102 protein-coding genes (2 of these 102 running past the window's edge) are annotated in these 113,291 nt (G+C 74.8%); 61 read left to right on the top strand and 41 right to left on the bottom strand.

Features of this window, described 5'->3' with window-relative positions:
- A protein-coding gene (locus BLS43_RS06300; RefSeq protein ID WP_093078136.1) for an MBL fold metallo-hydrolase crosses the window boundary here: on the bottom strand, positions 1 to 655 show its 5' portion. 47 nt of this gene lie to the left of the window's left edge; 655 of the gene's 702 nt are visible here — the first part of the coding sequence; its start codon is at positions 653 to 655; its stop codon lies off the left edge, out of view.
- An 18-nt stretch (positions 656 to 673) separates the two neighbouring features.
- On the opposite strand from BLS43_RS06300, the gene BLS43_RS06295 reads away from it, so the two are divergent.
- From BLS43_RS06295 to nusB, 3 genes are all read left to right on the top strand, one after another.
- Positions 674 to 1,720: a M24 family metallopeptidase gene (locus BLS43_RS06295; protein WP_093078133.1), complete on the top strand. Its 1,047-nt coding sequence runs from the start codon at positions 674 to 676 to the stop codon at positions 1,718 to 1,720.
- Positions 1,721 to 1,821: 101 nt separating this feature from the next.
- The gene (gene efp, locus BLS43_RS06290; protein ID WP_093078130.1) at positions 1,822 to 2,385 is read left to right on the top strand and encodes an elongation factor P; all 564 of its coding nucleotides are present in this window, start codon (positions 1,822 to 1,824) and stop codon (positions 2,383 to 2,385) included.
- Position 2,386: 1 nt separating this feature from the next.
- Positions 2,387 to 2,806: a transcription antitermination factor NusB gene (gene nusB / locus BLS43_RS06285; RefSeq protein ID WP_093078127.1), complete on the top strand. Its 420-nt coding sequence runs from the start codon at positions 2,387 to 2,389 to the stop codon at positions 2,804 to 2,806.
- 54 nt (positions 2,807 to 2,860) lie between these two features.
- Here nusB and BLS43_RS06280 read toward each other — a convergent pair whose 3' ends face one another.
- Complete coding sequence (locus tag BLS43_RS06280; RefSeq protein ID WP_176921192.1) at positions 2,861 to 5,686, bottom strand: ATP-binding protein; 2,826 nt, start codon at positions 5,684 to 5,686, stop codon at positions 2,861 to 2,863.
- Between the two features lie 251 nt (positions 5,687 to 5,937).
- On the opposite strand from BLS43_RS06280, the gene BLS43_RS06275 reads away from it, so the two are divergent.
- Positions 5,938 to 7,125 carry an acyl-CoA dehydrogenase family protein gene (locus BLS43_RS06275; RefSeq protein WP_093078121.1) on the top strand — a complete coding sequence of 396 codons (1,188 nt, stop codon included), beginning with the start codon at positions 5,938 to 5,940 and terminating at the stop codon, positions 7,123 to 7,125.
- A gap of 47 nt (positions 7,126 to 7,172) precedes the next feature.
- Here BLS43_RS06275 and BLS43_RS06270 read toward each other — a convergent pair whose 3' ends face one another.
- Genes BLS43_RS06270 through BLS43_RS06260 form a run of 3 tightly spaced genes read right to left on the bottom strand, consistent with a single transcriptional unit; the run spans position 7,173 to position 11,220 of the window.
- Complete coding sequence (locus BLS43_RS06270; protein ID WP_093078118.1) at positions 7,173 to 7,874, bottom strand: SDR family NAD(P)-dependent oxidoreductase; 702 nt, start codon at positions 7,872 to 7,874, stop codon at positions 7,173 to 7,175.
- Positions 7,871 to 8,794 (bottom strand): DMT family transporter, encoded by a 924-nt coding sequence (locus BLS43_RS06265; RefSeq protein WP_093078115.1) that lies wholly within the window; start codon positions 8,792 to 8,794, stop codon positions 7,871 to 7,873. The genes BLS43_RS06270 and BLS43_RS06265 overlap by 4 nt, the downstream gene beginning before the upstream one ends.
- Positions 8,795 to 8,796: 2 nt before the next feature.
- The gene (locus BLS43_RS06260; protein WP_093078112.1) at positions 8,797 to 11,220 is read right to left on the bottom strand and encodes a WS/DGAT domain-containing protein; all 2,424 of its coding nucleotides are present in this window, start codon (positions 11,218 to 11,220) and stop codon (positions 8,797 to 8,799) included.
- A gap of 14 nt (positions 11,221 to 11,234) precedes the next feature.
- Between BLS43_RS06260 and BLS43_RS06255 the strand changes: the two genes are divergently transcribed.
- Positions 11,235 to 12,317 carry an MGDG synthase family glycosyltransferase gene (locus tag BLS43_RS06255; protein WP_245707327.1) on the top strand — a complete coding sequence of 361 codons (1,083 nt, stop codon included), beginning with the start codon at positions 11,235 to 11,237 and terminating at the stop codon, positions 12,315 to 12,317.
- Positions 12,318 to 12,322: 5 nt separating this feature from the next.
- Here the strand turns inward: BLS43_RS06255 and BLS43_RS06250 are convergent, their stop codons facing one another.
- The 8 genes from BLS43_RS06250 to hpnC all read right to left on the bottom strand — a co-directional run bounded on the left by BLS43_RS06250 (position 12,323) and on the right by hpnC (position 21,892).
- On the bottom strand, positions 12,323 to 12,988 hold the full coding sequence (locus BLS43_RS06250; RefSeq protein WP_093078106.1) for a VC0807 family protein: 666 nt from the start codon (positions 12,986 to 12,988) through the stop codon (positions 12,323 to 12,325).
- Between the two features lie 135 nt (positions 12,989 to 13,123).
- Positions 13,124 to 14,128, bottom strand: a complete 1,005-nt coding sequence (hpnH, locus tag BLS43_RS06245; RefSeq protein ID WP_093078103.1) for an adenosyl-hopene transferase HpnH — start codon at positions 14,126 to 14,128, stop codon at positions 13,124 to 13,126.
- The gene (gene ispH / locus BLS43_RS06240; RefSeq protein ID WP_093078100.1) at positions 14,128 to 15,654 is read right to left on the bottom strand and encodes a 4-hydroxy-3-methylbut-2-enyl diphosphate reductase; all 1,527 of its coding nucleotides are present in this window, start codon (positions 15,652 to 15,654) and stop codon (positions 14,128 to 14,130) included. The genes hpnH and ispH overlap by 1 nt, the downstream gene beginning before the upstream one ends.
- Positions 15,651 to 17,573 carry a squalene--hopene cyclase gene (gene shc, locus BLS43_RS06235; RefSeq protein WP_093078097.1) on the bottom strand — a complete coding sequence of 641 codons (1,923 nt, stop codon included), beginning with the start codon at positions 17,571 to 17,573 and terminating at the stop codon, positions 15,651 to 15,653. Before shc ends, ispH begins: the two co-directional genes overlap by 4 nt.
- A complete protein-coding gene (locus tag BLS43_RS06230; protein WP_093078094.1) occupies positions 17,573 to 18,649 on the bottom strand; it encodes a polyprenyl synthetase family protein in 1,077 nt (358 codons plus the stop codon). The genes shc and BLS43_RS06230 overlap by 1 nt, the downstream gene beginning before the upstream one ends.
- Positions 18,646 to 20,016 (bottom strand): hydroxysqualene dehydroxylase HpnE, encoded by a 1,371-nt coding sequence (gene hpnE / locus BLS43_RS06225; RefSeq protein ID WP_176921191.1) that lies wholly within the window; start codon positions 20,014 to 20,016, stop codon positions 18,646 to 18,648. The genes BLS43_RS06230 and hpnE overlap by 4 nt, the downstream gene beginning before the upstream one ends.
- A gap of 14 nt (positions 20,017 to 20,030) precedes the next feature.
- The gene (locus BLS43_RS06220) at positions 20,031 to 20,999 is read right to left on the bottom strand and encodes a squalene/phytoene synthase family protein (protein WP_093078088.1); all 969 of its coding nucleotides are present in this window, start codon (positions 20,997 to 20,999) and stop codon (positions 20,031 to 20,033) included.
- The gene (hpnC, locus tag BLS43_RS06215) at positions 20,996 to 21,892 is read right to left on the bottom strand and encodes a squalene synthase HpnC (protein WP_176921190.1); all 897 of its coding nucleotides are present in this window, start codon (positions 21,890 to 21,892) and stop codon (positions 20,996 to 20,998) included. Before hpnC ends, BLS43_RS06220 begins: the two co-directional genes overlap by 4 nt.
- Before the next feature lie 125 nt (positions 21,893 to 22,017).
- Between hpnC and BLS43_RS06210 the strand changes: the two genes are divergently transcribed.
- Both BLS43_RS06210 and BLS43_RS06205 read left to right on the top strand, forming a co-directional pair.
- Positions 22,018 to 23,199, top strand: coding sequence for a PucR family transcriptional regulator (locus BLS43_RS06210; protein WP_245707326.1), 1,182 nt, complete (start codon positions 22,018 to 22,020; stop codon positions 23,197 to 23,199).
- A 146-nt stretch (positions 23,200 to 23,345) separates the two neighbouring features.
- Positions 23,346 to 23,969, top strand: coding sequence for an Rv1733c family protein (locus BLS43_RS06205; protein WP_093078083.1), 624 nt, complete (start codon positions 23,346 to 23,348; stop codon positions 23,967 to 23,969).
- A gap of 297 nt (positions 23,970 to 24,266) precedes the next feature.
- On the opposite strand, the gene BLS43_RS06200 is transcribed toward BLS43_RS06205, so the two are convergent.
- The 3 genes from BLS43_RS06200 to galT are packed head-to-tail and all read right to left on the bottom strand — an operon-like array spanning position 24,267 to position 26,730.
- Positions 24,267 to 24,632, bottom strand: coding sequence for a YchJ family protein (locus BLS43_RS06200; protein ID WP_093078080.1), 366 nt, complete (start codon positions 24,630 to 24,632; stop codon positions 24,267 to 24,269).
- Positions 24,629 to 25,705, bottom strand: a complete 1,077-nt coding sequence (galK, locus tag BLS43_RS06195) for a galactokinase (RefSeq protein ID WP_093078078.1) — start codon at positions 25,703 to 25,705, stop codon at positions 24,629 to 24,631. Before galK ends, BLS43_RS06200 begins: the two co-directional genes overlap by 4 nt.
- The gene (gene galT / locus BLS43_RS06190; protein WP_093078075.1) at positions 25,702 to 26,730 is read right to left on the bottom strand and encodes a galactose-1-phosphate uridylyltransferase; all 1,029 of its coding nucleotides are present in this window, start codon (positions 26,728 to 26,730) and stop codon (positions 25,702 to 25,704) included. The genes galK and galT overlap by 4 nt, the downstream gene beginning before the upstream one ends.
- A gap of 68 nt (positions 26,731 to 26,798) precedes the next feature.
- Here galT and BLS43_RS06185 point away from each other — a divergent pair, with 68 nt between their 5' ends.
- A complete protein-coding gene (locus BLS43_RS06185; protein ID WP_093078072.1) occupies positions 26,799 to 27,494 on the top strand; it encodes a GNAT family N-acetyltransferase in 696 nt (231 codons plus the stop codon).
- 25 nt (positions 27,495 to 27,519) lie between these two features.
- Here the strand turns inward: BLS43_RS06185 and BLS43_RS06180 are convergent, their stop codons facing one another.
- Positions 27,520 to 28,725 (bottom strand): ROK family transcriptional regulator, encoded by a 1,206-nt coding sequence (locus BLS43_RS06180; RefSeq protein ID WP_093078069.1) that lies wholly within the window; start codon positions 28,723 to 28,725, stop codon positions 27,520 to 27,522.
- Positions 28,726 to 28,996: 271 nt separating this feature from the next.
- Here BLS43_RS06180 and BLS43_RS31620 point away from each other — a divergent pair, with 271 nt between their 5' ends.
- The gene (locus BLS43_RS31620) at positions 28,997 to 31,876 is read left to right on the top strand and encodes a helix-turn-helix transcriptional regulator (protein WP_176921189.1); all 2,880 of its coding nucleotides are present in this window, start codon (positions 28,997 to 28,999) and stop codon (positions 31,874 to 31,876) included.
- Here the strand turns inward: BLS43_RS31620 and BLS43_RS06170 are convergent.
- Together BLS43_RS06170 and BLS43_RS06165 are read right to left on the bottom strand one after the other, a co-directional pair.
- The gene (locus tag BLS43_RS06170; protein ID WP_093078063.1) at positions 31,848 to 32,423 is read right to left on the bottom strand and encodes an RNA polymerase sigma factor; all 576 of its coding nucleotides are present in this window, start codon (positions 32,421 to 32,423) and stop codon (positions 31,848 to 31,850) included. The two genes, BLS43_RS31620 and BLS43_RS06170, sit on opposite strands and share 29 nt — an antisense overlap.
- A 127-nt stretch (positions 32,424 to 32,550) precedes the next feature.
- Complete coding sequence (locus tag BLS43_RS06165; RefSeq protein ID WP_093078060.1) at positions 32,551 to 32,823, bottom strand: hypothetical protein; 273 nt, start codon at positions 32,821 to 32,823, stop codon at positions 32,551 to 32,553.
- A gap of 194 nt (positions 32,824 to 33,017) precedes the next feature.
- Between BLS43_RS06165 and BLS43_RS06160 the strand changes: the two genes are divergently transcribed.
- The 5 genes from BLS43_RS06160 to BLS43_RS06140 all read left to right on the top strand — a co-directional run bounded on the left by BLS43_RS06160 (position 33,018) and on the right by BLS43_RS06140 (position 43,010).
- Complete coding sequence (locus tag BLS43_RS06160) at positions 33,018 to 34,253, top strand: metallophosphoesterase family protein (protein ID WP_093078057.1); 1,236 nt, start codon at positions 33,018 to 33,020, stop codon at positions 34,251 to 34,253.
- Complete coding sequence (locus BLS43_RS06155; protein ID WP_093078054.1) at positions 34,253 to 38,539, top strand: AAA family ATPase; 4,287 nt, start codon at positions 34,253 to 34,255, stop codon at positions 38,537 to 38,539. Before BLS43_RS06160 ends, BLS43_RS06155 begins: the two co-directional genes overlap by 1 nt.
- Before the next feature lie 38 nt (positions 38,540 to 38,577).
- On the top strand, positions 38,578 to 39,450 hold the full coding sequence (locus BLS43_RS06150) for an aldose 1-epimerase family protein (RefSeq protein ID WP_093078051.1): 873 nt from the start codon (positions 38,578 to 38,580) through the stop codon (positions 39,448 to 39,450).
- Positions 39,451 to 39,525: 75 nt separating this feature from the next.
- Positions 39,526 to 40,998 carry a mannitol dehydrogenase family protein gene (locus BLS43_RS06145; RefSeq protein ID WP_093078048.1) on the top strand — a complete coding sequence of 491 codons (1,473 nt, stop codon included), beginning with the start codon at positions 39,526 to 39,528 and terminating at the stop codon, positions 40,996 to 40,998.
- Positions 40,999 to 41,111: 113 nt separating this feature from the next.
- Positions 41,112 to 43,010, top strand: coding sequence for an ABC transporter ATP-binding protein (locus BLS43_RS06140; protein WP_093078046.1), 1,899 nt, complete (start codon positions 41,112 to 41,114; stop codon positions 43,008 to 43,010).
- Here BLS43_RS06140 and ppgK read toward each other — a convergent pair.
- Both ppgK and pgm read right to left on the bottom strand, forming a co-directional pair.
- Positions 42,979 to 43,722, bottom strand: coding sequence for a polyphosphate--glucose phosphotransferase (gene ppgK, locus BLS43_RS06135; RefSeq protein WP_093078043.1), 744 nt, complete (start codon positions 43,720 to 43,722; stop codon positions 42,979 to 42,981). The two genes, BLS43_RS06140 and ppgK, sit on opposite strands and share 32 nt — an antisense overlap.
- Positions 43,719 to 45,347: a phosphoglucomutase (alpha-D-glucose-1,6-bisphosphate-dependent) gene (gene pgm / locus BLS43_RS06130; protein ID WP_093078040.1), complete on the bottom strand. Its 1,629-nt coding sequence runs from the start codon at positions 45,345 to 45,347 to the stop codon at positions 43,719 to 43,721. The genes ppgK and pgm overlap by 4 nt, the downstream gene beginning before the upstream one ends.
- Positions 45,348 to 45,431: 84 nt before the next feature.
- On the opposite strand from pgm, the gene BLS43_RS06125 reads away from it, so the two are divergent.
- Together BLS43_RS06125 and BLS43_RS06120 are read left to right on the top strand one after the other, a co-directional pair.
- Positions 45,432 to 46,298, top strand: a complete 867-nt coding sequence (locus BLS43_RS06125) for an ABC transporter substrate-binding protein (protein ID WP_093078547.1) — start codon at positions 45,432 to 45,434, stop codon at positions 46,296 to 46,298.
- A gap of 48 nt (positions 46,299 to 46,346) precedes the next feature.
- A complete protein-coding gene (locus BLS43_RS06120; RefSeq protein WP_093078036.1) occupies positions 46,347 to 47,726 on the top strand; it encodes an MFS transporter in 1,380 nt (459 codons plus the stop codon).
- On the opposite strand, the gene BLS43_RS06115 is transcribed toward BLS43_RS06120, so the two are convergent.
- Positions 47,692 to 48,759 (bottom strand): AbrB family transcriptional regulator, encoded by a 1,068-nt coding sequence (locus BLS43_RS06115; protein ID WP_218129723.1) that lies wholly within the window; start codon positions 48,757 to 48,759, stop codon positions 47,692 to 47,694. The two genes, BLS43_RS06120 and BLS43_RS06115, sit on opposite strands and share 35 nt — an antisense overlap.
- A 47-nt stretch (positions 48,760 to 48,806) precedes the next feature.
- Between BLS43_RS06115 and BLS43_RS06110 the strand changes: the two genes are divergently transcribed.
- Together BLS43_RS06110 and BLS43_RS30440 are read left to right on the top strand one after the other, a co-directional pair.
- On the top strand, positions 48,807 to 50,210 hold the full coding sequence (locus BLS43_RS06110; protein ID WP_218129722.1) for a class I adenylate-forming enzyme family protein: 1,404 nt from the start codon (positions 48,807 to 48,809) through the stop codon (positions 50,208 to 50,210).
- Positions 50,211 to 50,222: 12 nt separating this feature from the next.
- Complete coding sequence (locus BLS43_RS30440; protein WP_281245817.1) at positions 50,223 to 50,480, top strand: AMP-binding enzyme; 258 nt, start codon at positions 50,223 to 50,225, stop codon at positions 50,478 to 50,480.
- 210 nt (positions 50,481 to 50,690) lie between these two features.
- Here the strand turns inward: BLS43_RS30440 and BLS43_RS06105 are convergent, their stop codons facing one another.
- Positions 50,691 to 51,794 carry a hypothetical protein gene (locus tag BLS43_RS06105; protein WP_093078032.1) on the bottom strand — a complete coding sequence of 368 codons (1,104 nt, stop codon included), beginning with the start codon at positions 51,792 to 51,794 and terminating at the stop codon, positions 50,691 to 50,693.
- Positions 51,795 to 51,906: 112 nt separating this feature from the next.
- Between BLS43_RS06105 and BLS43_RS06100 the strand changes: the two genes are divergently transcribed.
- Positions 51,907 to 52,473, top strand: coding sequence for a hypothetical protein (locus BLS43_RS06100; protein ID WP_093078541.1), 567 nt, complete (start codon positions 51,907 to 51,909; stop codon positions 52,471 to 52,473).
- Between the two features lie 11 nt (positions 52,474 to 52,484).
- Positions 52,485 to 53,318 carry a hypothetical protein gene (locus tag BLS43_RS06095; RefSeq protein WP_093078029.1) on the top strand — a complete coding sequence of 278 codons (834 nt, stop codon included), beginning with the start codon at positions 52,485 to 52,487 and terminating at the stop codon, positions 53,316 to 53,318.
- Positions 53,319 to 53,367: 49 nt separating this feature from the next.
- Here the strand turns inward: BLS43_RS06095 and BLS43_RS06090 are convergent, their stop codons facing one another.
- From BLS43_RS06090 to BLS43_RS06075, 4 genes are read right to left on the bottom strand one after another with little or no spacing between them, the layout of a single operon-like run.
- On the bottom strand, positions 53,368 to 54,198 hold the full coding sequence (locus BLS43_RS06090) for a family 1 encapsulin nanocompartment shell protein (RefSeq protein ID WP_093078026.1): 831 nt from the start codon (positions 54,196 to 54,198) through the stop codon (positions 53,368 to 53,370).
- A complete protein-coding gene (locus BLS43_RS06085) occupies positions 54,195 to 54,779 on the bottom strand; it encodes a hemerythrin domain-containing protein (protein WP_093078023.1) in 585 nt (194 codons plus the stop codon). Before BLS43_RS06085 ends, BLS43_RS06090 begins: the two co-directional genes overlap by 4 nt.
- A gap of 37 nt (positions 54,780 to 54,816) precedes the next feature.
- On the bottom strand, positions 54,817 to 55,350 hold the full coding sequence (locus BLS43_RS06080; protein ID WP_093078020.1) for a YbhB/YbcL family Raf kinase inhibitor-like protein: 534 nt from the start codon (positions 55,348 to 55,350) through the stop codon (positions 54,817 to 54,819).
- A 51-nt stretch (positions 55,351 to 55,401) separates the two neighbouring features.
- Positions 55,402 to 56,166 carry an SDR family NAD(P)-dependent oxidoreductase gene (locus tag BLS43_RS06075; RefSeq protein WP_093078017.1) on the bottom strand — a complete coding sequence of 255 codons (765 nt, stop codon included), beginning with the start codon at positions 56,164 to 56,166 and terminating at the stop codon, positions 55,402 to 55,404.
- A gap of 177 nt (positions 56,167 to 56,343) precedes the next feature.
- On the opposite strand from BLS43_RS06075, the gene fabG reads away from it, so the two are divergent.
- The gene (gene fabG, locus BLS43_RS06070; protein WP_093078014.1) at positions 56,344 to 57,105 is read left to right on the top strand and encodes a 3-oxoacyl-ACP reductase FabG; all 762 of its coding nucleotides are present in this window, start codon (positions 56,344 to 56,346) and stop codon (positions 57,103 to 57,105) included.
- Positions 57,106 to 57,171: 66 nt separating this feature from the next.
- On the opposite strand, the gene BLS43_RS06065 is transcribed toward fabG, so the two are convergent.
- The 7 genes from BLS43_RS06065 to BLS43_RS06035 form a co-directional block, all read right to left on the bottom strand.
- Positions 57,172 to 58,515 (bottom strand): GH39 family glycosyl hydrolase, encoded by a 1,344-nt coding sequence (locus BLS43_RS06065; RefSeq protein WP_093078011.1) that lies wholly within the window; start codon positions 58,513 to 58,515, stop codon positions 57,172 to 57,174.
- 12 nt (positions 58,516 to 58,527) lie between these two features.
- On the bottom strand, positions 58,528 to 60,216 hold the full coding sequence (gene cydC, locus BLS43_RS06060; RefSeq protein ID WP_093078008.1) for a thiol reductant ABC exporter subunit CydC: 1,689 nt from the start codon (positions 60,214 to 60,216) through the stop codon (positions 58,528 to 58,530).
- A complete protein-coding gene (cydD, locus tag BLS43_RS06055) occupies positions 60,213 to 61,859 on the bottom strand; it encodes a thiol reductant ABC exporter subunit CydD (RefSeq protein ID WP_093078005.1) in 1,647 nt (548 codons plus the stop codon). Before cydD ends, cydC begins: the two co-directional genes overlap by 4 nt.
- Positions 61,859 to 62,848, bottom strand: coding sequence for a cytochrome d ubiquinol oxidase subunit II (gene cydB / locus BLS43_RS06050; RefSeq protein WP_093078001.1), 990 nt, complete (start codon positions 62,846 to 62,848; stop codon positions 61,859 to 61,861). The genes cydD and cydB overlap by 1 nt, the downstream gene beginning before the upstream one ends.
- Before the next feature lie 43 nt (positions 62,849 to 62,891).
- The gene (locus tag BLS43_RS06045) at positions 62,892 to 64,313 is read right to left on the bottom strand and encodes a cytochrome ubiquinol oxidase subunit I (RefSeq protein ID WP_093077998.1); all 1,422 of its coding nucleotides are present in this window, start codon (positions 64,311 to 64,313) and stop codon (positions 62,892 to 62,894) included.
- Positions 64,314 to 64,443: 130 nt separating this feature from the next.
- Positions 64,444 to 65,205, bottom strand: coding sequence for a dienelactone hydrolase family protein (locus BLS43_RS06040; protein ID WP_093077995.1), 762 nt, complete (start codon positions 65,203 to 65,205; stop codon positions 64,444 to 64,446).
- Positions 65,206 to 65,308: 103 nt separating this feature from the next.
- Positions 65,309 to 66,595, bottom strand: coding sequence for an acyl-CoA dehydrogenase family protein (locus BLS43_RS06035; protein ID WP_093077992.1), 1,287 nt, complete (start codon positions 66,593 to 66,595; stop codon positions 65,309 to 65,311).
- 100 nt (positions 66,596 to 66,695) lie between these two features.
- Between BLS43_RS06035 and BLS43_RS06030 the strand changes: the two genes are divergently transcribed.
- The gene (locus tag BLS43_RS06030) at positions 66,696 to 67,253 is read left to right on the top strand and encodes an Rv1733c family protein (RefSeq protein ID WP_093077989.1); all 558 of its coding nucleotides are present in this window, start codon (positions 66,696 to 66,698) and stop codon (positions 67,251 to 67,253) included.
- Between the two features lie 140 nt (positions 67,254 to 67,393).
- Here the strand turns inward: BLS43_RS06030 and dinB are convergent, their stop codons facing one another.
- Together dinB and BLS43_RS06020 are read right to left on the bottom strand one after the other, a co-directional pair.
- Positions 67,394 to 68,608, bottom strand: a complete 1,215-nt coding sequence (gene dinB / locus BLS43_RS06025) for a DNA polymerase IV (protein WP_093077986.1) — start codon at positions 68,606 to 68,608, stop codon at positions 67,394 to 67,396.
- Positions 68,609 to 68,705: 97 nt separating this feature from the next.
- A complete protein-coding gene (locus BLS43_RS06020; RefSeq protein ID WP_245707325.1) occupies positions 68,706 to 69,947 on the bottom strand; it encodes an aminotransferase family protein in 1,242 nt (413 codons plus the stop codon).
- Between the two features lie 56 nt (positions 69,948 to 70,003).
- Here BLS43_RS06020 and BLS43_RS06015 point away from each other — a divergent pair, with 56 nt between their 5' ends.
- From BLS43_RS06015 to BLS43_RS05985, 7 genes are all read left to right on the top strand, one after another.
- Complete coding sequence (locus BLS43_RS06015) at positions 70,004 to 70,744, top strand: dienelactone hydrolase family protein (protein WP_093077983.1); 741 nt, start codon at positions 70,004 to 70,006, stop codon at positions 70,742 to 70,744.
- A 2-nt stretch (positions 70,745 to 70,746) separates the two neighbouring features.
- Complete coding sequence (locus tag BLS43_RS06010) at positions 70,747 to 71,004, top strand: DUF6295 family protein (protein ID WP_093077980.1); 258 nt, start codon at positions 70,747 to 70,749, stop codon at positions 71,002 to 71,004.
- A 97-nt stretch (positions 71,005 to 71,101) separates the two neighbouring features.
- Positions 71,102 to 71,668, top strand: coding sequence for a biotin transporter BioY (locus BLS43_RS06005; RefSeq protein WP_093077977.1), 567 nt, complete (start codon positions 71,102 to 71,104; stop codon positions 71,666 to 71,668).
- Positions 71,665 to 72,870: an AMP-binding protein gene (locus BLS43_RS06000; protein WP_245707324.1), complete on the top strand. Its 1,206-nt coding sequence runs from the start codon at positions 71,665 to 71,667 to the stop codon at positions 72,868 to 72,870. The genes BLS43_RS06005 and BLS43_RS06000 overlap by 4 nt, the downstream gene beginning before the upstream one ends.
- Positions 72,867 to 74,000 carry a thiolase family protein gene (locus BLS43_RS05995; RefSeq protein ID WP_093077974.1) on the top strand — a complete coding sequence of 378 codons (1,134 nt, stop codon included), beginning with the start codon at positions 72,867 to 72,869 and terminating at the stop codon, positions 73,998 to 74,000. Before BLS43_RS06000 ends, BLS43_RS05995 begins: the two co-directional genes overlap by 4 nt.
- Positions 73,997 to 74,671, top strand: coding sequence for an energy-coupling factor ABC transporter ATP-binding protein (locus BLS43_RS05990; RefSeq protein ID WP_093077971.1), 675 nt, complete (start codon positions 73,997 to 73,999; stop codon positions 74,669 to 74,671). Before BLS43_RS05995 ends, BLS43_RS05990 begins: the two co-directional genes overlap by 4 nt.
- Entirely contained in the window at positions 74,668 to 75,294 is a 627-nt protein-coding gene (locus tag BLS43_RS05985) for an energy-coupling factor transporter transmembrane component T family protein (protein WP_093077969.1), read from the top strand. Before BLS43_RS05990 ends, BLS43_RS05985 begins: the two co-directional genes overlap by 4 nt.
- Before the next feature lie 107 nt (positions 75,295 to 75,401).
- On the opposite strand, the gene bldD is transcribed toward BLS43_RS05985, so the two are convergent.
- Entirely contained in the window at positions 75,402 to 75,893 is a 492-nt protein-coding gene (bldD, locus tag BLS43_RS05980; RefSeq protein ID WP_093077966.1) for a transcriptional regulator BldD, read from the bottom strand.
- 491 nt (positions 75,894 to 76,384) lie between these two features.
- Between bldD and pyrR the strand changes: the two genes are divergently transcribed.
- The 11 genes from pyrR to coaBC all read left to right on the top strand — a co-directional run bounded on the left by pyrR (position 76,385) and on the right by coaBC (position 87,741).
- The gene (gene pyrR / locus BLS43_RS05975) at positions 76,385 to 76,963 is read left to right on the top strand and encodes a bifunctional pyr operon transcriptional regulator/uracil phosphoribosyltransferase PyrR (RefSeq protein WP_093077964.1); all 579 of its coding nucleotides are present in this window, start codon (positions 76,385 to 76,387) and stop codon (positions 76,961 to 76,963) included.
- The gene (locus BLS43_RS05970; RefSeq protein WP_093077962.1) at positions 76,960 to 77,904 is read left to right on the top strand and encodes an aspartate carbamoyltransferase catalytic subunit; all 945 of its coding nucleotides are present in this window, start codon (positions 76,960 to 76,962) and stop codon (positions 77,902 to 77,904) included. The genes pyrR and BLS43_RS05970 overlap by 4 nt, the downstream gene beginning before the upstream one ends.
- The gene (locus BLS43_RS05965; protein WP_093077959.1) at positions 77,901 to 79,199 is read left to right on the top strand and encodes a dihydroorotase; all 1,299 of its coding nucleotides are present in this window, start codon (positions 77,901 to 77,903) and stop codon (positions 79,197 to 79,199) included. The genes BLS43_RS05970 and BLS43_RS05965 overlap by 4 nt, the downstream gene beginning before the upstream one ends.
- Positions 79,196 to 80,347, top strand: a complete 1,152-nt coding sequence (carA, locus tag BLS43_RS05960) for a glutamine-hydrolyzing carbamoyl-phosphate synthase small subunit (protein ID WP_093077956.1) — start codon at positions 79,196 to 79,198, stop codon at positions 80,345 to 80,347. The genes BLS43_RS05965 and carA overlap by 4 nt, the downstream gene beginning before the upstream one ends.
- Positions 80,347 to 83,649, top strand: coding sequence for a carbamoyl-phosphate synthase large subunit (carB, locus tag BLS43_RS05955; RefSeq protein WP_093077953.1), 3,303 nt, complete (start codon positions 80,347 to 80,349; stop codon positions 83,647 to 83,649). The genes carA and carB overlap by 1 nt, the downstream gene beginning before the upstream one ends.
- A 64-nt stretch (positions 83,650 to 83,713) precedes the next feature.
- The gene (gene pyrF / locus BLS43_RS05950) at positions 83,714 to 84,544 is read left to right on the top strand and encodes an orotidine-5'-phosphate decarboxylase (RefSeq protein WP_093077950.1); all 831 of its coding nucleotides are present in this window, start codon (positions 83,714 to 83,716) and stop codon (positions 84,542 to 84,544) included.
- A 156-nt stretch (positions 84,545 to 84,700) separates the two neighbouring features.
- Positions 84,701 to 85,078 carry a response regulator gene (locus BLS43_RS05945; RefSeq protein WP_237191964.1) on the top strand — a complete coding sequence of 126 codons (378 nt, stop codon included), beginning with the start codon at positions 84,701 to 84,703 and terminating at the stop codon, positions 85,076 to 85,078.
- Positions 85,079 to 85,342: 264 nt separating this feature from the next.
- On the top strand, positions 85,343 to 85,657 hold the full coding sequence (gene mihF / locus BLS43_RS05940; protein WP_093077948.1) for an integration host factor, actinobacterial type: 315 nt from the start codon (positions 85,343 to 85,345) through the stop codon (positions 85,655 to 85,657).
- A 1-nt stretch (position 85,658) separates the two neighbouring features.
- The gene (gene gmk, locus BLS43_RS05935) at positions 85,659 to 86,252 is read left to right on the top strand and encodes a guanylate kinase (protein ID WP_093077945.1); all 594 of its coding nucleotides are present in this window, start codon (positions 85,659 to 85,661) and stop codon (positions 86,250 to 86,252) included.
- A 2-nt stretch (positions 86,253 to 86,254) separates the two neighbouring features.
- Entirely contained in the window at positions 86,255 to 86,527 is a 273-nt protein-coding gene (rpoZ, locus tag BLS43_RS05930) for a DNA-directed RNA polymerase subunit omega (protein ID WP_093077942.1), read from the top strand.
- A 5-nt stretch (positions 86,528 to 86,532) separates the two neighbouring features.
- Entirely contained in the window at positions 86,533 to 87,741 is a 1,209-nt protein-coding gene (gene coaBC, locus BLS43_RS05925; protein WP_093077939.1) for a bifunctional phosphopantothenoylcysteine decarboxylase/phosphopantothenate--cysteine ligase CoaBC, read from the top strand.
- A 101-nt stretch (positions 87,742 to 87,842) separates the two neighbouring features.
- Here the strand turns inward: coaBC and BLS43_RS05920 are convergent, their stop codons facing one another.
- Entirely contained in the window at positions 87,843 to 88,358 is a 516-nt protein-coding gene (locus tag BLS43_RS05920) for an SH3 domain-containing protein (RefSeq protein WP_093077936.1), read from the bottom strand.
- Positions 88,359 to 88,687: 329 nt separating this feature from the next.
- On the opposite strand from BLS43_RS05920, the gene metK reads away from it, so the two are divergent.
- From metK to BLS43_RS05860, 12 genes are all read left to right on the top strand, one after another.
- Positions 88,688 to 89,887: a methionine adenosyltransferase gene (gene metK / locus BLS43_RS05915; protein ID WP_093077933.1), complete on the top strand. Its 1,200-nt coding sequence runs from the start codon at positions 88,688 to 88,690 to the stop codon at positions 89,885 to 89,887.
- Between the two features lie 120 nt (positions 89,888 to 90,007).
- Positions 90,008 to 92,098, top strand: a complete 2,091-nt coding sequence (locus tag BLS43_RS05910; protein ID WP_425438524.1) for a primosomal protein N' — start codon at positions 90,008 to 90,010, stop codon at positions 92,096 to 92,098.
- 37 nt (positions 92,099 to 92,135) lie between these two features.
- A complete protein-coding gene (gene def, locus BLS43_RS05905) occupies positions 92,136 to 92,678 on the top strand; it encodes a peptide deformylase (RefSeq protein ID WP_093077930.1) in 543 nt (180 codons plus the stop codon).
- The gene (fmt, locus tag BLS43_RS05900; protein ID WP_093077927.1) at positions 92,675 to 93,607 is read left to right on the top strand and encodes a methionyl-tRNA formyltransferase; all 933 of its coding nucleotides are present in this window, start codon (positions 92,675 to 92,677) and stop codon (positions 93,605 to 93,607) included. The genes def and fmt overlap by 4 nt, the downstream gene beginning before the upstream one ends.
- 186 nt (positions 93,608 to 93,793) lie before the next feature.
- Complete coding sequence (locus tag BLS43_RS30435; RefSeq protein ID WP_093077924.1) at positions 93,794 to 95,857, top strand: RsmB/NOP family class I SAM-dependent RNA methyltransferase; 2,064 nt, start codon at positions 93,794 to 93,796, stop codon at positions 95,855 to 95,857.
- A gap of 98 nt (positions 95,858 to 95,955) precedes the next feature.
- Entirely contained in the window at positions 95,956 to 96,627 is a 672-nt protein-coding gene (gene rpe, locus BLS43_RS05890; protein ID WP_093078525.1) for a ribulose-phosphate 3-epimerase, read from the top strand.
- Positions 96,617 to 97,612 carry a bifunctional diaminohydroxyphosphoribosylaminopyrimidine deaminase/5-amino-6-(5-phosphoribosylamino)uracil reductase RibD gene (ribD, locus tag BLS43_RS05885; RefSeq protein WP_176921188.1) on the top strand — a complete coding sequence of 332 codons (996 nt, stop codon included), beginning with the start codon at positions 96,617 to 96,619 and terminating at the stop codon, positions 97,610 to 97,612. The genes rpe and ribD overlap by 11 nt, the downstream gene beginning before the upstream one ends.
- A 15-nt stretch (positions 97,613 to 97,627) precedes the next feature.
- Positions 97,628 to 98,266 carry a riboflavin synthase gene (locus BLS43_RS05880; RefSeq protein WP_093077918.1) on the top strand — a complete coding sequence of 213 codons (639 nt, stop codon included), beginning with the start codon at positions 97,628 to 97,630 and terminating at the stop codon, positions 98,264 to 98,266.
- Between the two features lie 5 nt (positions 98,267 to 98,271).
- On the top strand, positions 98,272 to 99,576 hold the full coding sequence (locus tag BLS43_RS05875; RefSeq protein WP_093078522.1) for a bifunctional 3,4-dihydroxy-2-butanone-4-phosphate synthase/GTP cyclohydrolase II: 1,305 nt from the start codon (positions 98,272 to 98,274) through the stop codon (positions 99,574 to 99,576).
- 100 nt (positions 99,577 to 99,676) lie between these two features.
- Positions 99,677 to 100,159: a 6,7-dimethyl-8-ribityllumazine synthase gene (gene ribH / locus BLS43_RS05870; RefSeq protein WP_093077915.1), complete on the top strand. Its 483-nt coding sequence runs from the start codon at positions 99,677 to 99,679 to the stop codon at positions 100,157 to 100,159.
- 2 nt (positions 100,160 to 100,161) lie between these two features.
- Positions 100,162 to 100,635, top strand: coding sequence for a PH domain-containing protein (locus tag BLS43_RS05865; protein ID WP_093077912.1), 474 nt, complete (start codon positions 100,162 to 100,164; stop codon positions 100,633 to 100,635).
- Positions 100,636 to 100,809: 174 nt separating this feature from the next.
- Positions 100,810 to 101,583, top strand: a complete 774-nt coding sequence (locus BLS43_RS05860) for an HAD family hydrolase (protein ID WP_143029950.1) — start codon at positions 100,810 to 100,812, stop codon at positions 101,581 to 101,583.
- 276 nt (positions 101,584 to 101,859) lie between these two features.
- On the opposite strand, the gene BLS43_RS05855 is transcribed toward BLS43_RS05860, so the two are convergent.
- Positions 101,860 to 102,642, bottom strand: a complete 783-nt coding sequence (locus BLS43_RS05855) for a DUF2786 domain-containing protein (RefSeq protein WP_093077906.1) — start codon at positions 102,640 to 102,642, stop codon at positions 101,860 to 101,862.
- A 228-nt stretch (positions 102,643 to 102,870) separates the two neighbouring features.
- Here BLS43_RS05855 and uvrC point away from each other — a divergent pair, with 228 nt between their 5' ends.
- The 9 genes from uvrC to BLS43_RS05810 all read left to right on the top strand — a co-directional run bounded on the left by uvrC (position 102,871) and on the right by BLS43_RS05810 (position 111,521).
- Positions 102,871 to 104,835 (top strand): excinuclease ABC subunit UvrC, encoded by a 1,965-nt coding sequence (uvrC, locus tag BLS43_RS05850; RefSeq protein ID WP_093077903.1) that lies wholly within the window; start codon positions 102,871 to 102,873, stop codon positions 104,833 to 104,835.
- 7 nt (positions 104,836 to 104,842) lie between these two features.
- Positions 104,843 to 105,700, top strand: coding sequence for an RNase adapter RapZ (rapZ, locus tag BLS43_RS05845; RefSeq protein WP_093078520.1), 858 nt, complete (start codon positions 104,843 to 104,845; stop codon positions 105,698 to 105,700).
- Entirely contained in the window at positions 105,697 to 106,665 is a 969-nt protein-coding gene (locus BLS43_RS05840) for a gluconeogenesis factor YvcK family protein (RefSeq protein ID WP_093077900.1), read from the top strand. Before rapZ ends, BLS43_RS05840 begins: the two co-directional genes overlap by 4 nt.
- Complete coding sequence (gene whiA / locus BLS43_RS05835; protein WP_093077897.1) at positions 106,656 to 107,639, top strand: DNA-binding protein WhiA; 984 nt, start codon at positions 106,656 to 106,658, stop codon at positions 107,637 to 107,639. The genes BLS43_RS05840 and whiA overlap by 10 nt, the downstream gene beginning before the upstream one ends.
- Before the next feature lie 78 nt (positions 107,640 to 107,717).
- Entirely contained in the window at positions 107,718 to 108,734 is a 1,017-nt protein-coding gene (gene gap / locus BLS43_RS05830) for a type I glyceraldehyde-3-phosphate dehydrogenase (protein WP_093077894.1), read from the top strand.
- Complete coding sequence (locus BLS43_RS05825; RefSeq protein ID WP_093077891.1) at positions 108,731 to 109,903, top strand: phosphoglycerate kinase; 1,173 nt, start codon at positions 108,731 to 108,733, stop codon at positions 109,901 to 109,903. The genes gap and BLS43_RS05825 overlap by 4 nt, the downstream gene beginning before the upstream one ends.
- On the top strand, positions 109,893 to 110,678 hold the full coding sequence (tpiA, locus tag BLS43_RS05820; protein WP_093077888.1) for a triose-phosphate isomerase: 786 nt from the start codon (positions 109,893 to 109,895) through the stop codon (positions 110,676 to 110,678). The genes BLS43_RS05825 and tpiA overlap by 11 nt, the downstream gene beginning before the upstream one ends.
- 211 nt (positions 110,679 to 110,889) lie before the next feature.
- Positions 110,890 to 111,126 carry a preprotein translocase subunit SecG gene (secG, locus tag BLS43_RS05815; protein ID WP_093077885.1) on the top strand — a complete coding sequence of 79 codons (237 nt, stop codon included), beginning with the start codon at positions 110,890 to 110,892 and terminating at the stop codon, positions 111,124 to 111,126.
- A gap of 53 nt (positions 111,127 to 111,179) precedes the next feature.
- Positions 111,180 to 111,521, top strand: coding sequence for an RNA polymerase-binding protein RbpA (locus tag BLS43_RS05810; RefSeq protein WP_093078517.1), 342 nt, complete (start codon positions 111,180 to 111,182; stop codon positions 111,519 to 111,521).
- A 133-nt stretch (positions 111,522 to 111,654) separates the two neighbouring features.
- Here the strand turns inward: BLS43_RS05810 and BLS43_RS05805 are convergent, their stop codons facing one another.
- Together BLS43_RS05805 and purT are read right to left on the bottom strand one after the other, a co-directional pair.
- Complete coding sequence (locus BLS43_RS05805) at positions 111,655 to 112,092, bottom strand: rhodanese-like domain-containing protein (RefSeq protein WP_093077882.1); 438 nt, start codon at positions 112,090 to 112,092, stop codon at positions 111,655 to 111,657.
- An 81-nt stretch (positions 112,093 to 112,173) separates the two neighbouring features.
- On the bottom strand, positions 112,174 to 113,291 hold the 3' portion of the coding sequence (gene purT, locus BLS43_RS05800; RefSeq protein WP_093077879.1) for a formate-dependent phosphoribosylglycinamide formyltransferase. Its footprint extends 94 nt past the window's final position; 1,118 of the gene's 1,212 nt are visible here — the last part of the coding sequence; the start codon falls outside the window, past its right edge; the stop codon is at positions 112,174 to 112,176.

Here is a 113,291-nt window from a genome sequence, read left to right as displayed (position 1 = left end):
AGACGACGTTGGTGCGGCGCACGTCGAGCAGCGGGGCGGACGGGTCCTCGGAGTACAGGTGCCCGGGGTAGACGATGGGGTTGCCCGCGAGCGCCCCGAGCCGCTGCAGGCTGCGGTACATCGCCTCGACGTCCCCGCCCGGGAAGTCCGTGCGCCCGCAGCCCTGCAGGAACAGCGTGTCGCCCGCGACGAGCTTCCCGTCGACCAGGAAGCACTGGCTGCCGGGCGTGTGGCCGGGGGTGTGCAGCAGCCGGATGGGGATGTCGCCGACCGTCACCACCTCGTCGTTGCCGTGGGGGACCAGGTCGGTGACGCCGGTGACCTTGGTGACCCAGTCCGCCTCGGCGGCCTGCACGTGGACCGGCACCTGCGTGCGCTCGAGCAGCCCGGTGAGCCCGTCGAGATCGAAGCCCATCATGGACCCGCCGACGTGGTCGGGGTGGTGGTGCGTGGCGAGGACGCCGGTGAGGCGCATGCCGTCCGCCTCGAGGACGTCCAGCAGCTCGCCGGGCGCGTACGCGGGGTCGACGACGACCGCCTCCCGGGTCTCGCTGTCCCCGATCAGGTACGCGAAGTTGACCATCTGTGTGGCGACCCGGTCGCCCACGGCGAAGTCCCTGCCGGACAACAGCTGCTTGAAGTACAGCGCACCCATGGGCCTACCTTAGGCGCCATGACGCCCGCCGCCCGCCGCGTTGCCCTGCGCGCCCTGCTCGACGCCGCCGGGCTCGACGGCCTGCTGGTCACCGACCTGCTCAACGTGCGCTACCTGACCGGGTTCACCGGCTCCAACGGGGCGCTGCTGCTCACCCGGGACGGCGCGCTGTTCGGCACGGACAGCCGCTACACCGCACGCGCCGCCGTCGAGGTCCCGGACCTGGAGCCGCTGATCGAGCGCGGGACGGTCGCGGCGCTGGCCGCGCGGGCCACCGGCCGGATCGGCTTCGAGTCCGACGCCGTGACCGTCGAGGGCCACGCCGCGCTCGCGGCGGTCACGGACGCCGAGCTGGTCCGCGCCCCGGGCCTGGTCGCGCAGCTGCGGGTGGTGAAGGACGAGACCGAGATCGCGGCCCTGCGCCGGGCCTGCGCGATCGCCGACCAGGCCCTGACCGACCTCCTGCACGGCCCCCTGGAGGGCCGCACCGAGCGCGAGATCGCCCTCGACCTGGAGTTCCGGATGCGGGCGCTCGGCGCGGACGGGCCCGGCTTCGACTCGATCGTCGCCGCGGGCGCGCACTCCGCGATCCCGCACCACGCCCCGACCGACACTCTCGTCGCCGCGAACGACCTGCTCAAGCTGGACTTCGGCGCGCTCGTCGACGGGTACCACTCGGACATGACGCGCACCGTGGTCGTCGGGCGGGCGGCGGACTGGCAGCGGGAGCTGTACGCGCTGGTGCACGCGGCCCAGGCCGCGGGCTGCGCGGCCGTCGAGCCCGGGGTGGCGACGAAGGAGGTGGACGCCGCCTCGCGGGACGTCATCGTCGCCGCAGGGCGCGGGGAGTTCTTCGTGCACGGTCTGGGGCACGGGGTCGGGCTGCAGATCCACGAGGCGCCCGCGCTGTCGGCGTCGTCCGCCGACGTGCTGGAGGCCGGCATGTGCGTGACCGTCGAACCGGGCGTCTACCTGCCCGGACGCGGCGGGGTCCGGATCGAGGACACCCTCGTCGTGGACGGCGAGACCCTCACCGGGTTCCCGAAGGAGCTGCTCGAGATCTGACCGGTACGCTGGAGCCATCCGCCGTGTGCGGTCGTACCGGTTCCACGGGAGCGACCCCGCGCGCGTCCCCCGGCGAACCGAGTACGAGGAGAGTCCCGCACGTGGCCACGACGAACGACCTGAAGAACGGCCTGGTGCTCAACCTGGAGGGCCAGCTGTGGACCGTCCAGGCGTTCCAGCACGTCAAGCCCGGTAAGGGCGGCGCCTTCGTGCGCACCACCCTGAAGAACGTGATGACCGGCAAGGTCGTCGACAAGACCTTCAACGCCGGCACCAAGGTCGACACCGCGACCGTCGACCGCCGCGACATGACCTTCCTGTACAAGGACGGCCAGGACTTCGTGTTCATGGACGGCGACACGTTCGACCAGCTCAACATCCCCGCGTCGGCAGTCGGTGACAACGCGAACTACCTGCTGGAGAACCAGGTCGCGCAGGTCAGCTTCCACGAGGAGGCGCCGCTGTTCATCGAGCTGCCGACCTCCGTCGAGCTGGTCATCAGCCACACCGACCCGGGGCTGCAGGGCGACCGCTCCACCGGCGGCACCAAGCCCGCCACCCTGGAGACCGGGGCCGAGATCCAGGTGCCGCTGTTCCTCGAGACCGGCACCAAGGTCAAGGTCGACACCCGGGACGGCCGGTACCTCGGCCGCGTCAGCTCCTGACGTGCGGGCTCGCACCAAGGCCCGCAAACGCGCCCTCGACATCCTGTTCGAGTCCGAGGCGCGGGGGGACGACGCGCTCGCGGTGCTGACCCAGCGCCGCGAGACCGACGACGCCCCGCCCGTGTCGGACTACGCGGCGATGCTGGTCCGCGGCGTCGTCGCGCACCGGGAGCGGATCGACCAGCTGCTGGCGGAGCACGCCGAGGGCTGGACGGTCGCCCGGATGCCCGCCGTCGACCGCACCCTGCTGCGGATCGGCATCTACGAGCTGCTGTGGGTGGACGAGATCGACGACCCGGTGGCGATCACCGAGGCGGTCGAGCTCTCCCGCACCCTGTCCACGGACGACAGCCCCCGGTTCCTCAACGGCGTCCTGGGCCGCATCGCCGACATCGCCCCGCAGCTGCGCGCGACCCTCTGATCCGCGGCTCCGCCGCCCGTGCGCGGCAAGTGGTGCCCGAGCACCACTTTCCACTCACGACCCCCGGAGGTGCCGGGCCGCCGCCTCGGTGCGGTTGGCGCTCCCGGTCTTGCGCAGGATCGCGCGCACGTGGTTGGCGACCGTGTGCTCGCTGATGAACAGCCGCGCGGCGATACCACGGTTGGACAGCCCCGCCGCGACGGCGGCGAGCACCTCCCGCTCGCGGTCGGAGAGGCCGTCGGCCGGGGGTACGCCCGGCCGCAGCGCGTGCCCGATCGGGCCGGCGAGCGCCTCGGCGCGGGCGCGGCTGCGCGCCGCGCCCCCCGCGTCGCCGCGCGTGGTGAGCACCGCGGCGCGGTCGGCGAGGACCTCCGCCTCCCACAGCGGTGAGCCCGAGCGCCGGGCGAGCGCGTGGGCGGCGCGGAAGCACGCGTCCGCCTCGTCCGGACGCCCGGCGAGCGCGTGCAGCCCGGCGCGCAGCCGGTCGGCGGGGCCGAGGCAGAGGGTGAACGCGGCGGTCAGGTTGGTCCCGGCGAACGGGGCGAGCGCACCGTCGAGGGCGTCGGCGTGTGCGCGGGCCCCGGTGCGCACGCAGCCCTCGGCCAGGAAGCCCGCGCAGGCGGGCCACATCGGGCCCCGCGGGATCCCGGCGAACCCGCGCGGCGCGAGGGCGTCGAGGACGGCGCGGGCGTCCTCGACCCGGCCCAGCTCGGCGTAGCAGGCAGCGAGGGCGGGTCCCCAGACGGGCGGCGCGGCGACTCGGGCGCGGGCTCGCACCAGCGGGAGGACCTCGGCGAGCCTGCCCTGCGCGCGTCGGACGACGACCATCGCGACGCCGTCCCCGCCGTCCCCGCCGTCCCCGAACGCCGCGTCGTCCGGCTCGGCGAGGGCGAGGCTCCGCTCGGCCCCACCGAGGTCGCCTGCCGCCAGCGCGAGGATCGCATCGAGGTGGGCCGCCGACTGCCGGAACGGCGGGTACCGGCCGGTCTCGGCGGTCCGCCGCATCCGTGCGGCGGCGTCCGCGGCGCCGTCGAGCTCCCCGAGCGCGATCCGCGCCCGGCTCTCGTGCCCGCTCCCGTACGCCACGCTCCAGTGCTCGCCGTGCCGCTCGGCCAGTTCCTGGAGCTCGACGGCGGCGTCGAGCACCTGCCGCGGGTCGGACCACGCCGTGATCGCCGCCCGCAGCCCGACGAGCAGGGCGCCCGCGTCCCCGAGCTCGCGGGCCCGCGCCACGGCGACCTCGATGCGCCCCAGCGCCTCCTCACCCCGCCCCTCGGCGGCGAGCGCCCTGCCCAGCGACGCCTGCAGCCGGATCGCGGCGGGCCCCGCGTCGGCGCCGACCCGCTCCACGGCCCGCCGGACCAGCGCGACGGCCGGGGTCCGCGGGGACTCCGGGAGGTGGCCCGCTTCCGCGTAGAGCACCGCGGCGTCCGCGAGCAGCTCACGTGCCTCGGGCTCGTCGAGGTCGGCGGCGGTGTCGACGGCCTCGGCGGCCCGGTCCCGACAGCGCCCGTACACGCCGCGCCGCAACCACGCGGCGGCGAGCGCCACGAGCACCCGCGCCCGGTCGATCCCGGTCGGACCGCAGGTCAGGACGGCGTCGAGGTACGCGGCGGCCTCGTCGTGCGCGCCTCTGCCGGTGGCCCGGGCGGCGGCGAGGAGGGCGTAGTGCACGGCCTTGTCGGGCGGCGCCAGCGGCGCGCTCGCGGTCAGGTGGCGGGCCAGCTCGGTGAGCGACCCGCGGTCCGGGGCCTGCTCGAGCGCCTCGGCGAGCGCGAGGTGCGCGCGGCGCCGCGCGATCGGCCGCATCCCCGTCTCGACGCTCTCCCGGACCACGGCGTGCTCGAAACGGTGGACCAGCGCCACCGCCTCGACCGGGGCGAGCAGCCGGGCGCGCAGCAGCTCGTCGAGCGGGGCGTCGAGCGCGTCGGGGGTGGTGTGCAGCGCCGCCGCCAGGACCTCCAGGTCGCTGCACCGCCCCGCGACCGCCGCCAGCTCGACGAGCCCGCGGGCGGCGGGGGACAGCCTGCGCAGCCGCGCCGCGACGACCTCGCGCACCCCGGCCGGAACCGTTCCCCCGGAGGTCCGGTCCCGCACGGCCCACCGTCCCCGCACCGGCGCGACCGCCCCCGCACCGACCAGGTGTCGCCACAGCTCGCCGAGGAGGTAGGCGTTGCCGCCGCTGCGGTCGGCGAGCTCGCGGGCGAGCGTGCGCAGGTCGGCGTCCAGGGGGTGCCCGACGGCCCCGGCGACGAACCGCGCGACCGCCCCCTCGTCGAGCCCGGCCAGCGGCAGCCGGGTCACGGTGTCGTGGCGACGCAGGTCGGCGAGGCAGCGGTCGAGGGGGTCGCTCCGCTCGTCACCGGTGTCGCGGAACGTGCCGATCACCACGGCACGCGCCGGCAGGCCGGTGCGCGCGAGGTGGCCGAGCACGGCGAGGGTCTGCGGGCCCGCCCAGTGCAGGTCGTCGAGCACGACGAGGGTGGGTCTGCGGTGCGCGGCGGCCGCCAGCACCTGCGCGAACCCGGCGTGCAGCCGGGCCCGGGCGACCGCCGCGTCCACGGGCGGCCCGACCGCCACCGCGGGCTCGACGAGCGCGGTGAGCGCGGGTGGGACGGCGTACGCGGGCACCGCCTCGAGCACCTGTTCGACGACCTGGACCCACGGCTGGTGCGGCGGCGCGAGGTCCGGCTCGCAGGTCCCCCGCAGCACCGCGGCGCCCCCGTCGCGCACGGACCGCGCGAACTCCGCGGCCAGCCGGGTCTTGCCCGCGCCCGCCTCGCCGCCGACCAGCACCAGCTCACCGTCGCCGACGAGCGACCGGGACCACGCGCCGTCGAGCACGGCCAGCGCGTCCGCCCGACCGACGAACGGGGGCATCGGGGATCGGCCGACCGGCCCGGCCGGCTGCGGCGTCCGCTCCTCGACGCGACTATTCGCCGTACCCCTCACCTCCGGCCGCCCCCGGTGCTCAGGACGGACCATCGTGCCGCCGTCGCGGGCCCCGGTCGAGGGGTGGGAGGGGGTTGATTCCGGGCATGTGCGCGCCGTGGCGCGCGGCGTAGCGTCCCGGCCCGGCGTCGGGCCCCGACGACCCGCGCCGCAGGACCTGGGGCCACGGAGGGACCGCCATGACCGCCACCACCGAATCCGGTACCGGCACCGTCCTGCCGGACGACATGCTGGCCCGCTTCGACGAGCGGGCGCCGCGCTACGACCGCGAGAACGCCTTCTTCGCCGAGGACTTCGACGAGCTGCGGGCCTGCGGCTACCTCGACGTCGCCGTCCCGACGGCGATGGGTGGCGGCGGCGCGACGCTGGCCGAGTACTCGCGGCTCGCCCGGCGCCTGGGCTCCGTGGCGCCCGCCACGGCCCTCGCCGTGAACATGCACGTGTACTGGACCGGCGTCGCCGCCGACCTGCAGCGGGCGGGGGACGACTCGTGTGCGGTGATCCTGGAGCGGGCCGCGGCGGGGGAGGTCCTCGCCGCACTGCACGGTGAGGCGGGCAACGAGTTCCCGCTGCTCTACGCCACGACGACGGCCGAGCGGGTGGACGGCGGCTGGCGGATCAACGGCCACAAGATCTTCGGCAGCCTCAGCCCGGTCTGGACCCTGGGCGGCTTCCACGCCATGGACGTGTCGGACCCGGAGGCGCCGCGGATCGTGCACGGTTTCGTGGACCGCGCGGACCCGGGGGTGCAGGTCGTGGACACCTGGGACACCCTCGGGATGCGCGCCACGCAGAGCCAGGACACCGTGCTGGACCACGCCTTCGTGCCGGACGAGCAGGTGGTGCTGGTGTGCCCGGCCGGGTTCGCGGGCGCCGGGCCCTTCCAGGTCGCGATCTTCGCCTGGGCGCTGCTCGGCTTCGCGTCGGTCTACCTCGGCGCGGCGCGGCGGGCGTTCGACCTCACCATCGAGTCGATGCCGCGCCGCCGATCGGCCGCGCTGAGCGGGTCGATGGTGAACCATCCCGGCGTCCAGCACGCGGTGTCCGACATGCGGATGGCCTATGACGCCGCCGAGGCCCTGCTGGAGCGCACGGCCCGGGACTGGTCCGACGGCGTGGACCACCCCGACTGGCCGGTCCGACTCGTCGGCACCCGCCAGACGGTGATCAACAATGCCTTCTCCATCGTCGACACCGCCCTGGACCTGAGCGGGGGCGGTGGCGCCTTCCGCCGGAGCAGGCTGGAGCAGCTGTTCCGCGACGTCCGGATGGGCCGGTTCCACCCGGGCAACGGGCTGATGGCCCACGAGCTCATCGGCAAGCTCTGCCTCGGGCTCGACCCGGACGGCACCCCACGCTGGGGGTGAGTCGCGGCTGCGCCGCTCGTGCGCGGTAAGTGGTGCCAGAGCACCACTTACCGCGCACGGGCGGCGAAGCCGCGTTGCGCCCGGGCGAAGAGCCCCGGGGCCATGCCGTGCACCTTGGCGCCGAGGGTGAGCCAGCGCGGGGTGATCACCTCGGGGCTGCCGCGGCGGACCGCCCGCAGGATCTCCTCGGCGACGTGGTCGGGGGAGACCGGGCGCGGGAACGGCCTGCGCTCGGTCCCGTGGAAGGGGGTGTCGACGATCCCCGGCAGCACCGTCGTCACGCCGATCTCGGGGACCTCCGCCCGCACGGCGTCCGCGTACCCCCGCAGGCCTGCCTTCGTCGCGGAGTAGACGGCCTCGCCCGCCACCCCGAGCGCCGCGATCGACGCCACGAACACCAGGTGCCCGCGTTCCGCGCGCAGCCCGGGCAGCAGCGCCCGGGTGAGCGCGATCGGGGCCCGCAGGTTCACGTCCAGCAGGGCGTCCGCGGTCTGCCCGGGGCCGATCCCGGCGCTGTGCACGACGAGCGCGGGCGGCCCCGGGAGCGCCGCGACCAGCGCCTCCACCCCGTCGGCCAGATCGGCGACCACCGCCTGCCCGCCGACGCGCTCGGCCACCGCGCGCAGCCGCTCCGGGTCGCGACCGGTGACGACGAGCCGCGCCCCGTCCCCCGCCAGCCGCAGCGCCACGGCCCGCCCGATCCCCGACGACGCCCCGGTCACCAGGGCGAGCCTGCCGTCGAGCCTCATCCGGGGGCCAGGTCGTGTCCGCCGCGCCCGGTGGCGAGGCGCTCGGCGTCGAACTCGTGCAGGAGGTGCTCGCCGCGCCAGGTGATGAACGTGATCCCGGCGATCACCACGACCGCCGCGAGGCACTGCCCGGCCAGCAGCGCGGGGGAGGAGTCGAGCCGCTCGCCCAGCCAGTACACGCCGATGAGCACCGCGACCACCGGATCGGCGCTGGTGATCACCGCGACCGCGGGCGAGACCATGCGGCCCTGCTGGAAGGTGTTCTGGGACAGCAGGAAGCCGATCGGCCCCAGCACGCAGACGGCGTAGAGCGTGGCGTGGTGGAAGGGCTCGAGCAACCCCACCGCCAGCTGGCCGGTCAGGACCTTCATCAGCCCCGCCGTGACCCCGTACATGATCCCCGTCGCCAGCGCGAGCGCGAGCACCCGCGACGGGTGCCGGGACGCCGACGCGTAGACCAGGCACCCCACGACGGCCGCGGCCAGCGCGATGGCCAACGGCAGCCCGTTCCAGACGTCGATGTGCTCCTGGGCGCCGGGGATCGGCCGGGCCAGCAGCAGGAACGCCGCGATGCCCACGGCGCAGAACAGCGCGCCCAGCAGGATCAACGGGTCCGGACGCCGCCGCGACATCAGCGAGGAGAACGCCGCGGCGAACACCACCCCGGTGACCAGCAGGGGCTGCACGACCGCGATCGCCCCGAACGAGAGCGCCACCAGCTGCAGGACCAGGGCCACGATCGTCGAGAACAGGCCGAGCAGCCACATCGGCCTGCGCAGCAGCCGGGTGAGGAGCCGCGGGTCGAGTGTGCCCGCGGTCTCGACCTCGTGCGTGGCCCGTTGCTGCGCGGCCGTCGCGAGACCGAACCCGGCCGCGCCCAGCACGGCGGCCGGGACCGCGATCAGCAGGTCGCCGTTCATCCTCACCCCCCGTGGACGCCCCCCGGATGCATACACCTCAACGACCGGATGAGGCCGGCGGGTATTCCCCCGATGTCGGGAACGACCGCCGTGTCCACGGTGATCCCGATGCAGGTGTGGCGCCCCCAGTGCAGCGCGCCGACCGCCACCCCGACGCCGTCCGCCAGCGGGAGCACCGGCGCCACCTCGGTGATGAGGCCCCCGCGGATGTGCAGCGGCCGCCGCGCCCCGGGCATGACCGACGCGATCAGGTGGAAGAACCGTCTGCCGTAGACCAGGCGGACGAGCGGGGCCTGCAGCGGCCCGGGCAGCAGACCCAGCCCGGCCAGCACGGCGGCGGCCCCCTCCGGCTGCCCGGCGGCGGACCCCCGGGCCAGCGCCCGCTCGACGGCGGCGACCCGGTCCGCGGGCGACATCGGCCCGGTGGGGAGGTCCAGCGCCACGGCGGCGGTGCGGTTGCCGTCCGCGCGCGTCCCCGTGGCGGCCCGGGTGCGGGTGGTCAGCGGCACCATCGCGCGGGTGCGGGCGGGCACGCCGAGCTGCTCGTGCAGGGTCTGGGCGAGCGCCGCGAGCACCACGACCGTCGTCCCGACGCCGCGGGCGCGCGCCGCGCGGCGCACCTCGGCGCCGTCGAGGATCACCGACAGTCGGCGCGGTGCCGGCCGCGAGGTCCCGACCAGCGGCGATCGCCCCGCGGGCCGCTGTAGCGCGAGGCTCGCGATCCCGCGGGCGACGGTGAGCCCGTGCCGCAGCCGGGCGGTCCTCGGGGCGGACGCGTCCGTGGCGGCGGAGCGGCGCGCGGCCGGGGTGCCCGCGCCGTCGTCGGTGAGCAGCCGGATCAGACCGTCGGTGACCGCGAGGCCGTCGCCGAGGGCGTGGTGCACCCGGGCGAGGACGTGGTGGGTGCCCGCCGCGGGATCGTGCGCCACCTGCAGCTCCCACCCCACCGTGGGGTCGAGGGCGTCGGCGAAGAAGGCGGTGGTGGCGGCGTCGACGTCCGGGAAGTCCGCCGCGGAGTCCGGGCCGAGGCGCCACACGGTCGGCCGGACGTGCCGCGCCGGGTCCGGGGCCGGGACGTGCCGCCAGCGCAGCGGCCGCCCGGGTCGCGCGGGCTCCAGGACCCGGTTGAGCAGGGTGTTCTGCGGCGCCCGCGCCCGGACCAGGGCCGCGAGGGCGGCCGGCCAGCCGTCCGCCGGGGCGTCGGCGACCGTGATCCGGGCCCCGACCTGCTGCGGGACCGCGGCCGTCGAGGCGTGCAGGAACAGCGCGTCCGGGGCTCGGACCCGGCTGAACCCGCCCGTGTCGGGCTCCGTCCGGGCCACCGCCGGGAGGAGCTCCCCACCCCTGCGGAGCACCCCGGACGGGGGCCGAGGTCGGGTTCGGGCGGCGGCGGCGAGATCGGCGTCCAGGTCGTCGGACTCCGCGCGGCGCCGCAGCGTCTTCACCACGATGGCGTGCTCCTCCGGGTCGGTCAGGGCGCGGACCGCCGCGGCGACACCCGCCCGGCCGTGGACGACGCGGGCGAGGCCCTCGGCCGCCAGCACGGCGGCGTTGGCCCGGCCGTGGCCGGGGAGGGGATCGGCCAGGACGAGCGGGCGCGCGCAGGCGAGCGCCTCGAGGGCGGTGGCCCCGCCGCCGTTGGTGATCACCAGGTCGCAGGCCTGCGTGGCCGCCGCCGGGTCGTCGATCCAGTCGACGGCCCGCACCCCCGCGACGCCGGCGAGCCTGCGCCGCAGCGAGTCCACCCGCCCGGCGCTGACCAGCACGTCCGCGCCCCCGTCGACGGCGCCGCGACAGATCGCCTCGACGTCCCCGAAGGCCAGCGACCCGCAGGAGACCAGCGCGACGGGCCGCTCCCGCGCAGCCGACGTCCCCGTCGGGGGCGCGAACGCCGCGACCACGGGGAGGGCGGCCACCCGCACGGGCGCGCCCGGGGCGGCGCGGTCCAGCAGCCGGGCGCCCTCGGCCGTGCTCACCAGGTGCAGGTCCAGCTCGGCCGACGCCCACAACGGGTGCGGGGCGGGGTCGGTGACCAGGGCGACCGTCGTCATGGGGGCGCGACCGAGGCGGCGCAGCCGGGCCAGCCCGGTGATCCCCTCCGGGAACACGGCGACCACGAGGTCCGGTCGCACGGACTCCAGGACCGGGGCGAGCCTGCGTGCGAACACCCGGCCGATCACCGCGCGGGTGCCCGCGCGGAAGAACGGGACGTGCCACAGCAGCTGGAAGTACAGCTCGTACAGCCAGGGCAGGTACCGGACGCAGCCCGCGTAGACCGCCCGGAACAGGGGGCCCGAGCGGTCGCCGAGGGTCTCGGTCCAGGTCACCTCGGCGGCGGGCCAGACCCGCCGCGCGCTCTCGTCGACGGCCCGGGCCGCGGCGTGGTGCCCGGCGCCCATGCTGCCGGTGACCAGCAGTAACTTCATGTAGGATGTCCAGTGTGGAGGGTCGGGTTCTGGTCCTGAGCGCGCCCGTCGGGGAGGGGCACGTGGCCGCCGCGCGGGCGCTGGCGGCGCGGATGCGGGAGCGGTGGCCCGGCGCCGAGGTGCACGAGGTGGAGAGCACCGCGGGGCCGCTGCGCGACCGCCTGCTGCGGGCGAGCTACGCCGCCACCATGCGGGTCGCGCCCGCGCTCTACGGCCTGGGCTACGACCTGCTCGTCCGGCACCCGCGCTTCGCCCGGCTCTGCAAGCGGGTCGCCGCCGCCCGGCTCGGCCGGTCGCTGGCCCCGCTGCTGCGCGCCGAGCACCCGGACCTCGTCGTCTCGACGTACCCGATGATCTCCGGCGGCCTCGCGTGGCTGCGGGCCCGGGATCGGCTCTCGGCCCGCACGGTCGCGGTGGTCACGGACGTCGCCGTGCACCCGTTCTGGGTCTGGGCGGGGGTCGACGAGACCTGGACCCTGCTGCCCGCCTCGCGCGCCCAGGCCGAGGGGATCGAACCGGCGGCGGACGTCCGGGTGGCGGCCCCCGCCGTCGACCGGCGGTTCCAGCCGGGGGACCGGCTCGCCGCGCGGCGCGCGCTCGGCCTGCCCGAGTCCGCGTTCACGGTGCTGGTCACGGGCGGATCGCTGGGGTTCGGCGGGCTCGAGGGCGTGGTCGACGCGGTGCGCGCGGGCGGTGCCGAGGAGATCGTGGTGCTGTGCGGGCGCAACGAGGGCCTGCGCCGCCGGCTGCGGGACCGGGCGACCGCGCTCGGCTGGACCGACCGGGTCCCGGAGCTGGTCACGGCCGCGGACCTGGTCCTGACCACGGCGGGCGGCATGATCGCGAGCGAGTCCCTCGCCGTCGGCACCCCGGTGCTGTTCGCGATGCCGGTCCCGGGCCACGGCGTGGCGGGCGCCCGGATGACCGAGGCCGCCGGGCTGGGCGTCGTCTGCCCGCGCGCCGAGGACGTCACCGCGACCATCCGCAGGCTGCACGCGCATCCCGAGGAGCGCGAGGCCCTGGCGGCGCGGGCTCGTGCCTACAGCGCGCACACCCTGGACGAGGAGCTCACCGCCCTCGCGACGCGCCTGTCCTGAACCCGCTAGCCCACGCGCAGCGGGCGCGGGGCGCCCATGCGGAACGTGAAGCCCTCGCCCTTCATGGAGCGGTGCAGCCACCACAGCGAGACGCCGATGCCCACCGCCACCAGCGAGTAGCTGCCCGCCGTGGACACCATCAGGAAGCTCCCGACGGTCTGGGTGGCCAGCACCGCGAGCGTGGTCACCCCGTTGACCAGGAAGACCGCGGCCCACAGCAGCGAGACCTTCCGGAAGAAGCTCTTCATCGTGGGGTGCTCGGTGAGCGCGTCCGGGAAGGCGCAGAAGTCGTCCGCCAGCCGGGCGAGCAGCGGCTGCTTCAGCCCGAGGGTGAGGACCAGCAGCCCGGCGAACACGAAGTTCTGCACCGTGGGCTGCAGGAAGTACAGGAAGGCCGAGTGCGTCCACAGCCCGACGGCGGTGCGGACCACCAGCAGCGTCGTCGTCAGCCAGAGGACGGCGGGGACCTTGCGGCGCAGCACCAGTCGCCGCCCGATCGCCAGGCCGGACCAGCACAGCGCGCCGATGACCCCGGCGTCGAACCCCGCGTGGGTGAACAGGATCCAGAACAGGGCCAGCGGGATCAGCGTGGATTCCAGCAGGGGACGGCCCGCGTGGCGCACGAGTGACCCGAGCGACGGGAGGTGGATCAGCGTGCGGTGGTCCGGCATGCACATCCTTATCGGGCCCAGTCCTGTGCAGTGGGGGCGTGGCAGTGCCGGAAGTGTAGCGGTCCGGGTCACGGGGAGATAACGGCATCGGTGCCCGATGTGTGCTCGCCGTGACGCCCCGGACCGTTACCCCCATCAGACGCTCACGGCCGCCCGGATGGACTCCCGCAGCGACCCCATGGTCGCCATCACCGCGGACGGCTCGTACCCGCAGTGCGCCATGCAGTTCGCGCAGCGCTCGTCCTTGCCGCGCCCGTAGGCCTCCCAGTCGGTGCCCTCGACGAGCTCCCGGTAGGTCTTCACGTGCCCGTCGTCGAGCAGGTAGCAGGGCTTCTGCCAGCCCAGCAGCGAGTACGACGGGATCGCCCACGCCGTGCAGTCCAGGTCGACCCTCCCCTCCAGGAAGTCCAGGAACACCGGCGAGTGGTTGAGCCGCCACTTCTTGCGGCGGCCGTCCCCGAAGGCCTTCTTGAACAGCTCCCGGGTCTGCTGCACGCCCAGGAAGTGCTCCTGGTCGGGGGCCTTCTCGTAGGCGTAGCCGGGCGAGATCTGCATCAGGTCCACGCCGAGCTCGTCGTTGAGGTAGTCGAGGACGTCGATGACGTCCTGCGGGGTGTCGGTGTCGAAGAACGTGGTGTTGGTGTTGACCCGGAACCCGGCCTCCTTGGCCATCCGGATCGCCTCGACCGCCTGGTCGAACACGCCCTCCTTGCTCACCGACTCGTCGTGCCGCTCGCGCAGCCCGTCGATGTGCACCATCCACGCGAAGTTCTTGTGGGGGGTGAAGCGGTGCAGGTGCTTGGGCAGCAGCACCGCGTTGGTGCATAGGAAGACGATCTTGTCGAGGTCCAGCAGCCGCTGGACGATCACGTCCATCTCCTTGTGCATGAGCGGCTCGCCACCCGCGATGGACACCATCGGCGCCCCGCTCTCGACGATCGCGTTCACGGCCTGCTCGACCGGCATCCGCTGCTTGAGCAGGTGCGCGGGCTGCTGGATCTTCCCGCAGCCGTTGCACTTGAGGTTGCAGGCGAACAGCGGCTCCAGCTCCACCAGGAGCGGGAACTTGTCCACGCGCTTGATCTTCTGCTTCATCAGATACGTGCCGAGTCGGATGGACTGGCGCATCGGCATGCCCACTAGAGGACCTCCTTGGGAAGCGTGAAGACGACGTCCTCGGTGCCGGTCGTCCGCGTGGTGACGGCGGCCGGGCCCAGGGCGGACAGGAAGGCGACGACCTCGTCGACCAGCTCCGGGGGCGCGGACGCCCCCGCGCTGACCCCGACCCGCGCCGCTCCGGGGAGCCAGCCGAGGTCGATCTCGCCGACGTCGTCGACGAGGTGGGCGGGGACCCCGGAGCGGCCTGCCACCTCGGCCAGCCGCCGCGAGTTCGACGAGTTCTCCGAGCCGACGACGATGACGAGGTCGACGTCGGCGGCCACCGCGCGGACGGCGCGCTGGCGGTTCGTGGTGGCGTAGCAGATGTCGTCCCGGCGGGGCCTGCCGATGGCGGGGAACCGGGCGCGCAGCACGTCGGCGATCCGCTCGGCCTCGTCCACGGCGAGGGTGGTCTGCATGGCGTAGGCGACGCGGTCCGGGTCCGGGACGGTCAGCGTGCGCGCCATCGCCTCGTCCTCGACCACGACGACGTCCGCGGGCGCCTCGCCCACCGTGCCCTCGACCTCCTCGTGGTCGGCGTGCCCGATGAGCAGGACGGTCTCGCCGCGGCCCACGTGCCGTTTGACCTCGGCGTGCACCTTCGCCACCAGCGGGCACGTCGCGTCGATGACGGCGAGCTCCCGCTCTTCGGCCTGCGCCCGGACCGCGGGCGACACGCCGTGCGCGGCCAGCACGGCGTGCGCTCCGGCGGGCACCTCGTCGAGCTCCTCGACGAACACCGCGCCGCGCTCGGTGAGCCTGCGGACGACGTGGGCGTTGTGCACGATCTGCCTGCGCACGTAGACGGGGGCGCCGTAGCGGTCGAGCGCGCGGTCCACGATGTCGATCGCCCGCTCGACGCCCGCGCAGAAGCTCCGCGGCTCGGCGAGCACGACCTCGCGCGGCCGCACGGCCGCGAACCAGTCGCCCAGCACGGGGGCGGCCCGGCGCAGGGCCCGCAGCGCCGTGAAGCCGCGGGTGACGGTCCCGGGCGTGACCAGGGGGGTGTCGGGGGTGTCCACGATCGCCCGGACGACCGCGAACGGCCCGCCCGCCGCCGCCTCGGCCAGCCAGCCGGACTCCATGTCCACGGCGAGGTGGCCCTCGCGGCCGAGCTCCGTCCGTCGGGCGCCGTCGACGACGGTCGGCGAGGAGACGATCGGCCCCAGGTGCACGGTGAGCCCGGACCGGCGCAGCGCCCCCGCCAGGGCCGCGGCGGTGGGGATCGGGACGGGCGCGCGGAAGTCGGTGAAGTGGATCTCGGAGGCGACCACGAGGTCGCCCGGCCGGACACCCTCGGTCAGCGCTCCGGCCACACCCGCGACCAGCACGGGCCGGGGGCCCGCGGAACCGATCCACCGCGCGGCCGCGGCCGACCGCACGGGCCCGAACCCGGTCCGCACCACCCGCGCGGACGCGGCGAGGCCGCGCAGCGCCACCTGCTCGACCGCGAGCGGGGCGCAGACGACCGGGGGCGCGAGCCCCACGGCACCGAGCGGGGCGCTCATTCGCCCACCTCCTGCACCCAGCGGCCGAGCGCGCTGACCGGGAAGGTCATCCGGTAGAGCCGGTAGCGGATGTAGAAGGCGCCGGGGAAGCCGGTGCCCGTGTACGGCTCCTCCTCCCAGCTGCCGTCGGGGAGCTGGGTGTCCATCAGGAACCGGACCGCGCGGCGGGCCTGCGGCGAGTCCGCCTCGCCCGCGGCGACGAGCGCGAGCAACCCCCACGCCGTCTGGGACGCCGTGGACTCGCCCCGCCCGCGCCACGCCGGGTCCTCGTAGGAGCGGATGTCCTCGCCCCAGCCGCCGTCGGGGTTCTGCATCCGCGCCAGCCACCGCACCGCGCGCCGGATCGCCGGGTCGTGGCGGGACACGCCCGCCGCGACCAGCGCCGGGACCACCCCGCCGGTGCCGTAGACGTGGTTGGTGCCCCAGCGGCCGAACCAGGAGCCGTCCGGCTCCTGGTGCGCGAGCAGCCAACGGACCCCCCGGTCGCAGGCCTCGGTGCCGGTCAGGCCGCTGTGCGCGAGCATCTCGACCACGTGCGCCGTGACGTCCGCGGACGGCGGGTCGATCACCGCGCCGAAGTCGCAGAACGGCAGCTTGGTGACGAGCTCGCGGGTGTTGTCGGCGTCGAACGCGCCCCACCCGCCGTCTGCGGACTGCATGCCGACCGTCCACGCGATCCCGCGCGCGACCGCGTCCTCGACGGGCACCCCGGCGACCCGGCGCAGCGCCAGCACGACCTCGGCGGTGTCGTCGGTGTCGGGGTAGCCGTCGTTGTCGAACTCGAAGGCCCACCCGCCGACCGGCAGGTCCGGGCGGCGCACCGCCCAGTCCCCGCGGACCCCCTGGACCTCCTCGTCGAGCAGCCAGGTCGCGGCCCGGACGACGTCGGGGTCGTCGGCGGGGACGCCGGCGTCCAGCAATGCGGTCACCGCCAGGCAGGTGTCCCACACCGGGGACTGGCAGGCCTCCAGCATGCGGGTGGTCCCCTCGGGGGTCTCCTTGCGCACGAGGAACCGGTCGAACCCGGCGATGCCCGCCTTCATCGCGGGATGGTCGAGCGGGTAGCCGAGCAGGTGCAGCGCGATCAGCGAGTACACCCACGGCGGCTGGATGCCGCCCCAGCTGCCGTCGGCCTCCTGGCGGGCCAGGATCCACTCGGCGCCGCGGCGCATCGCGAGCCGCCGCAGCGGCCCGACCGGCTTGCGGGCGTAGGCGTGCAGCCCCACGTCGAGCCGCTGGAAGGCGCCCGCCCAGGTCCAGGGCTTCGCGAAGGGCTCCGGCGCGGTGCCCGTCCGCAGCGCGTCGACCCCGAAGGGCAGCGGCCGCACCGGCTTCAGCGTGGCGACGATGGTCAGCGGCACGACGGTCTGGCGGGCCCAGCAGGACCAGTCGTAGACGTTGAGCGGGAACCACGGCGGCAGGAAGATCAGCTCGGGAGGCATGTTCGGCAGGTCGTCCCAGGACCAGAGCCCGAACAGGGCCAGCCAGATCCGGGTGAACACCCGGGACCGCTCGATCCCGCCCTCCTCGCGGACGAACTCCTCGGCGCGGCGCAGGTGGGGGGCGTCCGCCGGATCCCCGGCCAACCGCAGCGCGACCCAGGCCTCGATCGTCGTCGAGAGGTCCCCGGGACCGCCCGCGAAGGTCGCCCAGGTCCCGTCCGCGCGCTGCTGGGAGCGGATCCAGCGCGCCGCCTCGGCGGTCTCCTCCGCGGTGCGGATGCCGAGGAACTCCCGCATCAGCAGGTCCTCGGCGTCCATGGTCACGTTCGTCTCGAGGTCGCCCTGCCACCAGCCGCGCTCGTCCTGGATCGACCGCAGGAACCCGACGGCGGCGTCGAGCGTCTCCCGGGCCGTCCGGGTCGGGGTGCGGGTGGCGGTGCGGGACGGGGTGCGGCTCTCCGGTGCGGTGAGCGTCATCAGAACTCCCTGTCGATCAGGTGGTGGCCCAGCGCGAGCAGCTCGGCGTGCGGTCCGGCGGCGAGGCCCGCACCGGCGAGGGCCCGTTCGGCGGCGACCATCCGGCGTCGGGCCTCGGCGCCTGCCCACTCCCGGCCGCCGCCCCGCTCCACGAGGTCCGCGGCGGCCCGCAGCTCGGCGTCTGTCTGCTCGCCGGTGTGCGCGAGCCACGCGGCGAGCTCGCGGCCCGCCGCGCCCCCGCGCTGCACCGCGAAGGTGACGGGCAGGGACTTCTTGCGCGAGCGCAGGTCCGACAGCACCGGCTTGCCGGTCACCGCGGGGTCGCCCCAGATCCCCAGCAGGTCGTCGACCAGCTGGAACGCCATCCCGACGGCCATCCCGTAGTCCGACAGCCCCCGGACCGCCGCCGTCGGGGCACCCGCCAGCACCGCCCCGATCGCCGCGCTGGTGGCCAGCAGCGAGCCGGTCTTGCCCGCGGCCATCGTGAGGCACTCGTCCACGCCGACGTCCGCGCGCCGCTCGAACGCCACGTCCTCGGCCTGGCCCCGGATCAGCTCCCGGGTGGTGACGGCGACCAGGCGCGCCGCCGCCGCCGCGTGCGGGGAGCGGTCCTCCAACAGGACCTCGGTCGCCAGCGTCAGCAGCCCGTCGCCGCACAGGATCGCGCTCGCGGCCCCCCAGCGGGCCCAGACGGTGGGGCGGTGGCGGCGTTCCCGGTCGCCGTCCATCAGGTCGTCGTGGACCAGGGAGAAGTTGTGCACCAGCTCGACGGCCACGGCGCCCGCCAGCCCGGTCTCCGCGGGAGCCCCGGCCGCGGCCGCCGAGAGCAGCGCGAGCGCGGGCCGGACCGCCTTGCCGCCGCCGCGGCCCGGTGAGCCGTCTGCCTCGACCCAGCCCAGGTGGTACTCGGCCTGCTCGCGGCTGGAGACGTCCAGCCGGGCCACCGCCGCGCGCAGTGCCGGGCCGACCGTCTCGCGGGAGTGGGCCAGCAGCGCCGGGACGTCGACCGGTCCGGGTCGGGACGGGTCGTCGCGGAGGCCGGGTCCGTCCACGGTCACGGTGTCGGGGGTGCTCATGCGGGAACCTCCACGTCCACTCGGTCGGTCTGCAGGAGTGCCTCGGCGGCGTGCGCACCGGAACGGACGGCGCCCTCCATGGTCGCCGGCCAGCCGGTGGCGGTCCACGCGCCCGCCAGGTAGAGGCCCGGGTGGGCGGTGCGGGGCCCGGAGCGCCGCGCCGCCTGGCCCGGGGCGCCGCGGAAGGTGGCGTGCGGCTCGCGGGTGACGAAGGACTCCAGCACCCGTGCGTCGCGGGCCGCGGGCAGCAGCGCCGCCAGCGCTGGGACGAAGTGTTCCCGCAGCTCCTGGGCGGTGCGGGGGAGGAGGTCGTTCGCCGCGGACAGCGAGACGGCCAGGTACTGCGCCGCCGGGCCGAACACCGCCGCCGCGCCCGACTGAGCCGTCCGGTCGAACACCCACTGCACCGGGCTGTCGACGCCCGCGACGAACGGTTCCGCGAGGACCCGCCGGTCGTAGACCACGTGGACGTTGACGATCGGCGTGGTGCCCAGGTCGTCCTGCACCGTCCCCGCGGGCAGGATCCGCACCGCGGCCGCGGGCGGGACGGCCACGACGACGCGGTCCACCGCGGTCTCCTCCCCGGCGCCGGTCTCGATCAGCCAGGCCCCGCCCGCGCGGCGGAGCCCCGCGACCTTGGTGGACCGGCGGATCTCGACGCCGGCCGCGGTCAGCGCGCGGTGTGCGGCGTCGTCGTGCAGGGCGCCGAGCGGGGCGGTGGCCCAGCCGATGTCCCCCGCGTCCGCGCGGTCGAGCAGGCCGAGCTGGAAGACGGTGGCGGCGAGGGCGAGCGAGGCGTCCTGGGCGCGGGCGTTGAGGGTGGCGATGCCGACGACGTCCCAGAGCACGTCGACCGCCCGCGCGCCCTGCCCGTGGGCGGCGAGCCAGGCGCCGAAGGAGACCGCGTCCACGGCCGGGTCGTCCCGGTCGACACGCCCCAGCGCGAGGGCGGCGCGGACCAGCCCGAGGCGCTCGCGTGGGCTCAGGTGCCCGTACCGCAGCAGCGCGCCCGCGAGGTGCAGGGGCGCGGGGAGCGTGCTGCGGCGCAGCCGGGCGCTCCGGGTCGGCGAGCGGACGGCGATGTCGAGGCGGTCCTGCAGCGTGACGAGGTGCTCGGCGCCGATCCGGTGCAGGAAGCGGCGGTAGGCGGTGCAACACCGCAGGAAGACGTGCTGTCCGGTGTCGACGTCGAGGTCGCCGCGGCGGAAGGACCCGGCGACCCCGCCGAGCCGGGCCCGGGCCTCCAGCAGCACGACGTGCGCCCCCGCGTCCGCGAGCGCGAGCGCGGCGGCCTGCCCCGCGAGCCCGCCGCCGACCACCCCCACCCGTGAGCGGCGATGGTCGCCCTGGCGACCATCGCCACTCACGGGATGGGGGGTGGTCACGAGCGGCCCATCAGCGCGCGGGCCGCGACGACGAGCTTGGCCCCGCCGGACAGCGAGCGCCGCCCGGTGTAGGTGGAGGCCGGGTCGGCGGCGATCTCGTCGAGCAGCCTGCGGTAGATGCCGGCCATCGCCCCGGCGCAGGCGGCGGAGCGCCGGTCGAGCAGCGGGAGCAGCGCCAACCCGTCGGCGTACCACCCGCGGGCGCGGTCGGCGGCGAAGCGGACGTAGGCGGCGAGGGCGCCGTCGGGGTCCGCGAGGGCCCCGTGCTCGTCCAGGCGCAGGTCGACGCCGAACCGGGCGAGCTCGTCGGTCGGCAGGTAGACGCGCCCGTTCAGCAGGTCCTCGCGGACGTCTCGCAGGATGTTGGTCTGCTGCAGCGCGATCCCGAGACGGTCGGCGTACCCGCTCGCCCGCGCGTCCGGTCGCGACCCGAAGATCCCCAGGCACAGCCGCCCGACCGAGCCCGCGACCTGACGGCAGTAGATCTCCATGTCCGTGAACGTGGCGTGCGGTCGGGCGGGCTCGCCGGTCCGCTGCGCCTCGTCGTCCATGCGGGTGTCCGCCTCGACGCCGTCGACCAGCTCGTCGAAGGCGCCGAGCGGGATCGGGTAGCGGTGCACGGCCGCGTGCACCCCGACGAGCACGGGGTCCGTGGGATCCGGCTGGCCCGCGCGCATCTGCTGCACCGACACCCGGATGCGTTCGAGGGCCGCCAGCTTCGCCTCGGCGGTCGCCGCGCCCGGGACGTCTCCGTCGCCGATGTCGTCGATCCGCCGGGCGAGGGCGTACACGGCGGACAGGGCCGCGCGCTTGGGGGCGGGGAGCAGCCGGATGCCGTAGGAGAAGTTGCGGGCCTCGCGGCGGGTGATCTCCTCGCAGGCGGCGTAGGCGGCGGGGAGGTCTCGGGCGTAGTCGCGGCGGTCGGCGGTGGTGGGGACGGGGTCGGTGCGGGATGTGTCCGTCATGGGCGGCTCGCTCTCGCGGCCCGGGGGAGGTGGCGCAGGACGTCTCGTCGGCGGCTGTGGGCGGCCTCCTCGGCGCGGCCCAGCACGTCGCCGTCCACCCGCCGCAGCGCGTCGACGGCGGCGCGGCCCCCGGCGACGTACCCCGCCACGGCGAGCCGGGCCCAGCCGCGCAGCGCCCCGACGACGGCGGCGCCCTCGTCGAGCAGCCGTTCCGCGCGCTCCGTCTCGTACAGGACGAGCGCGCGCAGCCGGGGCGTCGCCACCGGGCGGTCGAGCTCCTCGACCGCCACCCCGAACGCGTCCAGGTCCTCGGCGGGCAGGTAGACGCGGCCCCGGACCCGGTCCTCCCGGACGTCCTGGCAGTGCTCCAGGACCTGCAGGGCGGTGCAGACGGCGTCCGACGCGCGCAGCACGGGGGAGGTGGGATCGGCGGGTGCGGCGCCGAACAGGGCGAGCACGATCCGACCGATCGGGTCGGCGGACAGCGCGCAGTAGCCGAGCAACGCGTCCCAGGTCGGGTAGCTCGCGACGTGCTGGTCCTGCACGTTCGCGACGATCAACCGGTCGAACGGCTCGGTCGGGAGGTCCGGGGCGTCCCGGGCCAGGGCGGCGAGGACGGGGGATCGGGGCCGGGGGGAGTGCAGGTCGGCGCGGAACGCCTCCAGGGCGGCGACCCGCTCGGCCGGTGTGCCGGGCCCCTCGTCGCCCAGGTCGTCGATGGTGCGGACGACCGCGTAGACGGCCTGCAGCCGGGTGCGGTGCCGGGTGGGCAGCACCCGGAGCGCGACGGGGAAGTTCTCGGCGGCCTCGGCGGACCGCACTCGGGCGCTCGACGACGCGGCGGCGGCGTCTGCCGTCCCCGCGGTGTCACCGACCGCGTTCCCCCGGACCACGCCATGATCGTGTCGCAGTTCCGGCGAGCGGGCTTGCCCGATTTCCTCAATTCTCTCGGGTACGAATTGTCACGCGCGCACAAATATGTCGCACGGGTTGCCACGATGGGCGTAGAACCTCCGGTGTGGACAGCGCCCCCGTAACACCCGACCGGCTGGTGGAGGCCCTCCTGGGCCGCGTCCCCGCCGTCATGCGGGAGGTCGGCGCCGCGCTGTTGCCCGAATGGCCCGATTATGCGCGATTTCTGGACACGAACCGTGACGAAGTCGCCGCGGCCGCCGTGCACGTGGTGCACCGGCTCGTCGGACCGGAGGCGGCCGAGGGCATCGGGATCGGCGAACAGGAGCTGTTCGAGGAGATCGGCCGGATGCAGTGGCGGGAGGGCCGAGACGTCTCCAGCCTGCTCTCCGCGTTCCAGCTCGGCGCCCGGGTGTTCTGGCGGCACGTCGCGGAGGTGGCCGTGGCGCTCGATCTCGGGCCGCGGCCGCTCGCGACCCTCGCCGAGGGCGTGTTCGCGTTCGTCGACCGGCTGTCCTCCTCCGCCGCACACGGGTTCGTGCTGGAGCAGTCCGAGGCCGCGGTGGCGCGGGAGCGACTGCGCGAGGAGCTCGTGGACCTGTTGCTGTCCGACCGCGCCACCGAGGCGGCGGTGGCCGCGGCGGCGGTGCGGGCGCAGTGGCAGGTCCCCGAGCAGGTCGCGGTGGTCCTCGTGCAGGACGACAGCCTGCTCGGCCACGGCGTGCTGTCCCGGTTCGACCCCGGCACGCTGCTGATCAACCGGGTGCGGCTGCCCGGCGCGATCGTGCCCGATCCCGCCCAGGGCGGACGCAGGCAGCGGCTCGCCGACCTGCTGCGCGGGACCCGCGCCGTCGTCGGGCCCACGGTCCCGCCGGACCGGCTGCCGGCGAGCCTGCACATCGCCGAGGTGGCGGCGCGGCTGCAGCGCTCCGGTGTGCTGCCCGAGGACCCGGTCTTCGCGGAGGAGCACCTGGACGCGATCATCGTGCACCGGGACGCGCGGCTGCTGGAGGTGCTGCGCGCCCAGGTGCTCCGCCCGCTCGAGGGCGCCGCGCCCGCCTCCCGCGAGCGGCTCTGCGAGACCCTGGTCTCCTGGTTGCGACATCTGGGTGATCGCCAGGCCATGGCCGCAGAGCTGCACGTCCATCCGCAGACGGTGCGCTACCGCCTGGCGCGGCTCTACGAGCTCTTCGGGCCCGGACTCGACGATCCCGACCTGCGCGCCCGCCTGCTGCTGGCGCTGGCCTGGGGTGCCCCCCGGCTGCCGGGAGTCGACCCGAACCGGTGAGCGGTCGCCCACGCAGGGTGAACAGCCGTTCGCCGGGAGTGACACATTCCACGGTCGTGCAGGCCACTCCCACGTTGCCGTGGCGCGCGCGTGAGCGCACGGTGGAGGGACCGTCGTGCAACCGTCGCTCCCGAGAGGACCCTGACGTGCGTTCCCCGTGGCCGGGCGAGAACGAGCAGCCCCACGAGACACCGGCGCCGCGTTCGGCGCCCGCGGACCCCTTCCCGCGTCGCCGGACCGACCGGGTCGAGCGCGCGACGGGCGTGCTGGTCGCGGCGGGCGCCCTGCTCGCCGTCGTCCTGGCGGTGCTGACCTCGGTGTCGTTGCACGGCAGCGGTGTGCGCCAGGCCGCGAACGACGCCGTCGACCGGGTCGCGGTCACCGCGACGTTGACGGCGCCCGTCGAGGCGTCGCCCGGGCTGGACGCGACGATGAGCCCGGGGGTGGGTGCCGCGGTGCCGGCGACCTGGACCGGCCCCGACGGGTCCCTGCACACCGGCACCGTGCCCGTGATGGGCCCGCAGCCCGCGGAGACGTCCGTGCCGATCTGGGTGGACCGGACGGGCGCGCTCGCCCCGCCCCCGGTGACCGAGACCCAGGCGGCGGTGACCTCGGTGGTCGGCGGTCTGCTGGTGCTGTTGGCGGGCGGTCTGCTGCTCGCCGGCGTGCGTGCCGGTGTGCGCGCCCGGTGCGCCGCACTGAACCACCGGGCCTGGGCCCGGGAGTGGGCCGAGGTCGGGCCGCGGTGGTCGGCGGGAGCGGGATTCTGAGCGGGTCGGGGTGCCCGCTGACGCGTGGGACGCCCAAGCGCCGCTGAGTGACGCTTGGGACGCCCGAGCAGCGGTGCCGGGCGCGGCCCGTTGACGCGTGGGACGCCCAAGCGCCGCTGAGTGACGCTTGGGACGCCCGAGCAGCGGTGCCGGGCGCGGCCCGTTGACGCGTGGGACGCCCAAGCGCCGCTGAGTGACGCTTGGGACGCCCGAGCAGCGGTGCCGGGCGCGGCCCGTTGACGCGTGGGACGCCCAAGCACCGCTGAGCGACGCTTGGGACGCCCAAGCGGCACCGACCTACGGCGTGAGCACCCCGTCGAGGTAGAGCCAGGCGCCCTTCTCGCGGACGAACCGGCTGTGTTCGTGCAGGTCGCCCGCGGAGGAGTGGGCGCGGAACTCGACCGTGCCGTCGGTGTCGAACAGCCCGCCGCGGTCCACGGCCAGCACGTCCAGCCGGGTCCAGCGCTGGTCGGGGACCAGGGCGATGCGCCGCGGCCGGGTGCTCGGGTGCCAGGTCCGGCGCAGGTACGCCTCGTCGCGGACGGCGAAGGCGCTGTACCGGCTGCGCATCAGCCGCTCGGCCGTCGGGGCGAGGTCGCCGGCGTGGAAGCGGCCGCAGCAGGCGGCGTAGGGGTCACCGAGACCGCAGGGACAGGGCGTCATGCCGGGCCCGCCCCACCGGAGGCCACCGCGGTGAACGCGACCGGGGCCGTCCACCCGCGTTCGGCGTAGGCCGCGGCCACCGCGCCGCTCACCCGGTCGACGTCGGCGGCCTCGACCAGCCCGATCACGCAGCCGCCGAACCCGCCCCCGGTCATCCGGGCGCCGTGCGCGCCCGCCCGTTCCATGACGTCCTGGGCGACGTCGACGTGCGGGACGGTGATCGCGAAGTCGTCCCGCATCGACGCGTGCGACGCGCTGAGCAGCGGCCCGATCCCACGGGGGTCCGCGCCCGCCGTGAGCCGGTCGACGACCTCGAGCACCCGGGCGTCCTCGCTCACCACGTGCCGGGCGCGGCGGCGGAGCCGTTCGTCGGTCAGCCGCTCGACGGCGTCGAGCGTCGCGTCCCGCAGCGCGGGCACCCCGAGCTGCTCGGCGGCCTCGGCGCAGTCGGCGCGGCGCTGCCCGTACTGCCCGTCGACCAGCTGGTGCGGCGCCCGCGTGTCGACGACGAGCAGCGCGAGGCCGTGCTCGGCGAGGGGGAAGGGCACCAGCTCGACGGCGTCCGTGCGGGTGTCGAGGAACACCAGCCGCCCGGCGGCGCCGTGCATGGCGGCCATCTGGTCCATGCCCCCGGTGGGGGCGCCGACGAACTCGTTCTCGGCGCGGCGGGCCAGCCGGGCGAGCTCGGTGCGGCCCAGGTCCAGGCCGCCGAGCTCGGCGAGGGCCACCGCGACCGCGCACTCCAGCGACGCCGACGACGACAGCCCCGCCCCGACCGGCACGTCCCCGTCGACGTGCAGGTCGAGGTCCGGCACGGCGTGTCCCGCCGCGCGGAAGGCCCAGAACACGCCCGCGACGTAGGCGGCCCAGCCCGTGACGTCACCGGGCGCGACCGTGGCGGCCGCGAAGGTCACCGGATCGTCCTCGCGGCTCGACCGCACCACGGACCGCTCGGCCGGTTCGACCGTGACGACGGTGCGTTGGGCGAGGGCGAGGGGCAGGACGAACCCGTCGTTGTAGTCGGTGTGCTCGCCGATCAGGTTGACCCGCCCGGGCGCGGCCCAGCGCGTCACGCGAGGTCCCGCAGGCGCGCCGCGACGTCCTCGGGGGTCGTGTCGTTGATGAACACGCCCATCCCGGACTCGGACCCGGCCAGATACTTGATCTTCGTGGGGGTGCGCAGGATGGAGAACAGCTCCAGGTGCAGGCGCGCGAGGTGCCGGTCCTGGCGCACCGGCGCCTGGTGCCACGCGGCGATGTAGGGCAGCGGGCGGTCGTGGAAGCGCTCGAGCCGGGCGAGGACGTCGAGCCAGACCTCGGCCAGGTCGGCGCGCTCCTCGGCGGTCAGCTCGGGCAGGTCCTTCACGTCCCGGTGCGGGTAGAGGTGCACCTCGACCGGCCAGCGCGCCGCCACCGGGACGAACGCCGTCCAGTGCGCGGACGAGACGACCGCCCGGGCGCCCGCGCGCTCCCGGTCCAGGATGTCCGCGTACAGGTCGCCGCGGGTGCGCACGCGGTAGCGCCGCGCCGACTCCAGCTGCTGTCGGGTCCGGGGCGTGACGAACGGGTAGCCGTAGATCTGTCCGTGCGGGTGGGCGAGGGTCACCCCGATCTCCGCGCCCCGGTTCTCGAACGGGAACACCTGCTCGACGCCCGGCAGCAGGCTCAGCTCGGCGGTCCGGTCCGCGAGGGCGTCGACGACGAGGCGGACGCGGTCGGCGGGCAGCCCGCCGAACCGGCCGTCGTGGTCGCTGGTGAAACACACCACCTCGCACCGCCCGACCCCGCCGGAGAACGACGGGAAGCGGTTCTCGAACGCCACCACCTCGTAGTCCGGGGTGGGCACCTCGGTCTCGCGGCCGGGGATGGTCGGGCACAGCGGGCAGTGCTCGGCGCCGCCGGACGGCTGGAACGTGCGGGTCTGACGGTGCGAGGCGATCGCCACCCACTCGTCGAGCAGCTCGTCGTAGCGGATCTCGGACACGGTGTGGACCTGCGGCAGACCGCGGTGGTCGACGCCCGCCACCCGCCCCGGCTCGCGGTCGTACCAGAGGATCTCGCGGCCGTCGGACAGCTTTCCCGGGGTGCGGGTGGTCATCAGGGTCGCTCCGAGGTCGTGCGGGTGGTGCCGGGAAAACCTATAGCACCGTGTTGCAGGATGAACGGGTGTCCGACCCGCTCGAGAATCCCGTCCGGAGCGCGCTGACGGGACCACAGCGCTCCCTCGCCGACCACCGCGGCCGGGCGGCCCGCTACCGGCCCGACATCGCGCCGTTCTGCGCGCTGCCCCTGGACCCCGAGCCCGCGGACTGGGCGGACCTCGCGGCCCTGGTCGGCCCCGGCGGCGAGGCGGTCCTCGCCGGGCCCGCGCGGCCCGCCCCGGCGGGCTGGACGACGGTGATGGACCTGCCGGGCGTGCAGATGACCGGTGACGGCCTGGTCGCCGAGCCGGACCCGGAGGCCGTGCGGCTGGGCCCGGCGGACGTGCCGGAGATGCTCGACCTGGTCGCCCGCACCCGGCCGGGCCCGTTCAAGCAGCGGACGATCGAGCTGGGCACCTACCTGGGCATCCGCCGCGAGGGGGCGCTCGTCGCGATGGCCGGGGAGCGCATGCGGGTGCCGGGCCGCACCGAGATCTCGGCGGTCTGCACGGACCCGGCGGTGCGCGGGCAGGGCCTGGCGGCGCGGCTGATGCGGGCGGTGGCGGTGGGCATCCGGGAGCGCGGGGACGAGCCGTTCCTGCACGCCGCCGCGTCCAACACCGGCGCCATCCGGCTCTACGAGCACCTCGGGTTCACCCTGTCGCGCGAGCTGGTCTTCGTGGGGCTGACCAGGGTCTCGGCGGGTCAGTCCGCGGCCTGAGCCGGTGCGGTGAACACGTTCGTGGTCACAGCACCACGTCGCGCGCGGCGAGGATCTCGTCGACCGCGCCGGGGGACAGGACCCGGTCGAGCACGAGGATCGCGCAGCCCGTCACGCCGCTGCGCCCGACGAGCGCGCCCGGCTCGACCCGCAGGCTCTGCGTGGCCGTGGCGACGGCCCGCTTGAACACCGACTCCCGGATGCCCGCGACCAGCGGCTCGTAGGCGCCGACGAGGTCGCCGCCGACCGTGATCACCGCGGGGTTGAGCAGGTTCACGGCGGCGGCGAGGACCTCGCCGATCCGCCGCCCCGCCTCCCGGACCAGGGTCACCGCCTCGGCGTCCCCGGCGCGGACGAGGTCCACGACGTCGGACACCGTGTCGACCGCGCGACCCCGCACGACGAGGTCCCGGATGAGCGCGGACCCGCTGGCCAGGATCTCGATGCAGTCCACGTTGCCGCAGTGGCAGGGCATGCCCGGGCCGTTCGCGACCTGGGTGTGCCCGATCTCGCCCGCCGAGCCGCGCGCCCCGCGCTGCAGGACCCCGCCGCTCACGACGGCCGCGCCGATCCCGGTCGAGACCTTCAGCACGAGCAGGTCGTCGATGCCGGGGTGGGCGTGCTGCTCGGCGATCGCCATGACGTTCACGTCGTTGTCCACCCGCACCGGCACCGCGAAGTGCTCGTGCAGCAGCGGCGGGAGCTTCACCTCGGCCCAGCCCGGCAGCACCGGCACGCCGATGCTGCAGCCCGCCGTCGAGTCGACGGTGCCGGGGATGGACAGCCCGATGCCGCGCACCCCGGCCCGGTCGGCGCCCGCCTCGGCCAGGAGCCCGCCGAGCCGGTCGGCGACGGCACGCATCACCGGCTCGGGGCCCGACCGCGCGCGGATGCGCAGCGAGTCCTGGGCCAGGACCGCGCCGGTGAGGTCGCAGACGGCCAGCGACGTGCGGCTCACCCCGACCGACGCGGCCAGCACGGTCCCGCCGCCCGCGTGGAACGCGAGCCGCGCGGCCGGCCTGCCGCCGGTCACCGCGCCGCCCTGCACCTCGCTGACCAGGCCCTCGGCCAGCAGCCGGTCGACGCGCGCCGCGACCGCCGTGCGGGACAGGCCCGTGGCCCGGCCGATCTCGGTGCGTGTCGCGACCGCGCCCTGGCGGATCAGCGCGAACACCTCGCCCGCCGTCGCGGGTGCCGCCGTCGGCCGCCGCCCCCGGAGCGCTCCGGTCATGACTTCCCCTCACCTGCTGATGTACCGAAGATGCCACATTTCTGTCTTTCGTGTGCGCAAGACATCGCGCGGGTTCCGCTGTATCAGCGGTCCGGGATCGGCGCTCTGTCCCGACGTGGGGGAGGGGACCGTCGGACCGGGGCCGAGGGGGTGGTGTGGGCGCGACCGGCGGTCGCCGTGTCCACACCGGCCCCGGTTCGCGGCTCGCACCCCCGTGCGGGCGGACGGGGTCTGCTGGACCCGGCGCCCGGGGCTGAATACCGTACGGACAGTGAGCGCCGCGAGCCGCCCGCCCCTGGTCGGGCGCACCGACGAGCTCGGCCTGCTCTCCGGCGCCCTGGCGGCGGCCGGGGCGGGCACGCCGGGTGTCGTCCTGGTGTCCGGCGAGGCGGGCGTCGGGAAGACCCGGCTGGTCACCGAGCTGGCGGCCGTCGCGGCCCGCACCGGCGCGCTCGTGCTGTCCGGCACCGCCGTCGACGTGGGGGAGAGCCCGCCGCTGTTGGCGCTCGGGCTGGCCGTCCGGGCGCTCGACGCCGAGGGGCGGGCCGCGCTCGACCCGTGGTCCGCCGAGCTGGCCGGGCTCGGGATCCTGCCCGGTGCCGGCGCGGCCGCCCACCCCCTCGACCTGGCCGGACGGGTGCTGCTCGGGGCGGCCGCGGACCGTCCCGTGCTGTGGATCGTCGAGGACGTGCAGTGGGCCGACCGCGCGACCCGGGACCTCGTGACCTACCTCACCGCCACGATGGGATCGGCGCGGCTGCTCGTCGTGGTCACCCACCGGGAGGGCGGCGGTTCCCCGGGGCTCGACGAGCTGGGCCTCGGTGGCCTGCGCCGCCACCCGCGGGTCCACGACCTGCGGCTCGCCCCCCTGGACCGGGCGTCGGTGGACGCGCTCGTCGCGGGGGCAGGCGTCCCCGCGGACCTCGCCGACTCCGGCGAGCTCGTCTGGCGCCGCTCGCGCGGGAACGCGTTCATCGCCGAGGAGACCCTGCGCGCGCTGCGGGACCGGGACGCCGCGGCCCTCACGGGCGGGTTGCGCGACCTCGTGCTCGGCCGGGTGCGCGCCCTCCCGCCGGACGCCCGCAGCGTCGTCCGGGCGCTCTCGGTGGCGGAGGGGAGCGTCTCGCACGAGGTGACGGGCCTGGTCACCGCCCTGTCCGCCGACCGGCTGCTGGCCGCGGTGCGCGAGGCGGTGGACGAGGGCTCGGTCGTCGTGGAGGACGAGGGGTACCGGTTGCGCCACGGCCTGGCCGTGGACGTGGTGGCGGCGGACCTGCTCCCCGCGGAGCGCCGCGACCTGCACCGGCGCCACGCCCTCGCGCTGACGGAGCTCGGTGCCGCCGACCCCGCCGCCGCCGAGCCCGCCCTGCTGGCCCACCACTGGGACCGGGCGGGGGACGGCGGGCGCGCCCGGTCCGCCGCCGCGGCGGCGGCCGAGGCGGCCGAGCGGGTCCACGGCTACGCGGACGCCTTCCACCACTGGCAGCGGGTCGCCGACCTGGCCCCCGGGGCGGACGCCCCGGACCGGGCCCCCGCGCTCGAACGGGCCGCCGAGGCCGCCCACCTCGCCGGGGAACACGACGCGGCGATCACCGCGCTGCGCGCACGGCTCGATCTCGGCGGCGGCAGCGCGTTGCTGTCCCGGCTCGGCGGCTACCTGCTCGACGCGGGCCGCGGCACCGAGGCCGAACGCGTCTACCGCGAGGTCCTCGCCGCGGGCACGGACGCGACCGCCCTGGCGGGCCACGCGGAGGCGCTGCTGCTCGGCGGCAGTCTCGCCGAGGCCCGGCAGGAGGCGGTCCGGTCCCTCGAGGTCGCGCGCGCGACCGGGGCGCTCGCCGAGCAGGCCCGCCTGCTGCTGACGCTGGGCTACAGCCTCGCCTACCTGGAGGACCCCGCCGCGGGCGCCGCCGCGCTGGCCGAGGGGCTGCGGGCGGCGGAGGAGAGCGGCTCGCCCGCGGTCCTGGGGCGCGCCTACCACCGGCGCGCGGAGCTGCTGTCCGGGCCGCTCGGCGCGATCACCGAGGGCATCGAGCTGGCGTTGACCGGGGCCCGCAGGCTCACCGAGCTGGGGCTCGGCCGCACCCACGGGGTGCGGCTGCTGTCCCTGGCCGCCAACGGCCAGTTCCGCGTGGGGCGCTGGGCGGAGGCGGACGCCGTGATCGAGCAGGCCTTCGCGGCGCGCCCGGCGGGCAGCGAGGCGATGGACATCCGGCTGTCCCGCGGCCGGATGCGGGTCGGCGAGGGCGACCTGGCGGGCGCGGCCGAGGACCTGGACGTCGTCGAGATGCTCGCGCACGACACCGCAGGCGCTCGGTACAAGGTCCCGCTGCTCACCCTGCGCGCCGGCCTGGCGATGTTCCACGGCAGGCCCGAGGAGGCGATCCCCCACACGCTGACCGGGTTGGCGCTCACGGCCGCGCACGACGACGTCTGGCTCGACGCCGCACTCGTCTGGCACGGCCTGCGGGCGCACGCCGAGTGCACCCGGCTGGATCGCCCCGCCCCGGACGCCGAGACCGTCGCACTGCTCCGCCGCCACGCCGCCGACCTGCCGGCCCGGGCGGCGGGCGCGGCCCCCGCCGTCGCCGGGTCGGTGCAGATGTTCGCGCTGATGAGCGCGGCCGAGGTGACGCGGGCGGACGGGGCGTCGGACCCGGAGCGCTGGGGCGAGGTCGCCGAGGAGTGGGAGCGCCGGGACAATCCGTACAACGTGGCCTACGGGCTGCTGCGCCGGGCCGAGGCGCGGTTCGCGCAGCGCACCCGTTCCGCGGCCGCCGCGGACGACCTGACGCGGGCCCACGACCTGCTGGTGGGCCTCGGCGCCCGTCCGCTCCTCGCCGAGGTCCGCGACCTGGCCCGCCGCGCCCGGGTGGCGCTGCCCGAAGGGGGCCCACCGGTTCCGCCCGTCCCGGTGCCCGCGCAGCGGGCCGACCGACTCGCGAGCCTCACGCCGCGCGAGCGCGAGGTGCTGGCCGAGATCGCCGAGGGCCACACCAACCGCGAGATCGCGCGGCGGCTGTTCATCAGCGAGAAGACCGTGGGCATCCACGTCACCCACCTGTTCGCCAAGCTCGGCGTGCGCAGCCGGGTGCAGGCGGGCGCCCTGTGGGTCCGCTCCGCTACCCGGCCCGCAGACCGCGCTCGGTGACGGCGGCGCGCAGCTGGGCGAGCGCGCGGGCCCGGGTCGGGCCGATCGAGCCCATGGGGATCCCGATGTCCGCGGTGATCCGTTCGTAGGTCCACGGCTCGTCGGCGAACAGCGCGGCCAGCAGCTCCCGCCGGCGGGACGGCAGCGCGGCGACCAGCCCCCGCACCTCCCGTGCGACCTCCGCCGACACGGCCCGGTGCTCCGGGCCGGGCACCGCGTCGGTCAGGAGCTCCCCGACGTCCGCCACGGGGATCCCGGCGTGCGCGCTGCGGTCCAGCAGCCGCAGGCACTCCCGGCCCGCGACGGTGGACAGCCAGCCCGCGAGGCGTTCGGCGTGCTGGATCCGGTCGGCGTGCTGCGCGAGCCGCAGCCAGGTGCCCGCCACCGCGTCCTCGGCGTCCGCGGGCTGCAGGCGGAAGCCGCGCACCCGGGCCCGGACCAGCCGTTCGTAGCGCTGCACGACCTCCCGCCAGGCGGTGGGTTCGCCACGCGCGACGCGGCGGAGCAGGTCGTCGTCGGGTGTGGGCGCGGGCACTGGCGCGGACAACGGTTGCCTCCGACGGGGAGCGTCACGCTGCGGACCCGACGGAGCCTTCCGCGCGCCGCCGGTCCGCGCGTCGGGGCAACGCCCTAGGGGGGTGGGGCCGACCCCCCTATTTCGCCGGCCCGGGACGCTAGCGGGTGCGGTCGGTCACCGGCGTCCGGTTGATCCACGCGGCGGCGGCGGGCGCGAAGCCCCGCCGGCGCGGGTCCCACTCGCCGGTGTCCGGCGGCTCGGCGGCCGAGCGGTCGGTCGCGAGGGCCCCGCACGGGCCGACGTGCAGGGCGGAGTGCACCCAGCGGAGGTCGCCGTCCGGCAGCGCGCCGTCGATGTGGGCGAGCGTGACGTGCCGCTCGCGGGCGGGGTCGATCGGTGCGTAGCAGCGCTCGCAGAGCAGGATCGCCACGGTCGCCTCCGGGGTGTCGAGTAGCCCCGTGATCGACGCTGAAGCAGGGGTGCAGGTCCGACAACGGTACGTCCTTCCTCGCAGGTCGCAGTACGTGGCGTCGGGCACGTCGGGTCCCGTTCCGCACGCTGCGTCGGATTGTCGGGGCCAGGCGCTACCCTCGAATTCCACGCATGTAGTTCTCGGGAGGTGCCATGCGCCTGGTCCACGCCGCGGACCTGCACCTGGACAGCCCGCTGCTGGGCCTGTCCCGTCTGGCGGACAGCGACCTGGCCGCCACGCTGCGCCGGGCCACCCGCCGGGCCTGCGAGAACCTGGTGGACCTGTGCGTCGCCGAGCGGGCGGACGCGCTGCTCCTGGCCGGAGACGTCTACGACGGGAACTGGCGGGACTACGCCACCGGCGCCTTCTTCGTCCGGCAGCTCTCCAGGCTGCACGACGAGGGGATCCCGGTCTTCCTGATCAACGGCAACCACGACGCGGAGAGCGAGATCACGCGCTCGCTGCGGCTCCCGCCGAACGTGCACCGGCTCGCCACCGACCGCCCCGAGACCGTGGTGCTCGACGAGGTGGGCCTGGCCGTGCACGGCCAGGGCTTCGCCACCCGCGCGGTGCTGGAGAACCTCGTCCCGGCCTACCCCGACCGCCTCCCGGGGCTGGTGAACGTGGGCCTGCTGCACACGTCGGTCACCGGCGCCGAGGGCCACGACTCCTACGCCCCCTGCACCCCGGAGGACCTCGAGCGCTGCCGCTACGAGTACTTCGCCCTCGGCCACGTCCACGACCGGCGGGTGGTCGCGGACGGCGAGCACGTGGCGGCGTTCAGCGGGAACCTGCAGGGCAGGCACCCGCGCGAGCCGGGGGCCAAGGGCGCCACGGTCGTCGAGGTCGAGCCCGGCGGGCGGGCGCAGCTGCGCCACGAGGTGTGCGACGTGGCGCGCTGGACCCACATCCGGCTGGACGTGTCGGGCCTGGGAGACGCGGACGAGGTGCTGGACGCGCTGGACGGGCGGCTGCGAGACGTCGGGCTGGAGGCGGGGTCCCGGCCCGTCGCCGCCCGGGTCACGCTCGACGGTGCCACGGCGGCCGCCCCCGCCCTGCTGGACGCCGAGTGGCTGCGCGCCGAGATCGACATCGTCGCGGAGAAGTCCGGGGCCGTCGTCGAGACGGTGCGCAACCGGACCCGCTCACCCCGCGCCGCCGCCGCGCAGGCCGCCGTGGACGAGGAGCTGGCGGGCGCGGTGGCCGCGGCGGCGGAGCGGCTCGTGGCGGACCCGTCGCAGGTCGAGGCCATGGTGGCGCCGCTGGAACGCGAGGTCGGGCGCCGGCTGCGCGGCGCGGGGCTGGACCTGCGCGACCACGCCGGGCTGGCGGCGCTAGCGCGCCGGGCCGAGGAGGAGCTGCGGGCGCGGCTGGCGGGGTCCGGCTGATGCGGATCACCGGGCTGACCCTCGAGCGCTACGGCACCCACGAGGGCAGACTGCTCGCGCTCGGCCCCGGCCTCACGCTCGTCACCGGGCCGAACGAGGCGGGCAAGTCCACCCTGCTCGACGCGGTGTCCGACCTGCTCTGGGGCTTCCCCCGGCCCGTCCGCCACGCCTACGCCGCGTCCCCCGCGCGGCTGGCGATCGCGGCCGAGATCGCGCTGGAGGACACCGAGCTGGAGGTCCGCCGCACCACCCGCGGGCTGTTCGGGCCGGAGGGCACCGCGGTCGAGGCGCCGTGGGGGCCGGGAGGCGCGCACGCCCGGCGCACCTGGGCGCAGAGCTTCGGGCTCGGCCACCAGGCGCTGCGCGAGGGTGGGGCGCGGCTGTGCGAGGGCGGCGGCGAGCTCGCCGAGCTGGTCTTCACCGCGCGCAGCGGGCGTGACGTGCGCGCGGTCCTCGCCGAGCTGGACGACGAGGCGGACCGCCTCTACAAGGAGCACCGGAACGCCTCCACGGTCGAGCTGCGCCGGGCGATCAGCGCGTACGAGCACGTCGACGCCGCGATGGCCGAGCAGATGTCGCGCGCGGGAGACGTCGCCGCGCTCGCCGAGGAGATCGAGCGGCTCGAACGGCGGGCCGCGGGCCTGGCCCGCGACCGCGAGGCGGCGGACCGCGCGGGCGTCGAGGCCCAGCAGCGGCTGCGGGCGTACTCGGCCGCGCGGTCGGTGGCGCGGCGGCGGGCCGAGCTGGCCGCGCTCGCGGCCTCGGGCGTCGTGCTGGACGCGGCCCGCCTCGCCGAGTTCGACACCGCCCGGTCCGCCCGGGACGCCGCGGAGGCGGCGCTGGACGAGCTGGAGGCCCGGCTGCGGGACCTGCGCGCCGAACGCGCCGAGATCCGCGTGGAGGACGCGCTCACCGCGGACGCCGAGCGGATCCGCGTCCTCGACGGCGAGCGGCAGACCCGGGAGGCCGAGTCCGCCCGGCTCGCGGACCTGCGCGCCGAGTCGGCGGCCCGGGCCCGCGAGGCCGAGGAGCTCGTGGAGCGGATCGAGCCGGGAGTGGACGCGCGGGTGCTGCGTCGGCGCCTGGAGCAGCTCACGGTGCCCGCCGACCGGGCGTCGGACCTGGCGGCGCTGGGCGAGGAGGTGGAGCGGGCGCAGGCCGCCGCGGAGCGGGCCGCCGAGGCGCACCGGCAGGCCCGCCGGACCGTCCGCGAGGCCGCCGAGGGCACCGCGGGCCCGGACTCCGCGGCCGTCGCCCGGGTGGTCGAGGCACACCGCGCCGTCCGCGCCGCGGGCTCCGCCGCCACCCTCCGCCGTGAGGCACTCCGCGAGGCCGCGGACGCCTCCCTCCGCGCGACCCGGGCGTTGACCGGCACCGCCCTCCCCCCACCCGACGAACGGCACGCCGACTCAGACCTCGTGAGCGAAGGCGCCGCTCGCACCGCGGTGCTGCCCGGCGCGGTGCTGTCCGACGCGGTGCTGCCCGGCGCGGTGCTGTCCGGCGCGGTGCTGCCCGGCGCGGTGCTGTCCGGCGCGGTGCTGCCCGGCGCGGTGCCGCCCACCGGTGCGGTGCCCGAGCCGCCCGCGGCCGCGCGGATCGCCGCGCACCGCACCGCACTACGGCAGGCCGCGGAGGCGGACGGGCAGGCGCGGCGGGAGGCGCACCGGGCCACCCGCCGTCGGGACGCGGCGCGGGCCGCGCTCGACCGGCTCGTCGCCGACGGGGCCCCGGCGGACCCCGCCGCGCTGGCCGCCGCCCGCGCGGCCCGGGATGCCGCGGTGGACACCCTCCTCGCCGCCGCCCGCGAGAGCACGGCCCACCCCACCCGTGAGATCCACAGCCCGGGAGGGGAACGGTCGATTCCCGACCCCTCCGCTCCCCGGGAACGGATCACGGCCCAGCCCGCCCCCAAGATCCACAGTCCGGGAGAAGAGGGGTCGATTCCCGACCCCTCCGCTCCCCGGGAACGGATCACGGCTCACCCCGCCCCCGAGATCCACAGTCCGGGAGCAGGGGGGTCGATTTCCGACCGCCCCGCTCCCGGGGAGTGGATCACTGTCCCGGACGGCTCAGCGGCTCCGCGCCGCACCGCTGACCCGGCCTCCGCGGCCTCGCCCAACCTTGAGATCCACTCGTCGGAAGACGCGAGGTCGCTGCCCGACCCCTCCGCTCCCCAGGAACGGATCACAACCCAGCCCACCCCCAAGATCCACGGTCCGGGAGCGGAGAGGTCGATTTCCGACCGCCCCGCTCCCGAGGAGTGGATCACGGCCGCACACGGCTCCGCGACTCCCGCCCCCCGGCTGCCCCAGGCCTCCGCGGCCTCGCCCAGCCCTGAGATCCACTCGTCGGAAGACGCAAGGTCGCTGCCCGACCCCTCCGCTCCCCACGGACGGATCACGGCTCAGTCCGCCCCCGAGATCCACGGTCCGGGAGCGGACGGGTCGACTCCCGACCGTCCCACTCCCCACGAGCGGATCACCAGCCTGGCCGAGGCGGCGATCGCCGTCGAGCGGGCGGTGCGGGAGGCGGACCGGCTCGCGGACGGGATGATCACCGCCGCGGACCGGATGGCCGAGCTGACCCGCGCCCGCGCGGAGCTGACCGCCACCGAGGAGGAGCTCGCGGCCGCCGAGCGGGCCGCCGAGGCCGCCGCGGTGGCGCGGGCCGAGGCCCGGGAGCGCTGGACCGCGCTCTGGGCGGACGTCCCGGCCCCGCACCCGGACGAGGCGGACACCGTCCGCGCCGCCCTGCTGGCCGCGCGCACCGCGCTGGCCGAGCGCGACCACGCCCTGGCCCGCGCCCGGGACCTCGTGGCGGACGAGCAGGCCCAGGCCCGCACGCTCGCCGCCGCGCTCGAGGCGGCGGGGCGGCCCCGGCCGGGTGCCGACCTGGACGCGCTGCTGCACGCCGCCGCCGATCTCGAGGCCGAGGCGGACGCGGCCCGGGACCGGCGCACCGTCCTGGCCCGGCTCCGGGCGGACGCCGAGCGCGCCGCCGCCGAGGCGGATGCGCGTCGCCACGACCTCGACCAGGTCCTGGTCCGCTGGCGGCACGCCCTGCGCGCCGCGGGGGAGCCGGGAGACCTCGGCCCGGGCGCCTGGCGGATGCGCCGGGAGGTGCTGGCCGCCGCGGTGCGCGCGGAGGCGGACGCCCGCGGTCTGGCGGCCGAGGCCAAGCGGCTCGCCGCTCGGGTCTCGGCCCACGAGAAGGCGGTCGCGGCCCTGGCGGAGCGCCACCTGGGCGCGCCCGCCTCCCCGGCCGTGGCCTTGCCGGAGCTGACCGAGCGGGTGCGGGAGGCCGCGGCCGCCGCGGTGTCCGCCCGGCACGTCGACGCGCTGCTGGAGCAGACCGAGTCCGAGGCCCGCCGGGTGCGGCGCGAGGCCGCCGCGGCCCGCGGCAGGTTGGACCGCCTCGCCGTCGAGCTGTGGCTGACGTCGACCCCCGAGGAGGGTGGGCTGGACGCGGCCGCCGAGCGGGGCCGCGAGGCCGTGCGGATCTCCGCCGAGGAGCAGACCGCCCTGGCGCTGCTGCGCACCGCGGCCCCGGACCTCGACGCGGACGAGCTGGTCGCGGCCTCGGAGACGGCGGAGGAGTCGGGCCTGGCCGCGGACCTCGACCAGGCCAGGGCCACCGCCGCGGCCCTCTCCCAGGAGGCGGCCGAGCTCTACGAGCAGCTCGGCAGGCTGCGGGACCGGCGCCGGGTCCTGGAGGGGGCGGACGGCGCCGCGGTGCTGCACGCCGAGGCGCAGGAGCACCTGGCCCGCGCGGCCGAGGCGGCGGAGCGCTATGTCGTGGTGCACCTGCAGCGCGAGACGCTGCGTCGCGAGCTGGAGGGCTACGAGCGCAGGCACTCGTCGCCGCTGCTGGAGGAGGCGGGCGGGCTGCTCGCGCGGCTCACCGGCGGCCGGTTCACCGCGTTGCGGCCGGGTGGCACGGGGGAGTCCCGCACGCTCGTCGCCGTGCGGGCGGACGGGGAGGAGCTCGGCCCCGAGCGGCTGTCCGAGGGCACCGCCGACCAGGTCTTCCTCGCGCTGCGGCTGGCCGGCATCCGGCAGCTGCAGGCCGAGCGCCGCGCGGCCGGGCTGCCGGTCGTCCCCGTCGTGCTCGACGACGTCCTCATGACCTTCGACGACGCCCGCGCCGCCGCCGCGCTCGCCGTCCTCGCCGAGCTGGCCGCGGACTGGCAGGTCCTGCTGTTCTCCCACCACGACCACCTCGCCGCCCTCGCGGGCGACGCGACCGTGATCGACCTCGGCGCCCCGGCCCCGTTGCTGGCCTCCTGAACGGGCACGTCCGTGGCGCCGGCAGGATCTCCGGCGTGATGGATCCGTGCGGTGAGCACTTCACGATCGTCTCCGGCGCGGCCCGGGCGGCGGTGAGCGAGGTCGGGGCGGGGCTGCGGTACTTCGCCGTCGGCGAGACCCTCTACACCGAGCCCGTCCCGGACGGCTCCCGTCCCCCGCGCGGTTCGGGCGCCCTGCTCGCGCCCTGGCCGAACCGGGTCGCGGGCGGCCGCTGGACGTGGGAGGGGCGGACCCAGCAGCTGGCGCTGAGCGAACCCGCCGCGGGCAACGCGATCCACGGCCTGCTCCGCCACGCCTTCTGGCGCCCCTCGGACCAGACGGACGCGGCGATCACCCTGACGGCGACCGCACCGCCGCAGAACGGGTGGCCGCAGCCGGTCACCGTCGCCGTCACCTACCGGGTCGGGGACGACGGGTTGTCCGTCGAGACCACCGCGACCAACGAGGGCTCCGGCCCGATCCCGTTCGGCCTCGGCTTTCACCCGTACCTGCGGGTCGGGGACACCCCGACCGACGACTGCACCCTCACCCTCGCCGCCCGCGCGCAGCTCCCGCTGCGCGACCAGATCCCGAGCGGCCCGCTCGCGCCGCGGGACACCACGTTCCCGCTGGCCACCACGACCCTGGACGACGCGTTCGGGGACTGCGTCCCCACCGACGGCCTCGTCCGCCACACCCTGACCGGTCCGGACGGCGGCGTCGAGCTCTGGGCGGACCCCGCCTTCGGGTGGGTGCAGGTGTTCACCCCGGACGACATGCCCGGCCACGGCCGGGCCGTCGCCGTCGAGCCCATGACGTGCCCGCCGGACGCCCTGAACTCCGGCACGGACCTGCAGATCCTCGAGCCGGGGGAGTCCTGGACCGGGAGCTGGGGGCTGCGTCCGTTCTGAGCCGGCTCCGCCCTGCCCCGGCGGCGGCGGGCCGTTAGGCTCGGCCCTCGTCGGAGCAGACGTGGGAGGAGAGCCATGGTGTCGCTGGTCGGGGGTGTGCCACCGCAGCTCGACGGGGTGGAGGTCCCGTCCTACGACCGGTCCGGGGTGACGGTCGGCATCGTCCACTTCGGAGTGGGCGGCTTCCATCGGGCGCACCAGGCGATGTACGTCGACGCCCTGATGAACGAGGGCGAGGCCCTGGACTGGGGCATCTGTGGCGTCGGCGTGCTGCCGGGGGACCGGCGGATGCAGGAGGTCCTGACCGCGCAGGAGGGGCTCTACACGCTCGTCGAGAAGCAGCCCGACGGGTCGCTGCGGCCGCGGGTGATCGGCTCGATCGTCGAGTACCTCTTCGCGCCGGACTCGCCCGAGGCCGTCATCGAGAAGATGGCCGCCGCAGGCACCCGGATCGTGTCGCTGACGATCACGGAGGGCGGCTACACGATCGACCAGGTCACCGGCGAGTTCGACGCCGAGGACCCCGCCGTCCGCGCCGACCTCGCCGCGGGCGCGGTGCCCGCCACGGTGTTCGGCCTGGTCACCGAGGCGCTGCGCCGCCGCCGCGAGCGCGGTCTGCCCGGCTTCACGATCATGAGCTGCGACAACATCCAGGGCAACGGCGACACCGCCGCCCGCACGTTCGCGGCGTTCGCGCGGCTCAAGGACGCCGAGCTGGCCACCTGGATCGAGGAGAACGTCGGCTTCCCGAACTCCATGGTGGACCGCATCACCCCCGCCACCAGCCCCGAGGACACCGCGCGCCTCGCCGAGGAGTTCGACCTGGAGGACGGGTGGCCGGTCGTCTGCGAGCCGTTCACGCAGTGGGTTCTCGAGGACCACTTCACGGCGGGCCGCCCGCCGTTCGAGGACGTCGGGGTGCAGCTCGTCGAGGACGTCGTCCCGTACGAGCTGATGAAGCTGCGCCTGCTCAACGCCGGGCACCAGGCCTTGGGCTACCTCGGCTTCCTGGCGGGTCACCGGTACGTCCACGAGGTGGCGGGCGACCCGCTGTTCGCCCGTTTCCTGCGCGCCTACATGGACCACGAGGGCACGCCGACGCTGTCTCCGGTCCCCGGCGTGGACCTCGACGAGTACAAGACGACGCTGATCGAGCGCTTCGCCAACCCCGGCGTCGCCGACACCCTGGCGCGCATCAACTTCGGCAGCTCCGACCGCATCTCGCTGTGGGTGCTCCCGGTGATCCGCCACCAGCTCGAGCACGGCGGCGAGCTGGAGCGCGCCGCCGCGGTCGTCGCGGGCTGGGCGCGCTACGCCGAGGGCGTCGACGAGAAGGGCGAACCGATCGACGTCCAGGACCGCCTCGCCGACACCCTGGTCCCGCTCGCGCGGACCCAGCGCGAGAACCCGACGGCGTTCATCGAGAACACCGCGGTCTTCGGCGACCTCGCCCGGCAGGAGCGCTTCCGCGAGGCCTACCTGTGGGCCCTGAACTCCCTGCACGACGAGGGCGCCCGCGCGACGGTGGAGGCGCTGGTCGCCCGCTGAGGTTGCGCACGGGTCGTGCGCTCAGTGCTGCATGATCGTCGGTTCCGTGCGCTGCGCGCTGTTGCCACCGCAACCAGAGCACGAAACGTGCGGCCACTCGGCACCATGGAGCGATGGGGGACTCACCGCCGCTGATCGGTGCGGCCGACATGGAGACGCCGTTCTACCTGAGGGACCAGCAGCGGGCGGCCGAGGCGGGGCCGTGGACCATCGCGCGCGGGCTGCCGCGCACGGTGTCGGTGCTGGTCGGGTGGGCGTGGCGCGCCTCGCCCGGGTTGACCGTGCTGTCCGGCGTCGTGAGCCTCGCCGCGGCGGGGGTCACCGCCTTCGGCCTGCTCGCGACGGCGGACGTCTTCACGGGTCTGCTCGCCGCCGTCCCGACACCGGAGCGCCTGCTCGCCGCGCTCCCCGCGATGGCGTGGGTCGTCGCCGCGCTGGCGGGCCGGGCGCTGCTGGACGCTGCCGCGGGGGCGGTGAAGTCGGAGCTGTCCCCGCGGATCGAGCGCGAGGCCGAGGACGAGCTGTACTCCCGGCTGGTGCGGGTGGAACTGATCGCGTTCGACGACCCGGACTTCGCCGAGCTGGTGCAGCGCAACGCCTACGGATCGATCATGCGCATCCGGATCGGCGTGGACCTGCTGGAGAACCTGATCGCCTCGACGGTCACCCTGCTCGCCGCGGTGGTCGCGGCGGCCGTGCTCCATCCCCTGCTCGCGCCGCTCGTGCTGATCACGGGGCTCCCGCAGGCCTGGGCGAGCGTGCGCGCCCGGCAGGCCGACATGGCCTCGATCGTGGAGCTGAACTCGGCGAACCGGCGGCGGGGGGTCACCGGATACCTGATCACCGGCCGGGACCCGGCGGCGGAGCTGCGCGCCTACACGGCCCGCGAGGTGGTGCTGCGGGAGCACCGGCGCATCGCCGCCGAGCTGATGCGCGGCGCGATCCGGCTGGGGCACCGGCAGAACCGCCTCGCGACGACCGGGCGCGGCCTGTCCGGCCTGGTCACCGGCGCGGCGTACGGCGTCCTCGCGCTGATCGCATGGGCGGGGTGGCTGCCGCTGGCCCTCGCCGGCACGGCGGTCGTCGCGATGCAGCGCGCGAGCGGCGCGATCCTGAGCGGTGTGTACGCGGTGAACGGCCTGTTCGAGGTGGGCGTGCACCTCGACCTGATGCAGACCTGCGTCGAGACCCTAGACGCCCGCACCCGACCACCCGGCGTCCGGGAGCTGCACGGCGACCCGGGAACGATCGAGCTGGCGCACGTGTCGTTCCGCTATCCCGGCGCCGCCGCGGACGCCCTGCACGACATCCACCTCACCTTCCGCCGCGGCGAGGTGATCGCCCTCGTGGGGGAGAACGGGTCGGGCAAGACCACCCTGTCCACCCTGCTCACCGGCCTGATGCTGCCCACCGCGGGCGAGGTGCGCTGGGACGGGGTGCCCACCTCCGCGGTCGACGAGGACGCGCTGCTCGACCGGGTCGGCGTCGTCCGGCAGGAGCCGCTGCGCTGGCCGATGACGGCGGAGAACAACGTCCGCATCGGCAGGCTCGAACGACCCGACCCCACCGACGCGGTGTTCCGGGACGCGGTGAACCGCTCCGGTGCCCACACCGTCGTCGACGAGGTCGGCCGGGACTCCATGCTGTCCAAGGAGTTCCAGGGCGGCCGGGACCTCTCCGGCGGGCAGTGGCAGCGCATCGGCGTCGCCCGCGGGCTCTACCGCGACGCGCCCGTCGTCGTGGCGGACGAGCCGACGGCGGCGATGGACGCCCGCGCCGAGAAGGCGGTGTTCGGGGCGTTGCGGGCCGGGGGTGCGGACCGGCTGACGGTCCTGGTCACCCACCGGCTCGCGAACATCCGGGACGCCGACCGGATCGTGGTGCTGCGGGACGGCCGCGTCCTCGAACAGGGCACGCACGAGGAGCTGATGGCCCTGGACGGCGAGTACGCGGAGCTCTACACCATCCAGGCCGAGGCGTTCACTCGTGCGCCAGCAGCGCCGCCCCGATGATCCCGGCCTCGTTGAGCAGCTCGGCGGGGACCAGGGGGGTGCGGGTGCTGACGTAGGGGCTCCAGCGGGAGAACTTCTTGCTCACCCCGCCGCCGACCACGATCAGGTCCGGCCACAGCAGGTTCTCGATGTGCTGGTAGTACCGCGTCAGCCGGGCTCCCCAGTCCTCCCAGGACAGGTCCTCGCGCTCGCGGGCCGAGTCGGCGGCGCGGGTCTCGTAGTCCACGCCGTCGAGCTCCACGTGGCCCAGCTCGGTGTTGGGGACCAGCCGCCCGCCGATCACCAGCGCCGACCCGATCCCCGTGCCCAGGGTGGACACGAGCACGGTTCCCTTGTGCCCCTTCGCCGCGCCGTACTCGACCTCCGCCATGCCCGCGGCGTCGGCGTCGTTCACCACGAGCGCCTTGCGCCCGGTGACGTGCTTGATCACGTGGTGGGCGTCCGCGCCGATCCAGGTCTTGTCCACGTTGGCCGCGGTCTGGGTGACCCCGTGCTGGACGACCGCGGGGAAGGTGCAGCCGAAGGGGTCCTTCCAGTCGAAGTGGTCGAGGATCTGCCCGACGACCTCCGCCACCGCCTCCGGGGTGGACGGCTGCGGCGTGGGGATGCGCAGCCGCTCGTCGGCGAGCTTCCCCTTCTCCAGGTCCACCGGCGCGCCCTTGATCCCGGACCCGCCGATGTCGATCCCCAGGCCGACGTGCTTGCGGCTCATGCCAGCGCCCCCTTGACGACGTCTTGTGCCTCTGCCTGGATCCGGCCCAGGTGCTCCGCGCCGAGGAAGCTCTCGGCGTAGACCTTGTACACGTCCTCGGTGCCGGACGGGCGGGCGGCGAACCAGCCGTTCTCCGTGGTCACCTTCAGCCCGCCGAGCGGGGCGCCGTTGCCCGGCGCCGTGGTCAGCCGGGCGGTGATCTCCTCGCCGGCCAGGGAGGTGGCCGTGACGTCCGAGGCGGACAGCCTGCCCAGCTTCGCCTTGTCCTCCCGCGAGCAGGCCACGTCGATCCGGGCGTAGGCGGGCGCGCCGAACCGCTCGGTCAGCTCGGCGTAGTGCTCCGACGGCGTCCGGCCGGTGACCGCGGTGATCTCACCGGCGAGCAGGCAGAGGATGATCCCGTCCTTGTCCGTCGACCACGGGCGGCCGTCCGTGCGCAGGAACGACGCCCCCGCGCTCTCCTCGCCGCCGAACGCGATGCTCCCGTCGCGCAGGCCGGGGACGAACCACTTGAACCCGACCGGCACCTCGAGCAGCTCCCGGCCCAGGTCGGCGGCCACCCGGTCGATCATCGACGAGCTCACCGCCGTCTTCCCGACGGCCGCGCCCGCGGGCCAGCCGGGGCGGTGCGCGTAGAGGTACCCGATGGCGACGGCGAGGTAGTGGTTCGGGTTCATCAGCCCGGCGTCCCGGGTGACGATGCCGTGCCGGTCGGAGTCCGCGTCGTTGCCGGTGGAGATCGTGAACCGGTCCTTGCCCGCGACGAGCGAGGCCATGGCGTAGGGGGAGGAGCAGTCCATGCGGATCTTGCCGTCCCAGTCCAGGGTCATGAACGCGAACGTCGGGTCGACCGCCGGGTTCACCACCGTCAGGTCGAGCTTGTAGCGCTCGGCGATGGCGCCCCAGTAGTCCACGGACGCGCCGCCGAGCGGGTCGGCGCCCAGCACCACCCCGGCGCCGCGCACGGCGTCGAGGTCCACGACGGAGCCGAGGTCGCTGACATAGGCGTCGAGGAAGTCGTACGTGCCGCGCTCGGCCCGCTCGATCGGGGTCCGCCGCACCCCGCGCAGCCCGGCCTCCAGGAGCTCGTTCGCGCGGTCGGCGATCCAGCCGGTCGCGTCCGTGCCCGCGGGTCCGCCGTCCGGCGGGTTGTACTTGAAGCCGCCGTCCGCGGGCGGGTTGTGCGAGGGCGTGACGACGACGCCGTCCGCGAGCCCCGCGGTGCGCCCCGCGTTGTGGGTGAGGATCGCGTGCGAGACGGCCGGGGTGGGCGTCCAGCGGTCGCGGCTGTCCACCAGCACCCGGACCCCGTTGGCGGACAACACCTCCACCGCGGTGACCCAGGCGGGGTCGGACAGGGCGTGGGTGTCCTTGCCGAGGAACAGCGGGCCGTCGGTGCCCTGTTGCGCGCGGTACTCCGCGATGGCCTGGCTCGTGGCGGCGATGTGGTCGTCGTTGAACGTGGCGCTCAGCGCGGACCCGCGGTGCCCCGAGGTCCCGAACGCCACCCGCTGGGCGGCCACGGCGGGATCGGGGTGCACGTCCGCGTACGCGGCGAGCAGCGCCGACAGGTCGACGAGGTCCTCGGGCAGGGCGGGGGTGCCCGCCCGCGGGTGGTTGGCCATGACCGGCAGCCTACGGCTGCTCGTGAGCGGCAAGTAGTGCTGGAGCACCACTCGCCACGCACGGGCGGCCGTAGGCTGCCGGTCATGCGGATCGCGTCGTTGCTGCCCGCCGCCACCGAGATCACCCTGCGGCTCGGGCTGCGGGACTCCCTCGCCGCCGTCACGTTCGAGTGTCCGGCGCCCGGGGTGCCCGTCGTGGTGGACACCGCGATCCCGCCGGGGCTCGCGCCCGCGGAGATCGACGCGTGGGTCGGCGAGCGGGCCGCCGCCGGCCTGCCGCTGTACGAGCTGGATCGGGCCGCCCTGCGGGAGATCGAGCCCGACCTGATCCTCACCCAGGACCTCTGCCGCGTCTGCGCGCTGCCCGCGGGCACCGTCGAGGAGGCGCTGGCCGAGATCGGGTCCGCCGCCACCGTCGTCTCCGTGGACCCGCACACGCTCGACGACGTCCTCGTCGCGATCGCGGACGTCGGCGCGGCGGCGGGGGCGCACCACGCGGCGTCGCAGCTGGTCCGGGACCTGACGGACCGCCTGGCCGCCGTCGCCGCGGCCGTCGCCGACGCGCCCCGCCCCCGGGTCCTGGTCCTGGAGTGGACCGATCCGGCCTACGTCCCCGGGCACTGGGTGCCCGAGCTGGTGCGGCGTGCGGGCGGGGAGCCGCTCGCGGGGATCGAGGGCGGGCGCAGCGTCGCGGCGGAGTGGTCCGCGCTGCAGGCCCTGACCCCCGACGTCGTCGTGGTCGCCCCCTGCGGCTTCGGCCTCGACGACGCCGTCGCCCAGGCGGGGCCCGTCCGCGACCGGTTCCCCGGGGTGCCGGTCGTGGCGATCGACTCCGCCGAGCTCGTCGTCAAGGCGGGCCCCGGGCTCGTCGACGGGATCGAGGCGCTGGCCTGGGTCCTGCACCCCGCGCGCGTCCCCCAGCCTCCGGCAGGCCGGATCATCCGGACATAACACGTTCTCGCTCGGCATACATGGTGAGCCTCGGTTCACGATGCGGGTATGACATCGACGTCGCACAGCACGGCGGCCGAGATCCACGCACGGATGGACCGGTTGCCGATCACCCCACGACACCGCTTCGCGGTGGTCGCCGTCGGCATCGGGATGTTCTTCGACCTCTACGAGGTCTTCCTCGCCGGGACCCTCGCGACCGTGCTCGGCAAGGAGTTCGGGGTCACCGGCACGGCCCAGAAGCTGGTGCTCGCCTCGGCGTTCATCGGCGCGTTCCTGGGGGCGATCACGTTGTCCCGGTTGGCCGACCGGCTCGGGCGCAGGCGCGCGTTCTTCCTGACGCTCGGGATCTACTCGGTGTTCTCGGTGCTCGCCGCGTTCAGCCCGAACGTCGAGCTGTTGATCCTGTTCCGGTTCCTCGCCGGGGTCGGGATCGGCGCCGAGCTGCCGCTGTGCGACGCCTACCTCTCGGACCTGCTGCCCGCCCGCAAGCGCGGCCGCATGATCGCGTGGGCGTACACGCTGGGCTTCTGCGGCGTGCCGGTGGCGGGGCTGCTGGCGCGGGTGATCACCCCGCACACCTTCCTGGGGCTCGAGGGCTGGCGCTGGATGTTCCTGCTCGGCGGGATCGGCGCGATCCTCTGCTGGGCGATGCGGCGCGGGCTGCCGGAGTCGCCGCGGTGGCTGGCCTCGGTCGGTCGCGGCGAGGAGGCGGATGCGGTGGTCCGCACGTTCGAGGCGCAGGCGGGTGCGCTGGCGCCCCCGGAGCCGGTCGCCGACACCGCGCCGCCGAAGCGCGAGCCCGTGCGCGCCCTGTTCCGCGCGCCCTGGCGGACCCGCACGATCATGCTGTGGATCTTCCAGCTCTTCCAGACCTTCGGCTACTACGGCTTCGGCACGCTGGTCCCGTTGGTGTTGGCGGCCAAGGGGTACGACGTCGTCCAGGGGCTGACCTTCACCGCCCTGTCCTTCCTCGGCTACCCGATCGGCTCGGCGCTGTCCATCCCGCTGATCGAACGGTTCGAGCGCAAGACGATGATCGTCGGTGCGGCGCTCGGGATGATCGTGCTCGGCCTGGCCTTCGGCTACTCGAGCAGCGCGGTGGCCATCGTGCTGCTCGGCTTCGGATACACCGTGGTCAGCAACCTGTTCTCCAACGGCTTCCACGTCTACTCGGGCGAGCTCTTCCCGACGACGCTGCGGGCCACCGGCGCGGGCTCGGCCTACTCGCTGTCCCGGCTCGCGACCGCGGTGATGCCGTTCCTGCTGGTCCCGCTGCTGGACTCGGCCGGTCCGACGGCCGTGTTCGCCGCCATCGCGGGGGCGATGCTGATCGTCGCGGTGGACGTCGCCGTGCTCGGGCCGCGCACGACCGGCCGGAGCCTCGCGGACATCAGCTCCACCGCCGGCCCACCAGCCGCGCGATGAACGGGGCCACGAGCAGCATCAGGATCACCCGCACCACCTGGACGGCGACGACGAACGTCACGTCCCCGCCCGAGGAGATCGCCGTGGCCAGCACGGCGTACACCCCGCCCGGGGTCGTGGCCAGGTAGCCGTCGAGCAGCGAGGCGTCCGTGGTCCACGAGAGCACCAGGCCCAGCCCCGCGCAGGCCGCGACGATCGCCAGGATCAGCGCCGTCGCGGCCGGGAGCACCCGCAGCACGATGCGCAGGGCGGGTCGGGTGAACCGCAGGCCCGCCTGCCAGCCGATCACCGCGTAGGCGACGTCGACCAGCGGCTCGGGCGGGGACGCGCCGAAGGTGAGCCCGCCCAGACTCAGCGCCAGCGCCAGCACCATCGGCCCGAGCAGCGCCCCCGCGGGCACGTGCAGCCGGTTCGCGACCGGCACGCCGACCAGTGCGCAGACCGCGACCAGGGCGAGCCCCAGGTACCAGGGCGCGGAGCTAGTCTGGGCCCCACCGCCGACGCCGACGTGGGCGGCACCGAACACCGCCGTCGCCACGATCGGCATGGTGGCCGTGACCATCCCGACCCGCAGGTACTGGATCACCGACACGATCCGCTCGTCCCCGCCGAGCTCGCGGGTGACGGCCACCAGCCCCGAGGCGCCGCCCGCGGTCAGCGCGAGCATCCCGGTCAGCGGGGAGACGCCGCGCTGCAGGCCCAGCAACAGCCCGGCGGCCATGCTCACCGCGAGCGTGCCGAGGCTGACGAGCAGGACCGGGAGCCAGTCGACGGCGACGGACGACAGGGTCCCGGGCGTGGCCAACACCCCGATGACGACGCCGATCACGGCCTGCGCCCCGGACGTCGCAGGCCGCGCGACGCGCTCCGGCCCGATCCCGATCAACGCCAGGACGGTGGCCACCGCGAGGCCCGCGAACAGGGCGGGGGAGGGCACACCGAGCGCCTGCAGCACCGCCGTGAGCCCGACGGTGAGGACGAGCAGCAGGGCCCACCGGCCCCACGGGAAGCCCTTGATCCGTTGCACCGCCACACCGTGACCCTGTCATGCCGCGGTTGCGGCGTGGCAGGGTGATCGACATGAGCGGAGTCGACGACGACCTCCTTCCCGCCGCGGAGACCCCGGTCGGCCGCGCGCTCGCCGAGCTGACGGCTCCGGGCGGCGAGTTCCCGCTGCGGGAGGAGACCGTCCGGGGGATCCCGATGCGCGTCTACGCGACCGGGCCCACCACCCTGGCGGAGATCCTGCACGCCTCCGCCGTGTTCGCCGAACGCCCGCACTGGGTCTACGCGGACGAGGAGCGCAGCTACGGGGAGCACCTGCGGCAGGTCTACGGCCTGGCCGACGCGCTGCTCACCCGGTACGGGCTGGCGCCCGGGGACCGCGTCGGGATCGCGATGCGCAACTACCCGGAGTGGAGCGTCGCGTTCTGGGCGGCGCAGGTCGCCGGCCTGGTCGCGGTGCCGCTCAACGCCTGGTGGACGGCGGGGGAGCTGGTCTGGGCGGTCGGCGACTCCGGTGCGCGGCTGGTGGTGGCGGACGGCGAGCGCGCCCCGGGGCTGGTGGGGCACGTCCCGGTGGTGCGGGTCCGGGGGACCGGGGAGTCGGACGCCCGGGAGTGGGCGGAGCTGATGGCCTCGCTCGATCCCGCCGCGGGCCCGCCGCCGGTCACCGTGGCCCCGGACGACCTCTCCACGATCCTCTACACCTCCGGCACCACCGGGCGTCCGAAGGGCGCGGTGCACACCCACCGCAACCACGTCACCAACGCGCTGAACACCATGCTCACCGCGCGGGCCGGACTGCGTGCCCGCGGCGCGACCCCCGGCGGACCGACCGGGGTGCTGCTGACCTACCCGCTCTTCCACATCGCCGGGCTCAACAGCCTGTACGGGCAGGTCCTGACCGGCGGCTCGGTGGCCACGTTGTACCGCTGGGACCGCGCCGAGGCCCGACGGCTGGTGCGCACCCACCGCCTCACCGGCGCCGCCGGCGTCCCGACGACGCTGGGCGAGCTGGCCGAGGACGCGATCGCGCACCCCGACGAGCTGGGCACCCTGAACCGGTTCGCCATGGGCGGGGCGCCGATCCCGCCGGAGCTGGTGCGGCGCATCGGCGCCGGGCTCGGCCCTCATGCGTCCAACGGCTACGGCCTCACCGAGACGACGTCCGCGGTGTGCGCCAACGTGTCCACGGACTTCCAGGCCCACCCGGACAGCGTCGGGCGGCCGGCGCCCGGGGCGGACCTGCGGATCGTGGACCCGGAGACGCTGCGCGACGTCGACGGCGTCGGGGAGCTGTGGTTCCGCGGGCCGAACGTCGTGTCGGGCTACTGGAACAACACGGTCGCGACCGCCGCCGCGTTCGTCGACGGGTGGTTCCGCACCGGGGACCTCGGGTACGTCGAGCGGGGCTGGGTGTACGTGGTGGACCGGCTCAAGGACGTGGTGATCCGCGGCGGCGAGAACGTCTACAGCTCCTAGGTCGAGGCCGCGCTGCACGAGCTGCCGTGGGTGGCGGAGGTGGCGGTCTACGGCGTCCCGCACCCGACGCTGGGCGAGGAGGTCGCGGTCGCGGTGCGGGTCCGGCCGGGCGCGACCGGCACCATCGAGGAGCTGCAGCACCACGTGGCCGAGCGGGTGGCGACCTTCGCCGTGCCCACCCACGTGCGGTTCTGGACCGAGCCGCTCCCGCGCACCGCGACGGGCAAGCCGCTCAAACGGGAGCTCCGCGACGCCCCCTCCCCACGGTGATCATCAGACGCTGAGGGTTCGCTCGGCCGACCTGACCAGCCTTGAGCGCCTGCTGATCATGCTGTGGGGTGATCATCAGGCGCTCGCGGTTCGCACGCGATGCGAAATGAGCCCTCAGCGCCTGTTGATCATGCGGAGTGGAGATCATCAGGCGCTGAGGGTTCGCGGGTTGTGCCCCTCAGCCCTGAGCGCCTGGTGATCAGAAGGCTGTCACTGGAGCGAGTCGAGCAGGGCCTCGGCCTTCGCGAGCGCGGCGGCGGCGTCCCGGGCGGCCCGGCTCGCCTCGCGTTCGGCCCGCGCGGCGTCCTTCACCGCGGACTGTGCGGCGGTGCGGGCCTCCCGGGCGCGGTCGAGCTCGGCGGTGAGCTGCTCGACGCGGGCGCCGGCGTCGTCGCGCTCGGACTCGGCGTCCCGGAGGGTGGCGGTGGCGTCCTCGTGGGCGTCCGCGGCCCGTTCCGCGGTGCGGCGGGACTCGGCGACCGCCTCCTCGGCCGCGGCCCGCTCCCGTTGGCGGCGCTCCGCCTCCGCCCGCTCGGCCCGCTCCCGTTCGCGGCGCTCCGCCTCGGACTCCGTGTCGGACTCCGTGTCGGACTCCCTGTCGGACGGAGCGTCGGACGGCGACTCGGTGGTCTCGGGCGTCTCCAGGACGTCGTCCCCCGGCTCGCCCGGTCCGACGGTCCGGCGGCCGCGACGCGGCTCGACGCCCGGGAGGCCCTGACCGGGCCTGCCCGGCGCGGGACGGCGGGGGGTGCGGGCCGTGCGCGGCTCGCGCGGCTCCCGGGTGCCCGGCCGGGCCGCGGCGCGGCCGCCGAGCGAGGACGCACCCGCCTCCGGGCCGAAACCCGACCAGCTGACGGTGCGGGTCAGTCGTCCCGAACGGACCTCGTCGGCGATGTCGGGGTCGGCGAGGGCGGCGTCCAGGATGCCGCGCAGGTCCCGCTCGACGCTCTCGGTGACCCGGTGGCCGTCGGCGGCCGCGATGCGGCGGGCCTCCCGGGCCATCGCCCCGACGAGCTTGGACCGCTGGGCGGACAAGGCGCGCAGCTGCGCGCCGTCGAGCGCGCGCTGGGCGGAGTTGAGCTCGCCCGCGAGGTCCAGCAGCGCGTCGAGCTGGTCGCCGCGCTCCCGGGCGAGCAGGTTGGCGAGCCAGGCGGCCTGGTTCGGCCTGCGCAGCCTGCCGATCGCCTTCGCGGCCTCCTTGTCGTCGGCGGCCTTCGCCTCCGCGACCAGCTCGTCGCGGACGGGCACGAAGTCCTCCGGCGGGACGCCGTAGAGCTCGTCCGCGGCCGCTTCGATCCGGGTGGCGGTATCCATTCCCTCGGATGACACGGAGTGATTCCTCCTCCCTCACATCAGTGTGATGGCGGTCACAGATCGAGAGTGAACCACCGGATTGTGACGGCGCGCGGTGGGGCACCCGGAGGGCATGAGCAGCACCGCAGTCATCGTAGTGATCGTCGTCGTGGTGATCGCGCTCCTGGCCGTGGTGGCCTTCGCGTGGTCGCGTGCCGGGAAGCGCCGCAGCGCGCGGCTGAGAGAACGCTTCGGTCCCGAGTACGACCGTCAGCTCGCCGAGACCGGGGACCCCGCCGAGACCGACCGGGTGCTCGCCGAGCGCGAGAAGCGGCATCGCGCGTTGCCGCTGCGCGAGCTCGACGAGCGCGAGCGGGCCACCTTCGAGCAGCGCTGGACGAGCGTGCAGGCGGAGTTCGTCGACGACCCGGACCGGGCCGTCGAACACGCCGACGCGCTGGTCGACGAGCTGATGTCCGCCCGCGGCTACCCCGTCGACGACGCCGACGAGCGCGCCAAGGACGTCGCCGTCGAGCATCCCGTGGTCGTCCAGCGCTACCGCGAGGCGCGGCGCATCGCCGCCGCCAACCGCGACCACCGCGCGGACACCGAGGACCTGCGCGGTGCCGTCACGGCCTACCGCGAGCTCGTCGAGGCCCTGCTGGGCCGCGACACCGGCCGCACCAACACCCACGCCTGAGGAGAGACGACATGAGCGACGACGACCGCACCTTCATGGACAAGGTCCTCGGCCGGGACGAGCCGCGCGCCACGACGTCCGCCACCGACACCCGCGACCGGCCCGCCGACGAGTTCCCCGCCCCGCGCGACCACGGCGAGCACACCACCGGGCACCACACCGAGCACCCCACGGGGCCGACCGGCGACCACACGCGCAGGGACGACATGCGCGTCGTCGACGTCCCCCGCGGCGACGCGCCGCACGACGCGGACCGAGGCACCGACCCGCACCCCACCGACCCAGACCGCACCGATCCGCGCCCCACCGACTCGCACCGCACGGACTCGCACCGCACCGACCCGCACGGCACCCACGCCCACGACGCCGTCCGCGACCCCGCGCCCGCGGACGACACCTGGCGCGAACCCACGCCGGACACCGACGCCGGACCCACCTCGGACACCGACAGTGCGCCGGGACGCACCGACCCGCACCCCGACGCACAGCCCGACTCGGCGCGCCGCGACCAGCACGACGGCGGGTCCTACTCCGACCGCCTCGGCGCCCGGGACCCGCAGGCGCAGACGGGGGAGCAGGCCGTCGCGCTCGTCCCCACCGACCGGGCCGAGGACTACCGGCACCGGTGGGAGGGACTCAAGGCCTCCTTCGTCGACGAGCCGCGCGGCGCGGTCCGGGTCGCGAACGAGCTGGTCGGGCACGTCCTCGACGACGTCGCGGAGCTGTTCGCCACGCAGCGCGCCGACCTGGAGCGGGACCTGCGCAACGAGGAGGCGGACACCGAGCAGCTCCGCCAGGCCCTCAACCGCTACCGCGCCTTCTTCGACCGCCTGCTCACCCTCTGACCACCCGTGAGTGGCGATGGTCGCCAGAGCGACCATCGCCACTCACGGATCAGGTGCTGAAGACGATGCCGGCGTCCGGCTCGAGGACGCGGAAGGTGAAGGACTCCTCGAGGTAGAGGGAGACCGTGTCGGCGTCGTGGCTGAGATAGCCGACGGAGAGGTCCTGCCCCACGTCCAGCACGAAGTCTCCGCCGCGCTCGCTGACCAGGACGGCGCCGTCCACCCCCGCCGTCCAGATGACGTGGCCGCGCAGGATGTTCTTGAGGTGGTCGAACAGCAGGTAGCCGCCGTGCTCGGTGGTCTCGACGATCCTGGTGTAGAGATCGGGGGAGACCAGCAGCGAGTACGGGCCGCCGATCCCGTTGCGGCGCAGGGCGTCCACACCGCGGGCCACGGCGCCGGGCCAGGTCAGGCAGTCCGCGCCCAAGGCGGGCGACGGGTACGGCGAGACCTGCGCGATCCCCTCCACCTGGGCGGCCGGCCAGCCGTGGAAGATCGCCCGGTTCTCCACCTCCGCCGCGACCCGGGCGGCCCGCGCGAGGTCGTCGAGATCAGGGTCGGGGGCGCCGCGCTGGATGTCGTCGATCTCCGCGCGGCTCACCGTGAACGGCACCCGCACCTCGGCGAGGGGTTGGACGCGCCGCACGGACGTGCGGACCCCGTCCGCGCCGTCGACGCCCGGCGGCGGGCCGGCCAGGGCGGTGCTGCGACCGAGCGAGTACGCGGAGCGGCGCCAGCCGCCCGCGCCGACGAAGTCGACGACCTTGCGGGCCGACAGGAGCGGGGTGAGGCGCTCACGGGCCTCGTCGTCGATGGCCTTCCATGACTCGGTCGGGATGGGCGCGTGCGCCCGGAGGAGATGGTCGGAGGATGCGGTCACGGTCGTCCTTTCAAGCTGCCGATGCCGAGCGAGACGTCGCCGGACGAGTCCGACGGCGGAGCGATCTCCCGCTCGATGTCGTCGACGTACTGGTGCGGGTCCTTGTCCACGACGTCGAGCCCGCGGGTGCCCGCGTGCCGCTGGGTGAACTCGGTGAACCGGGCCCCGAGCGCGTCGCGGAGCCCGCTCGGGGCGTGGAGCCGGAAGTCGGGGAGGCCCTCGTTCTCCTCCTCGCCCATGTGTTCGTCGTTCGCGGCCCGGGCCGCGTCGACGCCCTCCCACCACCCGGCGCTCCCGACGGGGTACCGGTCGGCCTGCCGCACGCCGTCCCGGATGTCGTTGTGGTCGCCGATGGCGTCGAGCGTCTCCTCCTGGGGGTCGTTCTCCCCGGAGCGGAGCAGCGCGGGATAGAAGATGCGCTCCTCCGCCTCGGCGTGGACGTCCAGCAGGTCGGCGAGCGGACGCCAGATCTCGCGCAGGGTGGTGGGATCGGCCTCGGCGACACGTTGGTGGTCCAGCTCCGCGAAGCGGCGCCGGAACCACTCGTGATCGTCGAGGATCAGGTCGGTGATGTCGGGCACGGCGGGGACGCTAGCGCTCCCCGGCCGTGCCCGCAGGTCAGCCCGTGTTCTCGTGCGTGGCGACGAGCGTGGCGCGCGCGAGGGTGTGGCTGAACAGGTTGAACCCGAGGAAGGCGTTGGACGCCTCCTCCGGGATGCCCAGGCTCTCCACGTCCACCGCGTGCACCACGAAGAAGTACCGGTGCGGGCCGTGTCCGGGCGGCGGGGCGGCACCCAGGAAGCGCTTGAGCCCGCCGTCGTTGGCCAGGGTGAACGCGCCCCCGGGCAGGTCCGCGCCCTCGTCGCCCGCGTTCGTCGGCAGCGAGGTGGTCGAGGCGGGCAGGTCGACGACCGCCCAGTGCCAGAAGCCCGACGCCGTGGGCGCGTCCGGGTCGTAGCAGGTCACGACGAAGGACTTGGTCTCGGCGGGGAACCCGCTCCAGGTCAGGGAGGGCGAGACGTCCTCGCCGCCGGGGACGCCGAAGATGCCGGAGAGCTGAGCAGTGGCGAGGGTGCCGCCGTCCTTGACGTCGGTGCTCGTCACGTCGAACGACGGGACCTGGGGCAGGTCGCTGTAGGGATCGTGGCTCATGCCCGGATGATGGCAGACCTCGGCCCCTGCCCGCCGTGTCGAACGCGGAGATCAGGTGATCGTGATCCCGCCGTCGACGGCGAACGTCTGGCCGGTCACGTAGCCGCCCGCGGAGCTGGCCAGGAAGACGAGCGCGGCGGCGAGCTCCTCCGGATCGCCCTTGCGTCCCAACGGGACCCGCTGCTCGAGCATCGTGTCCAGGTAGCCGGGCTGGTAGGTGTCGGTCATCTCGGACTCGACGAAGCCCGGGGCCAGCGCGTTGACCCGGATGCCCTTGCGGCCGCCCCACTGCTGGGCCAGGTCGCGGGTCAGGCCGATGAGGCCCGCCTTGCTCGCGGAGTAGGCGGCCTGGGGGAGGCCCGCGGTGGTGAGGCCGAGGATGCTGGAGATGTTGACGATGCTGCTGCCGGGCTCCATGACCCGCCCGCAGGCCTGCGCCATCCAGTAGCAGCCGTTCAGGTTGACGTCGATGACCTGCGTGAACTGCTCGACGGTCTCCCGGGTCGCCGGGTGGGCGGTGCCGATGCCCGCGTTGTTCACCAGGACATCCACCTGGCCGAACTCGGCCATCGCGGTGTCGACGAGGTTCTGGCACGCGGGCTGGCTCGCCACGTCGGTGGCCACCGACAGCGCGCGCCGGTCCAGCCCCTCGACCAGCTTCTGGGTGTCGGCCAGCCGGTCGGCGCGCCGCGCCCCGAGTACGACGTCCGCTCCGGCCTCCGCGAGCGCCTTCGCGAAGGCCACTCCGAGCCCCGACGACGCGCCCGTCACGATGGCCACCCTGCCACTCAACGAGAACCGCTCCAGAACCGTCATGGGGGACGACCCTAATGCAGTCGCACCACGCCGCCGACGTGTCTCGTGTGACACGGCTTGCCCACGGACGGCGAGGCGATGCGAGGATCGGGGCGATCCGATCGTTCGATCGGGAGCGCGGTGTCGAGCGGCGTGGTGGCAGCAGCGCAGTGTCGGCGAAGTCGAAGGAGACGGGACATGGCGGAGACCCAGGGGCGGGTCGCGATCGTGACGGGTGCGGCGCGCGGGATCGGCGCGGCGACGGCGCTGCGGCTGGCGCAGGACGGCTTCAAGGTCGCGGTGATCGACCTCGAGGAGTCCGCGGCCAAGGGCACCGTGGAGGCGATCGCCGCCGCCGGGGGCACCGCTCTCGCCATCGGTGCGGACGTGGCGGACGCGGCGGCCGTCGAGGCGGCGGTCGCGCGGGTCGCCGAGGAGCTCGGCGCGCCGACCGTGCTGGTCAACAACGCGGGCATCACCCGGGACAACCTGATCTTCAAGATGGCCGAGTCGGACTGGGACGCCGTGATGAACGTGCACCTCAAGGGCTCGTTCCTGATGACCAAGGCCGTCCAGAAGCACATGGTGGACGCGAAGTTCGGCCGGATCGTGAACCTGTCGTCGACCTCGGCGCTGGGCAACCGCGGGCAGGCCAACTACTCCACGGCGAAGGCGGGTCTGCAGGGCTTCACCAAGACCCTCGCGATCGAGCTGGGCAAGTTCGGAGTCACCGCGAACTGCATCGCGCCCGGCTTCATCGCCAGCGAGATGACCAAGGCGACCGCCGAGCGGCTGGGCCTGGACTGGGACGAGTACCGCACCGCGCGGGCCGAGGAGATCCCGGTGCAGCGTGCCGGCGAGGTCGAGGACATCGCCCAGACGGTGTCGTTCTTCGTCGACGAGCGCTCCGGCTTCGTCAACGGCCAGGTCATCTACGTCGCAGGCGGCCCCAAGGCCTGACGACGATCGGCGCGTTCGCTCACTCGGTGTGAGCGGACGCGCCGTTCGCCGTCGAGGGGCGGGTGGTCAGGAGCGGGCCGGGGCGGTGCCGATGCCGTAGGGCGGGATCGGGTCCTGGCCCTGCACGGGGACGGACTGGTCGCTCATGTTCGCCACGAGCACCGAGCCGTCCGGGGCGCGGAAGGCGATCAGCGGCTGGGTCTGGCTCGTGCCCAGCTCCATCCCGCCCGCGGCGAGTCGGGGGACGAGCCACTCCCAGGCGGGGGTCAGCGGGGTGGGCTGCCCGCCGTCCGCCTCGGTCGCGTCGGTCCACAGGGCCGCGTACTGCAGGTCGTACTCCTGCGGGCCCCAGAGCAGGGCGCCCGCGGCGCCGGAGCGGGCGAACGCGTCGACCGCCGAGATCGTGGCGGCGGCGCTGGCCTGGCTGGTCGCCGAGGCGTCCTGGCCGGGCGGGACGTCCGGGTAGAACTCGGCCCACCAGATCGGCAGGTTCGACTTGCTCTGCAGCCACCGGTCGACGTCGACGAACTTGCGCGCCGCGTCGTCCAGCCTGCCGCTGATCGTGCCCTCCCGGACCGCGGTGCCGCCGTCGACGACGAGGAAGTCCGCGCCGACCTTGTTCGCGAACCAGTAGTCCAGCGCGTCGATCACCCGCTGGTCGAGCGCGCCCCACGGGCCGGTCAGCTCGTCGGAGGCGTTGGTGTCGTCCCGGGTCAGGCTGATCATGACCGGGTACGGGCCGCCGACCTGCACGTCCGGCCGGACGGCCTTCACCGCGGTGTAGACGCGGTTGTAGAGGTCCGTGTAGCCCTCGTAGTCCCAGCGGTTCCACTCCGGGTGGAAGAAGCCCTTGAGCTCGTTCCAGACCTGCACCTTCTCGATCTGCGGGTAGCGCTGCACGGTCTGCGCGACGAGGTCGGCGTAGGCCTGGAACTGGTCCGGGTCCGGCGCCTTCTCCAGCTGGTCCCAGTCGGTCTGCCCGGCCTGGCCGCCCTTCATCCAGTCCGGCGCACAGCAGGCGGTGAGGATGGTCTTGGCGCCCGCGTCCTGGACGAGCTTCATCCGCCGGTCGAGCGTGGACCAGTCGTAGTCGCCGGGGGAGGGCTCGGGGTTGAGCGTGCCGAAGCCCATCAGGTGCACGTTCTGCCAGTCGCCGCTCTTGGCGAGGATCGCTGCGCCGCGCGCGTCCGCCTCGGGCACGTCGGCGGCGTCGAGCGTGTTCTGGGTGTGGGTGACGCCGAGCTCCAGCGGCGTCGCCTGCGGCTGCCAGTCCCACCCCTCGGACAGGTCGAGGCCGGACACCGTGCGGTCGGTCCCCTCCCCGCTCGGCGTGGGGCCGCCGGAGCACCCGGCGAGCAGGACGAGGCCCGCCGCGACCGCGGCGACCAGAGGAGCGAGTCTCGTACGCACGGGGGAAGCGTCTCAGTGCCGGGCTGTGGTCATGCTGAGAGGGGTCTGTAGCCGTCCGTCCGATATGCGCAGAACGTGGTCCATGCGGTCGAGCAGGGCGGGGTCGTGGGTGATCAGCAGGGTGGTGCGGCCGGCCGCGGCGGTGAGCAGGTCGTCGAGCACGACGTCCCGGGTGGCCGGGTCGAGATGGGCCGTCGGCTCGTCGAGGACGAGCAGGGCGGGATCGGTCAGCAGCGCCCTGGCGAGCGCGAGCCGCCTGCGCATGCCGCCGCTGAGGCGGTGCCCGTGGGTGCCGACCCGCTCGTCGAGCCCCAGGTCGAGCCGGACCCGGTCCAGCACGTCCCGCAGCTCGGGATCGGTCGCGTCCGGCCTGGCCAGGCGCAGGTTCTCCCGGACGGTGCTGTCGAAGACGTGCGGGTCCTGCGGGACGCCGCTCACCGCGGCACGCACCGCGTCGGGGCTGCGGCGCAGGAGGTCGGCCTCGCCGAGCCGGACCTCGCCGGTGGCGTCCATGAACCGGAACAGCACCGCGGCGAGCGTGCTCTTGCCCGCCCCACTCGGCCCGACGACGGCGACGTGCGTCCCCGCGGGCACGTCCAGGTCGACCCCGTGCAGGACCTCGGTGTCGCCGTAGCCCGCCCGCAGCCCGCGGATCCGCAGGTCGGCGGAGTGCGACGGGACCGGGGTCGGGTCCGCGGGTGCGGTGGCCGGTGGGGTGTCGAGCACCGCGAACAGCCGGTCGCCGCTCTCCCGGACGGCCCCGAGCCGGGCCGCCGCCGCGGGCAGCGGCGCCACGATCTCGAACGCGGCCAGCGCGGTCAGCACCAGGACCGCCAGTGGGATCGGCGCGAGATCGCCCCTGGTCACCGCCGCGACGCCGAGCAGCAGCGAGCCCCACAGCGTCAGCCCGGCGATCAGGGCGGTGGCGCCCGCCCCGAAACCGAGGACGGCCGCGTCCCGGCGCGCGGCCCGGGTCAGGGCGGCGTCGGCCGCGCCGACCTGCGCCCGCGCGCGGTCCATCGCGCCGTAGGCGAGCAGGTCGGGGGCGCCGTGCAGGGTGTCGACGAGCCGGGTGGCGAGCTCGGCGCGCGCCGCCGCGGCCCGGCGGGCCGGGCCCCGGCCCAGCCGCGCCGCGAGCAGCGGGACCCCGAGCCCGGCCAGCAGCAGCCCGCCCAGCAGGAGCAGCCCGCCCTCGGTGAGCAGGGCCGTCGACAGGGCGACCACGCCGCCGCCGACCAGCAGCGCGCTCAGCGGGGGTGTGAGCCCGCGGACCAGCAGGTCCTGGGTGGCGTCGGTGTCGCTGACCAGCCTGCTCACCAGGTCGCCGCTGCGGAACCGGCGCACCGGTTCGGTCGCCGCGAGCCGGGCGTAGACGCGGTCGCGGGCCTCGGCGAGGGTGCGCAACGCGGCGTCGTGGGTGACCAGCCGCTCGAGGTAGCGGGCCACCCCGCGGGTGACGCCCAGCGCCCGCGTCAGCACCACGGCGACGCTGAGCGCGGTGACCGGCGGGTGTGTCGCGGCGGTGGCGATGAGCCAGGCCGCCAGGCTCAGCAACCCGACCCCGGCCGCGGTGGCGACCGCCCCCAGCAACACCCCCAGCAGGAACCGCGCGCCCCGGGGCCGCGCCAACGCGAGCATCCGCACCAGCCCGCCGCGCCCGCCGGTGAGCGGCTGCGCCGTTCGCTCCTCCGGGGCGCTCATCGGGCCATCTCCGGCGAACGGCCCGTCCGCTCCGCGGGGGTGAGCGACAGCGCCGTGCGCCGGTCGGGGGTGGTCCAGGCGGGGTCGTGGGTCACGATCACGGCGGTGCGGCCCTCGGTCAGGCTCTCGACGGCGCGGCGCACGGCCGCGGCGTTGTCGGGATCGAGGTGGGCGGTGGGCTCGTCGAGCAGCACCACGGGCGCGTCCCGGAGGAAGGCCCTGGCCAGCGCGACGCGCCTGCGCTGCCCGCTCGACAGCCGCGTCCCGCGCTCCCCGAGCCGGGTGTCCAGGCCCTCGGGCAGATCCGCGATGACCTCGTCCAGCTCCGCGCGGTGCGCGGCCCGGCGGACCTCGTCGAGGGTCGCGTCGGGGGCGCCGAGCCGGATGTTGTCGGCGAGGCTCTCGTCGAACAGATGGGGGTCCTGCGGGACCCAGGCGAGGGTGCGTCGCCAGGCCGCGGCGTCGACGTCGGCGAGGTCCACGCCGCCCACGGTGACCCGGCCCGCGGTGGGCTCGGTGAAGCGCAGGAGCAGGTTCAGGATCGTCGACTTGCCCGCGCCGCTCGGACCGCTGATCACGGTGGTCCGGCCGGCCGGGAACACCGCCGACAGACCGGACAGCGCGGTCCGCTCGGGGTGGACGACCCAGACCTCGTCCAGCTCGATGTCGCCGCGCGGGGCCGGTGCGGTGCCGTCGGGCCCGCCGTCGCGCGAGTCGAGCACCGCGAACACCTTCTCCGCCGCCGCGACACCCTCCATCGAGGCGTGGAAGCGGGCCCCGACCTCGCGCAGCGGCAGGTACGCCTCCGGGGCCAGGATCAGCACGAACAGGGCGGTGCTCAGCGGGAGGTCACCCCACAGCAGCCGGAACCCGATCTCCACCGCGACCAGCGCGACCGCGAGCGTCGCGAGCACCTCGAGCACGAAGGCCGACAGGAACGCCACCTTCAGCGTGCCCATGGTCGCCTCGCGGTGCTGGTCCGTGACCCGCCGGACCAGCGCGGCCTCGGCCTTCGCCCGGCGGAACAGGGCCAGGGTCGGGAGCCCCTCGACGACGTCGAGGAAGTGTCCGCCCAGCCGCTCCAGCAGCGACCACTGCCGCGCGGTCCGGGCCTGGGTGTGCATCCCGACGAGCGCCATGAACAGCGGGATCAGCGGGAGGGTCACCGCGATCACGACCGCCGAGATCCAGTCCGCGCCCGCCACCACGACCAGCACGGCCACCGGCACGAGCACGGCGAGGACGAGCTGGGGGAGGTACCGGGCGAAGTAGTCGTCGAGGGCGTCGAGCCCCCGGGTCGCGAGGGTGACGAGCTCGCCCGCGTTCCGCGGACGGCCCCGGGTGGTGTGCTCGACCAGCCGCATCCGCAGCTGCGACTTGGCCTTCGCGGCGCTGCGCAGCGCCGCGGCCTCCGACCCGTAGGCGAGCCCGGCCCTGGCGACCGCGACCGCGGCGACGGCCGCGATCACCAGGGCGAGCTCCTCGAGCCCGGCTCCCGCGGTGGCGTCCGCGATCACCCGGGACACGAGCCACGCCTGCAGCAGGATCAGCCCGGTGAGGGCCGCCCCGCACCCGATGGCGACGAGCAGGTGCGTGCGGACGGCGCTCGCCGTGCGCAGCAGGCGGGGGTCGAGGGGTCTCATCAGTGCGCCGCGGGGATGTGGTCGCGGCCGACCCGCTTGCGGAACACCCAGTAGCTCCACGCCTGGTAGCCCAGGACCAGGGGCAGGAACACCAGGGCGACCCAGCTCATCACGGTCAGCGTGTAGGGCGCCGAGGCGGCGTTCGCGATCGTCAGCGAGAAGGCGGGGTCGGTGGTGGAGGGCAGGACCTCCGGGAACAGCGTCCCGAAGATCGTCACCGAGAGCAGGCCGACCGCGACGGCGGTGGCCGTGAAGGCCCAGCCCTCCCGCCCGCGCCGGATCGCGACGGCGCCCGCCACCAGGGCGACGACGGCGACCACGCCTGCCGCGAGCGCCCCGCCGCGCCCGGTCCACGCCACGAACGCGACCAGCAGCGGGAGCACGACCAGCACCGAGCGACCCGCGAACGCGCGCGCCCGCACCCGCACCGGCCCGTCGGTCTTCAGCGCCAGGAACACCGCGCCGTGCAGCAGGAACAGGCTCAGGGTCAGCAGGCCGCCGAGCACCGCGTAACCGTTGAACAGGGCGAACACGCTCGCCGTGACGACGTGGTCGGCACCCATCTCCAGGCCCCGCACGAGGTTGGCGAAGATCAGGCCCCACAGGAACGCCGGAATCGCGCTGCCGAGGACGATCACCGTGTCCCAGCGGGCCCGCCAGCGGGCGGTGTCGCCCTTGCCGCGGTACTCGAACGCCACCCCCCGCCCGATCAGGGCGAGCAGGATCAGCAGCACGGGCAGGTAGAAGCCGCTCAGCATCGACGCGTACCAGGCCGGGAACGCGGCGAACGTGGCGCCGACGGCGGTGATCAACCAGACCTCGTTGCCGTCCCAGACCGGCCCGATCGAGTTGATCATCACGCGGCGGTCGGTGTCGTCGCGGGCCAGCACCGGGAGCAGGGCGCCGACGCCGAAGTCGAAGCCCTCCAGGACGAAGTAGCCGGTCCACAGGACGGCGATGGCGAGGAACCAGACCAGGGGAAGATCCATCGTGGGCTCCTGAGTCGAGGTGCGGACCCTGACGAGCAGGTCCTCAGTAGACGAAGGCGGGGACGCGGTCGTCGTCGGTGCGGTCGGGCTCGGCGGCGTCGTTCTCGGGGTACGGCATCACCGCGGCGGTGCCCGCCTTCACGTACTTCGCGAGCAGCCCGAACTCGACCACCGCCAACACCGCGTAGATCAGGGTGAAGGCGGACAACGAGATCGCCACCTCGGTCAGGCTCACCCCGGGGCTCACACTGTTCGCGGTGAGCAGCTCGCCGACGACCGTCCAGGGTTGGCGGCCCATCTCGGTGAGGATCCAGCCGAAGATGTTCGCCAGCAGCGCGGCCGGCAGGGCGGCGACGACGAGCCGGTACTGCCAGTCCCACCGGAAGAGGCGCCCGCCCCGGGTCAGCCACAACCCGACGACCGAGACCGCCACCCCGGCCAGGCCGAGCCCCATCATCATCCGGAAGGCCCAGTACAGGAGCCCGACGTTCGGGATGTAGCTGCCCGGCCCGAACTCCGCGGTCAGGCGCTCCTGGATGTCGTTGATGCCCTGGACGTCCCCGTCGAAGTCGCCGGTGGCGAGGAAGGCGAGCAGGCCGGGGACCTGGACGTTGACGTGGTTGCGGCCGTCCTGGATGTCACCGACGGCGAAGATCGAGAACCCGGCCGCGTGCTCGTCGTCCCACAGCGCCTCGGCGGCCGCGAGCTTCATCGGCTCGTACTGCGCCATGAGCTTGGCCTGGTGGTCGCCGCTCACCGTGACGACGATCCCCGCCACGAGCGTGACCACGAACCCGACGCGCAGCGTCCTGCGGAACAGCTCGTGCTCGCGCTCGTCCTTGCGCGTGAGCAGCTTGTACGCGCTCACCGCCGCGACGAACAGGCCCGCGGCGATGAACGCGGCGCTGACGACGTGCAGGTAGGTCGACCACGCCTGGTCGTTGCTCAGGACGGCCCAGATGCTGGTGAGGCGGGCCTGTCCGGTCGTCGGATCGATCTCGAAGCCGACGGGGTGTCGCATCCAGGCGTTCGCGGCGAGGATGAAGTAGGCGCTGAGGTTCGTGCCGATCGCGGCGGCCCAGATGCAGGCCAGGTGCACGCGCCGGGGGAGCTTGTCCCAGCCGAAGATCCAGAGTCCGATGAAGGTCGACTCGAGGAAGAAGGCCAGCAGCGCCTCCATGGCCAGCGGGGCACCGAAGACGTCTCCGACGAAGGTCGAGTAGGCGCTCCAGTTCATCCCGAACTGGAACTCCTGCACGATCCCGGTGACCACGCCCATGGCGAAGTTGATCAGGAAGAGCTTGCCGAAGAACTTGGTGGCGCGCAGGTACTCGGTGCGGCCGGTGCGATGCCAGGCGGTCTGCAGGGACGCGACGATCACCGACAGCCCGATCGTCAGCGGGACGAACAGGAAGTGGTAGATCGTCGTGATCCCGAACTGCCAACGGGCCAGGTCCAGCGCCATGGCGGAGGCTCCTCCCGAACTTCTACAACATGTAGAGCGTTCGGGTTCAGTTCTACACGAAGTAGAAGATCGCTGTGGTGTGAGCAGCGCCTCCGGCGCCCGTGCGCGGTAAGTGGTGCCAGAGCACCACTTACCGCGCACGACCGTCGGACGAGCCGCTGAGGTGTCGGGCGAGGAAGTCGTTCGCGGCCCGCCCCGCGAACCGGGGGACACCGGTGTGGCCGCCCGTGGTGGCGTGGAGGGTCTTCTCGGCGCTGCCGAGCGCGTCGAACAGGTCGAGGGCCTCCTGACGGTCGTTGTCCTCGTCGTCCCACTGCAGCAGGACGTGCAGGGGGACGGCCACGGTGCGAGCCTCGGCCAGCGACCGGCGCGGGATGCGGCTCCCGGCGAACAGGACCGCGGCGGCGAGACGCGGCTCGACCACCGCCATCCGGACGCCGATCGCGATGTTCCCGCCCGCGAGCCCGACCGGTCCGTGGAGGCCGGGCAGGGTCAGCAGGGCGTCGAGCGCGGCGCGGTGCTCCGGGACGGCGGCGTCGACGAGCGGGAGGACGAGCCGGTCGACGGTCTCGTCCGGGACCTTCTCGCCGGCGAGGATCGCCCGTCGCAGGTCGGCGCGGGCGGCCTCGGCGTCCGGCGCGCGGCGGCGGTCGCCGCAACCGGGCAGCTCGAGGGTCGCGGCGGTGAACCCGGCGGCCAGAGCATCGCGGGCCCGGTCGAGGAGCCGCGGGTACATCCGGTCCAGCCCGCCGGGATGGCCGAGCAGGACCAGCGGGCCGGGCCCGGAGGTCCAGAGGATGCCCGGGATCCCGTCGGGGTCGCCGGCGGGGGTGAGGGTGAAGCGGCGCTCGCGGACACCGTCGTCGAGCGTTCGGTCGGAGGTGACGTCCATCCCGAAGGGATACCGCGGCCCGCCGGCGGTTTTCCGCGGCGCCGAGCGGTCGTGCGCGGTAAGTGGTGCCAGAGCACCACTTACCGCGCACGGGCGCGGAGCGCTAGTCGTTCGCGGTGGCCAGCTCCAGGTACTGCGCGAACTTCGTGCGGGCGGCCTCGGTGCGGGTCGGGACGTGCTCGGTGGGCACGTCGACGGCCTCGTAGCCGCGCAGGATGCGCTTGGCGAGGGCGGCCTTGTGCACCTCGTCCGGGCCGTCGTAGATCCGCGCGGCCCGGGCCGCCCGGTACATCTGCTCCAGCGGCAGGTCGCCCGAGAAGCCGAGCGAGCCGTGGATCTGGACGGCCCGGTCGATCACGTCGTGCAGCACCCGCGCGCCCCAGAACTTGATCATGGCGATCTCGTTGCGGGCGTTCGACGCGCCGACCTGGTCCATCGTCCACGCCGCCTGCAGCGTGAGCAGGCGGGCGGCCTGCATCTCGGCGGCCGAGGTGGCGACCCAGTCCTGGATCATCTGCTTGTCGGCGAGCACCGAGCCGTGCGCGTAGCGCGAGACCGCGCGCTCGCACAGCATGTCGAAGGCGCGCTTCGACTGGCCCAGCCACCGCATCGCGTGGTGGATGCGGCCGGGGCCGAGGCGCTGCTGGGCCAGCTTGAACCCGTCGCCGGGGTTGCCGACGAGGTTGGTCTTCGGCACCCGGACGTCCTGGTAGAGGATCTCGGCGTGCCCGCCCTCGAGCTGCGGGTGCACGGTGGAGTGGTCCATCACCGGGATGTCGCGCAGGATGGTCACCCCGGGGGTGTCCACCGGGACGATGATCATCGACGAGCCCTGGTGCGGCGAGACGTCCGGGTCGGTCACGGCCATGACGATCAGGAAGTCCGCCCGGCTCGCGTTCGACGAGAACCATTTGTGCCCGTTGATGACGTACTCGTCACCCTCCAGCACCGCGCGGGTGGTGAGGAGCGTCGGGTCCGCGCCCGCGCCGGGCTCGGTCATCGAGAAGCAGGACCGCAGCTCGCCGCGCAGCAGCGGGAACATCCACTGCTCCTTCTGCTCCGGTGAGCCGCCGATCGCCAGCAGCTCCGCGTTCCCGGAGTCCGGCGCCTGGTTGCCGAAGATGCCGGGCGCGAACCGGCTCGCGCCGAGGATCTCGTGCATCAGCCCGAGCTTGACCTGGCCGAACCCGCCACCGCCCAGCTCCGGCGGCAGGTGCGCGGCCCACAGGCCCTGATCCTTGACCTGCTCCTTGAGTGGCGCGGTGATGCGTGCGTACTGCTCCGGGCTCAGGTCGAGCGTCTCGATCGGGTAGATCTCCTCGCGGACGAACCCCCGCATCCACGCCAGCTTCTTCTCGAACTCGGGTTCGGTGGAGAAGTCCCACGCCATCGTGCACCTCCGCTGCCTCGGCTCCGGTGATCCACGCTAGTTGATGCACACGCTTCAAAGAAGGGGTAACGCGGTCCGGACGCCGGGCGACTCCTCTCCCATGTCGGGTGGACTCCCTCGTCGGCGGACGGATCGCATCGAGGACGCGGCCGCCGTCCTGCTCTGCGGGATCGGCGTCGTCCTGCTGGTGATCGCCGCGGTCCTCGGGGTGATGGCGCACGGTTCGGTCGCGGCGCGCGCGGCGAGTGAGGGCGCGCAACGGTCGGCCGTCCAGGCGACCGTCACCCGGATCCCGGACCTCCCGCCCGCGGACGACGACGTGAGCCCCGGTTCGCGCCGCGTCCTCGCGAGCTGGACCGCGCCGGACGGCACGCCGCGCTCCGGGCTGGTCAGCGCGCCGATCGGCGCCGAACCGGGGGCCCGCGTCCCGCTCTGGACCGACCGCGCGGGCACCGTGGTGCGGGCCCCCGTCTCGCCCCTCGCGGCGGGCCTGGTCGGGGGTGTCCTCGGGGTGCTGGCCGCGCTGCTCGGTCTCCTGCTCGTCTACGGCGGCTGGCGGCTCGTCCGGCTGGTCACCTGGCGGCGGAACGCCGCGGTCTGGGAGCGCCGCTGGGCCGAGGTCGAGCCCGCCTGGTCGGGGCGGACCTCCACCGCATGACGGAGTTCACCCGACGGCAACCCGGCGTGGGGTGACCCCGCGCGGGTCCGCTCGTTGAACAGGACGCCGGTATCGGCGGGGACTGGGGAGCCCCCTCGCCGATACCGGCAGATCCGTGTCCCGTGTCCGGACCCGGGGCACTAGCCGTCGGGGAGCAGCGGCACCTCCCAGCCCTGGTTCCGGCCCAGCCGGGCCGCCCGGGTGACCGACTCGGACCCGAATCGGGTGCGCAGGTCGTCGAGCGTGCGGTCGAGATCGGGCCCGTCGGTGCGCTCGAACGGCAGGGCCAGCTGCATCGCGTCCCCCGCGTCGAGGTTCGTGAGCGAGATCCCGACGAGCGTGGTGCCGCGGTCCAGACACGTCGTCAGCGAGTCCGCCAGCAGCCTGCGCGCCGCGGCCAGCAGGGTCGGCGTGTGGTCGGTGGCGCGGGCGAGGGTGTGCGAGCGGGTGGCGCGCGTGTAGTCGCCGAACCGCAGCCGCAGGACGACGGTGCGACAGGTCCGGTCCGCCCCGCGCAGCCGCTTCCCGAGCCGGTCGACGATCCCGGCCAGGATGACGTCCAGCTCCTCGGGGGTGCGGTGGCGGCGGCCCAGCGCGCGCTGGGAGCCGATGGACCGGCGGCGCACGCCGGTGTCGACCACGCGCGGGTCGTGGTTGTGCGCCAGGGCGTGCAGGTGCCGCCCGGAGGCCCGGCCGAGCAGGCTCACGAGCGTGGCCTCGCCGAGGTCCGCCACCTCGCCCACGGTCCGGATCCCCAGCGCGTGCAGCTTGGCCTCGGTGACCTTCCCGACGCCCCACAGCCTGCCGACGGGCAGCGGGTGCAGGAACGCGAGCTCCCCGCCCGGCGGGACCTCCAGCAGCCCGTCCGGCTTGGCCACCCCCGAGGCCACCTTCGCCAGGAACTTCGTGCAGGCCACTCCCACGGTGATCGGCAGGCCCACCTCGCCCGCCACCCGCTCCCGCAGGCGCCGGGCGACGGCGGTGGGGGAGCCCGCGATCCGCCACAGCCCGCCGACGTCCAGGAACGCCTCGTCGATCGACACCCCCTCGACGACCGGGGTGGTGTCCCGGAAGACCGCGAACACCGCCTTGCTGGCCTCGGTGTAGGCGGCGAACCGCGGCGGCACGACGATCGCGCGCGGGCAGAGTGCCTTCGCCTGCCGCCCGCCCATCGCCGTGCGCACCCCGAAGGCCTTGGCCTCGTAGGACGCGGCGAGCACCACCCCGCCGCCCACGATGACCGGGCGCCCGCGCAGCCGCGGCGCGTCCCGCTGCTCGACCGACGCGTAGAACGAGTCGAGGTCGGCGTGCAGGATCGACGCCTCCGCCCTGCTCAGGATGCGCGACACGAACAGATGTTCGCATTCGCCCCCGACAATTCCCCGCCGAGAGGAACCTCAGGGCGATTCCGGCACCCCCGGCATCGCCCTCAGGTTCCTCTCGGCGGGGAAGTCAGGCGACCTGGTCCAGGCCCTTGCGGACGGCTTCGGCGAGTTGGTCGAGGTGGTCCTCCGTCGCCGTCAGGGGCGGGCTGAAGCCCAGCGCGCTCACCATCGGACGGATGATCACCCCGTGCTCGCGGACGGCGTTCGCCACGCGCCCGGTGATCCCCGGCCGGTCGGGTACGAGCTCGAGGGCGCCGAGGAAGCCGGTGCCGCCCCGCGCCTCGGTGACGAGCGGGTGGTCCGCCAGGCCCTGCAGACGCTGCAGCAGCGGCCCCTCCAGGGCGTCCGCGCGGGCGAAGAGCCCGTCGCGCTCGTAGAGCTCGACCGTGGCGAGCCCGGCGGCGCAGGCGACGGGATGCCCGGAGTAGGTCTGACCGTGCCGCAGGACGGTGCCCGGGGTGTCCCAGAAGGGCGCGGCGACCGCCCCCGAGGCGAGCACGCCGCCGAGCGGCTGGACCCCGGACGTCACGCCCTTGGCGAAGGTGACCAGGTCCGGCGTGATGCCGAAGCGGTCCACCCCGAACCAGTCGCCGAGCCGGCCGAAGCCGCAGATCACGGCGTCGGCGACGAAGAGCACGCCGTGGCGCGCGCACACCTGCGCCGCCGCCTCGATGTACCCGGGCGGCGGCGGCAGCACCCCGCCCGCCCCGATCACGGGCTCGCAGAAGAATGCGGCGATCCGCTCCGGGCCGAGCTCGCGGAGGGTCTCCTCGAGCATCTCGGCGTCGTTCCACGCCGTCTGCACGACGTCCGGCACGAACGGCGGCGCCACCCGGTTGCCGGGGATGCCCGCCAGCGAGGTGCCCAGGCCGTGCGTGCCGTGGTAGCTGTGCTCGCGGTGCAGCAGGATCGTGCGGTCCGGCTGCCCGGTCAGCGCGAAGTGCGCGCGGGCGATCTTGGCGGCGGTGTCGATCGAGTCGCCGCCGCCGCTGGTGAGGAACACCTTCGCGTCCGCCATCGGTGCGCGGGCGGCGAGCGCGTCGGCCAGGGCGAGGGCGGGCTCGTTCGCGAAGTCGGTGAACAGGTGGTAGGCGTCGAGCCTCCCGAGCTGGGCGGTGACCGCGTCGGCGATCTCCCGGCGGCCGTGGCCCGCGTTGGCGTACCAGAGGCTCGCGGTGGCGTCGAGGTAGCGGGTGCCCGCGGCGTCCCAGATCCAGACGTCCTCGGCCCGGGTGATCACCGTCTGGGACCGCTTGACCGATTCCATCGCCGCGAACGGGTGCCACAGGGACTCGGTGCCGATGCTCATGGTCGACAAGGGTAGGCAGGGACCCGACAGCTGAGCCATCCCAGCGAGGAGGAGACGTGGCGTACGACGCCGTCCTGGCCGAGACCGTGGGGATCCGCGGTCACGGTGACGACCTCATCGAGGCCTACACGGCCCGCCCGATGGCCCCCGGGCCACGCGGCGGGGTGATCGTGATCCACCACATGCCCGGCTACGACAAGGAGACGAAGGAGATGGTGCGCCGCTTCGCGGTGCTGGGCTACGACGCGATCTGCGTCAACCTCTACAGCCGGGAGGCGCCCGGCGCCGCCCCGGACGACGCGGCCGCCGCCGCCCGCGCCCGGGGCGGCGTGCCGGACGAGCGGTTCGTCGGGGACGCGAAGGGCGCCGCGCGGTGGCTGCGGGGCCTGCCGACGTCGAACGGCCGGGTCGGGACGATCGGCTACTGCTCCGGCGGCCGCCAGGCCTTCCTGAGCGGGGTCGAGGTCGACGTGCAGGCGGCCGTGGACTGCTACGGCGCGTTCGTCGTCGGGACGCCCCCGGAGGGCTTCCCGCTGCAGGTCGCGCCGCTGGCCGACCGGGTGCCCGAGCTGCGGGCGCCGCTGCTCGGCCTGTTCGGCCAGGACGACGCCCATCCGTCGCCCGCGGACGTCGACGAGCTGGAGAAGCTGTTGCGCGACAACGGGAAGACCTACGAGTTCCACCGCTACGAGGGCGCGGGCCACGCCTTCTTCGCCGTCAACCGCACGGCCTACCGGCCGGAGGCGGCGAACGACGGCTGGGAGCGGATCGAGGCCTTCTTCGGGAGGTACCTGTAACCGTGTGCACCTACTCCACGGAGCGGATCGAGGTGCGCCGCAGCAGCGGCAAGGGACCCGAGGGCTGGTTCCCGCTGCGCACCGCGACCGTCTACTACGACCACCCGGTCCACGCCCCGGACGATCACACCGTGAACATCGACTTCCTCGCCCCGGACCGCGGCCCGGGCGCGCGGGTGGCGGTGGAGCTGTCCCTGGAGTCGGCCCGCGAGCTCCTCGCGGCGCTGCAGACCACGGTGGAGCGTGCGCAGCACCACTGAGCAGAACTGAGCAGAACTGAGCAGAACCGAGCCGAGCCGACAGGGGAGTGGCGGGCGCGACAGCGGAGGACCGGGTTCCGCCGGCTAACCTTCACCCGTGTCCGACCGCCCGCGCGCCGCCGCGCCTGCCGCCGACCTCGCCACGACCGTCGTCCTGGCGGCGTTCATCGCCGTGCTGGGGCTGTTCCCGGGCGTCTACGTCGGGGCGTCGGGGGTGCCGATCGTGGTCCAGAACATGGGCCCGTTCCTGGCCGGGGTGCTCGTCGGGGCGCGGCGGGCGGTGTTCGCGCTGCTGCTGTTGCTCGCGCTGGTCGCGATCGGGCTGCCGCTGCTCTCCGGCGGGCGCGGCGGGCTCGCCCCCTTCGTCGGCCCGAGCGGCGGGTTCCTCCTCGGATGGATCCTGTCGGCGCTGGTCAGCGGCCTGATCGCGCAGCGCGCCCGGCGGCCCGGGCTGCCGCTGCTGCTCCTCGCCGCGTTCGCCGGGCTCGTCGCCGACTACCTGGTCGGGATCCCGTGGCTGGCGGTGTACACGGGCTCGTGGTCGACCGCGGTCACCGGGTCGCTGGTGTTCGTGCCCGGTGACCTCGCCAAGGTCGTCATCGCCGCGCTCGTCGCGTCGCTGGTGCACCGCGCGCTCCCGGGGCGGCTCGTGGGGCGCACGTGACCCCGGTGCTCGGCGGAGCCGCCCTGCCCGCGGACCTCGCCGCGCGGGTCGGGGCCGGGGCCGCCGAGCTGCAGCGCCGGGGGATCGGGCCGGGTGCCCGGGTGGCGATCGGCGACGGGGACATCCTCGCCTGGTTCCTGGCCTGTGACCGGCGCGGGGCGGCGGCCCTGGTCCTGGAACCCGGCTGGTCCGCGCGCGAGCGGGCCGGGGTGCTGGCGGACGCCCGCCCGGACACGGTGGTGGAGGGCACCCCCGACGCCGGCTCCGGGACGGTGGAGGACATCCCGGTCGACCTCGCCGCGCCCTTCTACCTGCCCACGACCTCCGGGAGCAGCGGCACGCCGAAGGTCCTGCAGCGCTCTCGCGCCTCCTGGCTGCGCAGCTTCGAGGCGCTGGGCGCGGTGCCGGGCCCGGTGCTGGTCGCCGGGCCGCTCAGCTCGTCGTTGTTCCTGTTCGGTGCCCTGCACGCGCTGTGGTGCGGTGCCGAGCTGCGGCTGGAACCCCGGCTGAGCGCGGCGGCCGCCCGCGGGGCCGCCACGGTCCACGTCGTGCCCGCGATGCTGCCGGAGATCGCCGCGGTCCCGTTCGAGCTGGTCGTGTGCGGGGGCGCGCACGTGCCGGAGGGCCTGCGCAGGCCGGAGCTGCTGGAGTACTACGGGTCCGCCGAGCACTCGCTGATCGCGATCCGGCAGGACGGGGCCCTGCGCCCGGTCTCCGGCGTGGACCTGGACGTGCGGGCGGGCGAGCTGTGGGTGCGCTCGCCGCTGGCGGTCGACGGCAGGCTCCGCGGCGGCGTGCTCGACCCGAGTCCGGAGTGGACCAGCGTGGGGGACCGCGTCGACCTCGTCGACGGCGTGCTCACCGTCCACGGGCGCGAGTCCGCGACGATCGGCTCCGGCGGCTTCCTGGTGGCCGCCGAGGAGGTCGAGGCGGTGCTGCGCGCGGTGCCCGGGGTGTCGGACGTCGTCGTCGCCGGGTCGCCGCACCCGCGGCTCGGGGCCGTGGTCACCGCCGTGGTGGAGGGCGAGCCCGCGCTCGCCGACCTGCGCGCGGCCGCCCGGGCCGGCCTGGACCCGCGCAAGCGGCCGCGGATCTGGTTGCGGGCGAAGGAGATCCCGCGCACTCCGGCGGGCAAGCCCGCCCGCGCCGCCCTCGCTGCGGCCCTCGCCGCGGGCACGCTCGACGCGGAGCCGCTCCGATGACCAGGCCGGTGGTGATCGCCGCCCGCCGGACCCCGATCGGCAACGCGGGCGGGATCCTGCGCGCGTTCACCGCGGACGAGCTCGCCGCGCCGGTGCTGCGGGCCGTGCGGGCGGACGTCGCGGGCGCCCCGCCGGTGGACGACGTGATCCTCGGGAACGTGTTCGGGCCCGGGGGCAACACCGCCCGGGTCGCCGCCCTGCGGGCCGGGCTCGGCGAGGGCGTGCCAGGACTGACCGTGGACCGCCAGTGTGCGAGTGGGCTCGCGGCGATCACGCTGGCCTGCAGCATGATCCGGGCCGGGGAGGGGCGTGCGTACCTCGCGGGCGGCACCGAGAGCGCGTCCACCGCGCCGCACCGCGCGTTCCGCTCGGACCCGCCCACCCCGTACACGCGCGCCCCGTTCGCGCCCGCGGAGCTCGGCGACCCGGAGATGGGGGAGGCCGCCGACCTGGTGGCGCGGGAGGCCGGGATCTCGCGGGAGCGGCAGGACCGCTTCGCCCTGCGCAGCCACGAGCGCGCGGTCGCCGCCCAGGCCGCGGGCCGGTTCGACGCCGAGCTCGTGCCGCTCGCCGGGACCGCAGGCGCGGTCTCGCGCGACCAGCGGCCGCGCGCCGGGTTCACGGCGGCGCGGCTGGCGCGGTTCCGCCCCGCCTTCACCCCCGACGGGACGGCGACCGCGGCGAACTCGTGCGCGGTGAGCGACGGGGCCGCGGCGGTCCTCGTGGTGAGCGAGGACGTGCGCCGTGAGCTGGGTGTTCCCGGCCTCCGGCTGGTGGCGAGCGCCACCTCGGGGGTCGACCCGCGGCGGCTGGGCCTCGGTGCGGTGCCCGCGATGCGGGAGGTCCTGGGGCACGGGCACCCGGACGTCGTCGAGTTCACCGAGGCCTTCGCCGGCCAGACCCTCGCCTGCCTGGACGCCGCGGACCTGCCCGAGGAGGCGGTGAGCCCGGACGGCGGGGCCGTGGCCCTCGGGCACCCGTGGGGCGCGTCCGGGGCCGTGCTCGTGGTGCGGCTGTTCAGCAGGCTGGTCCGCGAGGGTGCCGGACGGGTCGGGCTGACCGCGTTGTCGGCCGGCGGCGGCCTGGGTGTCGCGGCGCTGTGGGAGCACGTGCCCGGAGCAGGCCGGTGATCTCCTACCGCGCCGTCTCCCACCGGTACGACGACCGCACGGTGCTCGACGACGTCACCCTCTCCCTGCCCGAGGCGCGCGTGGGCTTCGTGGGCGCCAACGGCTCCGGGAAGTCCACACTGGCCCGGATGGTCAACGGCCTGGTCCGCCCGACGCACGGCGAGGTGCGGGTCGACGGGCTCGACCCCACGTCGGACGGCGCGGCCGTCCGCAGGCGGGTCGGCTTCGTGTTCACCAACCCGGACAGCCAGATCGTGATGCCGACAGCGGGGGAGGACGTCGCGTTCTCGTTGCGGCGCACGGTGAAGGACCGCGCCGAGCGGGCCGCGCGCGCCGCCGAGGTCCTGGCCGCGCACGGGCTCGAGGGCTACGCCGACCATCCCGCCCACCAGCTCTCGGGTGGGCAGAAGCAGCTGCTCGCCCTGTGCGGGATGCTCGCGCTCGACCCGGACGTGCTGGTCTGCGACGAGCCCACCACGCTGTTGGACCTGCGCAACACGCGCCGCTTCGCCGACATCCTGGCCGGGCTGCGCCAGCAGGTCCTGCTGGTCACCCACGACCTGGACCTGCTCGCCGGGTTCGACCGGGTCGTCGTCCTCGACGGGGGCGTGGTCGTGGCGGACGACGCCCCCGGGCCCGCGATCCGGTACTACCGGGAGCTCGTCGGATGAACCCGCTCGGCCTGTACGCGCCCGGGACCAGCCCGCTCCACCGCGCGCCTGCGGGCCCGAAGCTGCTGGTCCTGCTCGTGGTCGTGACGCTCGTCGTGGTGCGGAGCGACGTGGGCTGGCTCGCGGGCGCCTGCGGGCTCGTCGCGGTGGGCTACGCGGTCGCCCGCCCGCCGTGGGCGCGGGTCTGGCAGGTCGCGAGGCTGCTGCTCGTGCTGGCCGTGTTCGTGGGCGGGCTGCAGCTGTGGCTGGTCGGCCCGCAGGCCGCGGCGGTGACCGTGCTGAGCCTGGTCGCGGCGTTGGCGGCCGCCAGCCTGTTCACCCTGACCACGCGGATCGACGCGGTCGTGGCGGCCGTCGAACGGGGGCTGGGACCGCTGCGCCGGTTCGGGGTGCGCCCGGAGCGGCTGGGCCTGCTGGTCGGGCTCACGGTGCAGGCCGTCGGGACCCTGGCGGCGATCGCCGCGTCGGTGCGCGAGGCGGCCGTCGCCCGCGGGGCGGGCCGGTCGCCGACGGCGTTCGCCGTGCCGTTCGTGGTCCGCACCCTGCGCCACGCCGACGAGCTGGGCGAGGCCCTCGCCGCCCGCGGGGTGGGGGACGAGGACGCGGACGAGCGGACCGGCTGACCGGCCCGGGACGGACCGACGGCGGCGGGCCGGAGCCCGCCGCCGTCGGGGGAGTCGGTGCCGTGCGCCCTTCCCCGGTGCACGGAACCGATCGGAACCGGGCGGTGTCAGTCCACCCGGTGCGACGGACGGGCCTCGGGAGGCAGCACACCCCAGTCGATGAGCTGGTCGGTCAGCTCGCCGGGCGTCATGTCGTAGATGATCGCCAAGGAACGCAGGTCCTCGGCCCGGATCGACAGGACCTTGCCGTTGTAGTCGCCGCGCTGGGACTGGATCGCGGCGGCGTAGCGGGCCAGCGGGCCCACCTTGTCCGCGGGCAGCTGCTGGAGCCGCTCGAGGTTGATGACGATCTTCGTGGCCGGCTCGGAACCGGACGGCACCCGGCCCTCGGGGAGCAGCTCGGCCACCGGGACGCCGTAGAAGTCCGCCAGCTCCGCCAGCTTCTGCACGGTCACGGCGCGGTCGCCGCGCTCGTAGGACCCGACGACGACCGCCTTCCAGCGGCCCCCGGACTTCTGTTCGACGCCGTGCAGCGACAGCCCCTGTTGCTGCCGGATGGCTCGGAGCTTCCCCCCGAGCGCCTTGGCGTAGTCGCCCATGTGGCGATCTCCTCATTCCTGGTCGACCACGGCTCGAGAGCCGGTGGACCTGTGACGCGCAGCGACGACCCTGATCGCTGTCGATCAATACGCAGAGTAATCATGCGCCGGTCCCGCGGCGCAGGTCAAGCCGGGTGGCCCCGGACGGGTGCCTGGTGGGACTTTCCCACCCGAACGAAGGATGTCCCGTCCCCCGACGGCGGTATGTCGGCCACCACTGCCACGGTCCGCCCACCACGCAGCGCATCCGCTGGTACGCGTGGTGGCCGTGTGAGTGTGGCGCTGGGTGACCGTACGCCACGTGTGCACCGGGCCCGTGCCGCGTCCCTGTGGGTGTCACGTGTCGCCGACCGCGACGGGTGCGCAGATCGTGATGAGGCCGTGACCGGACGAGCCGGGTCGGGTGCCGCCGCGGCCGCCTTGCTAGGGTTCGCGGTCGACAGTCCCCCTTCTTTAACCCCGTCCCGTGAGGCGGGAAAGGAGAGCAACTCGTGGCGGAACCCCGCCGCGGGGAGGTCGGCGCGCGCGAGCTGCTCAGCGCTGCCGACGTCACCCGCACCATCGCGCGGATCGCGCACCAGATCATCGAGAAGACGGCGTTCGGTCCCGGCAACACCGCGGACCTGGTCCTGCTCGGCATCCCGACCCGCGGGGCCGTCCTGGCCCGCCGCCTCGCCGCCGCGGTCACCGAGTTCAGCGGGGCCGCCCCGGCCGTCGGCTCGGTCGACATCACGCTCTACCGGGACGACCTGCGCCGCGGCCCCGCCCGCGCGCTGGAGGACACCGCGGTGCCCGAGGGCGGCATCGACGGCAAGCTCGTCGTGCTGGTCGACGACGTGCTGATGTCCGGCCGGACCGTCCGGGCGGCGCTCGACGCGCTGCGGGACGAGGGCCGTCCGCGCGCCGTCCAGCTGGCGGTGCTGATCGACCGCGGACATCGCGAGCTGCCGGTCCGGGCGGACTACGTCGGCAAGAACGTCCCGACCTCGCGCGCCGAGCGGATCCTGGTCCGCCTCGCCGAGACCGACGAGGGGGACGGCGTGGCGATCGAGAGAGGGGACGGCGAGTGAAGCACCTCCTGTCCGTGGCGGACCTCGACGCCGCCACCGCGACCGGCCTGCTGGACACCGCCTCCCGACTCAAGGAGACCCTGCTCGGCCGCGAGGTCCGCAAGCTGCCGACCCTGCGCGGGCGCACCGTCGTCACGTTGTTCTACGAGGACTCCACCCGCACCCGCGTCTCGTTCGAGATCGCGGGCAAGTGGATGAGCGCCGACACGATCAACATCAGCGCCAAGGGCTCGTCGGTGTCGAAGGGGGAGTCGCTGCGCGACACCTCGCTGACCGTCTCGGCGATGGGCGCGGACTGCGTGATCATGCGCCACCCCGCCTCCGGGGCCGCGCACCGCGTCGCGGGCTGGCAGGACAAGGACGCCGCGGTCACCGGCACCCACACCAGCGTGATCAACGCGGGGGACGGCACGCACGAGCACCCCACCCAGGCGCTGCTCGACGCCGCGACCCTGCGGGACGAGCTGGGCGCGATCGCCGGGCGCCGGATCGGCATCGTCGGGGACGTGCTGCACTCCCGGGTCGCCCGGTCGAACGTGCTGCTGCTCTCCACCCTCGGTGCCGAGGTGGTCCTTGTCGCGCCGCCGACGCTGCTGCCCACGGGGGTGGCCGAGTGGCCCTGCCGGGTCTCCCACTCGCTCGACGCCGAGCTCCCCGCCCTCGACGCGGTGATGATGCTGCGGGTGCAGGCCGAGCGCATGCACGGCGGCTTCTTCCCCAGCGCCCGCGAGTACGCGATCGCCTACGGGCTCAACGAGAACCGGCTCGCCCTGCTGCCCGAGGGCGCGCCGGTGCTGCACCCCGGCCCGATGGTGCGCGGCATGGAGATCGCGCCCGCCGTCGCCGACTCGTCGAACGCCAAGGTCCTCGCCCAGGTGCGCAACGGCGTGCACGTGCGGATGGCCGTCCTCTACCACCTGCTGGCCGGAGCGCCCGAATGACACTGCTGATCACGAACGCGAAGCCGTACGGCGAGCAGGCCGTGGACATCCTCGTCGAGGACGGGGTGATCACCGAGATCGGGACCGACCTGGTGTCGGACGACGCGGGGGTGGACACGGAGGTGCTCGACGCGGGCGGCCACGTGCTGCTCCCCGGCCTGGTCGACCTGCACGTCCACCTGCGCGAGCCGGGCGGCGAGGAGTCCGAGACCATCGAGACCGGCGTGCACGCCGCGGCGCTCGGCGGGTTCACCGCCGTGTTCGCCATGCCGAACACCGACCCGGTGCAGGACACCGCGGTCGTCGTGGAGCACGTGCGCCGCCGCGGCGCCGAGATCGGGCTGTGCGACGTGCACCCGGTCGGCGCGGTCACGGTGGGGCGCAAGGGGACCCAGCTCGCCGAGCTCGGCACGATGGCGAACTCCGGCGCCCAGGTGCGGATGTTCTCCGACGACGGCTCCTGCGTGAACGACCCGCTGATCATGCGCCGCGCGCTGGAGTACGCGAGCGCGCTGGACGTGGTGATCGCCCAGCACGCGGAGGACCACCGGCTCACCGAGGGGGCGCAGGCCCACGAGGGCGCGGTCGCCGCCCGGCTCGGGCTGGCGGGCTGGCCCGCCACCGCCGAGGAGACGATCGTCTTCCGGGACTGCGCGCTGGCCCGCGAGGCCGGGGCGGACCTGCACGTCTGCCACGTCTCGTCGGTGCACACCGTCGCGGTCCTGCGCAACGCCAAGGCCCAGGGCATCCGCGTGACGGCCGAGGTGACCCCGCACCACCTGCTGCTCACCGACGGCAGGCTCACCGGGTACGACCCGGTGAACAAGGTCAACCCGCCGCTGCGCACGGGGACGGACACCCAGGCCATGCGCGAGGCGCTCGCCGAGGGCGTCATCGACGTCGTCGCGACCGACCACGCCCCGCACGCCGCGCAGTACAAGGACGCGGAGTGGGCGGCGGCGCGGCCGGGGATGCTCGGCCTGCAGACGGCGTTGTCCGTGGTCGTCCACACGATGGTCGAGCCCGGTCTGCTGGACTGGCGGGGCGTGGCGCGGGTGCTGAGCGAGAAGCCGGCGGAGATCGGGCGGCTGCCCGACCAGGGCAGGCCGATCGCCGTCGGGGAGCCCGGGACGTTCTGCCTGGTCGACCCGGACGCCCAGTGGACGGTCCGGGGCGCGGGCCTGGCCAGCAAGGCGGCGAACACGCCGTACGAGGGAATGCGGCTGCCCGGAGCGGTGGTCGCGACGGTTCTGCGTGGCCGGGTCACCGCCCGGGACGGGAAGGTGGCGGTATGAGCAGCACGACGGCGGTCCTGGTCCTCGAGGACGGACGCGTCTTCCGCGGCGAGCCCTTCGGGGCCGTCGGCGAGACCCTCGGCGAGGCCGTGTTCACCACCGGCATGACGGGCTACCAGGAGACCCTGACCGACCCGTCCTACCACCGGCAGATCGTGGTGCAGACCGCGCCGCAGATCGGCAACACCGGCTGGAACGGCGAGGACGACGAGTCCACCGGCATCCAGGTCGCCGGGTACGCGGTGCGCGACCCCAGCCCGCGGGCGTCGAACTGGCGGGCCATCGGCTCGCTGGACGACGCGCTGCGCACGCAGGGGATCGTCGGGATCGCGGGCATCGACACCCGCGCGGTCGTGCGGCACCTGCGCGAGCGCGGCGCCATGCGGGCCGGCGTGTTCTCCGGGGTGTCCCTGGCCTCGGACGAGGTGCTGGTCGAGCGGGTCCGGCAGTCGCCCGGGATGGAGGGCGCGGACCTCTACGGCGCCGTGACCGTCCGGGAGCCCTACGTCGTGGAGGCCCAGGGGGACAAGCGGTTCACCGTCGCGGCCCTCGACGTCGGGATCAAGTTCAACACCCCGCGGATGATGGCCCTGCGCGGCATCGAGACGCACGTGCTGCCCGCCGACACCACGATCGAGCAGATCCTGGCGCTCGAGCCGGACGGCTTCTTCCTGTCCAACGGCCCGGGGGACCCGGCCACCGCGGACGGGCCCGTCGCGCTGACCAAGCAGGTCCTGGAGCGGCGGATCCCGCTGTTCGGCATCTGCTTCGGCAACCAGATCCTGGGCCGCGCGCTGGGCCGGGGCACCTACAAGCTCCGGTACGGGCACCGCGGGATCAACATCCCCGTCGTCGAGCACGCCACCGGGCGGGTCGCGATCACCTCGCAGAACCACGGCTTCGCCGTCGAGGGCAGCGCGGGGGAGCGGTTCGACACCCCGTACGGCACGGGGGTCATCACCCACACCTGCCCGAACGACGGCTGCGTCGAAGGCCTTGCGGGACTGGACTTCCCGGCCTTCTCGGTGCAGTACCACCCCGAGGCCGCCGCCGGTCCGCACGACGCCGCGGACCTGTTCGACCGCTTCTGCGCGCTCATGGACGAGAACCGCTCGTCGGGCCGCCACCACCTGAGGGAGAACGTCTGATGCCGCGCCGTGAGGACATCCGGCACGTCATGGTGATCGGGTCCGGCCCGATCGTCATCGGCCAGGCCTGCGAGTTCGACTACTCCGGCACCCAGGCCTGCCGGGTGCTGCGGGCCGAGGGGATCCGCGTCTCGCTGGTCAACTCCAACCCGGCGACGATCATGACCGACCCCGAGTTCGCGGACGCCACCTACGTCGAGCCGATCACCCCGGAGTTCGTCGAGAAGGTCATCGCCGCCGAGCGGCCGGACGCCATCCTGGCCACCCTGGGCGGGCAGACCGCGCTGAACACCGCGATCGCCCTGCACGAGAACGGCGTGCTGGAGCGCTACGGCGTGGAGCTGATCGGCGCGGACGTCGACGCCATCGAGCGCGGCGAGGACCGGCTGAAGTTCAAGGAGCTGGTGCAGCGCATCGGCGGGGACGTGCCGCGCTCGGCCGTCTGCCACTCCATGGACGAGGTGCACGCCGCGGTCGCGGAGCTGGGGCTCCCGGTCGTCATCCGGCCGTCGTTCACCATGGGCGGGCTGGGCTCCGGCCTGGCCCACACCCCCGAGGACCTCGACCGGCTCGCGGGCGGCGGGCTCGCCGCCTCCCCGGTCACCGAGGTGCTCATCGAGGAGTCGGTGCTCGGCTGGAAGGAGTACGAGCTCGAGCTGATGCGAGACCACCACGACAACGTGGTGGTGGTCTGCTCCATCGAGAACCTCGACCCCATGGGCGTGCACACCGGCGACTCGATCACCGTCGCGCCCGCCATGACGCTGACCGACCGCGAGTACCAGCACATGCGAGACGTCGGCATCGCCGTGCTGCGCGAGGTCGGCGTGGACACCGGCGGCTGCAACATCCAGTTCGCCGTGCACCCCGAGACCGGGCGCCTGGTCGTCATCGAGATGAACCCGCGCGTGTCGCGGTCCTCGGCGCTCGCGTCGAAGGCCACCGGCTTCCCGATCGCCAAGATCGCCGCCAAGCTGGCCGTCGGCTACACCCTCGACGAGATCACCAACGACATCACCGGGGAGACGCCCGCGGCCTTCGAGCCCACGCTCGACTACGTCGTCGTCAAGATCCCGCGATTCGCGTTCGAGAAGTTCCCCGGCGCGGACACCGAGCTGACCACGACCATGAAGTCGGTCGGCGAGGCCATGGCGCTGGGCCGGTCCTTCCAGGAGGCCTTCGGCAAGGCGCTGCGGTCCATGGAGACGACCGCGGTCGGCTTCTGGACCACGCCGGACCCGGCCGAGCCGCCCACCGACGAGGAGATCCGCACGCCCACGGACGGCCGGATCTACACCGTCGAGCGGGCGCTGCGGGCCGGGCGCTCCGTCGAGGAGGTCGCGGAGATCTCGGGCGTCGACCCGTGGTTCCTCGACCAGATCGCGCTGCTCGTCTCCCTGCGGGCGCTCATCGAGGACGCCCCGGTGCTCGACGCGGACCTGCTGCGCCGCGCCAAGCGGGCCGGGCTCTCCGACCGCCAGCTCGCCGCGATCCGCCCCGAGTTCGCGGGCGAGGACGGCGTGCGCTCGCTGCGCCACCGGCTCGGGATCCGGCCCGTCTACAAGACGGTCGACACCTGCGCGGCCGAGTTCGCCGCGAAGACGCCGTACCACTACAGCGCCTACGAGACCGACCCCGAGGCCGAGTCCGAGATCGCCCCGCAGCGGGAGAAGGACAAGGTCCTGATCCTCGGCTCCGGGCCGAACCGGATCGGGCAGGGCATCGAGTTCGACTACTCCTGCGTGCACGCCGTGCAGGCGCTGCGGGCGGCGGGGTTCGAGACCGTCATGGTCAACTGCAACCCGGAGACCGTCTCGACTGACTACGACACCGCGGACCGGCTGTACTTCGAGCCGCTGACCTTCGAGGACGTCCTCGAGGTCGTGCACGCCGAGCAGCAGTCCGGGAACGTCGTCGGCGTGATCGTGCAGCTCGGCGGGCAGACCCCGCTCGGCCTGGCGGCCCGGCTCACCGAGGCGGGCGTCCCGGTCGTCGGGACCACGGCGGCGGCCATCGACCTCGCCGAGGACCGCGGGGCCTTCGGCGAGGTGCTGCGCCGCGCCGGGCTCCCGGCGCCCGCCTTCGGCACCGCGACCTCCTTCGACCAGGCCCGGGAGATCGCCGCGCGGATCGGCTACCCGGTCCTCGTGCGGCCGTCCTACGTGCTGGGCGGGCGGGGCATGGAGATCGTCTACGACGACGCCACCCTCGCCGGCTACATCGCCCGTGCCACGACGATCTCGCCCGACCGGCCGGTGCTGGTCGACAAGTTCCTCGACGACGCCGTCGAGATCGACGTCGACGCCCTGTGCGACGGCGACGAGGTCTTCATCGGCGGCGTGATGGAGCACATCGAGGAGGCCGGGGTGCACTCCGGCGACTCGTCCTGCACCCTGCCGCCGATCACGTTGGGCCGCAGCGTGCTCGACGCCGTCCGGACCTCCACCGAGGCGATCGCCCACGGCGTCGGCGTGCGCGGGCTGCTCAACGTCCAGTACGCGCTGCACGGCGAGACGCTCTACGTGCTCGAGGCCAACCCCCGGGCGTCCCGGACGGTGCCGTTCGTCTCCAAGGCCACGGCGGTGTCGCTGGCCAAGGCGGCGGCCCGGATCATGCTCGGCGCCACCATCGCGGACCTGCGGGCCGAGGGCATGCTGCCCGGCGTCGGCGACGGCACGGACCTGCCCGCCGACGCGCCGGTCGCGGTCAAGGAGGCGGTGCTGCCGTTCAACCGCTTCCGCACGCCGTCGGGCCAGGGCGTCGACCCGCTGCTGGGTCCGGAGATGAAGTCCACCGGCGAGGTCATGGGCATCGACGCGTCCTTCGGGCCGGCGTTCGCCAAGTCCCAGGCCGGGGCGTACGGGGCGCTGCCCTCGTCCGGCAAGGTCTTCGTGTCGATGGCGGACCGGGACAAGCGCGCCATGGTGTTCCCGGTGCGCAGGCTCGCCGACCTCGGCTTCGAGGTGCTGGCCACCGAGGGCACCGCCGAGGTGCTGCGCCGGCACGGGATCACCGCGACGGTGGTGCGCAAGCACTCCGAGCGGGACCGGGGCGAGACGATCGTCGACCAGATCCTCGCCGGGGAGATCGTGCTGATCGTCAACACGCCCTACGGCAACTCGGGCCCCCGCGTGGACGGCTACGAGATCCGCGCGGCGGCGGTGAGCCGCGGCGTCCCCTGCATCACGACGGTGCAGGGCGCCAGCGCGGCGGTGCAGGGCATCGAGGCGAACCAGCGCGGCGACATCGGCGTCCGGTCGCTCCAGGACGCCCACGCGGCCCTGCGCAAGGCCCGCCCGTGACCGCCCGTCGGCTTCTGGCCGCTGGGCGCGCATTGTGGCTCCACACTGCGGTGGGGGTGTCCGGGTGAGCTTCGGGGAGCGGCTCAGTGCCGCCGTGGCGCGGTTCGGGCCGCTGTGCGCGGGGATCGACCCGCATCCGGCGCTGCTGGCCGAGTGGGGGTTGGTGGACGACGCCTCCGGGCTCGCCGCGTTCTGCGACGCCGCCGTCTCGGCGCTGGCCGGGCGGGTCGCCGCGGTCAAGCCGCAGTCGGCGTTCTTCGAGCGGCACGGGTCGCGGGGGATCGCGGTCCTGGAGGACGTCCTGGCCGGACTGGCGGGCACCGGCACGCTGACGGTGCTCGACGTCAAGCGCGGGGACATCGGATCCACGATGGACGGCTACGCCGACGCCTATCTCGGCGTCGGCGCGGCCATGGCGGCGGACTCGATCACGGTGTCGCCCTACCTGGGCTTCGGCTCCCTCGACCCGGCCTTCCGGGCCGCCGAGGAGGCGGAGCGCGGGGTGTTCGTGCTGGCCCGCACCTCCAACCCGGAGGGCGGGTCGGTCCAGCTCGCCCCCGTGGACGGCGGGACCGTGGCCCAGTCCATGGTCGACGGTGCGGCGGCCCGCAACGCCGACGCGGCGCCACTGGGCGGGGTGGGCGTGGTCGTCGGTGCCACGCACGACCACGGCCTCGACCTCGGCGCCCTCAACGGCGCCGTGCTGGCCCCCGGACTCGGTGCCCAGGGCGCGACCCCCGCGGACCTCGCGGAGCGCTTCGGCGGCCTGAACGGGGTGCTCCTGCCCGCCGCGAGCCGCTCGATCCTCAAGGCGGGCCCCACCGTCCCCGCGCTGCGCGCGGCCGCGGAGAGCCAGCGGGACGCCCTCGCCCAGGCGCTCACCGTCCTGCGCTGAGCGCGGCGGGGTGGGCCCACCCGCAGGCCCACGAGCTTGATCACATCGCCGTTCACCCGTTCGGAGGGGGTGGTGGCACCCTGGTGTCGTGCCGGCCCGGGCGGGCAGTCTGTCCGGGCCTTGAGGAACAGGGCGCGAGCGGGGGAGGTACGGGGAGTGGGCGAGCACGTGGACGTCCTGATCGTGGACGACCAGCGCCCGTTCCGGACGGTGGCGCGCACCGTGGTCGGGATGGTCGGGGGATGGCGGGTCGCGGCGGAGGCCGAGAGCGGCGAGCAGGCGTGCGCGGAGGCCGAACGGGTGCACCCGGCCGTCGTGCTGATGGACATCAACCTGCCCGGCATCAGCGGCATCGAGGCGACCCGGCGGATCCTGGCCGCGGACCCGGCCGTGGTCGTCGTGCTGCTCTCGACCTACGCGCTGGACGACCTCCCCTCCGACGCCGCCTCGTGCGGCGCCGTGGCGTACATCAACAAGGAGGACCTCACGCCCGCCCGGCTGCGGGCGCTGCGCCCGGTCGAGCAGGCCGGCTGAGGGTGACGCACGCCACGTCCCGAACGGCTCCTGTCGGCGCCGAGCGGGCGGGTCGGTCTGGCTTGTGAGCGGGTGCTCGTGATATCACCCGGACGGGTGTGGACGGGCCTCCCTGTGGGATCAAACCCACAGGTGGCACCCCCGATGGCGTCGCCGGCGGATGTCTGGGTACGTTCGCTTCCGACCCCGGATCAATCCTCCGGGGACCGCGTCGCCCGGCCACCGGGTGACCGCCCTCGCGCACGACGAAAGACGGAGGAGACCGTGGCCCTTCCCCAGCTGACCGACGAACAGCGTGCCGCCGCCTTGGAGAAGGCCGCGGCCGCCCGCCGGGCCCGGGCTGAGCTGAAGGACCGCCTCAAGCGCGGGGGGATCACCCTCGCCGAGGTGCTGAAGCAGTCGGACACCGACGAGGTGCTCGGCAAGATGAAGGTGTCGGCGCTGCTCGAGGCGATGCCCAGCGTCGGCAAGGTCCGTGCCGCCCAGATCATGGAGCGCCTGGAGATCGCGCCGAGCCGCCGGCTGCGCGGGCTGGGCGAGCGGCAGCGCAAGGCGCTGCTCACCGAGTTCCCGTCCTGAGATGGACACCCGCCGGGGCCGGTTGATGGTGCTCGCAGGCCCCTCCGGGGTCGGGAAGAGCAGCATCGTCGACCGGCTCCGCAGGGAGCTCCCCGACCTGCACTTCTCGGTGTCGGCGACCACCCGGGCCAAGCGCCCCGGCGAGGTCGAGGGGGTGCACTACCACTTCGTCTCCCGCGAGGAGTTCGACCGGCTCGTCGCGGCCGGGGAGCTCCTGGAGTGGGCCGAGGTGCACGGCGGGCTGCAGCGCTCCGGCACGCCGGCCGAGCCGGTCCGGCGCGAGCTGGCCGCGGGGCACCCGGTGCTGGTGGAGGTCGACCTCGCCGGCGCGCGGGCCGTCAAGGAGAAGATCCCGGACTCGGTGACGGTCTTCGTGGAGCCGCCCTCGTTCGAGGAGCTGGCCCGGCGGCTGACCTACCGCGGCACCGAGTCGCCCGAGGTCCGGGAGCGCAGGCTCCGCACCGCCGTCGAGGAGATGGCGGCCCGGGACGAGTTCGACGTGGTCGTGGTGAACGACGACGTGCAGGCCGTCGTCGACCGGTTGGTAGAGTTGCTGGTCGCACCCCTGAACACAGCGTCTGGAGTTACCGAGTGAGCATGCCGCTGACCGGCCCCGTGGCCGGAGCGCTTCCCGAGGGCATCACCAACCCGCCGATCGACGACCTGCTGGACAAGGTCTCGTCGAAGTACGCGCTGGTGATCTACTCCGCCAAGCGCGCCCGGCAGATCAACGACTACTACTCCCAGCTGGGCGAGGGTCTGCTCGAGTACGTCGGCCCGCTCGTCGAGCCGGGTCCGCGCGAGAAGCCGCTGTCGATCGCCATGCGGGAGATCCAGAGCGGCCTGCTCGAGCACACCGAGGGCGAGTAGTCCGGGTGGCCCCTCGCGTTCTGTTGGGGGTCGCGGGCGGGATCGCCGCCTACAAGAGCGCGGAGCTGCTCCGGCGGCTGACCGAGACCGGTCACTCGGTGCGGGTCGTCCCCACCGAGTCCGCGTTGAACTTCGTCGGCGCCGCCACGTTCGAGGCGCTGTCCGGCCAACCGGTGCACACGGGCGTGTTCAGCGACGTGCCGTCGGTGCAGCACGTGCGGCTCGGCCAGGAGGCCGATCTGGTCGTCGTCGCGCCGGCCACCGCGGACCTGCTGGCCCGCGCTGCCGCGGGCCGGGCGGACGACCTGCTCACGGGGTCCCTGCTCGTCGCCCGCTGCCCGGTGCTCTTCGCGCCGGCGATGCACACCGAGATGTGGGAGCACCCCGCCACCCGCGCGAACGTCGCCACGCTGCGCGACCGCGGGAACATCGTGCTCGAGCCCGCGTCGGGGCGGCTGACCGGCAAGGACACCGGGCCAGGCAGGTTGCCCGATCCCGCCGAGATCGCCGAGTTCGCCCGGCTGCTGCTCGAGCGGTCGGACGCGCTGCCCCGGGACCTGGTCGGACGCCGGGTGGTCGTGTCCGCGGGCGGGACCCGCGAGCCCCTGGACCCGGTCCGCTTCCTGGGGAACCGGTCGTCGGGCAAGCAGGGGTACGCGCTGGCCAAGGTCGCCGCGCAGCGCGGGGCGCACGTCACGCTGGTGGCGGGGCCGACGGACCTCGCCGCCCCCGCCGCGGTCGAGCTCGTGCGGATCGGCACCGCGCTGGAGCTGCGCGAGGCGATGCACGAGGCGGCGAAGGGCGCGGACGCGGTCGTGATGGCGGCCGCCGTCGCCGACTTCCGGCCGTCGGACCTGGCCGGCCACAAGATCAAGAAGGACGGCTCGGAGCCGCCGCCGCTGCGGCTGGCCGTGAACCCGGACATCCTCGTCGAGCTGGTGGCGGCACGGGAGCCGGGGCAGGTCATCGTCGGTTTCGCCGCCGAGACGGGCGACGAGACCACCGAGTTCCTCGAGTACGGCCGCCGCAAGCTCGCCCGCAAGGGCTCCGACCTGCTGCTGGTCAACTGGGTGGGCGAGGGCGGCGCCTTCGAGAACGCGGACAACCAGGGCCGGCTGCTGGGCGCCGACGGCTCGGAGACCGAGGTCCCGCACGGCTCGAAGGCCCTGCTGGCCGCCCGCATCTGGGATGCGGTCGCGACCCGCCTGACCTGATCGTGAGCGGCGATGGTCGCTCTGGCGACCATCGCCACTCACGGACGAGAACGGGCGGCCCCGGTGTCCGGGACCGCCCGTCGTCGTGTGTCGTGTGTCCGTCAGCCGCCGAACAGGCCGCCGAGGCCGCCCGAGCGGGCCGGCGCCGGCTCCTCGGCGGGCGCGTCGGCGGGCTTCGCCGCGGGGGCGGCGGGGGCGTCGGCGTCCTCGGGGTCCTCGCCCGCGGCAGGCGCGGTGGCCGCACCCGGGGCCGGGGTGGTGGCCGGGGCGCGGTTCTGCGGGGCGGTGAGGCCGGCGTCGGCGGGCTTGTTCGGGTCGGCCGCGGGTGCCGCGTCCGCCTTCACGTAGTCCTTGACCGACCAGCCGCCGAGGTTGACGAGCTCGACGAACCCGTTCTTCTCCGCGCCGATCTCGACCTTCGTGCCGCGGTCGCAGACGGCGACGATCTTCGCGCCCGCCTCCGGCTCCGCGCGGACGTTGACGTTGTCGGTGCAGACACCGGGGGTCGCGGCGGACGCCGTCCCGGCGAGGACGGCCATCAGTCCGGCGGCACCGACGGCGACCGCGCCGCCCACCGCCGCGGCGATGCGGCCGGGACGCTGCAGGCTTGCCTTCATGGGGAGCACACTCCAAGGGGTCGTGTCGCCTCGCGAGGATCCGGGGTCGATGCCCGTCGCGGCGGCGGTTCGCGATGTCAGCAGGCCCAACGACGCGGACCGTGACCGATTCGGGACCCCGGACGTGGTCCACCCGATCGAGTGCTCAGGGTGAGCGATTCTGACGCAGCGTGAACGGCGGGTCGGGCCCGGCGGGCGCGCCGGTGGCCGGGGCCGGGCGCGGGGCCGAACGTCGGTGCGGTCCACTACGCTCGCGGTGACGGAACTGCACTGGAGCGCCCCCCACCTCGCAGCCGCGGACAGGGGTGCCGGACCGATCGGAGTGGGGCGTGGCGAACGTGGGGCGCCGGTTGTTCACCAGCGAGTCGGTGACCGAGGGTCACCCGGACAAGATGTGTGACGCGATCAGCGACACCATCCTGGACGCGCTGCTGAAGGAGGACCCGAAGAGCCGGGTCGCCGTCGAGACGCTCGTGACCACCGGTCAGGTGCACGTGGCCGGTGAGGTCACCACCGCGGCCTACGCGGACATCCCCGGGCTCGTCCGGGACACGATCCTCGAGATCGGCTACGACTCGTCGTCGAAGGGCTTCGACGGCAACTCCTGCGGCGTGAACGTCGCGATCGGGGCGCAGTCCCCGGACATCGCCCAGGGTGTCGACACCGCCTACGAGAGCCGGGTCGAGTCCAGCGAGGACGAGATCGCCCGCCAGGGCGCCGGTGACCAGGGGCTGATGTTCGGCTACGCGAACACCGACACCGACGAGCTGATGCCGCTGCCGATCGCGCTGGCGCACCGGCTCGCCCGGCGGCTGACCGCCGTCCGCAAGAGCGGCGAGCTGCCCTACCTGCGGCCGGACGGCAAGACCCAGGTCACCATCGAGTACGACGGCGACAAGGCCGTCCGCCTCGACACGGTGGTCCTCTCCACCCAGCACGCCGCGGACGTCGACCTCGACGGGATGCTCGCACCGGACGTGCTGGAGAAGATCGTCCAGCCCGAGATCGCGAACCTGGGCCTGGACACGAGCAACGTCCGACTGCTGGTGAACCCCACCGGCCGGTTCGTGATCGGCGGCCCCATGGGGGACGCCGGGCTCACCGGCCGCAAGATCATCGTCGACACCTACGGCGGCTTCGCCCGCCACGGCGGCGGCGCGTTCTCCGGCAAGGACCCCTCGAAGGTGGACCGCTCGGCCGCCTACGCGATGCGCTGGGTGGCGAAGAACGTCGTCGCCGCGGGGCTCGCCGAGCGCATCGAGGTGCAGGTCGCCTACGCCATCGGCAAGGCCGCTCCGGTCGGGCTGTTCGTGGAGACCTTCGGCACCGCGCACGTGGACCCGGCGAAGATCGAGGCGGCCATCACCGAGGTCTTCGACCTGCGCCCGGCCGCCATCGTGCGGGACCTGGACCTGCTCCGCCCGATCTACGCGCCCACGGCGGCGTACGGCCACTTCGGCCGCAGCGACATCGCCCTGCCGTGGGAGGACACCTCCCGCGCCGAGGCGCTCAAGTCCGCCGCGAGCTGAGCCCGCCCGAACGGCACCCCGCCCCTCGCCGGGCCGGGGTGCCGTTCGTGCGTTCCGGGGCTGTGGACGGGTCGGGCCGCCGGCGGCGGGAGTGTCGGAGCGATCGGGTAGGACGGGTCTGTGAGTAGGGACGAGGGGCAGACGGGACTGGACGTCCCCGTGCCCACCGTCGTGCCCGGACCGCCCCGACCGCGGACGGGCAGGCCACCCCGTCGGGCCACGTCGACCCGGGGGGACTGGCAGGCGGCGGACGCGGCGCCGGTCGCCCGGGTCGCGGTGGACGTGGCGCTGCCGCACCTGGACCGTCCCTTCGACTACCGGGTCCCCACCCATCTCGACGGCGAGGCGCGGCCCGGGGTGCGGGTGCGGGTGCGGTTCGCGGGCAGGCTGGTGGACGGCTACCTGCTGGAGCGGGTCGAGGAGTCCGAGCACACCGGGCGGCTGGCGTGGATCGACAAGGTCGTCTCGCTCGAGCCGGTGCTCACCCCGGAGGTCGCGGCGCTGTGCCGGGCCGTGGCGGACCGCTACGCCGGGGTGTTCGCGGACGTGGTGCGCATGGCGGTGCCGCCGCGCCACGCCCGGGTCGAGGCGGAGGAGCCCCGGGAGCGGGAGGCCGCCGCCGTCGCCCGGCCGGATCCGGCCGGATGGGCCCGCTACCCGCGCGGGCCCGCGTTCCTGGAGGCGCTCGCCGCGGGCAGGCACGCGCACGCGGTGTGGCAGGCGCTGCCGGGGGAGTCCTGGGCGGTGCGGTTCGCCGAGGCGGCCGGGGCGGCGCTCGCGGCGGACCGCGGGGCGATCCTCGTGGTGCCCGACCAGCGTGACGTCGAGACGGCCCACGCCGCGGTCGTCGCGCTGCTGGGGGCGGACGCGGTGGTCGCGCTCACCGCGGAGCTGGGGCCCGCCGAGCGGTACCGGCGGTGGCTCGCGGTGCGGCGCGGGTCGGTCCGGGTGGTGGTCGGCACCCGCTCGGCGGCGTTCGCGCCCGTGGAGCGGGTGGGGCTGCTCGCCGTGTGGGACGACGGGGACGACTCCCACGCCGAACCGCGCGCACCGTACCCCCAGGTCAGGGACGTGCTCATCGCCCGGGCCCATGCCGCGGGGGCCGCGTTGCTGATCGGCGCCCACTCCCGCACGGCCGAGGCGCAGCTGCTCGTCGAGTCGAACTGGGCGGCGGCGATCGTCGCGGACCGGTCGGCGGTGCGGGCGGCCGCGCCCCGCGTCACGGCGATCGGGGAGACCGACACCCAGCTCGCCCGGGACCCGGACGCCCGCGCCGCCCGCATGCCTGCCGTCGCGTTCGAGGCGGCGCGGCAGGCCCTCGGCGCCGGGCACCCCGTCCTCGTGCAGGTGCCGCGGGCCGGGTACCTGCCGTGGCTGTCCTGTGCCCAGTGCCGCGAACCGGCGCGCTGTCGGCACTGCGCCGGGCCGCTGGGGGTGCCGCGCGGCGGGGCGGACGCCGCGCCCCCGACCTGCCGGTGGTGCGGGCGGGCGGACGTGAGCTTCCGCTGCGGCGGGTGCGGCGGCCGTCGGCTGCGCGCGGGGGTCGTGGGGTCGCGGCGGACCGCCGAGGAGCTGGGGCGGGCGTTCCCGCAGGTGGCGGTGCGGACCTCGGGCGGCGGCGCCCCGATCCTCGCCTCGGTGAAGGCGAAGCCGGAGATCGTCGTCGCCACGCCGGGGGCCGAGCCGTGGGTCGAGGGCGGCTACGGCGCGGCCCTGCTGCTCGACGGCTGGGCCATGCTCTCGCGCGCCGACCTGCGGGTGATGGAGGAGGCGCTGCGCCGGTGGCTGGCCGCGTCGGCGCTGGTCAGACCGCATGCGGAGGGCGGTCGGGTGGTGATCGTCGCGGACTCGGGCATCCCGGTGGTGCAGGCGCTGGTGCGGTGGGACCCGGCCGGGTTCGCCGCCGAGGAGCTGGCGTCGCGGGCCGAGGTGGGGTTCCCGCCCGCCGTCCGGATGGCCTCGGTCGAGGGTGTGCCGGGTGCGGTGGCGGAGGTCGTCGACCTGGTGCTGGCGGCCGAGCCGCGGATCGAGGTGCTCGGGCCGGTGGAGGTCGAGGACTCCGCGGAGGGCCACGAGCGGGCGCTGCTGCGGGTGCCGCGCGCGCACGGGCGCGAGCTGGCCCGGCACCTGCACGCGGTGCAGGCCCTGCGCAGCGGCCGGAAGGCGCCGGACCCGGTGCGGGTGCGGCTGGACCCGGCCGAGATCGAGTAGGTGGCAGAATCGGGGGTGTTCGACCGAGGGGAGATCCGTGTCCGTCCAACCCGTCCGCCTGTTCGGTGACCCGGTGCTGCGGGAGGTGGCCGCACCCGTCACGACGTTCGACGCCGAGCTGCGCAAGCTCGTCGCCGACCTCACCGACACGATGCACGACGAGGGCGGCGCCGGCCTCGCCGCGCCGCAGATCGGCGTGGGTCTGCGGGTGTTCACGTTCGCCGTCGACGGGATCGAGGGCCACCTGATCAACCCGACGTGGACGGCGTCGGACGCCGAGGAGCAGCTCGGGCCGGAGGGCTGCCTGTCCATCCCGGGTCTGCAGTGGGACTGCAAGCGGATGGCGAACGTCGTCGCGACCGGGTGGGACGTGCACGGCGAGCCCGTGACGGTCGAGGGCACGGCGAAGCTGGCGCGCGCGATCCAGCACGAGACCGACCACCTCGACGGCGTGCTGTTCATCGCCCGGCTGGACCCGGCCACGCGCAGGCAGGCGATGGCGGAGATCCGCGAGGCCGAGTGGTTCGCCGGGCAGACCGTGAAGGTCAGCCCGCACCCGATGTTCGGCAAGGCCCGATGAGGCTGCTGTTCGCCGGCACCCCCGATCCCGCCGTCCCCGCCCTCCAGGCGCTGCTGGACTCGCCGCGCCACGAGGTCGTCGGGGTGCTGACCAGGCCGGACGCCCCCGCGGGCCGCGGCCGCACGCTGGTCCGCTCACCGATCGGCGCGCTGGCGGACGCCGCGGGGATCCCGGTGTTCACGCCCGCGAAGCCCCGCGACCCGGAGTTCCTGGAGCAGCTGCGCGCACTCGCGCCGGACTGCGTGCCGGTGGTCGCGTACGGGGCGCTGGTGCCGCGCGCGGCGCTGGACGTGCCCCGGCTCGGCTGGGTCAACCTGCACTTCTCGCTGCTGCCCGCGTGGCGGGGCGCCGCGCCGGTGCAGGCGGCGATCAAGCACGGCGACGAGGTCACCGGCGCCACCACCTTCCTGCTGGAGGAGGGCCTCGACACCGGCCCGACCTACGGCGTGGTCACCGAGCCGATCGGCCCCCGGGACACCACCGGTGACCTGCTCGGCAGGCTCGCCCGCTCGGGGGCGACGCTGCTGGCCGCGACGATGGACGGGCTCGAGGACGGCACCCTGCGGGCCGTGCCGCAACCCGCGGACGGCGTCACCCACGCGCCCAAGGTCCTGGTGGCGGACGCCCGGGTGGACTTCGCGACCCCGGCGCTCGCGGTCGACCGGCTGGTCCGCTCGGTCACGCCGGAGCCGGGGGCGTGGTGCACCTTCCGCGAGACCCGGCTCGGCCTCGGCCCGGTCGTCCCGGTGCGCACGGGCGAGATCGAGCTGAAGCCGGGCGAGCTGCACGTCGAGAAGAAGCGGGTGCTGGTCGGAACCACCACGGTCCCGGTCGCCCTGGGCGAGGTCCGCCCCACGGGCAAGCGCGCGATGCCGGCGCCGGACTGGGCGCGCGGAGTGCGGATCACGGAGTCCGACAGCCTGACCTGAGCCCACGTCGCCCCGAGTGATCGTCGGGAGTGGAGCAGGATCCGCGCTCAGCGCGGGTTTCGCTCCAGTCGGCGTGATCACGTCGGGCTCCCGGGCGACCGGCGCGGGTGGGGGTGGGCGGACCTGGGACGATGGAGCGTGGCGGCACCGGTGTGTCGTCCGCGAGCGAGACGACGAGGAGTACGTGTGAGCGAGGCCGACGGCGGACGACCGGAGCGGGACGACCGCGACGATCGGGGCCGGTCCGACCGTCCCCGGGGCGCGGGGGAGCGCCGGGGTTCCGGCTGGTCGGACGACCGCCGAGGCGGGCGGCCGAGCCGGGACTCGCGCGACGACCGGGGCCGCTCCCGGGACGACCGGGGCGGTGGGGACCGCGGCCCGAGCCGCGGCGGCTCCGGGGGCGACCGGGACCGCGGCGGTGCCGGCGGGCCCGGCGGCTACCGGGGTGAGCGGGCCGGGCGGGACGACCGGGGAGGCCGGGACGGCGGTTCCCGCGGCCCGCGAGACGAGCGGGGCGGCCACCGCGGGCCCCGGGACGACCGTGGCGGACCCGATCGCCGCCCGTCGGGGGACGGCGGCCACCGCGGCGCGCGCGACGACCGCCCCCGCGGGGGCTACCGCGACCGTGACGACCGACGGGACGACCGCCCCCGCCCGGACCGCCGTGACGACCGGCCCCGTGACGACCGCCCCCGTGGCGCCGCCCGCGACCGTGACCGCGACCAGCGCAGCCCCGACCGCCGCGACGACCGCCCCCGGGCCGGCTCCGGCGACCGGCGCGGCGGCTACGGCCGCGACGACCGGGGTGGGCGCCGCGACCGCGCCGCGGGCCCGCGCAACGCCGGGCCGCCGCGTCGCAGGCAGGGGCCGAGCACGCCGCCGTCGAGCGACCCGGCCCGCGCGGCCGCGTTCGAGCTGCTCACCGCGGTGCGCGAGCGGGACGCCTACGCCAACCTCGTCTTCCCCAGCATCCTGCGCCGCTACGGCCTGAAGGACCGCGACGCCGCCCTGGCGACCGAGCTGGGCTACGGCACCCTGCGCGCCGCGGGCCAGATGGACGCCGTGATCGAGGCCTGCGCGGACCGCCCGCTGCACCGCGTGGAGCGCCAGCTGGTCGACGCGATGCGCCTGGGCGCCTACCAGATCCTGCGCATGCGGGTGCCCGAGCACGCCGCCGTCGCCACCGCGGTGGACCTGGTGCGGGAGACGGAGGGGTCCCGGTCGTCGGGCTTCGTGAACGCCATCCTGCGCAAGGTCGCCGAGACCGCGCGCGAGAAGGGCGCCGAGGAGTGGCTCGCCGAGCTCGCGCCCAGCGCGGAGGAGGACCCGGTCGGGCGCGCGGCGTTCCTGCACGCCCACCCGAAGTGGATCGCGCAGGCCTTCGTCGACGCCCTCGGCTCGCGCGCCGAGCTCGATGCCGCGCTGGCGGCCGACGACGCCCGCCCCGCCGTCCACCTGCTCGCCAAGCCCGGCGAGATCAGCGCCGAGGAGCTCGCGCTCGTCACCGGCGGCACCGAGGCCCCCTACTCGCCGTACGGGGTGCACCTGGAGCCCGGCTCGGGGGACATCGGCGAGCTCGACGTGATCCGCGAGGGCGTGGCCGCGGTGCAGGACGAGGGCAGCCAGCTCGTGGCGCTCGCGCTGACCCGGGTCCCGGTCGACGGCGACTCCGGCCGCTGGCTCGACCTGTGTGCGGGCCCCGGCGGCAAGGCCGCGCTGCTCGGCGGGATCGCGGCGATGACGGGTGGCCGGGTCGACGCCGTCGAACCGGCCGAGCACCGCGCCGACCTGGTCCGCCGGGCCGTCGACGGGCTGCCGGTCACCGTGCACACCGCGGACGGCCGGGACGCGCCACTCGAGGCGGGCGTCTACGACCGGGTCCTCGTCGACGCCCCGTGCACCGGGCTGGGCGCCTTGCGGCGCAGGCCGGAGTCCCGGTGGCGGCGTAAGCCCGAGGACGTCGCGAACCTGACCAAGCTGCAGCGCGAGCTGTTGCTCGCCGCGTTCCGCCACGTTCGGGTGGGCGGGGTGGTGGCCTACGTCACCTGCTCGCCGCACCTGTCCGAGACGGTGGGTGTGGTCGGCGGGATCGTGCGCCGCAAGGACCTCGGGGTGGCCGTCGAGCACGTGGACGCGCGGGAGTTCCTGCCGGGCGTCCCGGACCTCGGCGACGGGCCGCACGTCCAGCTCTGGCCGCATCGCCACGGCACCGATGCGATGTTCCTGACGCTGCTGCGCCGCACCGCCTGAGCAGCTCTGTGACCTGCATCTCCACCGCCGGTCGGTGCAGCCGGGCGGGGTGCGGCGCGTAGCCTGCGGGGGTGCGTTCCCTGACCGCCCCGACGCCCCTGATCGCGCCCAGCATCCTCGCGGCCGACTTCGCGCGGCTCGCGCAGGAGGCCGAGCGGGTGGCGGGCGCGGACTGGCTGCACGTGGACGTCATGGACGCGCACTTCGTGCCGAACCTGACCCTGGGCCTGCCGGTCGTCGAGTCGCTGCTGAAGGCGACCGACACCCCGCTGGACTGCCATCTGATGATCGACGACCCGGACCGGTGGGCGCCCGGCTACGCCGAGGCGGGGGCGCACAACGTCACGGTGCACGTCGAGGCCGCCCACGACCCGGTGATGGTGGCGAAGGACCTGCGGGCCGCCGGGGCGAAGGCCGGGCTGTCGCTCAAGCCCGGTACGCCGCTGGACCCGTACGTCGAGGTGCTCAAGCACTACGACACGCTGCTCGTGATGAGCGTGGAGCCCGGTTTCGGCGGGCAGAGCTTCATGCCCGAGGTGCTGGACAAGGTGCGCGAGGCGCGCAGGCTCGTCGACACCGGCCACCTCACCCTCATGATCGAGATCGACGGCGGGATCGCGGACTCGACGATCGAGGCGGCGGCCGAGGCCGGCGTCGACTGCTTCGTCGCGGGCTCCGCGGTGTACCGCGCCGAGGACCCCGCCCTGGCCGTCGCCGCACTGCGGGAGAAGGCCGCCGGCGCGCATCCCCGGTGGGCCCATGACGCCTGAGGACGCCATGCGGGAGGCCCTCGCGGCCTCCGTCGCGGTGCACGGTCGCACCAGCCCGAACCCGCCGGTCGGCGCCGTCGTGCTGGATGCGGCGGGCGAGGTCGTGGGCGTCGGCGCCACCCAGCCGCCCGGCGGGCCGCACGCCGAGGTCCTCGCGTTGCGCGCGGCGGGGGAGCGGGCGCGCGGCGGCACCGCCGTCGTCACCCTGGAACCCTGCGCGCACCACGGCCGGACGCCACCCTGCACCGACGCCCTGATCGCGGCGGGCGTCGCGGCCGTGCACGTCGGCGTCGCCGACCCGAACCCCGTCGCCGCCGGGGGTGCCCGGGTGCTGGGCCAGGCGGGCATCGCGGTGACCCACAGCGCGCTCGACGTGGCGGGCGGGCCGCTGCGGGCCTGGCTGCACAGCGTCCGCACCGGGCGTCCGCACGTCACGTGGAAGTTCGCCGCGACGCTCGACGGCCGCAGCGCCGCCGCGGACGGCACGAGCCGGTGGATCACCGGTCCCGAGGCCCGCGCCGAGGTCCACGAGTTCCGTTCGCACGTCGACGCCGTGGTCGTCGGCACCGGGACGGCGCGGGCGGACGATCCGGCCCTCACCGCCCGGTACCCGGACGGCACGGACCGCGAGCGCCAGCCGCTGCGGGTCGTGGTGGGCCACAGTGACCTCCGTACAGGATCCCGACTGGACGCGCCGGACGTGCTACACCTGCGGACACAGTCACCCGACGACGTGCTGAAGGCGCTCGCCGACCGTGGTGTCGTGGACGTCCTGCTGGAGGGCGGCCCCCGGCTCGCGGGCGCGTTCGTGCAGGCCGGGCGGGTCGACCGGGTGCTGGCGTACCTCGCGCCCGCGCTCCTCGGTGCCGGCCCGGCCGCGCTGGGGGACGCGGGGGTGGGAACGATCGGCGACATCGCTCGGTTGCAGGTGGACACGGTCCGCGTCGTGGGCGCGGACGTGCTGGTCGACGCTCGGCCGGCCTGACGGAAGGGACAGGGGATGTTCACGGGGATCGTGGAGGAGGTCGGCGAGATCGTCGACGTCGCGTCCTCCGGCGAGGTGGTCGTCCTGACCGTGCGGGGGCCGCTGGTCTCCTCCGACGCGGGTCACGGCGACTCGATCGCGGTGAACGGCTGCTGTCTCACGGCCGTGGTGCCGGACGGCGGGGACACCTTCCGCCTCGAGCTCGTCCCCGAGACCCTCAAGCGGACCTCGCTCAGCGGGGCCGTCGCGGGCGCGAAGGTCAACCTCGAGCGCGCGCTGGCGGCGAACGGCCGCTTCGGCGGGCACATCGTGCAGGGCCACGTCGACGGGGTCGGCACGCTGCTGACCCGCACCCCCGGCGAGCGGTCGGACGAGGTGCGCTTCAGCCTCCCGGCCGAGCTCGCGAAGTACGTGGTGGAGAAGGGTTCGATCACGGTCGACGGCGTGTCGCTGACCGTGGCCGCCACCGACGGCGACACGTTCACCGTGGCCCTCATCCCGACGACGCTCGCCGACACCACCCTCGGCCTGCGCAGGCCCGGCGATCCCGTCAACCTCGAGGTGGACGTGCTCGCGAAGTACGTGGAGAAGATGACCGCCGGTTACCTCGGCGGCGCTGCCACATCGACGACACCGAAGGACGGTGCGGAGTGACCGAGATCGCTCACCAGGGCGCGGCGCAGGCCGCGGGGCTCTCGGGCGGCTTCGAGAGGATCGAGCGGGCGCTGCGCGACCTCGCCGAGGGCAAGGCCGTCGTGGTGATGGACGACGAGGACCGCGAGAACGAGGGCGACCTGATCTTCGCCGCCGAGAAGGCGACGCCGGAGCTGGTCTCGTTCGTCGTCCGCTACACCTCGGGCTACGTGTGCGTCGCCCTCACCGACTCCGAGTGCGACCGGCTCGACCTGCCGCCGATGCACCACTCCAACGCGGACGCCTACCGCACCGCCTTCACGGTGACGGTGGACGCGAAGGAGGGGATCTCCACCGGGATCTCCGCGGCGGACCGCGCCCACACGATCCGGCTGCTCGCGGCCGCCACGACCCAGCCGTCGGACCTGGTGCGCCCCGGCCACGTCCTGCCGCTGCGGGCCCGCGAGGGCGGCGTCCTGCGCCGCCCCGGGCACACCGAGGCCGCCGTCGACCTGACCCGGATGGCGGGGCTCGCTCCGGCGGGCGCCCTCTGCGAGATCGTCTCCCAGAAGGACGACGGCGAGATGGCCCGCGGCGACGAGCTGCAGGTCTTCGCGGACGACCACGAGCTCACCCTGATCACCATCGCCGACCTGATCGCCTACCGGCGACGCTTCGAGAAGCACGTCCAGCGGATCGCGCAGGCCCGCATCCCCACCGAGCACGGCGAGTTCGTGGCGTTCGGCTACGACTCCCTGCTCGACGGCATCGAGCACATCGCCATGGTGAAGGGGGATGTCGGCACCCCGGAGGGGTCCGGCGAGGACGTGCTGGTCCGGGTGCACTCCGAGTGCCTCACCGGAGACGTCATGGGCTCGATGCGCTGTGACTGCGGGCCCCAGCTCGACGCCGCCTTGGCGGCCGTCGCGGACGAGGGTCGCGGCGTCGTGCTCTACATGCGCGGACACGAGGGCCGGGGGATCGGCCTGCTGCACAAGCTGCAGGCCTACCAGCTGCAGGAGGCGGGCGCGGACACCGTCGACGCCAACCTCGCGATGGGCCTCCCGGCTGACGCCCGGGACTACGGCATCGGCGCGCAGATCCTCTCCGACCTGGGCGTGAAGTCGATGCGCCTGCTCACCAACAACCCGGAGAAGCGCGCCGGGCTGGAGGGCTACGGCCTGCGCATCCTCGAGCGCATCGCGATGCCGATCCGCCCGAACCCGGAGAACCTGCGCTACCTGCGCACGAAGCGGGACCGGATGGGTCACGACCTGCCCGGTCTCGGCGAGAGCGCGGGCCCCGGCAACCTCACCGACGCGCAGGGCTGAGGCCCGGCCGCTCCGTGCACCCGCGGCCCGTCCGGGACGTCCGACGTCCTGAACGGGCCGCTCGTGCACCGTGGGTTCGGACGGGTGGGAGGATGGGACCGTGAGCGGTGAAGGACGGCCCGTGGACGCGGGCGATCTGTCGGGCGCGGCCGGGCTCCGCGTGGGTGTGGTGGCCGCGACCTGGCACGCGGAGATCGTGGATCAGCTGCTCGCGCGGGCACTGGAGACGGTGGAGAAGGCCGGGGCGGTGCCCACCGTGGTCCGGGTCCCGGGCACCATCGAGCTCCCCGTGATCGCCCAGGAGCTCGCCCGCACGCACGACGCGGTGGTGGCCCTGGGCGTCGTCGTGCGCGGGGGCACCCCGCACTTCGAGTACGTCTGCGACTCGGTCACCGCGGGCCTGACCCGCGTCTCCCTCGACGAGAGCACCCCGGTCGGCAACGGCGTGCTCACCACGAACACCCTCGAGCAGGCCGTGGACCGCAGCGGGGCCCCCGGCAGCGCCGAGGACAAGGGCGCCGAGGCCACCGAGGCGGCGCTGCGCACCGCGATCGTGCTCGCCGAGCTCCGGGAGCTCGGGTGACCATGAACGAGACGGCGCGGGTCGAGGCCCCGATCGGACGGGGGCCGGGGGCGGTGACGGTCCGGCCGCGGCTGGCGTCCTGGCTGGGCTGGGTCTCCGCGGTGGTGACGATCGTCGTCTTCGTGGTGATCGCGGTGATCCTGCGGAACACGGCGACGGGCGTGTTCTTCCGGCTCGCCGACCAGGTGGCGATGGTCCTGTTCGGGCTCTTCGTCGCGGCCGGGTGTCTGCTGTTCGCGCGGCCGCGGGTCCGGGCGGACGAGCGTGGCATCGAGGTCCGCAACGTCGGGCTCGCGAAGACCCTGCCCTGGTCGGTGGTCGAGCGGGTCGGGTTCCCGGACGGCGCCTCCTGGGCCCGGCTGGACCTGCCGGACTACGAGTACCTGCCCGTGTTGGCGATCCAGGCGGTGGACCGGCAGCACGCGGTCGACGCGATCCGGAAGGTGCGGGCGCTGCACGCCGCCGCCCACCGCTGACCCCTTTGGGCGACCCCGCCTGACCGCTGGGCTCCCATTCCGCCCGCGTCCCGGCCCGCGCGGTCGGCCGGCCCCACACTCCTCTGGCGCGGAGATCGAACGCAGCGTGACCACGCGCGTGCGGAGAGCTGATCGACCGACTCGGGCAACGGCGCCCGAGGGTGAGGCGGCGGGATGAGTATCGGGCTGGGCGGAACGGACACCCGACACGTCCGGCGGGGTGGTCGCTCCGCCGCCGTGCGCGGGCGGACGCCCGCGACCCCGCCGGAGACGGAGCGCGTCCGGCGGCCCCGGGCGGTGCTCGTCGAGGTGCACGGCACGCTGCTGCGGGTCGAGGCCCTGCGCCGGCGCTTCCGGGAGGTCGGGCGGGCCGAGCACGAGCTCGACATCGTGCTCGCCCGCGCCGCGCGCGACGGCACCGCGCTCGCGCTCACGGGGACCCGCTCGGCCTTCGCCGAGGTCCTGCGGGACGCGCTGCACGCGGTCGGGGGCCCGACGCTGTCCGACGACGCCGCCGCGCACGTCCTCGCCGGCCTGGACACGCTGCCCCGTCACCCGGACGCCGAGCCCGCGCTCGTCGCGTTCGCCCGGTCCCGCGTGCCGGCGTGGGCCCTCGCACACGGTGCGGGGGAGTCGGTCGCGGGCGCCCTGGACGCGACCGGTCTGCGTTCCTTCCTGCGCGGCACCGTGGCGACCGACGACCTCGCCGCCGTGCCCCCGCACCCCGACGCCTTCCACCTGGCCTGCGCCGCCGCCCGGGTCGACCCCGCCACCACGGCCTTCGTGTCCACCCAGCCCTTCCTCGTGCACGGCGCGCAGAAGGCCGGGCTGGTCGGCGCCCTGGTGCTGCGCGAGGGCGAGCGACTGCCCAGCACCGTGACACCGCCCCACGTCACCGCCACCACCCTGCCCGACGCGGCCGCCCGACTCCTCGCCCTCCCGGCCTGACCCGCCCGCCGAGCGTCACCGGAGCGCTCGCGCGTGAACGCTCCCGTCCCCCTCGCGCATCCGTGTCCGACGAGCGTGACGCGAGCGCTGCCGCGGCAACGCTCCTGTCGCGCCCGTCGAGCGTCACGGGAGCGCTCCGCGAAGTGCGCTCCGGTCCCACTCGACGAGTGTCACGGGAGTGTGATCGCAGGTGCGCTCCTGTGTCGCTCGCGTGATCCGTGTCCGACGAGCGTCACCCGAGCGCTCTCGCGGGTGCGCTCCTGTCCCGCTCGCGGGTCAGGCGCCGAGTTGGGGGCGCGAGCGGGTGTCGACGGCCGGGCCGCCGAGGTCGGCGCGGGCGCCCGCTGCGGCGCCGTGGGTGAAACCGCTGCCGGACAGGCTCGGGCGCCGGGCCCGGCCCAGGGTGGGGAAGGCCTCCGCGTACGCCCGGTCCACCTGGGTGCCGCGGTCGGCGAGGACCAGCTCGGCGCCCCCGCCGGGCGTGGTCTGCACCGCCTCGGTCTCGGCGAGCAGCAGCCGCTGGTGCACCTGCGCGGCGAAGCCCTGCAGCCAGGACCGCCGGTAGGCGGCCACGGACTCCCAGGGATCCGGTGGTCGCAGCCGGACGAGCTGGCCCGTGGCCTGCAGCAGCAGCGAGGTGTAGAGCAGCTCGACCCGTTCGCGGTCCGAGGCGAACCCGAACACGGTCACCGCCGCCACCTTGCCCCCGACCGCCCCGTGCATGATCCACCGGCAGCGCAGCGCCGCGGCGATCCAGCCGAGCAGCCGGGCCTTGCCGCCGGAGTACGGGTCCTCCATCGCGACCCGCAGCACGCCGATCGCGTCCCGCCGCGGGTCGCCCGCGCCCAGGCTCGCGGACAGCAGCGCCTCGTCGATCCCGTGTCGCGCCATGAGCTCGACGGCCTTGGCGTTGTAGGTCTCGGCCTCCTCCGGCGTGCCCGCCCGCTCGGCCTTGGCCAACAGCTTGCGGACCCGCTCCAGGCGATCGGTGCGGGCCTCGGTGCCGGGTGAGGTGCCGGGTGAGGTGCCGGGTGAGGTGCCGGGAGTGGTGGCGGTCATGAGGGGCTCCTTCGATCAGGTGTTCGAGGGTCTACCGCACCGCACCGACAGCCTCCGACGGACCCGCATCCACGACCACCCACCGCAGCCCTCCCTCCACAGCATCCGCACGGTAACGAGCCCGGCACCCACAGCGACCACGGGCCCCGGATACACCCTCGCCGTCACCGCCTCGCAGGCACTCCGCGCCACGGACCGTCGGTGCCCGGTTCTACTCTGGGACGCGCCATGCCGGACCCCGCCACCTACCGCCCGGCCCCGGGGACGATCCCCGAGGCCCCCGGCGTGTACCGCTTCTCCGACCCGCAGGGCCGGGTCATCTACGTCGGCAAGGCCAAAAGCCTGCGGCAGCGGCTGAACTCCTACTTCGCGGACATCGCGGGCCTGCACCCGCGCACCCGCCAGATGGTCACCACCGCGGCGCACGTGCAGTGGACGGTCGTCGGCACCGAGGTCGAGGCGCTCCAGCTCGAGTACAACTGGATCAAGGAGTACGACCCGCGGTTCAACGTCCGGTACCGGGACGACAAGACCTACCCGGTGCTGGCCGTGACGATGAACGAGGAGTTCCCGCGGCTGCACGTCTACCGCGGCCCGCGCCGCAAGGGGGTCCGGTACTTCGGCCCGTACGCCCACGCCTGGGCGATCCGCGAGACCCTCGACCTGCTGTTGCGCGTGTTCCCGGCGCGGACCTGCAGCGCCGGGGTGTTCAAGCGGCACGGCCAGATCGGCCGCCCCTGCCTGCTGGGGTACATCGACAAGTGCTCGGCGCCCTGCGTCGGGCGGGTCACCGCGGACGAGCACCGCGGGATCGTCGAGGACTTCGCCGAGTTCCTCTCCGGCCGCACCGACCGCATGGTCCGCGAGCTCGAGCGGCGGATGCAGCAGGCGTCGGAGGACCTGGAGTTCGAGAAGGCCGCCCGCCTGCGAGACGACATCGGCGCGCTCAAGCGGGCCATGGAGCGCCAGGCCGTGGTGCTCGGGGACGGCACGGACGCGGACGTCGTCGCGTTCGCCCAGGACGAGCTGGAGGCCGCCGTCCAGATCTTCCACGTGCGCGGCGGGCGGGTCCGCGGCCAGCGCGGCTGGGTGATCGACAAGACGGACGAGACGCCGGACACCCCCGCGCTCGTCGAGCGGTTCGTGACCCAGTTCTACGGTGACTCCTCCGAGGGCGCGGCCGACCAGCCGGACAACCCCATCCCGCGGGAGATCCTGGTCCCGCAGCTGCCCGCGGACGCCGAGGCCCTGCAGCAGTGGCTCACCGGGCTGCGCGGCTCCCGGGTGAGCCTGCGGGTCCCGCAGCGCGGCGACAAGCGCGCGCTCGCCGAGACCGTCGAGCGGAACGCGAAGGAGGCGTTCACCCAGCACAAGCTGCGCCGCGCGGGCGACCTCACGGCCCGCAGCGCCGCACTGCAGGAGCTGCAGGACGCCCTGGGCCTCGACGAGGCGCCCCTGCGGATCGAGTGCATCGACGTCAGCCACGTGCAGGGCACGAACGTGGTGGCCAGCCTGGTGGTGTTCGAGGACGGTCTGGCCAAGAAGTCCGAGTACCGGCGCTTCGAGGTGCGAGACGGCGCGGAGGGGGGAGACGTCGCGTCCATCGCCGAGGTCGTCCGCCGCCGGTTCAAGCGGTACCTGAGCGAGAACCAGCCGACGCACAGCGACGAGATCGCGCCCGAGCCCGAGTTCGGCGCCAAGGTGCGCACCGGGATCGACCCGACCACCGGCCGTCCCAAGAAGTTCGCCTACGCGCCCAACCTCCTCGTCGTCGACGGCGGGCAGCCGCAGGTCGAGGCGGCGGCGGACGTGCTGGCGGAGCTGGGGATCACCGACGTCGCGCTGTGCGGGCTGGCCAAGCGCCTGGAGGAGGTGTGGCTACCCGCCGACCCGGACCCGGTGATCCTCTCCCGGACCAGCGAGGGGCTCTACCTCCTGCAGCGCGCGCGGGACGAGGCACACCGCTTCGCCATCACCTATCACCGGCAGCGTCGTTCCAAGGGCATGGTCGCCTCCGAGCTCGACGGGGTGCCGGGCCTCGGGCCCGCGCGCAGGCAGGCACTGCTGAAGCACTTCGGGTCCATGAAGAAGCTCAAGGCCGCGGACGTCGACGAGATCGCCGGGCTGCCCGGGTTCGGCAAGCGCACCGCCGAGGCTGTCGTCAGCGCGCTCCAGGGCAGCGCCGGTGAGTGACGCGGGCATCGAGGTCGCCCTGGTCAGCGGCCTGTCGGGCGCCGGGCGCAGCACCGCGGCGAAGGTCCTGGAGGACCTCGGCTGGTTCGTCGTGGACAACCTGCCGCCCGAGCTGATCGCCACCATGGTCGACCTCGGGGCCCGCTCCAGCGGTGAGGTCACCCGGATCGCGGTGGTCATGGACGTCCGCAGCCGGGCCTTCACCCGCGACCTGGCCGCGGTGATCAAGGATCTGGACGCGCGCGGCTACAAGCCGCGGCTGCTGTTCCTGGAGGCCGCGGACGCGGTGCTGGTGCGCCGGTTCGAGGCGAACCGCCGCGGCCACCCGCTGCAGGGGGACGGCAGGCTCGCGGACGGGATCACCGCCGAGCGCGCGCTGCTGCGCCCGCTGCGCGAGGCCGCCGACCTGGTCGTCGACACCTCGACGTTGTCGGTGCACCAGCTGCGCAGCCGGATCGAGCAGGGCTTCGAGACGGGTGCGCCGGAGCCGACCCGGGTCAACCTGCTGTCCTTCGGCTACAAGTACGGCCTGCCGCTCGACGCGGACCTCGTCGTCGACATGCGGTTCCTGCCCAACCCGCACTGGATCCCGGAGCTGCGCGAGCAGACGGGGCGAGACGCGGCGGTGTCGGACTACGTGCTCTCGCAGGAGGGTGCCGAGGAGTTCCTCACCCAGTACCTCGGCCTGTTGTCGCTGGTCGGCGCCGGGTACCGGCGGGAGGGCAAGCGCTATCTCACCGTCGCGGTGGGGTGCACGGGCGGCAAGCACCGCAGCGTGGCCGTCGCGGAGGAGCTGGCGCGGCGGCTGGCCGGTGCCGAGGGGGTGGCGGTGTCGGTGACGCACCGCGACCTGGGCCGCGAATGAGGGCCGTCGCGCTCGGCGGCGGCCACGGGCTGGCCGCCACGCTGACGGCGTTGCGGCGGCTGCCGGAGGTCACGGACGTCACGGCCGTCGTCACGGTGGCGGACGACGGCGGCTCGTCCGGGCGGATCCGCCGCGAGCTGGGCGGCCTGCTGCCGCCCGGGGACCTGCGGATGGCGCTGGCCGCGCTCGCCGACTCCGACCGCTGGGCGGCGCTCGTGCAGCACCGCTTCGGCGGCACGGGGGCGTTGGCGGGGCACGCCGTCGGCAACCTGATGCTGGCCGGCCTGATGGAGACCACCGGCGACCCGGTGGCCGCGCTGGACGCGATGAGCGGCCTGCTCGGCGTCCGCGGGCGGGTGCTGCCGATGAGCACCGTGCCGCTGGACATCGAGGCGGAGGTGAGCGGGCTCGGCGAGCCGGGGGGCCTGCACCGGATCCGCGGCCAGGTCGCCGTGGCGTCGACCCCGGGGCGGGTGGAACGGGTGTGGCTCCACCCGGCGCAGCCCCCGGCGTGCGACCAGGCGGTCGAGGTCATCCGGTCGGCGGACGTCGTGGTGCTCGGGCCGGGCTCGTGGTTCACCTCGGTGCTCCCGCACCTGCTGGTCCCGGCCCTGCACGCGGCGCTGGTGGAGACGGCGGCGCGGCGCGTCGTCGTGCTGAACCTCGCCCCGGAGCCGGGGGAGACCCCGGACTTCAGCCCGGAGCAGCACCTGGCCGTGCTGGCGGCCCATGCCCCCGACCTCCGTCTGCACGCCGTGGTGGCGGACGGGGCGGCGGTAGCGGTACCCCGTCGGCTGCGCCAGGCGGCACGGGCGATGATGGAGGAGGGCGGCCGGGTGCACCTGGCACCGGTCGCGGCGGCGGACCCGCTCGTGCCCAGGCACGAGCCCGCGGCGCTGGCGGTGGCGCTGCGCGAGGTGTTCGTGCAGGTGGAGAACGAGGGGGAGGCGCAGGCATGGCGATGACCGCGGCGGTGAAGGACGAGCTGTCGAGGCTCACCGTGAACAAGCCGTCCTGCCGGAAGGCGGAGGTCGCGTCCCTGCTGCGCTTCGCGGGCGGCCTGCACATCGTCGGCGGGCGGGTCGTGATCGAGGCGGAGGTGGACACCGGCTCGGTCGCGCGGCGGCTGCGCAAGGACATCCACGACCTCTACGGGCACCAGGTCGAGGCGCACGTGATCACCGCGGGCGGGCTGCGCCGGGGGAACCGCTACGTGCTGCGCGTGGTGCGGGACGGCGAGGGCCTGGCCCGGCAGACCGGCCTGCTGGACCAGCGCGGACGTCCGGTGCGCGGGCTGCCGCCCGCCGTCGTGTCCGGGGACCTGGAGGACGCCGAGGCCGCCTGGCGGGGGGCCTTCCTCGCGCACGGCTCGCTGACCGAGCCCGGACGCAGCTCCGCGCTGGAGGTGACCTGCCCGGGCCCGGAGGCCGCGCTGGCGCTCGTCGGCTCGGCGCGGCGGCTCGGGGTCACGGCGAAGGCGCGCGAGGTCCGGGGGGCGGACCGCGTCGTCGTCCGGGACGGGGACGCCATCGGCGTGCTGCTGACCCGGATGGGTGCCCACGAGTGCGTGCTGGCCTGGGAGGAGCGGCGGATGCGCCGCGAGGTCCGGGCCACGGCCAACCGGCTCGCGAACTTCGACGACGCCAACCTGCGCCGCTCGGCCCGCGCCGCGGTGGCCGCGGCCGCCCGGGTCCAGCGGGCCCTGGAGATCCTCGCGGACGACGTGCCCGACCACCTCCTCGCCGCGGGCAGGCTGCGCGCCGAGCACACCCAGGCCTCGCTCGAGGAGCTCGGCCAGCTCGCCGACCCGCCCATGACGAAGGACGCCGTGGCGGGCCGGATCCGCAGGCTGCTGCACATGGCGGACAAGCGGGCCGCCGACCTGGGCATCCCGGACACCGAGTCGGCCGTCACCCCGGAGATGCTGGAAGAGGCGTGATGCGCAGGTCATACGCAGTGACCTGCCAGGGCCTATAGGGTTGGGCCCGTCCGACAGCAACGACCAGTGGAGGTACGCGTGACCGTCCGGGTAGGCGTCAACGGCTTCGGCCGCATCGGCCGCAACTTCTGGCGGGCGGTGGACGCCCAGCGCGCCGCCGGCACCACCGACATCGAGATCGTCGCGGTCAACGACCTCACCGACAACGCGACCCTCGCGCACCTGCTCAAGTACGACTCGATCCTGGGCCGCCTGCCGTACTCGGTGGAGCTCAAGGGCGACGACGAGATCGTGGTCGACGGCAAGCCGCTCAAGGCGCTGGCCTACCGGGATCCGGCGGAGCTGCCGTGGAAGGACCTCGGCGTGGACGTCGTGGTCGAGTCCACCGGCATCTTCACCAAGCGCGAGGGCGCCCAGAAGCACATCGACGCGGGCGCGAAGAAGGTCGTCATCTCGGCGCCGGCCACCGGTGAGGACCTCACCGTGGTCAAGGGCGTGAACGACTCGGCCTACGACGGGTCGCAGAACATCGTCTCGAACGCCTCCTGCACCACCAACTGCCTCGCGCCGCTGGCGAAGGTGCTGGACGACCTGCTGGGGATCGAGAAGGGTCTGATGACCACGATCCACGCCTACACGCAGGACCAGAACCTGCAGGACGGCCCGCACAAGGACCTGCGCCGGGCGCGCGCCGCCGCGATCAACATCGTGCCGACGTCGACCGGTGCCGCGAAGGCGATCTCGCTGGTCCTGCCGCACCTCAAGGGCAAGCTGGACGGCTACGCCCTGCGCGTGCCGATCCCCACGGGCTCGGCCACCGACCTCACGGTCGAGGTGCGCAAGGAGGCCACGGCGGAGGAGATCAACGCGGCGTTCAAGGCGGCCGCCGAGGGTCCGCTGAAGGGCATCCTCAAGTACACCGAGGACCCGATCGTGTCGAGCGACATCGTCACCGACCCGCACTCGACGATCTTCGACGCGGGCCTGACCAAGGTCATCGGCAACCAGGTCAAGGTCGTCGGCTGGTACGACAACGAGTGGGGCTACTCGAACCGGCTCGCCGACATCACGGCGCTGGTGGCGTCCAAGCTGTGAAGACACTCTCCGACCTCGTCGACGAGGGGGTCGCCGGGCAGACCGTGCTGGTGCGCTCGGACCTCAACGTCCCCCTGGACGGCGAGACCATCACGGACGACGGGCGCATCCGCGCGTCCGTGCCCACGATCTCCGAGCTGTCCGGGGCGATGGCGAAGGTCGTCGTCACCGCGCACCTCGGCCGGCCGAAGTCGCCGTCGGACACGCAGTTCTCGCTGGGTCCGGTGGCGGCGCGGCTCGGTGAGCTGCTCGGCGCGCCGGTGAAGCTGGTGCCGCTGGAGGGGCCGCTGCCGAACCTGCACGACGGAGACGTCGTGCTGCTGGAGAACATCCGGTTCGACCCCCGCGAGACCTCGAAGAACGACGACGAGCGCGCCGAGTTCGCCCGTGAGCTGATCGCGCTCACCGGTGCGGAGGCGTTCGTGTCGGACGGCTTCGGCGTCGTCCACCGCAAGCAGGCGTCGGTCTACGACGTGGCGCAGGAGCTCCCGGCCTACGCGGGCGGGCTCGTCCTGTCCGAGGTCGAGGTGCTGCGGAAGCTGACCGAGTCGCCGGAGCGGCCGTACGCGGTCGTCCTGGGCGGGTCGAAGGTCTCGGACAAGCTCGCCGTGATCGAGGCGCTGCTGCCCAAGGTCGACTCGCTGCTCGTCGGCGGCGGGATGTGCTTCACCTTCCTCGCCGCGCAGGGCTACGGCGTCGGGTCGTCGCTGCTCGAGAAGGACCAGATCGACACGTCCCGCACGCTCCTGGAGTCCGGGAAGATCGTGCTGCCGACGGACGTCGTGGTGGCGGACGCCTTCGCGGCGGACGCGAACACCAAGACCGTCCCGGTCGACGGGATCGAGGACGGCTGGATGGGCCTGGACATCGGCCCGGAGTCGGTCGCCGAGTTCGCCGCGGTGCTCGCGGGCGCGAAGACGGTGTTCTGGAACGGGCCGATGGGCGTGTTCGAGCTGGCGCCGTTCGCCGCCGGGACCCGGGGCGTGGCCCGGGCGATCGTCGACGGGGACGCGTTCTCCGTGGTCGGCGGCGGGGACTCGGCCGCCGCGGTGCGGGCCCTGGGCCTGCCCGAGGACGGGTTCTCGCACATCTCGACCGGCGGCGGTGCCTCCCTGGAGTACCTGGAGGGCAAGACCCTGCCCGGAGTGGCGGTGCTCGATGAGTCGTAGGCCCCTGATCGCGGGCAACTGGAAGATGAACCTGAACCACCTCGAGGCCATCGGGCTGGTGCAGAAGATCGCCTTCGCGTTGCCGCTGAAGTACTACGACCACGTGGACGTCGCGGTGATCCCGCCCTTCACGGACATCCGCAGCGTGCAGACCCTGATCGACGGGGACAAGCTCAAGCTCGTCCACGGCGCGCAGGACCTGTCGCCGTACGACTCCGGCGCCTACACCGGGGACATCTCCGGCGCCATGCTGGCGAAGCTCGGCTGCACCTACGTGGTGGTCGGGCACTCGGAGCGTCGGGAGATCCACGGCGAGGACGACCAGGTCGTCAACAGCAAGGTGCACGCCGCGCTCCGGCACGGGCTCAAGCCCATCCTGTGCGTCGGCGAGGGCCTGGACGTCCGGGAGTCCGGCGCCCAGGTCAGCCACACCACCGCGCAGCTGGTGGCGGCGTTGGAGAAGGTCACGCCCGAGCAGATCGCCGAGGTCGTCGTGGCCTACGAGCCGATCTGGGCGATCGGCACAGGGAAGGTCGCCTCCCCGGCGGACGCCCAGGAGGTCTGCCACGCCCTGCGCGAGCAGGTGCGCGAGCTGTACGGCTCCGCCACGGCGGACGGCATCCGGATCCTCTACGGCGGCTCGGTCAAGGCGAAGAACGTCGGCGAGATCGTCGCCGAGGCGGACGTCGACGGCGCACTGGTCGGCGGGGCGAGCCTCGACGGGGACGAGTTCGCGCAGCTCAGCGCGATCGCGGCGGGCGGCCCGCTGCCGTAGTCCTCGGGCTCCGGCGCTCGTGTCGGCGAACGGCGCGTTGGCTCACACCTGGTGAGCGAACGCGCCGTTCGCCGTCTCGGAACCGGGAGGCGGGCTCGACCGTCGACCGGACGGGTAACGGGGCGTGCTGCGGATTCGACCCTCCGGATACGACGGCCGCGGGCGCGGGTAGGCTTGACGTTCCTACCGTCCGTGGGTTTGAGAGGGTGGAATGGTCCTCGCACTTCAGATCGTGCTGATCGTCTCCAGCGTGCTGCTGGTGCTGCTGATCCTGCTGCACCGCGGTCGCGGCGGCGGCCTGTCGAGCCTGTTCGGCGGTGGCGTGCAGTCCAGCCTCTCCGGTTCGTCGGTCGCGGAGAAGAACCTGGACCGGCTCACGCTGTTCACCGCGGCGATCTGGGTCGTGTCGATCATCGGAACCGGCCTGCTGGTGAAGGTCGGGGCCTAGCAGTCGGCGCGACTGCACCCCTCACGGATCTCGAACGAGGAGACACCATGGCGATGTCCGGCGGCAACGCGATCCGCGGAACCCGGGTCGGGGCGGGCCCGATGGGCGAGTCGGAGCGGGGCGAGACCGCGCCGCGCGAACGCATCCCGTACTGGTGCGCGAACGGCCACGAGACCCGTCCGTCCTTCGCGGCCGAGGCCGAGATCCCCGAGTTCTGGGACTGCCCGCGCTGCGGGCTCCCGGCGGGCCGCGAGCAGCAGGCCCCGCCCGCCGCGCCGCGCACCGAGCCCTACAAGACGCACCTCGCCTACGTGAAGGAGCGCCGCAGCGACGAGGACGGCGCCGCGATCCTCGACGAGGCGCTGGCCCGGCTCCGCGCGAACCGCGAGCTCTGACCCGGGCCGGGGTGGGTCAGCCGCCCCGGATGTCCTCCAGGAAGCGGTTCTGCGCGCGCAGGCCCGCCAGCCAGGCGTCGGCGTCCGCTGCGCCGGCGCCCGTCTGGGCCTCGATCCCCGACGAGCAGGGTGATCAGCAGCCGCAGGGGACCGTGAGGGGGTCGGGGTCCGGCAGGCGGAGGCCCGCCGCGCTCTCGACGGGCAGGCCCTCGCGGGCCCAGTACTCGAATCCGCCGAGCATCTCCTTGACCCGGACGCCTGCGCGGGCCAGGGCCAGGGCGGCGCGGGTGGCGCCGTCGCAGCCCGGGCCCCAGCAGTGGACGACCACGGGAACCGACGGGTCCAGCCCGCCCGGGAGCTCCGCCGTCGGCAGGTGCACCGCGCCCGGCACGTGGCCCTGGTCCCACGCCGCCCGGCTGCGGGTGTCCACCAGGACGAAGCCGGGGGCGCCGGTCGCGAGGGCCGCGTGCACGTCCGCCACGTCCGTGTGGAAGGCGAGGCGGGCGGCGAAGTAGGCCGCCGCCTCGGCGGGGGGTGCGGGCGGCACGGCGAGGGGTGCGGTCGTCGTCATGTGCCGCACGTTACGAACACCGAATCGCGAGGAACAGACGGATTCCACGGTGGCACCCGAGATGCGCCGTGGATTCCACGGCTACTCGCTGATCACGCGGACCTTCGCCGCGGCGGCCTTCGCGTTCGCCCGCGCGGTGTCGGTGTCCTCGGCGGCGGCCACGACCACACCCATCCGGCGCGTGGTGAAGCTCTCCGGCTTGCCGAACAGCCGGATGTCCGTGCCCGGCACGGACAGGGCCTCCGCGACGCCCTCGAACGCGACCGCCTTGGCGTCCACCCCGCCGTAGATCACGGCGGAGGCGCCGGGGGAGCGGAGCGAGACGTCCACCGGGAGGCCGAGGATCGCGCGGGCGTGCAGCTCGAACTCCGAGAGCCGCTGGGTGGCGAGGGTGACCAGGCCGGTGTCGTGCGGGCGCGGGCTGACCTCGGAGAACAGCACCTCGTCGCCGCGGACGAACAGCTCCACGCCGAAGATGCCGCGGCCGCCGAGGGCCTCGGTGATCCGACCCGCGACGTCCCGCGCGGCCGCGGCGGCCGCGTCGGACATCGGCTGGGGCTGCCAGGACTCGACGTAGTCGCCCGCCTGCTGGATGTGGCCGACGGGTGCGCAGAAGAACGTTCCCACCGTGCCGTCCAGATCGGCGGCCCGCACCGTCAGCTGGGTGATCTCGTAGTCGAAGTCCACGAACCCCTCGACGATCACCCGGGTGCCCGTCACCCGGCCGCCTGCCCTCGCGTAGTCCCAGGCCGCCTCGACGTCCTCGGGGGTCCGGATCGTCGACTGCCCCTTGCCGGACGACGACATGACGGGCTTGAGCACGCACGGCAGACCGAGGCGGTCGACGGCCGCGCGGACCTCGTCGAGCGTGTCGGCGAACTCGTACGGCGAGGTGGGCAGGCCGAGCTCCTCGGCGGCGAGCCGGCGGATGCCCTCGCGGTCCATGGTCAGCCGGGTGGCCCGGGCGGTCGGGATGACCGTCGCGAGGCCCTCCTGCTCGACCTGCAGGAGGGCGGCGGTCGCGATGGCCTCGATCTCCGGGATGACGTACTGCGGCTGCTCCTGCTCGATGACCGCCCGCAGCGCCACCGGGTCCGTCATGTCGATGGCGTGGGCGCGGTGCGCGACCTGGTGGCCGGGGGCGTCCGGGTAGCGGTCGACGGCGACGACCTCGACACCGAGCCGTTGGAAGGCGATCA

This window comes from Pseudonocardia oroxyli, from assembly GCF_900102195.1.
Lineage (GTDB): Bacteria > Actinomycetota > Actinomycetes > Mycobacteriales > Pseudonocardiaceae > Pseudonocardia > Pseudonocardia oroxyli.
This window is presented reverse-complemented; position numbering and strand designations above follow the sequence as displayed.

What these genes read in the sequence shown, in the direction of transcription:
- BLS43_RS06295 (WP_093078133.1), top strand. Translation starts at nt 674, where the DNA reads ATGACGCCCGCCGCCCGCCGCGTTGCCCTGCGCGCCCTGCTCGACGCC.
- BLS43_RS06280 (WP_176921192.1), bottom strand. Translation starts at nt 5,686, where the DNA reads ATGCCCCCGTTCGTCGGTCGGGCGGACGCGCTGGCCGTGCTCGACGGC.
- BLS43_RS06275 (WP_093078121.1), top strand. Translation starts at nt 5,938, where the DNA reads ATGACCGCCACCACCGAATCCGGTACCGGCACCGTCCTGCCGGACGAC.
- BLS43_RS06270 (WP_093078118.1), bottom strand. Translation starts at nt 7,874, where the DNA reads ATGAGGCTCGACGGCAGGCTCGCCCTGGTGACCGGGGCGTCGTCGGGG.
- BLS43_RS06265 (WP_093078115.1), bottom strand. Translation starts at nt 8,794, where the DNA reads ATGAACGGCGACCTGCTGATCGCGGTCCCGGCCGCCGTGCTGGGCGCG.
- BLS43_RS06260 (WP_093078112.1), bottom strand. Translation starts at nt 11,220, where the DNA reads ATGAAGTTACTGCTGGTCACCGGCAGCATGGGCGCCGGGCACCACGCC.
- BLS43_RS06250 (WP_093078106.1), bottom strand. Translation starts at nt 12,988, where the DNA reads ATGCCGGACCACCGCACGCTGATCCACCTCCCGTCGCTCGGGTCACTC.
- ispH (WP_093078100.1), bottom strand. Translation starts at nt 15,654, where the DNA reads ATGAGCGCCCCGCTCGGTGCCGTGGGGCTCGCGCCCCCGGTCGTCTGC.
- shc (WP_093078097.1), bottom strand. Translation starts at nt 17,573, where the DNA reads ATGACGCTCACCGCACCGGAGAGCCGCACCCCGTCCCGCACCGCCACC.
- BLS43_RS06230 (WP_093078094.1), bottom strand. Translation starts at nt 18,649, where the DNA reads ATGAGCACCCCCGACACCGTGACCGTGGACGGACCCGGCCTCCGCGAC.
- BLS43_RS06220 (WP_093078088.1), bottom strand. Translation starts at nt 20,999, where the DNA reads ATGACGGACACATCCCGCACCGACCCCGTCCCCACCACCGCCGACCGC.
- BLS43_RS06200 (WP_093078080.1), bottom strand. Translation starts at nt 24,632, where the DNA reads ATGACGCCCTGTCCCTGCGGTCTCGGTGACCCCTACGCCGCCTGCTGC.
- galT (WP_093078075.1), bottom strand. Translation starts at nt 26,730, where the DNA reads ATGACCACCCGCACCCCGGGAAAGCTGTCCGACGGCCGCGAGATCCTC.
- BLS43_RS06180 (WP_093078069.1), bottom strand. Translation starts at nt 28,725, where the DNA reads ATGACCGGAGCGCTCCGGGGGCGGCGGCCGACGGCGGCACCCGCGACG.
- BLS43_RS06160 (WP_093078057.1), top strand. Translation starts at nt 33,018, where the DNA reads ATGCGCCTGGTCCACGCCGCGGACCTGCACCTGGACAGCCCGCTGCTG.
- BLS43_RS06155 (WP_093078054.1), top strand. Translation starts at nt 34,253, where the DNA reads ATGCGGATCACCGGGCTGACCCTCGAGCGCTACGGCACCCACGAGGGC.
- BLS43_RS06150 (WP_093078051.1), top strand. Translation starts at nt 38,578, where the DNA reads ATGGATCCGTGCGGTGAGCACTTCACGATCGTCTCCGGCGCGGCCCGG.
- BLS43_RS06145 (WP_093078048.1), top strand. Translation starts at nt 39,526, where the DNA reads ATGGTGTCGCTGGTCGGGGGTGTGCCACCGCAGCTCGACGGGGTGGAG.
- BLS43_RS06140 (WP_093078046.1), top strand. Translation starts at nt 41,112, where the DNA reads ATGGGGGACTCACCGCCGCTGATCGGTGCGGCCGACATGGAGACGCCG.
- ppgK (WP_093078043.1), bottom strand. Translation starts at nt 43,722, where the DNA reads ATGAGCCGCAAGCACGTCGGCCTGGGGATCGACATCGGCGGGTCCGGG.
- pgm (WP_093078040.1), bottom strand. Translation starts at nt 45,347, where the DNA reads ATGGCCAACCACCCGCGGGCGGGCACCCCCGCCCTGCCCGAGGACCTC.
- BLS43_RS06125 (WP_093078547.1), top strand. Translation starts at nt 45,432, where the DNA reads ATGCGGATCGCGTCGTTGCTGCCCGCCGCCACCGAGATCACCCTGCGG.
- BLS43_RS06120 (WP_093078036.1), top strand. Translation starts at nt 46,347, where the DNA reads ATGACATCGACGTCGCACAGCACGGCGGCCGAGATCCACGCACGGATG.
- BLS43_RS06110 (WP_218129722.1), top strand. Translation starts at nt 48,807, where the DNA reads ATGAGCGGAGTCGACGACGACCTCCTTCCCGCCGCGGAGACCCCGGTC.
- BLS43_RS06105 (WP_093078032.1), bottom strand. Translation starts at nt 51,794, where the DNA reads ATGGATACCGCCACCCGGATCGAAGCGGCCGCGGACGAGCTCTACGGC.
- BLS43_RS06100 (WP_093078541.1), top strand. Translation starts at nt 51,907, where the DNA reads ATGAGCAGCACCGCAGTCATCGTAGTGATCGTCGTCGTGGTGATCGCG.
- BLS43_RS06095 (WP_093078029.1), top strand. Translation starts at nt 52,485, where the DNA reads ATGAGCGACGACGACCGCACCTTCATGGACAAGGTCCTCGGCCGGGAC.
- BLS43_RS06080 (WP_093078020.1), bottom strand. Translation starts at nt 55,350, where the DNA reads ATGAGCCACGATCCCTACAGCGACCTGCCCCAGGTCCCGTCGTTCGAC.
- BLS43_RS06075 (WP_093078017.1), bottom strand. Translation starts at nt 56,166, where the DNA reads ATGACGGTTCTGGAGCGGTTCTCGTTGAGTGGCAGGGTGGCCATCGTG.
- fabG (WP_093078014.1), top strand. Translation starts at nt 56,344, where the DNA reads ATGGCGGAGACCCAGGGGCGGGTCGCGATCGTGACGGGTGCGGCGCGC.
- cydC (WP_093078008.1), bottom strand. Translation starts at nt 60,216, where the DNA reads ATGAGCGCCCCGGAGGAGCGAACGGCGCAGCCGCTCACCGGCGGGCGC.
- cydD (WP_093078005.1), bottom strand. Translation starts at nt 61,859, where the DNA reads ATGAGACCCCTCGACCCCCGCCTGCTGCGCACGGCGAGCGCCGTCCGC.
- cydB (WP_093078001.1), bottom strand. Translation starts at nt 62,848, where the DNA reads ATGGATCTTCCCCTGGTCTGGTTCCTCGCCATCGCCGTCCTGTGGACC.
- BLS43_RS06045 (WP_093077998.1), bottom strand. Translation starts at nt 64,313, where the DNA reads ATGGCGCTGGACCTGGCCCGTTGGCAGTTCGGGATCACGACGATCTAC.
- BLS43_RS06040 (WP_093077995.1), bottom strand. Translation starts at nt 65,205, where the DNA reads ATGGACGTCACCTCCGACCGAACGCTCGACGACGGTGTCCGCGAGCGC.
- BLS43_RS06035 (WP_093077992.1), bottom strand. Translation starts at nt 66,595, where the DNA reads ATGGCGTGGGACTTCTCCACCGAACCCGAGTTCGAGAAGAAGCTGGCG.
- BLS43_RS06030 (WP_093077989.1), top strand. Translation starts at nt 66,696, where the DNA reads ATGTCGGGTGGACTCCCTCGTCGGCGGACGGATCGCATCGAGGACGCG.
- BLS43_RS06020 (WP_245707325.1), bottom strand. Translation starts at nt 69,947, where the DNA reads ATGAGCATCGGCACCGAGTCCCTGTGGCACCCGTTCGCGGCGATGGAA.
- BLS43_RS05995 (WP_093077974.1), top strand. Translation starts at nt 72,867, where the DNA reads ATGACCAGGCCGGTGGTGATCGCCGCCCGCCGGACCCCGATCGGCAAC.
- BLS43_RS05985 (WP_093077969.1), top strand. Translation starts at nt 74,668, where the DNA reads ATGAACCCGCTCGGCCTGTACGCGCCCGGGACCAGCCCGCTCCACCGC.
- bldD (WP_093077966.1), bottom strand. Translation starts at nt 75,893, where the DNA reads ATGGGCGACTACGCCAAGGCGCTCGGGGGGAAGCTCCGAGCCATCCGG.
- BLS43_RS05965 (WP_093077959.1), top strand. Translation starts at nt 77,901, where the DNA reads ATGACACTGCTGATCACGAACGCGAAGCCGTACGGCGAGCAGGCCGTG.
- carA (WP_093077956.1), top strand. Translation starts at nt 79,196, where the DNA reads ATGAGCAGCACGACGGCGGTCCTGGTCCTCGAGGACGGACGCGTCTTC.
- carB (WP_093077953.1), top strand. Translation starts at nt 80,347, where the DNA reads ATGCCGCGCCGTGAGGACATCCGGCACGTCATGGTGATCGGGTCCGGC.
- gmk (WP_093077945.1), top strand. Translation starts at nt 85,659, where the DNA reads ATGGACACCCGCCGGGGCCGGTTGATGGTGCTCGCAGGCCCCTCCGGG.
- rpoZ (WP_093077942.1), top strand. Translation starts at nt 86,255, where the DNA reads ATGCCGCTGACCGGCCCCGTGGCCGGAGCGCTTCCCGAGGGCATCACC.
- BLS43_RS05920 (WP_093077936.1), bottom strand. Translation starts at nt 88,358, where the DNA reads ATGAAGGCAAGCCTGCAGCGTCCCGGCCGCATCGCCGCGGCGGTGGGC.
- fmt (WP_093077927.1), top strand. Translation starts at nt 92,675, where the DNA reads ATGAGGCTGCTGTTCGCCGGCACCCCCGATCCCGCCGTCCCCGCCCTC.
- ribD (WP_176921188.1), top strand. Translation starts at nt 96,617, where the DNA reads ATGACGCCTGAGGACGCCATGCGGGAGGCCCTCGCGGCCTCCGTCGCG.
- BLS43_RS05880 (WP_093077918.1), top strand. Translation starts at nt 97,628, where the DNA reads ATGTTCACGGGGATCGTGGAGGAGGTCGGCGAGATCGTCGACGTCGCG.
- BLS43_RS05865 (WP_093077912.1), top strand. Translation starts at nt 100,162, where the DNA reads ATGAACGAGACGGCGCGGGTCGAGGCCCCGATCGGACGGGGGCCGGGG.
- BLS43_RS05860 (WP_143029950.1), top strand. Translation starts at nt 100,810, where the DNA reads ATGAGTATCGGGCTGGGCGGAACGGACACCCGACACGTCCGGCGGGGT.
- BLS43_RS05855 (WP_093077906.1), bottom strand. Translation starts at nt 102,642, where the DNA reads ATGACCGCCACCACTCCCGGCACCTCACCCGGCACCTCACCCGGCACC.
- uvrC (WP_093077903.1), top strand. Translation starts at nt 102,871, where the DNA reads ATGCCGGACCCCGCCACCTACCGCCCGGCCCCGGGGACGATCCCCGAG.
- BLS43_RS05840 (WP_093077900.1), top strand. Translation starts at nt 105,697, where the DNA reads ATGAGGGCCGTCGCGCTCGGCGGCGGCCACGGGCTGGCCGCCACGCTG.
- whiA (WP_093077897.1), top strand. Translation starts at nt 106,656, where the DNA reads ATGGCGATGACCGCGGCGGTGAAGGACGAGCTGTCGAGGCTCACCGTG.
- tpiA (WP_093077888.1), top strand. Translation starts at nt 109,893, where the DNA reads ATGAGTCGTAGGCCCCTGATCGCGGGCAACTGGAAGATGAACCTGAAC.
- secG (WP_093077885.1), top strand. Translation starts at nt 110,890, where the DNA reads ATGGTCCTCGCACTTCAGATCGTGCTGATCGTCTCCAGCGTGCTGCTG.
- BLS43_RS05810 (WP_093078517.1), top strand. Translation starts at nt 111,180, where the DNA reads ATGTCCGGCGGCAACGCGATCCGCGGAACCCGGGTCGGGGCGGGCCCG.
- BLS43_RS05805 (WP_093077882.1), bottom strand. Translation starts at nt 112,092, where the DNA reads ATGACGACGACCGCACCCCTCGCCGTGCCGCCCGCACCCCCCGCCGAG.